The sequence below is a fragment of the Pseudomonas sp. NBB genome (genome assembly GCF_032701105.1).
GTDB lineage: Bacteria > Pseudomonadota > Gammaproteobacteria > Pseudomonadales > Pseudomonadaceae > Aquipseudomonas > Aquipseudomonas asiatica.
In genome coordinates this window covers 1194514-1308463 of record NZ_CP103994.1, presented here as the reverse complement: position 1 = coordinate 1308463, position 113950 = coordinate 1194514, and the positions used below count along the sequence as shown (strand labels likewise).

The following is a 113950-nucleotide window of genomic DNA, read 5'->3' as shown; positions in this document are numbered from 1 at the left end:
CCGGCCCACCATGGCACCAAGGCCGTGGTCGAGCGCCTGAAAGCACGCAACGAGCGCCTGGACTGGTGCATCGTCGGCGAACCCTCCAGCACCACCCTGCTGGGTGACGTGGTCAAGAATGGCCGCCGTGGCTCGCTGGGCGCCAAGCTGACCGTGCGCGGCAAGCAGGGCCATGTGGCCTACCCGCACCTGGCGCGCAACCCGATCCACCTGGCCGCTCCGGCCCTGGCGGAACTGGCGGCCGAGCACTGGGACGAAGGCAACGCGTTCTTCCCGCCGACCAGTTTCCAGATCTCCAACCTCAATTCCGGCACCGGCGCCACCAACGTGGTCCCCGGCGAGCTGACCGCCCTGTTCAACTTCCGTTTCTCTACCGAGTCCACCGTCGAAGGCCTGCAGGCGCGGGTGTCGGCGATCCTCGACAAGCATGAGCTGGACTGGTCGATCGACTGGGCGTTGTCGGGCCTGCCGTTCCTTACCGAACCGGGCGAATTGCTGGACGCCGTCTCGGCCAGCATCAAGGGCGTCACCGGCCGCGACACCCAGCCGTCGACCAGCGGCGGTACCTCCGATGGGCGCTTCATCGCCACCATGGGCACCCAGGTGGTCGAGCTCGGCCCGGTCAACGCCACCATCCACCAGGTGGATGAGCGGATCCTGGCCAGCGATCTCGATCTGCTGACCGAAATCTATTACCAGACTCTGGTCCGGTTGCTCGCCTGATGCTCGCCTGCCCTCTTTGCCAGGCGCCACTGAGCCGGCTCGACAACGGTGTGGTGTGCCCGGCCGGCCACCGCTTCGACCGGGCCCGCCAGGGTTACCTGAACCTGCTGCCGGTGCAGCACAAGAACAGCCGCGACCCGGGTGACAACCAGGCCATGGTCGAAGCCCGCCGCGATTTCCTCGACGCCGGCCACTACGCGCCGGTGGCGCGCCGCCTGGCCGAGCTGGCCGCCGAGCGCCAGCCCGGGGCCTGGCTGGACATCGGCTGTGGCGAGGGTTACTACACCGCGCAGATCGCCCAGGCCCTGCCGGCCGCCGACGGCTACGCCCTGGACATCTCCCGTGAGGCGGTCAAGCGTGCTTGCCGCCGAGCGCCCGAGGTTACCTGGATGGTCGCCAGTATGGCCCGCGTGCCGCTGGCCGACGCCAGCTGCCAGTTCATCGCCAGCGTATTCAGCCCGCTGGACTGGGCCGAGGCCAAGCGCCTGCTCAGTCCCGGCGGCGGCCTGATGCGGGTCGGCCCCACCAGCGGCCACCTGATGGAGCTGCGCGAAGTGCTCTACGATGAAGTACGCCCTTACGCCGACGACAAACACCTGGCCCTGGTCCCCGAAGGCATGGTCCACGCCCACAGCGAAACCCTGGAGTTCCGCCTGAGCCTGGCCGCGCCCAAGGCCCGCGCCGACCTGCTGGCCATGACCCCGCACGGCTGGCGCGCCAGTGCCGAAAAGCGTGCCCGGGTGATTGACCAGCCCGAGCCGTTCGAAGTCACGGTTTCAATGCGTTATGACTATTTCGTGCGCCAAGACTGAGCACACCCGGAGCCCTTATGCGCCAACCTGATATCGAGATCTACCTGAAGGACGCCGACGTCGACCACAAGCAGATTGCCGAGTGGCTCGCCCAGGCAATCGGCCCATGCAGCGAATGGAAGCAGAAAGGCCATACCTTCAAATGCCAGGCCGGTAACATTCCGGTCACCTGGTTACCCAAGGCTGTAGGGAAATGGAACAGCCTGTACCTGGAAAGCGACCAGACGCCGTGGGCCGATGACGTTGCCTGCGCCCGCGCCGCATTTGCCGCACTGGGCGTGGAAGTGCGCTGCGCGCCAGGTGGCTGGGTGGAGGAAGATGGGGAAGAAGATGCCGACCGCTGGGTCCGCATCAGCGCCGACGGTGAAGAGGAAATCACCTGGCGCACCTGAATGCACTGCATTCTTTGTGGGAGCCCGGCTTGCCGGCGATGCAGGCAACACGGTGCCTGGCACCGGCTTCGCCGGTGATCGCCGGCAAGCCAGCTCCCACAACAAGCCTTACCGCATGAGGCTCAGAGGCCTACCACGTCCTCGGCTTGCAGGCCTTTCTGGCCCTGCACGCAGGCGTATTCCACCCGCTGACCTTCGACCAGGGTACGATGCCCCTCACCGCGGATCGCCCGATAGTGGACGAATACATCCGCACCACCTTCGCGCTGAATGAAGCCATAACCCTTGGCATCGTTGAACCACTTTACATTCCCAGTCTCACGAGACGACATCTGAACTACTCCGGATTTTTATTGTGAAGATCGCCTTGCAGACACAGAGTCCCTCCCTGTGTCGACGCCGCTTGCGCAAATATCTTGCAAGTGGCAGGCCGAGTATATGACACAGAACAAAAAAATTTGATGACCGTCGCGCCGTTCGGCGATTTTTGCTGAACTTGCGCGGATACGGCAGACTAATTGGCTGGATACCCACCTGAAAACCACCCCCAGGGCACACACCCCATGACCCGTTCCCCCCTGCGCCGCCTGATCTTCGGCGCCCTGCGTCGCCTGTTGTACCTGTGGGTGCGCTCCGAGACCATCAACCAGTCTTCCCTCACCCTCAAGCTCGACCGCAGCCGGCCGGTATTCTATGCCTTGCCCTCGCCCGCGCTCACCGACCTGGTCGTGCTCGACCATGAATGCACCAAGGCGGGCCTGCCGCGCCCGGTGCTGCCGGTGGCGGTTGGCCCGCTGCAGGAACCTGCGGCATTCTTCTACCTCACCCCGGACCCGGACTGGCTCGGCCGCCATGACAAGCGCGGTGCCCCACCCACCCTGGAGCGCCTGGTCGCCGCCATCAGCCAGCATGCCGAAGAGGATGCGCAGATCATTCCGGTCAGTGTGTTCTGGGGGCAGACCCCGGCAAGTGAATCCAGCCCGTGGAAGTTGCTGTTCGCCGACAGCTGGGCGGTTACCGGGCGCCTGCGCCGGCTGCTGACCGTACTGATCCTCGGGCGCAAGACCCGGGTGCAGTTCTCCGCGCCCATTCACCTGCGCGAACTGGTACAGCACAACAAGGGCCACGAACGCACCGTACGCATGGCCCAGCGCGTGATGCGCGTGCACTTTCGCAACCTGAAGACCGCAGTCATCGGCCCGGACATCTCGCACCGGCGCAACCTGGTCAAAGGCCTGATCCACGCGCCCCAGGTGCGCCAGGCCATCGTCGATGAGGCGCAGCGGGAAAACCTGCCGCTGGCCAAGGCCGAAGCCCAGGCCCTGCGCTATGGCAACGAGATTGCCTCGGACTACACCTACACCGCGATCCGCTTCCTCGAAGTGGTGCTGAGCTGGTTCTGGAACAAGATCTACGACGGCATCAAGGTCAACCACATCGAGCAGGTGCAAGGCATCGCACCCGGCCACGAAGTGATCTATGTGCCGTGCCACCGCAGCCACATCGACTACCTGCTGCTGTCGTACCTGCTGTTTCGCAACGGCCTGACGCCGCCGCACGTGGCCGCGGGCATCAACCTCAACATGCCGCTGGTGGGTAACCTGCTACGCCGTGGCGGCGCCTTCTTCATGCGCCGCACGTTCAAGGGCAACCCGCTGTACACCGCGGTGTTCAACGAGTACCTGCACACCCTGTACACCAAGGGCTTTCCGGTCGAGTACTTCGTCGAAGGCGGGCGCTCGCGCACCGGGCGCATGCTGCAGCCGCGCACCGGGATGCTGGCCATTACCCTGCGCAGCTTCCTGCGTTCATCGCGTACGCCAATCGTTTTCGTGCCGGTTTACATCGGCTACGAGCGCGTGCTCGAAGGCCGCACCTACCTGGGCGAGCTGCGCGGTGCCAGCAAGAAGAAAGAGTCGATCTTCGATATCTTCAAGGTGTTCGGCGCGCTCAGGCAGCGATTTGGCCAGGTGTACGTGAACTTTGGCGAGCCGATCCGCCTGGCCGGTTTCCTCGACCAGCAACAACCCGGCTGGCGTGAACAGGACCACGGCCCGCAGTACCGCCCGGCCTGGCTCAACGCCACCACCACCCGCCTGGGCGAAACCGTTGCCCGCCACCTCAACGAGGCGGCCGCTATCAACCCGGTCAACCTGGTGGCGCTGGCGCTGCTGTCCACCAGCCGCCTGGCCCTGGACGAGCGCGCCCTGACCCGCGTGCTCGACCTGTACCTGACCTTGCTGCGCCAGGTACCCTACTCGCCGCACACCACCCTGCCCGACGGCGACGGCCAGGCGCTGATCGAGCATGTGCGCGGGATGAACCTGGTGGCCGAGCAGAAGGACGCCCTGGGCCGCATCCTGTACCTGGATGAAGGCAACGCGGTACTGATGACCTATTACCGCAACAACGTGCTGCACATCTTCGCCCTGCCGGCGCTGCTGGCCAGCTTCTTCCTCAGCAGCTCGCGCATGAGCCGCGAACTGCTGGGCCAGTATGTACACGCGCTGTATCCCTACCTGCAGGCCGAACTGTTCCTGCGCTGGACGCCGGAACAACTGGATGCGGTGATCGACCAGTGGCTGGCCGCACTGGTTGAGCAAGGGCTGCTGCGCCAGGACAACGCCATCTACATTCGCCCGGCGCCCAGCTCGCGGCAGTTCGTGTTGCTGACCCTGCTCGCCCGCACTATCACCCAGACCCTGCAGCGTTTCTACATGGCCACCTCGCTGTTGCTCAACAGCGGGCAGAACAGCCTCAGCGCCGAAGAGCTGGAAGACCTGTGCGTGATGATGGCCCAGCGCCTGTCGATCCTGCACGGCCTGAACGCCCCGGAATTCTTCGACAAGACCCTGTTCCGCCACTTCATCCAGACCTTGGTCGAGCAAGGCGTGCTGCATGCTGACGCCCAAGGCAAGCTCGGTTATCGCAACAAGCTCGGCGAGCTGGCCGAAGGCGTGGCCAAGCGCGTGCTGTCCGCGGAGCTGCGCCTGTCGATCCGCCAGGTGGCATTGCACCGCGATGAGCCTGCGGAGGTTATACAGCGGTAGCTTTTCAGGCTGCTCTCAGCCCTTGGGAGGGATCAGGATCACGGTGCTACTTCAGCACATCCCTCTCAAGGAGCACCAACATGACTCAAATGAAGACGCTGGACGTTGAAATCGTTTCCTCTGGCGATAACACGCTCGCACCGTCCGGCCTGGTTGAATTGAAGCTGATCGATATTTCGAAGGCAGATGCGCGCTCCATCAGCCTTGCCGAGTTGCGTCTGCGCTGTGGCGGCCTGATGCCGATCAAACTGCCGCTGACGTTTGATACCAGCCTCATCGACCCACGCCGCAGCTATGCCCTCGCCGCGCGCATCGAGATAGACGGCCAACTGCGCTACATCACCACCAGCCGTCACTCGATAGAACCAGCCACGGTATCGGGTACACAACGGGTGACTGTCGACCAGATTGCCACCGAAAACGGTCGCCAGTTCAGCGACAACCTCGCTGAGTGACTGGCGCCTGTACCCATGACCGAACCGAGGAAAACCAACATGCTACCCGCCAACTTCATCGAGATCCGCGGGACCGTGCTTGTCCCGTCGTGCATCCATACAGCTGAAGGCGCACCGCACCTTGGCGTACGCGTACAGTTGGGCACGGATGAGAACAAGATCATCCTGGCCGCCTGGGGGTGCCAGACGCTTGGCGTCGCAATGCCTTTCAACTTGCTGCTGGACCGCAATAGCCTGCCGGAAGGTGCCGAACCAACGCTAGTGGCCAGTTATGGTGTTGGCGTCAATGAAGAGCCAAACAGCTTGAGCCTGTCGATGCCACTTGCAATCGACCAGCCTGAGCCAAACCCTCCCATGGTCCTGAGGATACCCGCCCAGCCTGGCGAGCAAAGTCAGCAGCCCCTGTCGCCCGCGATCATCGAGATGAAGAACATCATCGAGATTCCCGAAGAGTTGCTAAGGCCACAGGCGCTGATGACGTTCGGCCTGTATCGGACCCAGGAAGACGGTTACAGCAACAGAAGCTCCAGCTACATTGCCGGTGCCGCCCTGTGGCCGACACAGGGACCTGTGACGCTTACCACGTACCTGGATGGCAACACAGTCAATGACGACGAACCCTTGCATCTGCGCGTGGCCTACTACGACCCACATACCATGACCCCGTACGCCGGGAGAACGCTGCGCGGCCTGACCCTTCAAAGCGTTACCGAACTGGAGGCAATCAGCCTGCGACCGCCGCGCCGCAGCTGAATATTGCGCTTCGCCTTGCTCTCCCCCTCCTTGTCGCATCTTCATCAAGGACCCACCAGAAGAAATCCGCTAAAGTCCCTGGGGTTGGCCACAAGCCAACGCCAAGGACTTCGGAGATACCATGAAAAAGCTCTTTATGCTGTGTTGCGCATCCTTGCTAGCAGCCTGTTCCAGCCATACCCCGTCCAACCAGGCCAGCCTGGATGGCGAAGTCTTCTACCTGCAACGCAGTGCCCTGCCACCGGCCGCCACCCTCAGCGTGGAGCTGCAGGACGTCTCGCTGATGGACGCCCCGGCGGTTACCCTGGCCCGCCAGGCTGGCCCGGTCAAAGGCAACGTACCGCTGCCATTCCACCTCATCTACGACCCGGCCCAGGTCAAGCCAGGCCACCGCTATGCGGTAAGCGCGCGCATCGAGCTGGACGGCAAGCTGCTGTTCATAAACACCGAGCACCACGGTGTCATGCTCGACGGCAGTGACCCTCAGCCCGTGCGGATCAAGGTCGATCCGGTCCGCTGACACCCGTATTCATCTGTTTACAAGGAAAGCTTCATGATCCGCACTTCCCTGCGCTTCACCACCCTGTGTGCCGGCCTGCTGCTGTCGGCCAGTGCCCTGGCCCTGTCGCTGGGCGATCTGACCCAGAAAGACGCCACTGGCGGCCTGAAGGATGCCCTGACCCAAGGCGCACAATTGGCCGTCAAGCAGCTGAGCACCCCCGGCGGCTTCAGCGACAACCCCGACGTGCGCATCGAACTGCCTGGCAACCTGGGCAAGGCCGCCAAGGCGATGAAGATGTTCGGCAAGGGTGAACAGGTCGAGGCCTTGGAAGCCAGCATGAACAAGGCCGCCGAGGCTGCTGTGCCGCAGGCCCAGGCGATTCTGGTAGATGCCGTGAAGAACATGAGCGTGACCGATGCCAAGGGCATCCTCGCCGGCGGTGACGATTCGGCCACCCAGTACCTGAACAAGAGCAGCCGCGAGCAGATCCGCGCCAAGTTCCTGCCGATCGTCAAGCAGGCTACCGACAAGGTTGGCCTGGCTCAGCAGTACAACAACTTTGCCGGGCAGGCAGTGGCGTTGGGTGTGGTCGATGCCAAGAGCGCCAGCATCGAGAACTACGTGACTGAAAAGGCACTGGATGGCCTGTTTGAAATGATTGCCAAGCAGGAGCAGAGCATTCGTCAGAACCCGGCCGAAGCGGCTACAAGCCTGGCCAAGAAGGTCTTCGGCGCCCTCTGAGGGCCCCCTGGGGGCTGCTTTGCAGCCCATCGCCGGCAAGCCAGCTCCCACAGAGATAGCGCATGGCTTGAGGACAATGCGGTCGAGGTGGGAGCGGCTTTAGCCGCGAAGAATCCAACGCGGTGTATGGCACCGGCTGCGCCGGTGTTCGCGGCTAAAGCCGCTCCCACAGTGTCCCTGCTAACGAGTTATGTGCAGTTCTGTGGGAACTGGCTTGCCGGCGATTCGAGGGCAAAGCCCTCCCCTGCGGCCTTCAGCCCTTCTTCACCCTGAACCAAGCCGCATACAACGCCGGCAAGAACAGCAGGGTAAGCACGGTGGCCACGATCAACCCGCCCATGATCGCCACCGCCATCGGCCCGTAGAACACACTGCGCGACAACGGGATCATCGCCAGCACCGCCGCCAGAGCAGTCAGCACGATCGGGCGGAAGCGCCTCACCGTGGCTTCGATGATCGCTTGCCAGCGATCCAGCCCCGCCGCGATGTCCTGCTCGATCTGGTCCACCAGGATCACCGAGTTGCGCATGATCATCCCCGCCAGGGCAATGGTGCCAAGCATGGCGACAAAGCCGAACGGCTGGCGGAATACCAGCAAGAACAAGGTCACGCCAATCAGCCCCAGCGGCGCAGTGAGGAACACCATCACCGTGCGCGAGAAGCTGCGCAGCTGGATCATCAGCAAGCTCAGCACCACCACCACGAACAGCGGCATGCCGGCATTCACCGACTTCTGCCCGCGCTCGGAGTCCTCGACCGTGCCGCCCACTTCCAGCAAATAGCCGTCCGGCAGCTTGGCGCGGATGTCATGCAGGGTCGGCTCGATCTGCTTCACCAGCGTCGCCGGCTGCTCCTTGTCGTAGATATCGGCGCGCACGGTCACCGTCGGCAAGCGGTTACGGTGCCAGATGATGCCCTCCTCGAAGCCGTACTCCAGAGTCGCGACCTGCGACAACGCCACGCTCTGGCCATTGTCGGTCGGCAGTGCCAGGCTGCCGAGGTTGCCCAGCTCGCTGCGTTCCTGCCGAGTGCCGCGCAGCAGGATCTCGATCAACTCGTTGTCCTCGCGATACTGGCTGACCGTGGTGCCGGTCAGCGAGCTTTGCAGGAAGCTCGACAGGTGAGCGGTGCTCACGCCCAAGGCGCGGGCGCGGTCCTGGTCGATTTCGAGGAACACCGCCTTGCTCGGCTCTTCCCAGTCCAGGTGCACATTCACCACATGCGGGTTCTGGCGCACCTTGTCGGCCACTTCACGGGCCAGCGCACGGGCCTTCTCGATGTGCTCGCCAGTCACCCGGAACTGCACTGGGTACCCCACGGGCGGGCCATTTTCCAGGCGGGTGACCCGGGCACGCAGGTCGGGGAACTGCTGGTCCATGGTGCTGATCAGCCAGCTGCGCAGGCGCTCGCGGTCCTCCATCGACTTAGCCAGTACCACGAACTGGGCGAAGCTGGCCGCCGGCAGCTGCTGGTCCAGTGGCAGGTAGAAACGCGGCGAACCGGTGCCCACGTAGGCCACATAATTGTCGATACCTTCCTGCTGCTTGAGCAACGCCTCCAGTTGCTTGACCCGCTCGGCGGTGTTGGCCAGCGAGGCACCCTCGGCCAGTTTCAGGTCGACCATCAACTCCGGGCGCCCTGAGGCCGGGAAGAACTGCTGGGGCACGAAACGGAACAGCAGGATACTTCCTACAAAGGCGGCAATGGTCAGCAGGATCACCGTCTTGCGCCGCCGCACGCACCACTCCACCACACGCCGTACACGCTGGTAGAACGGTGTGGCGTAAGGGTCTGGCGCGTGGCCGTCCTTGCCATGACGGGAGGCATGCAGCTTGGCCAGGTCCGGCAGCAGGCGCTCGCCCAGGTAAGGCACGAATACCACGGCGGCGACCCAGGAGGTCAGCAAGGCGATGGTCACCACCTGGAAAATCGAACGGGTGTATTCGCCCGTACTGGAGGCCGCCGTGGCAATGGGCAGGAAACCCGCCGCCGTGATCAGGGTGCCGGTGAGCATCGGGAACGCGGTGCTGCTCCAGGCGTAGCTGGCCGCCTTGAGGCGGTCGTAGCCCTGCTCCATCTTGATCGCCATCATCTCCACGGCAATGATCGCATCATCGACCAACAAGCCCAAGGCCAGCACCAGCGCGCCGAGGGAGATCTTGTGCAGGCCGATACCGAAGTAGTGCATGGCGGCGAAGGTCATGGCCAGCACCAACGGGATGGCCAGCGCCACCACCAGCCCCGTGCGCAAGCCCAACGAGAAGAAACTTACCAACAGCACGATGACCAGCGCCTCGACCAGCACCTGGACAAACTCGCCCACGCCGGCCTTGACCGCCGCCGGCTGGTCCGAGACCTTGCGCAGTTCCATGCCGGCCGGCAGGCTGCGTGCCAGGCGCTCGAACTCGCTTTCCAATGCCTTGCCCAGCACCAGGATGTCGCCGCCGTCCTTCATCGAAACCGCCAGGCCAATGGCATCCTCGCCCATGAAACGCATGCGCGGTGCGGGCGGGTCGTTGAAGCCGCGGTGCACCTCGGCCACATCGCCGATACGGAAGGTGCGTTCAGCTATGCGGATGGGGAACTGGCGGATCTGCTCGACGCTGTCGAAGCGCCCGCTCACCCGCAGTTGCAGGCGCTCGCTGGGCGTTTCGAAGAAACCGGCGGTGCTGACCGCATTCTGCTCCTGCAGGGCCTGCTGCACGGCCTCCAGCGGCACGCCGAGGGTGGCCAGCTTGACGTTGGATAGCTCGATCCAGATTTTCTCGTCCTGCAGCCCGATCAGCTCGACCTTGCCCACGTCCTTGACCCGCTGCAACTGGATCTGGATACGGTCGGCATAGTCCTTGAGCACCGCGTAGTCGAAGCCCTCACCGGTCAGTGCATAGATATTGCCGAAGGTGGTGCCGAACTCGTCATTGAAGAACGGGCCCTGGATCTCCGGCGGCAAGGTGTGGCGTATGTCCGCGACCTTCTTGCGGATCTGGTACCACAGCTCGGGGATGTCCCTGGAATGCAGCGAGTCGCGGGCCATGAAGGTGACCTGCGATTCGCCCGGGCGGGAGAACGAGACGATCCGCTCGTACTCGCCGGTTTCCATCAGCTTTTTTTCGATGCGCTCGGTGACCTGACGCGACACTTCCTCAGCGGTGGCACCGGGCCACAGGGTACGAATGACCATGGCCTTGAAGGTGAACGGCGGGTCCTCACTCTGGCCGAGCTTGGTGTAGGACATGGCGCCAATGGCCGCCAGCAGGATCATCAGGAACAGGACGATCTGGCGGTTGCGCAGCGCCCAGGCAGAAAGGTTGAAACCCATCGGGACTTACTCCTTGGCCGTCAGGTTCACTACGCGGTTGGTACGGTCCACGGGGCGTATCTCCTGGCCCTCGCGCAATACATGGCCACCCGCGGCGACAACCCAGTCGCCGGGGGCGAGGCCTTCGAGCACGGGTACGCTGTCGGCGCCGTAGGGCCCCAGGCGCACCACTGCCCGCTCCAGGCGGCTGTCCTTGTTGACCCGCCAGACGTAGGCCTGGCCGTTTTCCGCTGTGACTGCCGACAGGGGCACCGCCAACGGGATCAGCCCTTCGTGGGCGATGAACACCCGGGCGCTCTGGCCCAGCTCCGCCGGGGTGTCGGCCGAGGTAAAGGCGATGCGGGCAGCGAAAGTGCGCGAACGTGGGTCGGCAGCCGGTGACAGCTCGCGGATACGCCCCTGGAAGCGCTCCTGCGGGTGCGACCATAGCTCCACGCTCACCGGCTGGCCCACGGCAAAGCGGGCGAACTGCTGCTCCGGCAGGCCGATGGCGACTTCCCGCTCGCCATCTGCGGCCAGGGTGAACACGGTCTGCCCTGCGCCGACCACCTGGCCCACTTCCACCTGGCGCTTGGCGATCACCCCGGCCTGCGGGGCGCGCAGCACAGCATATTCAGCCTGGTTACCAGCCACGTCGAACTCGGCCTTGGCCTGTTTCAGCCGGGCCAGGCCGGCACGGTAGAGATTTTCGGCGTTATCGAACTGGGAATGGCTGACCATTTGCCGGTCCAGCAGCTTCTGGTAGCGATCGCGCTCGGCGCGCACCAGCGACAGGTTGGCCTCGGCGGCTGCCAGCTGGGCACGGTTGGCCTCCAGTTGCAGGCGCACATCCTGCGGGTCCAGTTCGGCCAGCGGCTGGTCGGCCTTTACCCGCTGCCCCTCCTCGACCAGGCGCTTGCTGACCTTGCCGCCTATGCGGAAAGCCAGTTCCGGCTCGAAGCGTGCACGCACTTCGCCGGGGTAACTGTCGGCAGCGGCTTCGGCCGGCTGCGGCTGCACCACCAGCGCCGGGCGCGGCGCAGCCGGTGGGGCGGCTTCCTGGCCGCACGCCGCCAGCAACATCGCGGCAGCGGCAGACAGAGCAATGAACAAGGCAGGGCGCAACATGATGAATCCTTTCGCGATGGGTACATTCAATATTTGTACTGGGGAGTATATTAAGTCAGGCAACCGGCGCCGGGAAGGTAGGATGCATTGGTTTTTGCAGGATATGGCCGAAGCCCTGTTCGCCTGACACGCCAGAACGGTTCAACTCGAAGGCTGGCGCCTGACCCGTTAAGATGAGCGATTCTTCAACCAGATGCAGACCACAATGTCCAACGACGCACCCATCGGCCCGGGCCGGCCCAAGGACCTGGCCAAACGCGAGGCAATTCTCGAAGCAGCCAAAGCCCTTTTCCTCAGCCTCGGCTACGCCAACACCAGCATGGATGCGGTCGCTGCGGCGGCAGGTGTTTCAAAGCTCACCGTATACAGCCACTTCACCGACAAGCAGACGCTTTTCGGCTCGGCGGTAATGGCAACCTGCCAGATCCAGTTGCCCGACATGCTGTTCGAGTACCCCGAGGGGGTGCCGGTGGAAGAGGTGCTGCTGACTATTGCCCGTGGTTTCCAGGCGCTGATCAGCAGCGATGAGGCAGTCAAGCTCAGCCGCTTGATCATGGCCCAGGGCAGCCTGGACCCGAGCTTTGGCGAGTACTTCTACGAAGCCGGGCCCAAGCGCGTGCTGGCGGGGATGGAGGCACTGTTGCGAGGGGCGCATGAGCGCGGCCTGTTGCGTATCGACAACCCCCTGCGTGCGGCGGAGCACTTCTTCTGCCTGGTCAAGGGCGCACCGGATTACCGGTTGCTGCTGGGGTGCGCGGGGCCGCTGGAGGGGGATGAGGCCGAGGCGCATGTGCGCGAGGTGGTTGGGGTGTTCTTGCGGGCATTCCAGCCCTGATATCAGGCTGCCTGTGCGGGCCTCTTCGCGGGTAAACCCGCTCCCACAGGGTCGATGTGATCTTGAAGTTTGTACAGCACCTGTGGGAGCGGGTTTACCCGCGAAGAGGCCCGAACAGGCATAGCCAAATCAGGCCTTCAGCGCCTTCTTCGGGTAAATGTCATACCGGCTCGACTTGCCCTCCAGGCTGTGGCTCGGCTTGGGCCCGTCAATGATCGGCGCCTTGCGCGGCCGCTTCACCACCACCCGGTGGCTGGCCAGCGCCAGGGCGGCTTCGAGCAGGGCCGGGGCATCCAGGTCATCACCGACCAATGGGCGGAACACACGCATTTCCTTCTTCACCAGCGCACTCTTGTCCCGGTGCGGGAACATCGGGTCGAGGTAGATCACCTGGGGCGCCTCGCCTTCCCAGGCGCGCATGCGCTCGATGGCGTTGCCGGTCAGCAGGCGCATGCGCCCCACGATCGGCCCCACCTCTTCATCCGCACGGGCCCGCGCCAGGCCGTCCTCCAGCAGCGCGGCAATCAGCGGCTGGCGTTCGATCAGGGTCATCTGGCAGCCCAGGCTGGCCAGCACGAACGCGTCCTTGCCCAGCCCGGCAGTGGCATCCAGCACCTGCGGACGCACGCCCTGGGCAATGCCCACCGCCTTGGCGATCATCTGCCCGTTGCCACCACCGAACAGGCGCCGGTGCGCGGCCTGGCCTTCGACAAAGTCCACCCGCACCGGCCCCGGTGCCTGCGGGCCCAATTGCTGGATCTGCAAGCCATCGACGCCCACCTGTACGGCAAACCCGGCAGCATCGTCCTGCAGCGGCAACTCCAGGCGCTGTGCCCACGCAGCGGCTTGCGCCTCGAATTCAGCCGACAGCGCCTCGACCCGGATACCTGTGCCCTGCTCTTCCATCATTCACACCTAGAAATTAAACCCAGCCCTTAATGTATCGGCTACTTCGGCCGATACAGGCAATATCCCGCTATTCTGCCAGAGCACAACGCGCGCGACTGCCATGTCAGATACTCTTCCCATCGGCTTGACCTACCTGTCGCCTGTCGGCAACTACAGTCAGCACAACACTCAGGCACTCGGGGGCGTCAGCCACCTGTGGCAGGATTTCTTTGCCCGGGCCATGGCCGAGCAGCAGGAAGAGCCCGTAGACAGCGTCAGCCAGTCGTTCGTGCAATACGACCAGAGCAGTGGCGAGCCGATCGGCGGCGCCCGGGCGCTAGCCCTGATCGACGCCCAGCGTGCCTGCCCGGTGCATGACACCATCGTGGCACCGCCCGAGCCACTGTTCCTGCCCAAGGCAGAACTCGAAGCCAACCTGCTGCCGCCCGCCCCCGAACCGTTCAGCGCAGTCGAGCTGATCGAGCAGCAGCGCCAGCTCGATATCAGCAACAGCTGGCTACGCCCGGTGGTGATGAGCCAAGGTCACCCGATTGCCGAGCCCGGCCCCGGCCCTGTTCCGCGCTCGCTGTTCCTGCCGATCGCCGAGTTCGAGACCAACCTGCTGGACCCGGCGCCCGAACCGTTCGATGACACCACCCTGGCCAAGCAACAGAACGACCTGGAGTTCGACATTCACTGGGCACGCCCGGTGGTGCTTAACAACGTGCGCGCCCACGCCTGAACGCGCCCAGGCTCAGCGACAGATCTGCCAGCGGCCCATGTCCACATGAAAGTGGTTGTGGTGTGCAGCGTTGTAGTCCGGCCCAAGTACCGTGCTGAAGCTGTCACAAGCCGCCCGCTGCACCTGACGAAGGAATTCCGCTTTCTGCCCGCCCGCCTGCCAGTCCCGCGCAAGGACGATGCGCTGGCCGTCTCGCAGGCGAAAGCCACTGATGTCCAGGGCATCGGCCGTGGCGTGCTGGCTCAGCCGGCCCTGCTTGCGGTGGTAGACATTGCGGCAGGCAAAACTGCCCAGGTGGTCGACCTGAGCCACCGACTGCCCCAACACCCGTTGCGCCACAGGCTGCAGGCCATGGTTTTCGAACAGTGCATACGCCACTGCCAACGGACAACTGGCCAGGAAGCTGCCGCCGAGCCGCGCCTGACCACCGTCGATACGCCATACATTCCGCAATGGGCAGTTGGCAGTAGCCGAACTGTCGGCTTGTGCCCGGTAGCGCAGTTGGCTGGTTTGAAGTGCCAGGCGACACAGCGTCGGGTCATCGCGAAGGCGGGACAACTTGTATGGGGTCAGCAGGTTGGGGGGCTGACGCACGTCCAGCGGCGCCCACGGGTTCCACGCGGCGGGCAGCCGCCAACCCAGGTGCCAGGCCAGCCCCGCAAGCAGCGACAGGCTGGCCAGCAACGCCAGCACGGCCCTCATCAGCGGCGGAACAGGTCGTTGAGTTGTGCGAACGGCAGCGCCTGCTCCCCATAGCCGAAGGTGCCCTCATCGCGAATCTCCAGCGCGGCACGGTGGAAGGCCCCCAACGCGGCACGGGCAAGCGACGAGCCGACGCTGATGCGGCGTACACCCAGGTCCTGCAACTGGTTGACGCTCAGCGGCACGCCCGCCATGCCCATCAGCACATTCACCGGCCGTGGCGCGACGGCCTGCACCACCGCGCGGATTTCCTCGACAGTACGCAGCCCTGGCGCGTAGAGCACATCAGCACCGGCCTCGGCATAGGCCTGCAAGCGCCGGATGGTGTCGTCCAGGTCCATGCGCCCGTGCAGCAGGTTCTCTGCCCGGGCGCACAGGGTGAACGGGAACGACAGGCTACGCGCTGCCTGCACAGCTGCACGAATGCGCTCCACGGCCAGCCCGAAGTCGTAGATGGGCGCTTCACTGCGGCCACTGGCATCTTCGATGGAACCGCCTACCAGGCCACCCTCGGCAGCGCGCAGGATGGTCTGGGCACAATCTTCGGGCAGGTCACCAAAGCCGTTCTCCAAGTCGGCAGCCACCGGCAGCGGGGTGGCATCGACGATCTCCCCAGCATTATCAAGGGTATCGTCCAGGCTCAAGGCGCCTTCGGCGTCCGGACGGCCCAGGCTGAAAGCCAGGCCTGCACTGGTGGTGGCCAGCGCCTCGAAGCCCAGGCTGGCCAGCAACTTGGCCGAGCCGGCATCCCACGGGTTGGGGATGACGAAGGCGCTGTCGCGCTCGTGCAGGGCCTTGAAGGCTTCGGCTCGCAGGGTTTGCACATCCATGGTTCAACCTCCGGCAGTCAGGGGAAGGTCAGAGTAGCCCCAATTGTTCGACCTCGGGGGTGCGCGGCAATTCCGGCAACGCGGCAAGGCCCGGCAGGCGCTGCATCAGGCGTTGATGAAAGCGCTGGGCCAGTGCCGCGGCCAGGCGATTGTCCGAGGTATGCAGGAAGATGTAGGGGTTGCGGCCTTCCTCGATCCAGGCGGCGACCTTGTCCACCCAGGGGGTAAGAAAGGCCTCGTTGGCCTCCAGCTGCGGGTGGCCGATGAAGCGCACCTGCGGGTGCTGGCTGAAGGCTGCCGGGCGTGGCGGTACCTTGGGCTTCTTCGCCTGCGCATGCAGCACGGCAGGTTCACGAGAGGTGCAGCTGAACAAGGCGCGCGGGTCCAGGCAGATACGTTCCACGCCACGCTCATGCAGCAGGCGGTTTAGCAACCGCTCTTCTTCACCCTTGGCGAAGAAAGCCTGGTTGCGCACCTCCACGGCCACCGGCACTCCGACTTCGTCAAGGAAGTGGCAAAGCTCGCCCAGCCGTGCGGGGCTGAACTGGGCCGGCAACTGTAGCCAGTACGGCGCTACGCGCTGGCCCAGCGGGGCCATCAGGCGGGTGAAGTCAAAGGCCGGTTCCAGCTGATCACGCAGGTCGCCTTCATGGCTGATGTCCCGGGGGAACTTGGCAGTGAAGCGAAAGTGTTCGGGCATGATCTGCGCCCAGCGCGCAATGGTGCCGGGTGCGGGACGTGCGTAGAAAGTGGTATTGCCCTCGACGGCGTTGAACACCTGGCTGTAGTAGCCGAGCATTTCACCGCTGTTGGCGTCGGCGGGATACAGGTAGTCGCGCCAGGCGTTTTCGCTCCATGACGGGCAACCGAGAAAATAAGGCAGTGGTGATGGACTCATCCACTAAATGTACAGGTCGAGCCCCAGTACTTCCATGTCCCAGTCGGTAAAACCGGCAGTGCTCAGGTAGCTGGCCAATGCGGTAGCGGTGCGGCGGTCACGGGCGCGGGGGAAAATCATGTCCTGCTGGCGGGCTGGCAGGCCATCGCTGCGACGGCGGGCGGTGGCTTCCTGAGGGGCAGTTTCGACCTCCTCGATCACCTCGGCATCATCGATGGCCTCGTCACGTACCGCTGCCTTGCGCGGGGTGCGCTTGATCGGATAGGACTGCGATGAGAAACCGTCGATACGCATGGCATGAGCACTCAGAACCAATGATGGCAATTTAGCAGCATCAGGGTTCCATCGCTAATGCTCGAGTGATAACTGGACCACAGATCGCGCAAAAGGTTTTAGTGTCATCGGCGATAACCGACGAACAACACTCAGCGCTTCTTGGGTGTCGCTACATTATCGCGCAGGTAGACCGGTTGCGCCTGTTCGGCAACGATCGCCTCGCCGCGTGCCCAGGCAAAGCTGGCCAGGCTAAGGATGTCCAGGGCGTTGGGCAAGGCACTGGCATTGCTGGCGGCCACCTGCACCGCCAGGCGCTCGGCATAGCCCCAACCGGTACCGGCACCGAACCACTCGCCAGCGCTGCCCGCCGGCAGCGCCACCTGCTCGGGCGGCAGCACTGCCTCCTGGCCGACCAGGCGCATTTCACCTTCGGCGGCCTGATAGCAGCCCCAATACACTTCATCCATGCGCGCGTCAATGGCGGCCGCCACTTGCTGTACACCGTGTTCGCGCAGCGCGCCCTGGGCCAGTGCGGCCAGGTTGGACACCGGCAAAACCGGGCGTTCCAGTGCGAAGGCCAGGCCCTGGACCACCCCGATGGCAATGCGCACGCCGGTGAAAGCGCCCGGGCCACGGCCAAAGGCGATGGCATCCAGCGCATTCAGCGTCACGCCGGACTCGGCCAGCAGCTGCTTGATCATCGGCAGCAGCTTCTGGGCATGCATGCGCGGGATCACCTCGTAATGGCTGGTTACCTTGCCGTCATGCAGCAGTGCGACGGAACAGGCTTCGGTGGCGGTATCCAGGGCCAGGAGGGTGGTCATCGAACGGGTATCCAGGTACAAGGGGGAAAAGAGCGGCAGTATAGAGCAGCGGCGGCGTTGTGTCCCGAAGGGGCAGCTGTACGGCCCTTTGACGCGGTCTCTGTGGGAGCGGCCTTGTGTCGCGATGGGGCGCGCAGCGGCCCCACATTTTCAGCTTCGCCGCGAAGATTGCCGGGGCTGCTCCGCAGCCCTTTCGCGACGCAAGGCCGCTCCCACAGGGACCGCGACCCACAAACGACAACGGCCCGCAAGCGGGCCGTTGTCGAGGTGCGTCGGGTGCTGGATCAGCTCAGGGCTGCCAGGACCTTGGCGGTGATGGCTTCGACCGAGCCGACGCCTTCGATGTGGCTGTACTTCGGCTTGCCGGCATTGGCGGCCGACAGCTTCTGGTAGAAGTCCACCAGCGGCTTGGTCTGGCTGTGGTAAACCGACAGGCGATGGCGAACGGTCTCTTCCTTGTCGTCATCACGCTGGATCAGGTCTTCACCCGTCTCGTCGTCCTTGCCTTCCACTTTCGGCGGGTTGTACTGAATGTGGTAGGTGCGGCCCGAAGCCAGGTGCACGCGGCGGCCAGCCATGCGGCCGACGATTTCTTCGTCGTCCACGGCGATTTCGACCACGGCGTCGATGTCGACACCGGCAGCGACCATGGCTTCGGCTTGCGGGATGGTGCGTGGGAAGCCGTCGAACAGGCAGCCCTTGGCGCAATCAGGCTGGGCGATGCGCTCCTTGACCAGGCTGATGATCAACTCGTCGGAGACCAGCTGGCCGGCATCCATGACTTTCTTCAGTTCCAGGCCCAGCGGGGTACCAGCCTTGACGGCGGCACGCAGCATGTCACCGGTGGAAATCTGGGGGATACCGAACTTTTCGGTGATGAACTTTGCCTGAGTACCTTTACCGGCCCCGGGAGCTCCCAGCAGAATTACGCGCATCTCGTGCTCCTCAAATTTTGTTATGAAATTCAATGGATTCGGCAACCAGGGCCAAGTCCGGAAAATCGGGTATGACCATAAATCGGTCAGAAGGCTGCTCAAGATACACAGCGCCCGGCAGCCAGACAAGCGTCCCAAAGTTGCAGGATTGCGCCACCTACGGCTGGCCTGGCAGGCGGTTGCGCCCGGCGCAACCACCCTCTTCGCCCACTTGCATCCCCCGCACGGCACCTGCCCTGTGCGCCCCGGGCCTACCTTCAGCCGGTATTGCGCAGGCCGGCTGCGATACCCGCCACAGTCACCAGCAAGGCCTGCTCCAACGGGCTGTCCAGAGCGGCTTCGCGGCTGCGCGAGCGGGCCAGCAACTCGGCCTGCAGGCGGTGCAACGGGTCCAGGTAGGTATTGCGCAGGCTGATGAATTCCAGCGTCTCGGGGCTGTGCGCCAGTAGCACCGGCTGCCCGGTAAGGCCCAGTACCACCTGGCACGACTGCGACAATAGGTCGCGCAGGTGCGCACCCAAAGGCAGCAGGTGAGGTTGCACTAGACGTTCGTCGTAGGCCTCGGCGATCTGCGCATCGGCCTTGGCCAGCACCATCTCGAGCATGTCGATGCGGGTGCGGAAGAACGGCCATTGCTCGCGCATCTGCGCCAGCAGTTCACCCTGGCCACGCGCCAGTGCATTGTTCAATGCCGTTTCCCAACCAAGCCAGGCTGGCAGCATCAGGCGGGTCTGGGTCCAGCCGAAAATCCACGGGATGGCCCGCAGGCTTTCGATGCCACCGGCGCGGCGCTTGGCCGGTCGGCTGCCCAGCGGCAGGCGCCCCAGTTCCTGCTCCGGGGTGGACTGGCGGAAATACTCTACAAAATCGGGGTTCTCCCGCACCACGCCGCGGTAGGCCTTGACGCCATCGGCGGCCAGTTGGACCATCACCTCGCGCCAGGCCGGCTGCGGTGGTGGCGGTGGCAACAAGGTGGCCTCCAGCACCGCAGCCAGATACAGGTTCAGGTTCTGCTCGGCGATGCCCGGCAAACCGAACTTGAAGCGGATCATCTCGCCCTGCTCGGTGGTGCGGAAGCGTCCCGCCACCGACCCTGGTGGCTGCGACAGGATCGCTGCGTGGGCCGGGCCGCCGCCGCGGCCTACCGTGCCGCCACGGCCGTGGAACAGCAGCAATTCGACCTGGTGCTCGGCGCAGATACGCACCAGGTTTTCCTGGGCCCGGTACTGCGCCCAGGCCGCAGCCGTGGTACCAGCGTCCTTGGCCGAGTCGGAATAGCCGATCATCACTTCCTGCGGGCCGCGCAGGTTCGCACGGTAGCCTGGCAGGCCGAGCAGGCGCTGCATCACCGGGCCGGCATTGTCGAGGTCGGCCAGGGTCTCGAACAGCGGCACCACGCGCATGGGCCGAGTCAGGCCGGCCTCCTTGAGCAGCAACTGCACCGCCAGCACATCCGAGGCAGCACCGGCCATCGAGATGACGTAAGAGCCCAGCGAGGCGGCCGGCGCAGCGGCAATTTCCCGGCAGGTGGCCAGTACCTCGGCGGTATCGGCCTGCGGCTTGAAGTGCGCGGGCAGCAGTGGCCGGCGGTTTTTCAGCTCGGCCTGGAGGAACTCGATGCGCTGCTCTTCATCCCAGTCGGCATAACGCCCCAAGCCCAGGTAGTCGGTAATCTCGCTCAACGCATCACGGTGGCGAGCGGCGTCCTGGCGCACGTCCAGGCGGCCCAGGAACAGGCCAAAGGTCACGGCGCGGCGCAGGCAGTCGAGCAACGGGCCTTCGGCGATCACACCCATGCCGCAGGCGTGCAGGGACTGGTAGCACAGCTCCAGCGGCGCGATCAGGTCGCGGTTGTCCACCAGCACCTCGGCGCTGGCCGGCTGGCTGCTGGTCAATGCCGAATGCGCCCACGCGCGCGTTGCTCGCAGGCGATCGCGCAGTTGCTTGAGCAGGGAGCGGTAGGGTTCGGCACTGTCGCCGACCTGCTCACGCAGCGCATCGTCCGCCTGCTGCATGGACAACTCGGAAGCCAGCGCATCGATGTCGCGCAGGAACAGGTCGGCAGCCATCCAGCGCGCCAGCAGCAGGACTTCGCGGGTGACCGCTGCGGTCACGTTGGGGTTGCCATCACGGTCACCGCCCATCCACGAGGCGAAGCGGATCGGCGCCGCTTCCAGCGGCAGGCGCAGGCCGGTAGCCTCCAGCAGGGCCTTGTCGACCTTGCGCAAGTGGCTGGGAATGGCGTGCCACAGCGAATGCTCGATTACCGCAAAGCCCCACTTGGCTTCATCTACCGGCGTCGGTCGGGTGCGGCGGATTTCTTCGGTGTGCCAGGCCTCGGCGATCAGCCGGCGAAGGCGCTCGCGCACCTGCTGGCGCTCCCCCGGGGTCAGGTCGCGGTGGTCCTGGGCAGCCAGTTGGCCGGCGATGGCGTCGTACTTCTGGATCAGGGTGCGGCGGGCCACTTCGGTGGGGTGCGCAGTGAGCACCAGCTGGATGTCGAGCTTGGCCAATTGCCGGGCCAGGGCATCATTGCTGTGCCCGGCCTGCTTCAGGCGCGCCAGCAACTCGGGCAGCACCCGGGCCTCGAACGGCTCGGGGTGGTCGGCGTCGCGGCGGCGGATCAACTGGTACTGCTCGGCCATGTTGGCCAGGTTGAGGAACTGGTTGAAGGCCCTGGCCACGGGCAGCAAGTCTTCATCGGCCAGGTCCGCCAGGGTCGAGCTCAGTTGCTCGCCGGCGCTACGGCGGTCGGCCTTGGCACTGTGACGGATGTCTTCGATCTTCTGCAGGAACGCCTCGCCATGCTGCAGGCGAATGGTATCGCCAAGCAGTTCACCCAACACATGGACATCTTCACGCAAACGCACATCGATATCGGTCATTGGCCCTCTCTCCGGCGCGGCTCTGGCGCATTGCATCCCTTTTTCAGCCCTTACGCGATCCCCTGTGGGAGCGGGTTCACCCGCGAAGCATCCAGCGCGGTGCCTGGCACCGGCTGCGCCGGTGTTCGCGGGTGAACCCGCTCCCACAGGGGGGCTCGGTATTCGCTCCAAGAGTGCCCACAGCCAGGCGCCGATGGCAAGCCGTGATCGGCCAAAGCAAACTAAAGTGAAAGCACGACACTCCCATGCATTGCAGCCCTTTCAGGCGTCAACAGAGGTCAGCATGAAAATCCGTGAACTCGCCCAGCACTGGGAACAGAATGCCGCCGGCACCCTCAGCCCCACGGGCCATGTCCTGCATCTGGACCTTGAGTCCGAAGCGCGCCTGGCCGCGCTGATCGACATGTACCCCAAGCGCACCGCCGAGGAACTGCTCGGTGAGCTCGTCGCGGCAGCCCTCGAGGAACTGGAAGCCAGCTTCCCCTATGTGCAAGGCCGCCAGGTCATTGCCACCGACGAGGAAGGCGACCCGCTGTACGAGGACATCGGCCCTACTCCGCGCTTTCTGTCACTGTCGCGACAGCATCTGCACGCCCTGAGCAACCCAGCAGCCGACAGCGAGAAGTAACCGGCCGCCCCCGCTCCGGGCCTGGCAAAGGCCCGGAATACCGCTACGCCCCGCGAAAGTTCCAGGCGAATCGCACTGACCGATTAGTCAGAAATAGTTATCCGCTCAAGATGATTTTTTCTGAACTATCCGAAAAACGCGTCAGTCACAGCCAATAGCCATCACGCTAAAACCCTGCACACCTGCCGTTGTGCACCGTTGAGCTGAAGCGCGTGCACGTGTCAGGGAACGAGCGATGGACTGCTACGGACAACGTCGTAAACAGGAGTGATCCAATGGAACTGACCACCAAGAACACCCGCATCTACAAACCCTCATCCACTCATGTGCGCGGGTTCAAGCTGGCAGCGCTGGCCTTGGGCAGCAGCCTGGTCCTGGCCGGCTGTGCGGGCAACCCGCCCACCGAGCAGTATGCAGTCACCCAGTCCGCCGTGAACTCGGCCGTCAGCGCTGGCGGCACCGAGTTCGCCGCCGTGGAAATGAAAGCGGCCCAGGACAAGTTCAAGCAGGCCGAGATCGCCATGCATGACAAGAAGTACGACGACGCCAGGCGCCTGGCCGAACAGGCCGAATGGGACGCCCGCCTCGCCGAACGCAAGGCCCAGGCGGCCAAGGCCCAGAAGGCCGTGCAGGATGCCCGCCAGGGCGTTCAGGACGTACGTGAGGAAGGCCTGCGCAGCGCTCAGTGAGCCCTGCCCTGCCCACCTCGGTCTTCGCACACGATCAAAGGATGAACACTATGCGCAACTACGTCATGATTCCCGCCCTGCTGGCCCTGAGCGTCGGCCTTGCCGCCTGCTCGCACGACCCTAACGCCAACCTCGAATCGGCCCGCACCAACTTCTCCTCGCTGCAGAGCGACCCGCAATCGAGCAAGGTTGCGGCGCTGGAGACCAAGGACGCACAGGACTGGCTGAACAAGGCCGACAAGGCCTACATGGACCGTGAAGACGAGAAGAAGGTCGACCAATTGGCCTACCTGACCAACCAGCGCGTCGAAGTGGCCAAGCAGACCATCGCCCTGCGCACTGCCGAAAGCGAACTGAAAAACGCTTCAGCCCAGCGCGCCCAGGCCAAGCTTGACGCACGCGACGCACAGATCGCCAAGCTGCAGGACAGCCTCAACGCCAAGCAGACCGACCGCGGCACGCTGGTCACCTTCGGAGACGTGCTGTTCGACTTCAACAAGGCCGAACTCAAGAGCAACGCCTACCCGAACGTCACCAAGCTGGCGCAATTCCTCCAGGAAAACCCGGAACGCAAGGTGATCGTCGAGGGTTACACCGACAGCGTCGGCTCGGCCAACTACAACCAGGGCCTGTCAGAGCGCCGCGCCAACAGCGTACGCATGGCACTGGTACGTGCCGGCGTCGACCCAGCGCGCATCGTCGCCCAGGGCTATGGCAAGGAGTACCCGGTCGCGGACAACTCGAGCAATTCGGGGCGTGCGCAGAACCGCCGGGTGGAGGTGACCATCTCCAACGACAACCAGCCGGTGGCACCTCGCTCTGTGAGCCAGGTACAGCGGTAAGGCTGGCTAGCTGAACTGACAAGCCCCGCGATCGAAGCGGGGCTTTCTTTTGCCTGTTCCGACCCTTTCGCGGCTGAAGCCGCTCCCACAGGGACTGGCGCGGTCCCTGTAGGAGCGGCTTTAGCCGCGAAAGGGCCAGCACAGGCAGCAGAGATAATGGCTCACTGCACCTGCTGCGGCGTTTCCTCGCCCATGCAACGCACAGCACGCTTGCGGTTGTCCACCAGCACCCCTGTCAGGCCTTTCTGCTGGGTATCGAACAGCACCAACACGCCGTCGACGCACTGGGCCATTTGTGGCGCCGGGTCCAGCGAGACCTTGTAGTCCTCGCCGGGGATGGTCTTGAGCATGGTGAAGTCCTGCAGCAACAGGGCATCTTCGGGCTTGGCGAAATGCAGGTAACCGTAGTACCACAAGGCCCCCACCGTCACGATGATGCTGCCGACACCGGTCAGGATCAGCGGGATGGCGTTGCGTTCTTCACTCATTGCTTGTTCTTCTCGTCAGGGTAATTGGGCACTTCGGCCAGCCGCCGCAGGCCGTTGAAATGGCTGGGGTCGTCGAGGAAACGCAGCATCACCTGGCGCCAGGTCGGGTCGGCGAAGGTCTGCACGTGGCCACCACGGGTCAGTTGCAGCACCCGCGGCGCTGGCGCGTGCTGGTACAGGCGGATTCCGTTGTCCATCGGCACCAGGGTATCGTCGATGCTGTGGAAGAACAGCTTGGGCGGGCTGCTCAGCTGCTCGATCGAGCGGATCGCGCTGTCACCGTCCGGCACCAGCCACGACAGCGGCACCTGCAGCGGCCAGGTCATCCACGAGGTGCTGAGGGCAAAGCGCCCGACCGCACGGTAACTGGCCGGCACACCGTCGAATACCAAAGCACTGAAACGCTGGCGCTGCTCCGGGTGGGCCGCCAGGTAGTGAATGGCCATGGCCCCGCCAAGGCTCTGCCCCAGCAGCACCAGCGGCTTGCCCTTGACTTCGGGCGCCTGCTCCAGCCAGGCCATGGCCGCGGCGATGTCCTGGTACACCTCGGGCAGGCTCGGCTCGCCCTGGGACAGGCCATAGCCGCGGTAATCGATCATCAACACCTGGTAGCCCTGCTCCGGCAGCCAGTAGCTGCCGCCCAGGTGCCCAGGCAGGTTGCCGCCATTGCCATGCAGGTGCAGCACCGTGCCCTTGACCTCCACCCCGGCCTTGGCCGGCAACCACCAGCCGTGCAGGCGGATACCATCAGCAGTGATCAAGGTGACATCGCGGTACTCGAGCCTGGCCCGCTCGGGCGTGAACGGCTGGCCGCGCTCGGGATAGAACAGCAAGCTGCTGCAACCGCCCAGGCCCAGCAGGATCAAACCCAGGGCCAGCAGGCGGCAGCACTCAGAGAATGTTCGCGTAATCGGCTTCAATACGGTCCAGGCTCAGGTGGTTGAGGAAGTTGGAGAAGCACATCCAGGCCGACAGCGCATTGAGGTCGCGGAACTGCTCGGGCAGATACTTGGGCGGCTCGACCAGGCCTTCCTCGACCAGCTGTCGCAGGGTACGCATGTCTTCCAGGGTGGTCTTGCCACAGAACAGCAACGGGATCTGTTCGAGCTTGCCCTTCTTCACGGCCAACTGAATGTAGTTGTAAACCATGATGAAGCCTTTGAGGTAGGACAAGTCCTTGGTAAATGGCAGGCCATTGGGCACCGACCCGCGGAACACACGGCTGGCGTTGCTGTAGCTCTGCGCCATCTCGAACCCCTGCTCGCGGAAGAAGTTGTAGATCTGCATGAAATCGGCACCCTCCTCGACCATGTGGATGGCGCGGGTGCGGTTGGTGAGCTTGCGCAGGCGGCTGGGGTAGGAGGCGAAGGCGATCACCTCCATGAGGATGGCCAGGCCTTCCTGGGTGACCGTCGACGAGGGCGGGCCCTTGGCCAGGAAGGTACAGATCGGCTGGTTCAGGCCGTTGAGCGTGGTGCCGACATGCACCAGCCCTTCGTGCACCTCCAGGGCGCGCACGTCACGGGAGTTGAACATGGCGTCGGCACGCACCTTGATGTAGTCGGCCCCGGCCGCGGCATCGGCGACGATACCGTCGGACTCGAACACACGGATGGTCTCCTCGGCCTCGCCGAATACCTTGTTCAACCGGTGCTGGAGGATTTCCACGGCTTCCTTGGCAGTGAGGTTCTTCGGCTCGTCCTTGAGGTCGCCACGGCCATCGATGTTGTTCAGGTAGTCCGACAGCATCAGGCCAAGGTCGGCCAAGGTCGGATCACCAGCGTGGAAGGCATCCGAGGCAGCGCCGTACAGTTCCTGGGAGATCAGCCCGAAATCCTCGGTGCCACGCGCTTCGAGCATGCGCACCACCATGCGGTATTCGCGGCACATGCGCTTCATGATCTGCCCGACCGGGTTGAACTGGCCGAGCTGGCGAATGATGTCGCGCTCGATGCCCTGAAACTCGGCCTTTACCGCGCTGGAATCGAACGCCAGCGGGCGCGACTGGTAGTAGGCACGGTCGACAGCCGGCGGCTCCTTGCCCTTGGCCTTGAGGAACCCCTGGCGGATGTTGTCGTCCCACTTCACCGCGTCCAGAACCCGGATCGGGGTCTGCGCCGCAACGATGCGGTCGGACAGGGCACGGATGGTTTGCTGGTATTCGTCCACCGGGGACTCCTTTCTAGTACAAGAAACCTGTACCGGCCTCTTCGCGGCTAAAGCCGCTCCCACAGGTACTGCATCAGGCTCGAAACCGGTGCGGTCCCTGTGGGAGCGGCTTTAGCCGCGAAGAAGCCAGCACGGTCATTTGCCGGAGCGCTGGAACCGTGCCACTTCAACGAACAGGTCGGAGTTGGCCGGGTCGTCCAGGTACGCCAGCACCCGCGCCGACGGGCTGTCGATCAGCACGCCGTCGCCGTTGTCTTCCGGCACTTCGGTGCTGCGCCCGGTCAGCTCCTTCTTGTCCACCGCCTGCTGCACCTGCTCGACATCCAGGTTGTAGACCACCAGTTCCTTGCCATCGACGATATCGAAACCGCCGATCAGGAAGTTGCCACCCAGGCGCTTCGGCACGCCAGCCGACAGGTACCAGCGGTTACCGTGGCGCGACACGGTGAACACGTATTCCTCAGGGGCCTTGCCCTTGGCCGTGGCCACCGCCTTGTAGGCATCACCGCCGCTACGGCTGATCACCAGCTTCAGCGGCTCGCCCCAGGCGTCCTTGCTGCTCCACTTGCCCAGCAGGGCCTTGGGCGCCGCCTGGTTGCTCGGCAACGGCTCGTGGAAGGTCACCAGACAACCGCCCAGCAGCAGGAATGACAAAGTCAACAACACCACACGCCAGGCTTTCATCAGGTTCTCCTTGAAAAGTCGGTCTCGGCTCAGGCCGATGCCAGCACCAGCTGCAGGTATCGGCTAAGCATAGCGAGCATCTGCCCATCGGCTTGCGCGTTCGCATCCTTGAGCAGGCCCTGATATTCCATCTGCTCGATAATCGCCGTCAACATTTGGGCGTCCTGTTCCGGTTGCTGCGAGCCCACCACCTGCAGCAATTGGCGGGTGCCATGCAGCAGGATCTGGTCATGGGCGCACACCAGTTGAGCCAGGCGCGGGCACAGCAGCGCCTCCTGGCGGAAGGCCTGCTCGGCCATCAGGAAATCGCGGCGATTCAGCAGTTGTCGCTGCACGTAGTCGGCAGTCATGCGTGCTACCTCGTCAGCCAACCGCGCCCGCGCCTGCGGGCTGCCGTCACCCTGGGCCAGCAACTGGCGCAACACCACCTCGGTATTGGCCCACAGCTTGGCCATGTAGGCGGCGCTGCGTTCGACGTACTGCGCGAAGGTATCGGTCAGCAGGTCCTCGATATCCTTGAAGTAGTAGGTGGTGGCCGACAATGGCACACCGGCCTCGGCGGCGACGGCGCGATGGCGCACACCGCGTACGCCATCGCGCACGACAATGCGCATGGCGGCGTCGAGGATCAGTTGGCGGCGCTGCTCGCTGCCCTGCCGGGCAGTCTTGCGGCCTTGGTATTGCACGCTTTCGGCGACGGCGGTGGCGATGCCGGCGGCGCCCTGTTGAGGCATTGCGGGTGTCACGGGGGGTACCTCATGGACAGTGTTTCGTCAGTGCCGGCCTCTTCGCGGCTAAAGCCGCTCCCACAGGGACCGCACCAGCCTGAGGGTAGTGGGATCCCTGTGGGAGCGGCTTTAGCCGCGAAGAGGCCGGTACTGACAACATAAAGCTTCAGGCAAGAAAAAGCCGCCTCGAAAGGCGGCTCATTCAATTCACTCAGGCCTGCGGACGCATGTGCGGGAACAGGATCACGTCGCGGATCGACGGCGAGTTGGTCAGCAGCATCACCAGGCGGTCGATACCGATACCTTCACCTGCAGTCGGCGGCATGCCGTACTCCAGTGCGCGAACGAAGTCGGCGTCGTAGTGCATGGCTTCGTCGTCACCGGCGTCCTTCTCGGCCACCTGGGCCAGGAAGCGCTCGGCCTGGTCTTCGGCATCGTTGAGCTCGGAGTAGGCGTTGGCGATCTCGCGGCCACCGATGAACAGCTCGAAACGGTCGGTAACAGCCGGGTTGTCGTCGTTGCGACGGGCCAGCGGCGATACTTCGAACGGGTACTCGGTGATGAAGTGCGGCTGCTCCAGCTTGTGCTCGACCAGCTCTTCGAAAATCATCACCTGCAGCTTGCCCAGGCCTTCGTGGCCCAGCACCTTGGCACCGGCCTTTTTGGCGATGTCGCGGGCGCGGTCGACGTCCTGCAGGTCGGCAGCGGTCAGCTCCGGGTTGTACTTGAGGATCGAGTCGAATACCGACAGGCGGGCGAACGGCTCGCCGAAGTGGAACACCTTGTCGCCATACGGCACGTCGGTAGTGCCCAGTACCAGCTGCGCCAGCTCGCGGAACAGTTCCTCGGTGAGGTCCATGTTGTCGCGATAGTCGGCGTAGGCCTGGTAGAACTCGAGCATGGTGAATTCAGGGTTGTGACGAGTCGAAACGCCTTCGTTACGGAAGTTGCGGTTGATCTCGAACACCTTCTCGAAGCCACCAACCACCAGGCGCTTGAGGTACAGCTCCGGCGCGATGCGCAGGAACATGGCCATGTCCAGGGCGTTGTGGTGGGTTTCGAACGGCTTGGCCGCGGCACCGCCCGGGATGGTTTGCAGCATCGGCGTCTCGACTTCGAGGAAGTCGCGCTCGATGAGGAACTTGCGGATGTGCGAGATCACCTGCGAACGCACACGGAAGGTGTGGCGGGTTTCTTCATTGACCATCAGGTCGACGTAACGCTGGCGGTAGCGCTGCTCGGTGTCGGTCAGGCCGTGGTGCTTGTCGGGCAGCGGGCGCAGCGACTTGGTCAGCAGGCGCACGTTGGTCATTTCGACGTACAGGTCGCCCTTGCCGGAACGGGCCAGGGTACCTTCGGCGCTGATGATGTCGCCCAGGTCCCAGGTCTTGACCGCGGCCAGGGTTTCTTCCGGCAGGGTCTTGCGGTTGACGTAGACCTGGATACGGCCGGTCATGTCCTGAATGACCATGAACGAGCCGCGGTTGAGCATGATGCGGCCGGCAACCTTGACCGGAATCGCTGCAGCTTCCAGTTCTTCCTTGGTCTTGTCCGCATACTGCTTCTGCAGGTCGTTGCAGTAGCTGTCGCGACGGAAGTCATTGGGGAAGGCATTGCCCTTGGCGCGCTCGGCGGCAAGCTTTTCCTTGCGCAGGGCGATCAGGGCGTTTTCTTCCTGTTGCAGGTCTTGCGCTTCGGTCTTGAGGTCGCTCATTTCGTCATTCTTTCCATCAGGTGTTCGGTGCCCCTTTCGGGCAGGGCACGCGGTACCGGCCCATGCCAGGTACCGCGGCGGTTGTGTGCGATTTACAGCCCTTGCTTGAGGCTCGCTTCCAGGTACTGGTCGAGGTCGCCGTCCAATACCTTCTGGCAGTCGCTGCGCTCTACACCGGTACGCAGGTCCTTGATACGCGAGTCATCCAGCACGTAGGAGCGGATCTGGTGGCCCCAGCCGATGTCCGACTTGCTATCTTCCAGCGCCTGCGAGGCGGCGTTGCGCTTCTGCATTTCCAGCTCGTACAACTTGGCCCGCAGCATTTTCATGGCGGTGTCCTTGTTGGCGTGCTGGGAGCGTTCGTTCTGGCAGGCCACCACGGTGTTGGTCGGTACGTGGGTAATACGCACCGCCGAGTCGGTGGTGTTCACGTGCTGACCACCGGCACCGGAGGAACGATAGGTGTCGATACGCAGGTCGGCCGGGTTGATCTCGATCTCGACCTTGTCGTCGATCTCGGGCGACACGAACACCGCCGAGAACGAGGTGTGGCGACGGGCACCGGAGTCGAACGGGCTCTTGCGCACCAGGCGATGCACGCCGATCTCGGTGCGCAGCCAGCCGAAGGCATACTCGCCCTTGATATGCACGGTGGCGCCCTTGATGCCGGCGACTTCACCTTCGGAAAGCTCGATGATGGTGGCATCGAAACCACGCTTGTCGGCCCAGCGCAGGTACATGCGCAGCAGGATGTTGGCCCAGTCCTGCGCCTCGGTACCACCGGAGCCGGCCTGGATATCCAGGTAGGCGTTGTTCATGTCCATTTCGCCGCTGAACATGCGACGGAACTCGAGTTGGGCCAGTTTTTCTTCCAGGCCTTCCAGCTCGGTCACGACGTCGCCGACGGCGCCTTCGTCATTTTCCTCGACGGCCATGTCGAGCAGGTCCTGGCAGTCCGCCAGGCCGCCGGACAGCTTGTCCAGGGTCTCGACAACCTGTGCCAGCATGGCACGCTCGCGGCCCAGGGCCTGGGCGTACTCGGGCTTGTTCCAGACGTTGGGGTCTTCCAGCTCGCGGTTGACTTCGATCAGGCGGTCATGCTTGTGATCGTAGTCAAAGATACCCCCGAATGGACTGGGAACGCTCGGTGAGGTCCTTGATGGTGTTCAGGATCGGTTGGATTTCCATGGGCTGGCTACTCGCACGAATTCGGTGAAAAGCCTGCGAGTATAACCGAGTCCGCCGCAGGGCGGCAGACCCGCCGGGCGCCGAATGGCCGCAATTACCGTGCAGGCCCTGTCAGGCGATGCCAACCTGGTTGCGCCCGCCATTCTTGGCCTGGTACAGGCCTTTGTCCGCAGCCGAGATCAGTTGCCGGCTATGGCTGCCGATGGACGGAGTCTGGGTGGCAAGGCCAATGCTCACGGTCAGATACGAGTCGGGCACCGGCGCGGTGTGCGGGATGCCCAGGCCGAGCACGGTCTGGCGCAGCTTCTCGGCCACCAGGCGTGCCCCACCCGGCGAGGTGTTGGGCAATACCAGGACGAATTCCTCGCCGCCATAGCGCGCCGGCAGGTCGGTCGGCCGCGAGCACGAGCCGCGGATCGCCTCGGCCACCTGGCGCAAGGCCTCGTCACCGGCCAGGTGGCCAAAGCTGTCGTTGTAGGCCTTGAAGTAATCCACGTCGATCATCAGCAGCGACAACTGCTGCTGCTCACGCATGGCCCGGCGCCATTCCAGTTCCAGGTACTCGTCGAAATGGCGGCGGTTGGACAACCCGGTCAGGCCATCGGAGTTCATCAGCCGCTGCAGCATCAGGTTGGTATCGAGCAGTTGCTGCTGGCTGACGCGCAAAGCACGGTAGGCCTCGTCGCGCTGCAACAGGGTAAGGTAGGAACGCGAGTGATAGCGGATGCGCGCCACCAGCTCGATGGTATCCGGCAACTTGACCAGGTAATCGTTGGCCCCGGCAGCAAAGGCTGCGCTCTTGACCAGCGGGTCCTCCTTGGTCGACAGGACGATGATCGGGATATCCTGGGTCGCCGGGTTGTTGCGGTATTCACGCACCAGGGTCAGCCCGTCCAGGCCAGGCATGATCAGGTCCTGGAGGATCACCGTAGGCTTGATTCGCACGGCCTGGGCCACTGCCTGGTGCGGATCGGCGCAGAAGTGGAAGTCGATGTTCTCTTCGTTGGCCAGGCCACGCCGCACCGCCTCGCCGATCATGGCCTGGTCGTCGACCAGCAGCACCATCGCCGAGTTCTCGTTGGGGGTCGTGAAACCTTCGATCGGTAAATCATTCATACCTGTTCACCCGATCACTGCCGGCCTGGCGGCGTGATTCAATACACTTCGTCATTTTGCGAAAAATTCCATCAAGCGCCCGGCTATGCGTTCCAGCGGGCGGATCTCCACTGCGGCATCGATGGCCGCAGCGGCCTTGGGCATCCCGTATACCGCGCTGCTGGCCTGGTCCTGGGCAATGGTCAGGAAACCCTGCTGGCGCATCAGCTTCAGGCCCTGGGCACCATCGCGGCCCATGCCGGTAAGCAACACACCCACCGCATCGCCGGTCCAATAGCGCGCCACACTCTCGAAGAACACATCGATCGAGGGCCGGTAGATTTCATTGACAGGTTCGGCAGTGTAGGCCAGTTGGCCGTTCTGTAGCAGGCGGATGTGGTGATTGGTGCCGGCCAGCAATACCTGCCCCGGCTGTGGTGGCTCGCCCTCACGGGCCAGGCGCACCGGCAAGCCGGCGGCGCTGCTGAGCCATTCTGCCATGCCCGCGGCAAATACCTGGTCCACATGCTGGACCAGCACGATGGCCGCCGGAAACGCCGCCGGCAGGCCCTTGAGCAGTACTTCGAGGGCCGCCGGGCCGCCAGCGGACGAACCGATCGCGACCAGCCCGCGGTGCTGTGACGCCGCCCGCACGGGTGCGGCGACCGGGCGTGCGGCCGGTGCGCGCTGCTGACCAATCAACCAGCTTATGTTGAGGATCTTGCGCAGCAGTGGCGCTGCCGCTTCACGCGGATCGCCCGCCCCCAGCGCCGGCGTGTCGACCACGTCGAGGGCGCCGTGGCCCATGGCCTCGAATACCCGGTGCACGTTCTGCTTGCGATCGACCGTGACGATGACGATGGCGCAAGGGGTTTCGGCCATGATCCGCCTGGTGGCCTCGACGCCATCCATGACCGGCATGATCAGGTCCATGAGGATCAGGTCTGGCTGCTGCTCGGTGCAGCGCTGCACCGCCTCGGCGCCATTACTGGCCACCCACACCACCTGGTGCGCCGGTTCGAGGGCAACCGCCCGGCGCAGCGCCTCGACGGCCATGGGCATGTCGTTGACGATGGCGATCTTCATCCCTGAGCACCTCCGATCAGCTCAACCACAGCATCCAGCAACGCATCGTCATGGAAACTGGCCTTTGCCAAATAGTAGTCGGCGCCGGCATCCAGGCCCCGCCGTCGGTCTTCCTCACGGTCCTTGTAGGACACCACCATCACCGGCAGCGATTGCAGGCGCTGGTCGCGGCGTACCAGGGTGACCAGCTCGATGCCGTCCATGCGTGGCATGTCGATGTCGGTGATCAGCAGGTCGAAGTCCTCGCCACGCAAGGCATTCCAGCCGTCCATGCCATCCACCGCAACGGCCACGTCGTAGCCACGGTTGCCGAGCAGCTTGCGCTGCAGTTCACGCACGGTCAGCGAATCATCGACCACCAGGATGCGCTGGCGCGCCACGCCACGGGTGCCGCTGCTGCCGCGGTCAATGCGTTCCAGGCTGCCAGTGCTGAGCAGCTTCTCCACCGAACGCAGCAGGTCCTCCACATCGACGATCAGCACCACCGAGCCGTCGTCGAGCAGGGCGCCGGAAGAGATGTCCTGCACCTTGCCCAGCCGTGGGTCGAGCGGCATCACCACCAGCACCCGCTCGCCCATCAGTCGCTCCACGGCTACCCCGTACAGCTGCTCGCGCTCGCGGATCACCACCACGCGCAGGTTGCTCTCCTGCGTTTGCCCGGCCGGGCGATTGAGCAGTTGGCTGGCCGCGACCAGGCCTATGTGCCGGCCTTCGTGCCAGAAATGCTGGCGCCCCTCGATCTGCACGATCTCTTCGGCACTTACTTCGAGCGTGCGTTCGATATGAGCGAGCGGGAAGGCATAGGCCTCGCCACCCACCTCGACCACCAGGCTGCGCACAACCGACAAGGTCAGTGGCACCTGCAAATGGAAACGGCAGCCCTGCCCGGCCAGCTGGGTCAGCTCTATCGAACCGCGCAGCTCCCGGATCATGTGCTGCACCGCATCCAGGCCGACACCGCGCCCAGACACCTCGGTGACTTTGTCGCGCAGGCTGAAACCGGGCAGGAACAGGAATGTCAGCAACTCTTCCTCGCTCATGCGCGCCACCGTGTCAGCGGGCGACAGGGCGCGCTCGACAATGCTGCTGCGCAGGCGTTCGAGGTCGATGCCGGCACCGTCGTCAATCAGTTCCAGGCTGAGCATACCGGCCTGGTGCGAGGCCCGCAGGCGGATCACGCCCTCCTCCGCCTTGCCCGCCAGCAGGCGCCGCTCGGGCAGCTCGATGCCGTGGTCGACCGCGTTGCGCAACAGGTGGGTCAACGGTGCCTCGAGCTTTTCCAGCACATCACGGTCGACCTGGGTCTTCTCCCCTTCCACCAGCAGCCGCACCGGCTTGCCCAGCGAACGGCCAAGGTCGCGCACCATGCGGCTCTGGCCGGTCAGCACATCGGCAAACGGCCGCATCCGGCAGGCCAGCGCGGTGTCGTACAGCAATTGTGCGCGCTGGCTGGCCTGCCAGCCGAACTCGTCCAGGTCGGCAGCCTGCTGCTGCAGGATCTGCTGGGTTTCCGCCAGCAGGCGCTGGGTCTGTGCCAGGGCCTCGAGCACCTCGCTGCTCTGGCCACTGTCCTCCAGTTGCATGCGCAGGCCATCAAGCGCTTGCATGCCCTGGCCGTGCATGCGCTTGAGGCGCTGCAGGGTGGCCAGGTAAGGCTTGAGCCGCTGGGTTTCCACCAGCGACTTGCTGGACAGGTCGAGCAGGCTGTTGAGGCGATCGGCGGTGACCCGCAGCACCCGCTCCGTACCTTCGCCGGTGCGCTTGCCGGCCTTGCGACGCGGGGCCAGCTCGGGCTCAGGCTCCAAGGGTTCGACGGGCAGCGGCAACGGTTTGGCTTGCACGGTTTGCGCCGGCGCTTCCGGCAGCGCTGGCACGGCTGGCGGCGCGGGGGGCAAGGCTGCCGCCCCCGGGTCGAGCAGGTTGGCCATTTGCGCAAGGAACACCGGCAGGGTCGCCTGCGCCCCGGCATCGCCAGGCGTGGCGATGCGCATCAACAGGTCGGTGCCCTGCAACAGGGCATCGATATGCTCGGCGCTCAGCCGCAGGCGACCCTCCTGGGCTGCCACCAGGCAGTCCTCCATGACATGGGCGACACTGACGCCAGCGTCCACTCCGACGATCCGCGCCGCGCCCTTCAGCGAGTGGGCCGCGCGCATGCAAGCCTCGAGCTGGTCGGCCTGCGTGGGATTACGCTCCAGCGCCATCAGGCCGGCACTGAGCACCTGGGTCTGCGCCTCGGCCTCCAGGCTGAACAGTTCGAGCAACGATGCGTCGCGCATTTGCTCTGGGGTCATGACAGGCTCCGCTGCACGGCAGACAGTAAATGTTGATCGTCCAGCACCCGCACGCTGCGGCCACGCCATTGCAGGACCGCTGCGGTGAAGTGGGAGGCGTCCTGCCCGCTGTTCAGCAGCAGCGGGTCGAGCCGGTGAATGCCGTCGATTTCCTCGACCGCCATCACCACCGGCCCGCCCTCCGCGGCCAGGATCAGCATGCGTGGCATCGCCCGGCCGCCACGTTGCTCGGCAGCGCTGGCCTGCACACCCAGCAAGTCAGCCAGTGACAGGCACGGCACCAGCGCACCACGTACGTTGGCCACCCCCTGCAGCACCCGCGAGCGCTGGTGCGGCAGCGAATGCACCGCCTGCAGCGGGGCAATTTCGGCCAGGCAGGCGGTGGGCAGCGCCAGCCATTCTTCGCCAAGGCGGAACAGCAGCATGGAGCGGCCGGTGTTTTCCTCCACCGGCGCAGCCACGGCTGCCTGGTGGTCCTGCATAAGTGCGTAGCGGTCGAGCAGGCGTGTGGCCGCTGCGGCATATACCTCGCAGTTGCGACAGTGAACATGACGCTCCAGCAATGGGCACTGCTTGTCGCCGTGCACGCCAATACGGTTCCAGCAGTCATCGACGTGCGTGTCAGCCTCGGCGAGCAATTGCATCGCGGATTCCTTCATCGTTCAGACTCCCGGCCAACCCGCGCGGCGCGCTCCTGCAGGCGCCGGGCACCGGCCAGGTCACCCTGGGCTGCCAGCAAGGCAGCCAGGTGTACCAGCGCCTCGGAGTGCTGCGGTTCCAGGTACAGGGCTTTGCGATAGTGGGTCAGAGCCTGCTGCGCATCGCCTTCGGTGTCGCTGAGCAGCCCCAGCCAGTAGTAAACCTGCGCCGAAGGCGCGAACTGGCCCAGGTAGCGCTGGCATTCGGCACGGGCCTGCTCGCTGGCACCGGCGTTGGCAAGCCGGGCAATGCTGGCCAGCAACTCAGTTGCATCCTCGCGTTTGTGCTCGCGCGCCGGTGCTGGCTTGGCGGCAAAGGGGAGCACCCGCAATGGGCGCGGCAACGCTGCGCTCGGTAACGGAGAGCCTGGCTTGGCAGGTGCTGGCGACGTGCGCCGCAAGGGCTGGACCGGGGGCGTAGCCAGCGCAGCGCTACCGCCCTCCTGGCGCACGTAGGCGAACGACTGGGCAATCCCCAGCGGGCGCATGCCCAACCGCGCCAGCAAGCTGCCTTCGGCGGGGCCGATGAACAGCACGCCTTGTGGATGCAGCAAGCGCTTGAGCACTTCGAACACCCGTTGCTGGGTCGGCACGTCGAAATAGATCAGCAGGTTGCGGCAGAACACGAAGTCGTACAGGCCATCGCGGCTGGCCAGCGCCGGGTCGAGTACGTTGCCCACCTGCAGGCTGACTTGGTCACGCACCCGCTCATGCAGGAGGTGGCCTTCGTCGAGCGCATCGAAGTAACGCTCGCGAAAGCCCAGGTTACTGCCACGGAAGGCATTGCGCCCGTACACGGCCTGCCCGGCCTTGGCCACGGAACTGGGGCTGATGTCCATGCCGTCGATCATGAACGCCCCCGGCGCGATACCGGCATCGAGCAAGGCCATGGCCAGCGAATAGGGCTCCTCGCCGGTCGAGCAAGGCAGGCTGAGCAAGCGCAGCGGGCGCGCCCCGGCCAGCTCGGCCAGGCGCTTGTGCGCCAGGCTGGCCAAGGCGGTGAAGGATTCGGGGTAACGGAAGAACCAGGTTTCCGGGACGATGACCGCTTCGATCAGCGCCTGTTGCTCATCCGTCGACTGCTGCAGATGCAGCCAGTAATCATCCAGGTCCGCGGCGTCCACGGCCACGCAACGCTGGCGCAGCGCACGCTCGACCATGGGCGAGCCCACCGACTCCACGTCCAGGCCAATGCGCTCGCGCAAATAGCGGAAAAAATGCTGTTCGTTCATGTCGGCATCCCTGTCGGATCACCCGCATACAGCAACTCGTGCACGGCATCGGGGAGCAGGTCGTTGACTTCGATGCGCTGCAACAAGCCCTGCTCATCCTGACGCACCGGGCCCAGATACGGGGCCTCGCCGCTGTCCACGCCATACGGCTGGAACTCGTCGGGGTGGCAACGCAGGGTTTCGGTGGCCTGCTCCAGTATCAGGCCAAGCTGCAGGCCGACTCGGTAGTGCACCAGAACCAGGCGGGTACTGGTGCGCTGCGCTGCCGGTTGGCCGAAGCTCAATGCCGCCAGGTCGACCACTGGTACCAACAGGCCTCGGTGCGCAAGGATACCTGCGACCCAGGCAGGTGCCTTGGCGATCGGTTTCAACGGCTGGCGCGGCAGCACCTCGATCACCTCGTGCACGCTCAGGGCAAAGCGTTGCTCCCGAATGCGAAACTGCAGGTACAACGCCCCCTTGGCGTTGCCCGTCCGCGCGGCGCGCGGTTGCAAGTCGTTCATCGCGGTCAGACTTTGAAGCGCGATACGCCGCCACGCAGGCCTGCGGCCACCTGGCTCAGCTCATCGATGGCGAAACTGGCCTGGCGCAGCGACTCGACTGTCTGGGTGCTGGCATCGCTGAGCTGGGCCAGCGCCTGGTTGATCTGCTCGGCACCGGTGGCCTGGGCCTGCATGCCTTCGTTGACCATAAGCACGCGCGGCGCCAGAGCCTGCACCTGGTGGATGATCTGGCTGAGCTGTTCGCCCACCTGCTGCACCTCGAACATGCCGCGGCGCACTTCTTCGGAAAACTTGTCCATGCCCATGACCCCGGCCGACACCGCCGACTGGATCTCGCGCACCATCTGCTCGATGTCGTAGGTGGCAACGGCGGTCTGGTCGGCCAGGCGGCGCACTTCGGTGGCCACCACGGCAAAGCCGCGGCCGTACTCGCCGGCCTTTTCCGCTTCGATGGCAGCATTGAGCGACAGCAAGTTGGTCTGGTCGGCAACCTTGACGATGGTCACCACCATCTGGGTGATGTTGCTGGCCTTTTCGTTGAGGATGCCCAGCTTGGCGTTGACCAGGTCGGCGGCGCCCATCACCTGGTGCATGGTTTCTTCCATGCGTGCCAGGCCCTGTTGGCCGGAGCCGGCCAGGCTGGAGGCCTGGTCGGCGGCCGAGGTGACTTCGGTCATGGTACGCACCAGGTCACGCGAGGTGGCGGCGATTTCCCGCGAGGTGGCGCCGATTTCGGTGGTGGTGGCAGCCGTTTCGGTGGCGGTGGCCTGCTGTTGCTTGGAGGTTGCGGCAATTTCGGTCACCGAGGTGGTCACCTGCACCGACGAACGCTGGGCTTGGGCCACCAGGTTGGCCAGGGCCTCGGCCATTTCGTTGAAGCCGCTTTCGATGGCGCCGAACTCGTCCTTGCGGTCCAGGCTCAGGCGCATGCTCAGGTCGCCGGAGCGCAGTTTGTCGAGGGCATGGACAATGCGTTGCATGGGCGCGGTGATGGCGCGCATCAGCAACAGGCCGCAGATACCGGCGGCGATGATCGCCAGCAGCAGCGAAACCATCATGCTGCCCTTGGCGGTGCTCACGGCACCGACAATCTCGTTGGTGTCGGCGTCAGCAGCGGCACGGTTGTGCTCGATCACTTCGTTCAGAAGCTTGCGGCCGTCCACCCAGGCCGGGGTCAGCACATCGGTGATCAACCGCTGGGCTTCGGCATAGTCGTGCTTTCGGTAGGCTTCCAGCACCTGCTCGATGATCTTGAGGTAGGCAACCTCCATCTGGATGAAGGCATCGAACCGCGCCTGGTCGTCATCATCCTGAATGGTGCCCTGGTAGCTGGCCATGTGCTCTTTCAGGCGGTCCTGGAAGCTCTTGAACAGTTCCGCATCGGCCGAGGTGAATTCACGCTGGTTGGACAGGCCTACCAACTGCTGGCTAGCCACGTAACCGTCGACCCAGGCACTGCGGATCATCGAGCTGTAGTAGAGGCCGGGAATGCTGTCGGTCCCCACTGCCTGTTCGGCGGATGCGATGGTCACCAACCGCGAGTAGGCGGCCACGATCATCAGCAGCATGATGGCGATGATCACGGCGAAACTTGCCAGGATCCGTTGGCGCAAGGTCCAGTTCTTCACATTCAGCCCTCAGGAATTCACAACGAGCGGGAAAAATCGCCGAAGTATAGCCCAGGCGCCCAGTGCTCATGCGGCTGAAATGTGGGGTGACCAGGTAACCTTGCCGACAGACCGGTCATTTGTGCCCAACGCCATTGGGGCCGCTGTGCGGCCCATCGCCGGCAAGCCAGGCTCCCACCTCGACCGCATGACCTCAGGTCATGTGTGATCCATGTGGGACCCGGCTTGCCGGCGATGGGCTGCAACGCAGCCCCCATCACTGGCCGGCGGCAAGCCTTGCCTGGCTTTCCAGCTCCTGGCGCAGGGCCGGGTCCAGGCGCAGCTGGCGGGCCAGTTCGTCCAGGTAGGCGCGCTCCATGAAGTTTTCCTGGTCGACCATCATCACGCTGGCCAGGTACATCTCGGCGGCCATTTCCGGCGTTTGCGCGGCACGGGCCACTTCGGCCGGATCCAGCGGCTTGTTCAGCTCGGCATGCAGCCAGTGCTGCAACTCGCGGTCGTTGTCCAGGCGGGTGAATTCACCCTCGATCAGCGCACGCTCGCGTTCGTCGATATGGCCATCGGACTTGGCCGCCGCCACCAGCGCCCGCAGTACCGCCTGGCTGTGCAGCTCGGCCTGGGCCGGCGGCAGGCGGTCGACGGTCTGTGGCTCGGTGGCGGCCACCTGCTGGCGCGCCTGCCAGTTGCCGTAGGCCTTGTAGGCCAGCACACCGAGCGCGGCCAGGCCGCCATAGGTGAGGGCCTTGCCGCCATATTTGCGGGCTTTCTTGTTGCCCAGCAGCAAACCCATGGCACCCGCTGCCAGGGCACCACCACCGGCACCGGAAAGCAGGCTGCCAAGGCCGCCGGCACTGGCGCCTGGCTTGCCAGAGCTGCCCTTGCCGGCCTGGCTGGCGAGCAAGTCCTGGCCGGACTTGAGCAACTGGTCGAGCAATCCCCGGGTGTTCATCAAACGGTCTCCACGTTGGCCAAGGGAACCGTCAGGTTAAGCCCTGCCCGCTCGATCGCCATGGGGGGATTTGCTTCCGGATGTTGCATTGGCTGGCAAAAAGCCAACTAGACTCGATATCGCCAATACCGCGCGTAAACCGCACTACGCCTATAACGCTCGCTTCACGGCTTGCTTGATGACTGCCCCGACCAAAATCTCCAAGAAGAGGGAACACCATGTCAGTGCACAAGACCGCATTGCTCGGCGCAACCGCCTGCGCCGTGCTGGCCAGCGCCAGCCTGCAGGCTGCCGAACCGCCCAAGGCCCTGGGGCCCGGCGAGGGCCGCCTGGACATCGTCGCCTGGCCCGGCTACATCGAGCGCGGTGAAAGCGATAAGGCCTACGACTGGGTGACCGGCTTCGAGAAGGAAACCGGCTGCAAGGTCAGCGTCAAGACCGCCGCCACCTCGGACGAAATGGTCAGCCTGATGACCAAGGGCGGCTACGACCTGGTCACCGCCTCGGGAGATGCCTCGCTGCGGCTGATCGCGGGCAAGCGGGTACAGCCGATCAACACCGACTTGATCCCCAACTGGAAGAACATCGACCCACGGCTGCAGAACGGTGGCTGGTACGTGGTCGACAAGCGGGTCTACGGCACCCCGTACCAATGGGGCCCGAACGTGCTGCTGTACAACACCGACGTGTTCAAGCAGGCGCCCACCACCTGGGGTGTGCTGTTCGAGCCGCAGAACCTGCCCGACGGCAAGCCGAACAAGGGCCGCGTGCAGGCCTACGATGGGCCGATCTACATCGCCGATGCGGCGTTGTACCTGAAGACGGCCAAACCGGAACTGGGCATCCAGGACCCGTACGAGCTGAGCGAAACACAATACAAGGCCGTGCTGGAACTGCTGCGCCAGCAACAACCGCTGATCCACCGCTACTGGCATGACGCCACGGTGCAGATGAGCGACGTGAAGAACGAAGGCGTGGTTGCCTCCAGCTCCTGGGGCTACATGGTCAATGGCCTCAAAGCCGAAAAGCAGCCCGTGGCCTCGACCATTCCCAAGGAAGGCGCGACCGGCTGGGCCGACACCACCATGCTGCACAGCGAGGCCAAGCACCCCAACTGTGCCTACAAATGGATGGACTGGTCGCTGCAGCCGAAAGTACAGGGTGACGTGGCGGCCTGGTTCGGTTCGTTGCCGGCGGTGCCGGCGGCCTGCACCGGCAACGAGCTGCTGGGGGCCGAGGGCTGCAAGACCAACGGTTTCGACAACTTCGACAAGATCGCCTTCTGGAAAACCCCGCAGGCCCAGGGCGGCAAGTTCGTGCCGTATAGCCGCTGGACCCAGGATTACATTGCGATCATGGGCGGGCGCTGAGGTTGCCTGAATGCCTGTGCCGGCCTCTTCGCGGGTGAACCCGCTCCCACAGGTAGAGCACCACCCTTACAGGCGGTGATGAACCTGTAGGAGCGGGTTCACCCGCGAAGAGGCAGGCACAGGAGTAAGCCAGTTGTCCGGAGCACACGCATGCCCCTAGCCGTCCAGTTCACCCACGTTTCCCGCACCTTCGGCGAGGTCAAGGCCGTCGACCAGGTCAGCATCGACATCATCGATGGCGAATTCTTCTCCATGCTCGGCCCCTCTGGCTCGGGCAAGACCACCTGCCTGCGCCTGATCGCCGGCTTCGAGCAACCCACAAGCGGTTCGATCCGCATCCACGGTGTCGAGGCTGCGGGCGTACCGCCCTACCAGCGCGACGTCAACACCGTATTCCAGGACTACGCCCTGTTCCCGCACATGAACGTACTGGACAACATCGCCTACGGCCTGAAGGTAAAAGGCGTTGCCAAGGCCGAACGCCACAGCCGCGCCGAAGAAGCCCTGGCGATGGTGGCCCTGGCCGGCTACGGCGCGCGCAAGCCGGCGCAGTTGTCCGGTGGCCAGCGCCAGCGCGTGGCCCTGGCCCGCGCGCTGGTCAATCGGCCACGAGTACTGCTGCTGGACGAGCCGCTTGGCGCGCTGGACCTGAAGTTGCGCGAACAGATGCAGGGCGAGCTGAAAAAGCTGCAGCGCCAGCTGGGCATCACCTTCATCTTCGTCACCCACGACCAGACCGAGGCGCTGTCGATGTCCGATCGCGTCGCAGTGTTCAACCGCGGCCGTATCGAGCAGGTCGACACCCCGCGCAACCTGTACATGCAGCCGGCCACCACCTTCGTAGCCGAGTTCGTCGGCACCTCCAACGTTGTGCGCGGCGAACTGGCCACCTTGCTCAATGGCAGCCCGGCGCCCTTCTCCATTCGCCCCGAACACATCCGCCTCGGCGACCCGGCCACAGCCGGCCAGCACGTCCAGGTCAGCGGCCAGCTGCGCGATATCCAGTACCAGGGCAGTGCCACCCGCTACGAGCTGCAACTGGACAGCGGCCAGTTGCTGGCGGTGAGCCAGGCCAACGACCGCTGGCAGGCCCAGGCACAGGCCTGGCAACCCGGGCAACGAGTACAGGCGCACTGGCCCCGCGAAGCCATGACGGTGCTGCAGGAAACGGAGGGCCGCTGACATGAGCACGCTGCGCGGCCTGTCCAACCTGCTGTACCGGCGCCCCAACCTGTACCTGGCCCTGCTGCTGATCCCACCGCTGACCTGGTTCGGCGCGATCTACCTGGGCTCGCTGCTGAACCTGCTGTGGCAAGGCTTCTATACCTTCGACGACTTCACCATGGCGGTGACCCCGGACCTGACCCTGGGCAATTTCGCCGCGCTGTTCAACCCGTCGAACTTCGACATCATCCTGCGCACCCTGGGAATGGCGCTGGCGGTGTCGCTGGCCAGCGCGGTGCTGGCCTTCCCCATCGCCTACTACATGGCGCGCTACACCAGCGGCAAGACCAAGGCATTTTTCTACATCGCAGTGATGATGCCGATGTGGGCCAGCTACATCGTCAAGACCTACGCCTGGACCTTGCTGCTGGCCAAGGGCGGCGTGGCCCAGTGGTTCGTCCAGCAGCTGCACCTGGATGCCCTGCTGCAAATGGTGCTGGCGGTCCCGGGCGTGGGCGGCAGCACGCTGTCGACTTCGCACCTGGGGCGCTTCATGGTGTTCGTGTACATCTGGCTGCCGTTCATGATCCTGCCGATCCAGGCCTCGCTGGAACGCTTGCCGCCGTCGCTGCTGCAAGCTTCGGCAGACTTGGGCGCCAGGCCCGGCCAGACCTTCGTGCAGGTGATCCTGCCGCTGTCGATCCCGGGCATTGCCGCCGGTTCGATCTTCACCTTCTCGCTGACCCTGGGCGACTTCATCGTGCCGCAGCTGATCGGCCCGCCCGGCTATTTCATCGGCAGCATGGTCTATGCCCAGCAAGGGGCGATCGGCAACATGCCGATGGCCGCCGCGTTCACCCTGGTGCCGATCGTGCTGATCGCGGTGTACCTGTCCATCGTCAAGCGACTGGGAGCCTTCGATGCACTCTGAAAAAGCCTCGACCGGGCTGCGCCTGGCGGCCTGGGGCGGGTTACTGTTCCTGCACTTCCCGATCCTGATCATCTTCCTGTATGCCTTCAACACCGAAGACGCGGCGTTCAGCTTCCCGCCCAAGGGCTTTACCCTGAAGTGGTTCGCCGTGGCCTTTGCCCGGCCCGATGTGCTGGAAGCGATAAAGCTGTCGCTGCAGGTGGCCTGCCTGGCCACGCTGATCGCCCTGGTGCTCGGCACGCTGGCCTCGGCGGCGCTGTACCGGCGCAGCTTTTTCGGCAAGGAGAGCATTTCGCTGATGCTGATACTGCCTATTGCCCTGCCTGGCATCATTACCGGCATCGCCCTGCTCTCGGCGTTCAAGAGCCTGGGGATCGAGCCCGGCGTGTTCACCATCGTGGTCGGCCACGCCACGTTCTGTGTGGTTATCGTCTACAACAACGTGATCGCCCGCCTGCGGCGCACTTCGCAGAGCCTGATCGAAGCTTCGATGGACCTCGGTGCCGACGGTTGGCAAACCTTCCGCTACATCATCCTGCCCAACCTCGGTTCGGCGCTGCTGGCCGGTGGCATGCTGGCCTTTGCCCTGTCGTTCGACGAAATCATCGTCACCACCTTCACTGCCGGCCACGAACGCACCCTGCCGATCTGGCTGCTCAACCAGCTCAGCCGCCCGCGCGACGTGCCGGTGACCAACGTGGTCGCCATGCTGGTGATGCTGGTGACCATGCTGCCGATACTTGGCGCCTATTACCTGACCCGTGGCGGCGAAAGCGTCGCGGGCAGCGGCAAATGACCCTGGAGGAGTCCCCGATGCAAACGCAGATGCTGATCAATGGCCAGCTGGTCGCTGGCGAAGGCCCGGCCTGGACGGTGCTCAACCCGGCGCTGGGCAGTGCCCTGGCGCAGATCAACGAAGCCAGCGAGGCCCAGGTGGACAGCGCCGTGCGCGCCGCCGACCAGGCCTTCGACAGCTGGTCGCAAACCAGCCCCAAGGAACGCTCGCAAGCCTTGCTGGCACTGGCTGACGCTATCGAAGCCCATGGCGACGAACTGGCCCGACTGGAATCGCAGAACTGCGGCAAGCCGCTGAGCGCCGCGCTGAATGACGAGATCCCGGCAATTGCCGACGTGTTCCGCTACTTCGCCGGTGCGGCGCGCTGCCTGGGCGGCTCGGCAGCTGGCGAGTACCTGCCGGGCCATACTTCGATGATCCGCCGCGACCCGCTGGGCGTGGTGGCCTCGATCGCGCCGTGGAACTACCCGTTGATGATGCTGGCGTGGAAGATCGCCCCGGCCCTGGCCGCCGGCAACACGGTGGTGATCAAGCCCTCCGAGCTGACCCCGCTGACCGCCCTGCGCCTCGGCGACCTGGCCCGGGACCTGCTGCCACCGGGGGTGCTGAACATCCTCTTCGGCCGTGGCCAGACGGTCGGCAACCCGCTGGTCAACCACCCCAAGGTGCGCATGGTGTCGCTGACCGGCTCGATCCCCACCGGCGCGCACATCATCAGCGCCACCGCCGACAGCGTGAAACGCATGCACATGGAACTGGGCGGCAAGGCCCCGGTGCTGGTGTTCGACGATGCCGACATCGATGCCGCCATCGACGGCATCCGTACCTTCGGCTTCTACAACGCCGGCCAGGACTGCACCGCCGCCTGTCGGCTGTACGTGCAGGATGGCATCTACGAGCGTTTCGTCGAACGCCTGGGGGCCGCGGTGGCCAGCCTCAAACCGGGCCTGCAGGAAGCCGAGGACACCGAACTGGGGCCACTGATCAGTGCCCAACACCGTGACAAGGTCGCAGGGCTGGTGCAACGGGCCATTGCCCAGCCACACATTCGCCTGGTGACCGGTGGCAAGGCGATTGATGGCGACGGTTTCTTCTTCGAGCCGACAGTGCTGGCCGACGCCCTGCAGGACGACGAAATCGTGCGTAACGAAGTGTTCGGCCCGGTAGTGTCGGTGACCCGCTTCAACGACGAAGCGCAGGCGCTGGAATGGGCCAACGACTCCAACTACGGCCTGGCCTCATCGGTATGGACCCGCGACACCGGCCGCGCCCACCGCCTGGCGGCGCGCCTGCAGTATGGCTGCACCTGGGTGAACACCCACTTCATGCTGGTCAGCGAAATGCCCCATGGCGGGCAGAAGCATTCGGGGTATGGCAAGGACATGTCGATGTATGGGCTGGAGGACTACACCTGTGTGCGGCATGTGATGATCAAGCATTGAGCGGTCGTGTTGATCGAGGGGCTTTTGCATCCCCTCGATCAACATCTCAGACATTTCCTTCAAGCACGATCCCCTCCATCCTACTACGCATCCATTGAGCCCCTCTCATTGGTATCATAATCTGATACCATGAATAACCATCAGCAAGCCACACTTGAAGCAGTACTGAAAAAGCCGGTTCCCAGGACGCTGGAATGGGTGCGACTGGAGTCAATGTTGGTATCACTGGGTGCCCGGATCATCGAAGGAAGAGGGTCACGGGTTCGCTTTGAACTCAATGGCGCAGTAGCAACCTTCCATCGCCCTCATCCGGACAGGCACGCCAAGCCCTATCAACTAAGAGACGCCCGCCAGTTCCTCGAGCAGGCAGGAGTAATACCATGAATGTCATGACCTACCGCGGCTACGCCGCTCGTATCGAATACAGCGACGAAGACCAGTTACTGATCGGCCATGTCGCAGGTATTCGCGATGTGATCGGTTTCCATGGCGAATCGATCAGTGAGCTGCGCCAAGCATTCGAAGACGCCGTGGACGATTATCTTGAGACTTGCCAACGCCTGGGCCGTGAGCCACAGAAAACCTACTCCGGCAAGCTCAGCCTGCGCCTGGAGCCTACCCTTCATGCCAGTGTGGCGGCCAAGGCCGAGTTGGCCGAGAAAAGTATCAACCAGTGGGTAAGCGATATTCTCAGCAAGGCTGCCTATAGCTGAATTGAGATGCCGACGCGGTCGTTGTAGAAGCGACCTTGTGTCGCGAAAGGGCCGCAAAGCGGCCCCGGCAATATCAGCGGCGGAGCTGGAAACCTGGGGCCGCTTCGCAGCCCTTTCGCGACACAAGGCCGCTCCTATAACGACCGTGTAATGCTTGGGTCAGGTCAATCCCGCAGGTCCGACTCGTGAATCGGGTTGGCCCGGCTGGTGGCGCGCTGGTACTGCGCAGGCCAGGTAGCTTTGTTGCCGCCCAGGTCGTCGTCGGCGTGCAGCGGCCAGTACGGGTCGCGCAGCAGTTCGCGGGCGAGGAAGATGATGTCGGCCTGGCCAGTGCGCAGAATGTGCTCGGCCTGGGCCGGTTCGGTGATCATGCCCACGGTGCCGGTGGCGATTTCCGATTCCTTGCGCACACGCTCGGCGAAGCGCGTCTGGTAGCCCGGGCCGGTGGGGATTTCGGCGTTGACCGAGGTGCCGCCGGAGGACACATCGATCAGGTCGACGCCCAAACCACGCAGGCGGCGGGCCAGTTCGACGGTTTCATCCGGGTTCCAGCCGTCCTCGACCCAGTCGGTCGCCGACACCCGCACGAACAGCGGTAACTCGGCAGGCCAGACTTTGCGCACGGCCTCGACCACCTGCAGGGTCAGGCGGATGCGGTTTTCGAAGCAACTGCCGTATTCGTCGCGACGCTGGTTGCTCAGCGGCGACAGGAACTGGTGCAACAGGTAGCCGTGGGCGGCGTGGATTTCGACCACCTTGAAACCGGCCTTCAGGGCGCGCTCGGTAGAGGCGACAAAGGCGGAGATCACAGCCTGAATCTCATTGTGGTTCAACTCGTGCGGCGTCGTGTGTTGCGGGTCGAAGGCGATTTTCGACGGGCCCACCGGTTGCCAGCCGCCCTCCTCGAGCTTGACGCTGCCTTGCTTGCCCAGCCATGGGCGATAGGTGCTGGCCTTGCGCCCGGCGTGAGCCAGCTGGATGCCGGGCACGCTCCCCTGGGCGGTGATGAAACGGGTGATGCGTTGCAGCGGGGCGATCTGAGCGTCGTCCCACAGGCCGAGGTCTTCGGCGGTGATGCGGCCATCGGCGGTCACCGCCACGGCTTCAGTGATTACCAGGCCAGCGCCGCCCACGGCGCGGCTGCCTAAATGGACAAGGTGCCAATCGTTGGCCAGGCCATCGACGGCGGAATACTGGCACATCGGCGAAACGGCGATGCGGTTGGGCAGGGTCAGCTGACGCAGGGTGTAAGGCTCGAGCAGCAGGCTCATGAGGGCACCTCCCAAGGACTCCAATGGTGATCCGGCCCGGACACTCAATTGCACGTCCCTGGCCCAGGTCCGGTCATAACTTCAGACTAGACCAGAATGGTTGGGGGGGAGGTTCCATGGGATTTGGTAGAGGTTGAACGGCTCTGCGTTACCAGCGCCATGTCTGATCAGAGCTTCAGATATCCCTTACGGCCCAGATCTGGTGAAGCCTAGGCTGAGGAAATAACCTACAAGTCCTGTCGACTCGCGTCTGATTGTTACTGGAATCCCGACTCTCTAGCCTTTGCTGGTCGCTGGCATTCAGCGGCCGGGGGTGGAATCCCGATCAATTACCGAGTAGCTGTCGTCATGGCAGTTGTGCGCGGAAGGCCGCAAAGCCTACCGGGTTTACTCGTAGCCTGGATTCCACACCGCGTACAACTGCCACCCTTCGTGTGGAATCGGAGAGGCGGTCAATCAGCAACCATACGAGTGATTGATATGAAAATGACAGTCCCTGATCCTCCCTCATTTCTTCTCCTTCGACAAAACGCTCAGAATGATCAGGAGAGGGATCAATGAACACAGACGACACCCAGTACACCGTCGGCAAGACCACTTTCTTTCAGGGTGAAAACCAGACCCACCCATTATTTCGCATCGAAGCGGGCATTCCGTGCCGAGACGCCCGTGATCAGGCTTCGGAATTGATGGGCTATGTGCGGGAGTTGACCATCGTCGGGCTAATGGATGAGAAACCCATGATGATCTGGGCTGCGCACTATCTCAGTGCGATGGCCAAGGCACTGATGGATGATGCCGAGTTAGGTATGGCGCGCTGAGTTTGATGTGATCATCGATCGCACATGGAGCACATTAGCCAGCCCGCCGCAGAGCCTTGTGGGAGCGGGTTTACCCGCGAAGAATGCGACTTGGTGCATGGCACCGGCTTCGCCGGTGTTCGCGGGTGAACCCGCTCCCACAGGTACAGCGCAAGCCTCGAGCCCGGTGAAGGCCCTGTGGGAGCGGGCATGCCCGCGAAGCAGCGACGCGGTGGATGGCACCGTCTTCGCCGGTGATCGCCGGCAAGCCAGCTCCCTCAGGTACAGCGCAAGTTTCAAGCCCGCCGCAGGCCCTGTGGGAGCGGGTTTACCCGCGAAGCAGGCGACGCAGTGGATGGCACCGGGTTCGCCGGTGTTCGCGGGTGAACCCGCTCCCACAACGGGCCAGCGCCAGGCCGTCAGCAGCGGCGGTATCTACCCTCAACGGGGCTCCATGTGGGCAATCATCAACTGCACACTTTCATTACCACGAAACTCGTTCACATCCAGCTTGTACGCCAGCTCGACCCAACGCACCGTCGGGTTCGGCCACACTTCGCGGTCAATGCCAAAGGCAATGCCGTCCAACCGCACCGAGCCGCACTCGCTCTTGAGCACCACCTTCAGGTGCCGCTCGCCCACCACGCGTTGCTCCACCAGCTGGAACACGCCATGGAACAGCGGCTCGGGGAAGTGCTGCCCCCAGGGCCCGGCATGGCGCAGGGCCTTGGCCAGGTCGAGGTGGAACTCCTCCACCGCCAGGCTGCCGTCGGACAACAGCCGACCGGTCAGGTCCTCTTCGCGCAGCTGGCGTCGTACTTCTTCATCGAACGCCTCGGCAAATGCCGGGAAATTGGCCTCGGGCAACGACAACCCCGCCGCCATCGCGTGGCCGCCGAATTTGCTGATCAGGTGCGGGTGGCGCGCCGCCACCGCATCCAGCGCATCGCGAATATGGAACCCCGGCACCGAACGCGCCGACCCTTTGAGCATGCCCTCGCCAGCGTCGGCAAAAGCGATGGTCGGCCGGTGGTAACGCTCCTTCAGGCGCGAAGCCAGAATACCGATTACCCCCTGGTGCCAGTCGGCATCGAACAGGCACAGGCCATATGGCATCGACTCGACAGGCAGGTCCTTGAGCTGGGCCAGGGCCTCGCGCTGCATGCCCTGTTCGATGGACTTGCGGTCCTGGTTCAGGTCGTCCAGCTGCTGGGCCATGTCCTGGGCCAGGGCCGCGTCTTCACACAGCAGGCATTCGATGCCCAGGCTCATGTCGTCCAGGCGCCCGGCAGCATTCAGCCGCGGGCCAAGGATGAAGCCGAGGTCAGTCGAGGTGATGCGCCGATGATCGCGACGGGCCACTTCAAGAATGGCCTTCAGCCCCGGTCGGGCGCGGCCGGCACGAATGCGTTCGAGGCCCTGGTGCACCAGGATGCGGTTGTTGGCATCCAATGGCACCACGTCCGCGACGCTGCCCAGGGCCACCAGGTCGAGCAATTCGCCGATGTTCGGCTGCGGCTGCGTTTCATAGCGGCCCAGGCTGCGCAGACGCGCACGCAGGGCCATCAGCACGTAGAAGATCACCCCTACCCCAGCCAGCGCCTTGCTCGGGAAACTACAGCCCGGCTGGTTGGGGTTGATGATGGCGTCGGCGTCGGGCAACTCCGCGCCCGGCAGGTGGTGGTCGGTGACCAGCACCTTGAGCCCGGCGGCTTTGGCGGCTGCCACACCGTCGACGCTGGAAATCCCATTGTCCACGGTGATCAGCAGCTGCGGCTGGCGTTGCAGCGCCACCTCGACGATCTCCGGGGTCAGGCCGTAGCCGTACTCGAAGCGGTTGGGCACAAGGTAGTCGACGTGGGCCGCGCCCAGCAGGCGCAGGCCCAGCACGCCGACAGTACTGGCAGTGGCGCCGTCGGCATCGAAGTCGCCGACGATGAGGATGCGCTGGCGCTGGTCGATAGCCTCGACCAGCAGATCCACGCCGGCCTCGATGCCCTTGAGCTGCTGGTACGGCAGCAGGCGCGCGAGGCTTTTGTCCAGCTCGGCCTCGCTCTGCACGCCGCGCGCGGCGTACAGGCGGGTCAGCAAGGGTGGCAGGTTACCCAGGAATGGCAGGGTGGGCGGCAGCGGGCGAGGTTCGATACGCATGAGGGGCTTCAGCCACGCTCACCAAGCAGCCACTCCAGCTGCACTTCGTGCTGGCCACGGTCGTCGGTGACGAACAACGTGCCTTCACTGATCATCACGTCCCACTTGATGGTGCGGGGCATGTCGGTGGCGAGGGTTTCCAGCACCTCCTGCGGCACGGCGGCGATGCTCAGGTTCTTCAGCCCCTTGACCGCGTCTACCACCTTGTTCTGCCATACGCGCAGGCTGCCGTAGGCCAGCAGGCTGGTACGCTCGGTGCGGCGCGAGCACCAGGTCAGTCGGTCGGCGTCCGGCTGGCCTACCTCGATCCAGTGCAGGATGCGATCGTCCAGGCTCTTTTCCCACAGCGCCGCCTCGTCCACGTCGGACAGGCCACGGCCGAACGACAGGTTTTCGTTGTACCAGAGGGCGTAGGCCAGCAAGCGTACGGCCATGCGCTCTTCGGTTTCCGAAGGGTGGCGGGCAATGGTCTGACGGACGTTTTCGTACACGCCGCGGTCGAGGTCGGTCAGGTTCAGTTCGAATTTGTAGGTGGTGGACGGCTGGGCCATGGTCGACGGGCTTCTTGCGCAGAGAAAAAGTGACACAGTCTAACCGATACTGCCCTTCGTTGCCCCGCAGCAGTATCTGCCGCTTCGGACCTATGATAAAACCACGCATCTGCCCAGCTGCCACGGATGCCCCATGACTACGCCCAGCAAACCCCTCGCCGGTCTCAAGGTTGTCGAACTCGGCACCCTCATCGCTGGCCCGTTCGCCTCGCGTATCTGTGCCGAATTCGGCGCCGAGGTGATCAAGGTCGAATCGCCCGATGGCGGCGACCCGTTGCGCAAATGGCGCAAGCTGTACGAGGGCACCTCGCTGTGGTGGTTCGTGCAGGCCCGCAACAAGCAGTCGCTCACCCTCAACCTCAAGCACCCAGAGGGGCGCGAGATTCTAAAACGCCTGCTGGCCGACGCCGACATCCTGATCGAGAACTTCCGCCCAGGCGTGCTGGAAAAACTCGGCCTGGGCTGGGACGTGCTGCACGCGCTCAACCCGCGCCTGGTAATGGTGCGCCTGTCGGGCTTCGGCCAGACCGGGCCGATGAAGGACCAGCCGGGCTTCGGCGCCGTGGGCGAGTCGATGGGCGGCCTGCGCTACATCACCGGCTTCGACGACCGCCCACCGGTGCGCACGGGCATTTCCATCGGTGACTCGATTGCTGCCCTGTGGGGTGTGATCGGTGCACTGATGGCGCTGCGACACCGGGAAGTCAACGGCGGCCAGGGCCAGGTGGTGGACGTGGCCCTGTACGAAGCGATATTCGCCATGATGGAAAGCATGGTCCCGGAGTTCGATGTGTTCGGCTTTATCCGCGAACGTACCGGCAACATCATGCCAGGCATCACGCCCTCCTCCATTCACACCAGCGCCGACGGCAAGCATGTGCAGATCGGCGCCAACGGCGATGCGATCTTCAAGCGCTTCATGCAAGCCATTGGCCGCACCGACCTGGCCGACGACCCGACCTTGGCCACCAACGATGGCCGGGACCTGCGCCGTGACGAGCTGTACGGGGTAATCGACCGCTGGGCCAACAGCCTGCCGCTGGAGCAACTGATACAGGTGCTGAACACCGCCGAAGTGCCGGCCAGCCGCATCTATTCGGCCGAGGACATGTTCAACGACCCGCAGTACCTGGCACGCGAAATGTTCCTGCAGGCCAAGCTGCCGGACGGCAAGCCATTCCGCATGCCGGGCATCGTGCCCAAGCTGTCGGACACCCCCGGCTCCACCGAGTGGGTAGGCCCGGCGCTGGGCGAACACACCGAGGCACTGCTCGGCAACCTGGGCTACGACGCGGCGGCCATCGCCAGCCTGCGCGAAGCAGGCACGGTCTGACCCTGGCGCGGCCCTGGTCCATGCGCGCTGCCCGTTGCCTACGCCACCTGGCCCTGCTGTGCGGGCTGCTGCCCGCATTGCTGTTGCAGCCTGCCAGCGCCAAGGAGCGCCTCTTCTGGCTGGTGCGCGACCTGCCGCCGTTTACCATTCTGGAAGGGCCGGAAAAAGGCCAAGGGGTGATCGACCAGTTGCTGCCCCTGCTGATCAGGCAGATGCCCGAGTACGACCACAGCATCCTGCGGGTCAACCGCGCCCGCGGCATCCAGATGCTGCAGGACCCGAAAAGTTTCACCTGCGACCCGACCCTGCTGTGGACGCCGGAACGCGCCGAATATGTGAGGTTTTCCGTGCCTTCCCTGGGCGTGCTCAGTGGCGGCCTGGTGCTGCGCAAGGAAAGCGAGGCGCTGGTGGCGCCTTACCTCGACGGCCAGGAGGTAGACCTGCTCAACCTGCTGAGCAAGACCCCACTGAAGCTGGGTGTTGTCGCCGAGCGCAGCTATGGCACACAGATCGACGCCATCCTGCGCCAGTTGCCCGACACCGCGTTCAGCCGCCACTACGGCAACGACGCCACCGCCAACCTGCTGCAGATGCAACAGCTCGGGCGCCTGCGCATGGTGCTCGGCTACTGGCCCGAGGTGCGCTACCTGGTCGACCTGCAAGGCGGGGCACTGGCTGACTACCAGTTTCACCCTGTGAAAGGGGTAAACCGCTACCAGTTTCTGCATGTGGGCTGTTCAAACAGCGAGCTGGGGCATGAAGCCATTGCGCACATCGACCAGCTGCTGCCTGCCCTGCGTCGGGATGTGTTGCCGGAGTTGTATGCACGCTGGCTGGACCCGGCGTTGCAGGAAGACTATCTGGAAGAGAGCAAGCGCTTCTTCGAAGACCGCTGATTGCCTGCACCGGCCCTATCGCCGGCAAGCCAGCTCCCACCTCGACCGCATCAACCTCAAGCCATGTGCAGTAACTGTGGGAGATGGATTGCAGGCGATAGGGCCGGTGCAGGCAACTCAAAAAGAAACCCCGGACGCTGGGGAAACACGCCCGGGGCCAAGCGAAAGCCCTTGGGGGCTTCCCGTGCAGCCTTGCCAGCGCCGGAGCAAAGCACTGGCCCGGCTGCCCCTACAGTGTCTGATAAACCACTCAGGCAAAGGTTCCATGGGGTTGCTGGCGCTGCTGCAATGCCGCGATCACACAGGGCTGCAAACGCCCTTCGGCGATCTGCAGGTCACGGTGAAGGCCATCCACCAGGTCGACCAACAGGCGTTGTTCCTGCAACTGGCGTTCGCTCACCGTGCGTCGCAAGGTAATGCCGGCGAGGCGGTCATGAACGGTCAGTTGGCGATTACCCTGGGCATCGGCTATGCCGAGGTGGGTCTGATAAGGGGTCAGGGCTTCGTTGAGCAGTCTGCAGATTCTTTCCATCCGGATCACTCGCTGCGTGGTGGGATATAGAGGAACTGACCAACAGACGCAGCGGAAAGTTCGTTACACCGCGGCTGCTTCAGTGAGCATGCGGGGCGGACGTGACAGTTTGAATACGCCGCCACGGGCGCACCTGCAGTGCCTGCAGAGCGCGCTGCAGGCTTGGCATCGACAGCGGCCAGGGCAGTTCGGCGAGCACCCACAGGCCCCGGTTTCTGGCCTCTTGGGCAAGGTTGCGGCGCTCGGGGGTAGCCTGGCCGACGAACAGCAAAGCACGAGTTCGGTGCTGCTGTTCGAGCAAGGCAAGGCCGGCCCGGGTTGGCATGGCGTGGTCAAGGATCAGCAGATCGGGGCGGTGATCGGCGTTCAGGCAGGCGTCGAGGTCTGCACTGGTTTCGCTGATGCGCACATGGAACATGCCCTGAGCGTTGAGGGCCTGGTGCAGGAGGATCTGATGGGATGGGCGAGCCTGGTGGATCAACACGTAGGGCTGGTGCATGAGCCGCTCCTGATGGGAGGACCGGCTAATTTAGGCGTTGCGCTGGGCGACCTGAATAGGATGTTTCTGATGGAGCAGTGGGAAGATTCGGATAATTAGACCTGCTCCGCAGCCCATCGCCGGCAAGCCAGCTTGTGTCTTCAAGGTCTCTTAAACTCGAAAGGGTGAGAGCAGTGGATGGCAGACTGAAAGCCAGGTGTGCTCTAAAGCACGAGTGGGAGCCTAGTCGCCATCCACCTCCCACTCTGACCTAAGCCCGAACAGTTGAATGAGTGGCGAACTCGCAGTCACAAGCTAGGGCTAAGTCAGAGTGCTCTCACTTCTTGAGTGTAAGAGGGCTTGGCGATGATTTCCTACTTCGTTGGTCTCGACGTTTCGAAAGCGACTCTGGATGTGGGCTTTCTTCCTGAAAGTATTCCCCAGTTCCAGGTCAGGAATGACTCTGAGGGCTTTGCGCAACTGATCGCATGCCTGAACGAGCTTGAGGTCGAACGGGTCTTGCTGGAAGCCACCGGTGGCTATGAACGGGCCGTATTCAAAGCCTTGCGACTGGAGGGTTTGAACGTCGTCAGGGTCAACCCCAGGCGCTGTCGGGACTATGCGAGTGCCATGGGCAAAATTGCCAAGACTGACAAGATCGACGCCCAGATGCTGGCGCGGTTTGCCAGGGACTTCGAGGACTTGCCGCAGATAGAGCCTAATCAAGATCGGGATGAACTGGGAGAGCTCATCAAACTCCGTGGCAATCTTGTCCAGCATCGGGATGATGACAAGCGTCGGATGAAACAAACCACTTCAGCTACGGCCATTACCGTTTATACCGAGCATGTCGCTTACCTGAATGATCAGATTAAGGCCTTGGACAAGGCGATTGAGCGTGCCTCGAACGTGCTGGATCGCACGACAGCCATGCGGCTAAGGTCTGTGAAAGGGATTGGCGTCATCAGTTGTGGCACCTTCATGGCCTACCTACCTGAGCTGGGAAGCGTGACGGGGCGCGAAATTGCAGCCTTGGCTGGGTTAGCGCCGTACAACAAAGACAGCGGCAAGAAGAGTGGCCCGAGGAAGATCGAAGGCGGGCGTTACAGAGTCCGCAAGGCGGCCTACATGTCGATCTGGTCAATGATCCAGCATGTCCCAGAAGTTAGAACCCGCTATGAAGCCCTGATAGCCCGAGGCAAGCGCGCAAAAGTTGCCGCAGTGGCGTGCATGCGCGTGTTGCTGGTGCGCCTGAACGCAATGCTGCGTGACGGAACGGAGTGGAAAGAGCTCAAGCCTCAGGTACCCGCACCCTGATCACGAACGAGGATCGATTTTCTACAAATGCGGGCTTCGCCAGCGACACCGCTACGCGGTATCGAGCGAAGCCCTGCCCGAATGGCACGCTTGAAAATAAATTTCTAAAGACAGTTGCTCCCACAGAGATTGCACATGACCTTGGGTCTATGTGGTCGGGGTGGGAGCTGGCTTTCCGGCGATGGGCCGCAGTGCGGCCCCGATGCTTACAAAGGCTTGCCGCGGTTACCATGCTGGCTGACAAAGCCCTGCACGGCCTTCAGGTCATTGGCCAGCACCGTGCAACGCTCTTCACGGCTGAACAGGTCGCTGAGGTGCGCTGGCAGCTCCAGCGCCTTGCCAACACCGGCCTTCTCCACCGCTTCCGGGAACTTGACCGGGTGCGCGGTACCCAGCACCACCATCGGCGTGTCCAGGCTGCGGCGGCACTCGCGGGCGGCCTTGACGCCGATAGCGGTGTGCGGGTCGAGCACTTCGCCGGTAGCGGCGAACACTTCGGCGATGGTTTCGCAGGTCTGCTCGTCGCTCACTGCCAGCGAGTCGAACAGCTTGCGCGCTTCGGTCCAGCGGTCTTGCTCGACGCTGAAACCGCCACCTTGCTTGAAGTTGGCCATCAGCTCGGCAATGGCGCCGCCGTTGCGGCCGTGCAGGTCGAACAGCAGGCGCTCGAAGTTGGACGAGACCATGATGTCCATCGACGGCGACAGGGTCGCGTGCAGGGTTTCCTTGACATACTGGTTGCCGCTCATGAAGCGGTGCAGGATGTCGTTGCGGTTGGTGGCGACGATCAGCTGGCTGACCGGCAGCCCCATGTTACGTGCCAGGTAACCGGCGAAGATGTCGCCGAAGTTGCCGGTCGGCACCGAGAACGCCACGGAACGCGCCGGGCCACCCAGCTGCAGGGCAGCGTGGAAGTAGTAGACGATCTGGGCCATGATCCGCGCCCAGTTGATCGAGTTGACCGCAACCAGGCGGGTGCCCTTGAGGAACGACTGGTCGGCGAAGCTGGCCTTGACCATTTCCTGGCAGTCGTCGAAGTTGCCTTCGATGGCGATGTTGTGGATGTTGTCGCCGAAGATGGTGGTCATCTGCCGGCGCTGCACTTCCGACACGCGCTGGTGCGGGTGCAGGATGAAGATGTCGACGTTGTCGCAACGGCGGCAACCTTCGATGGCGGCGGAACCGGTGTCACCGCTGGTGGCGCCGATGATCACCACGCGCTCGTTGCGCTTGGCCAGCACGTGGTCCAGCAGGCGGCCGAGCAGTTGCAGGGCGAAGTCCTTGAACGCCAGGGTCGGGCCGTGGAACAGCTCCAGCACCCACTCGTTGCTGTTCAATTGACGCAGCGGGGCAACCGCGGCGTGGGCGAACTCGCCGTAGGTTTCCTCGAGGATCTTCTTGAAGTCGGCGTCGGCGATGCTACCTTCGACGAACGGGCGCATCACCCGGAAAGCAAGTTCGTGGTACGGCAGGCCAGCCCACGAGGCGATTTCTTCCTGGGTGAAGCGTGGCAGGTTTTCCGGGACGTACAGGCCGCCGTCGCTGGCCAGGCCAGCCAGCAGGACGTCTTCGAAATTGAGGGCCGGAGCCTGGCCGCGGGTACTGATATAGCGCATGGGTGCAAACCTTCGATACTGGGGCCGGGGCCGCGCTGGCGGCCCCACGGCACTATTGTTAGTTGAGCTGCTCGACGCGAATGCGCACGACCTTGCCGATGACGTCCTGCAGGGCTTCCAGGGCGACGATGGCGTCGTTGATGCGCTGCTCGACCACGCGATGGGTCAGCAGGATCATCGGCACCAGGCCGTCCTGTTCCTCGGCTTCCTTCTGCATGATCGACTCGATGTTGATGCCACGCTCCGAGAGGATGCTGGCCACCTGGGCCAGTACGCCAGGGTGATCCTTGGCCTGGATGCGCAGGTAGTAGGCACTTTCGCAGGCTTCGATCGGCAGGATCGGGTGGGCCGACAGCGAATCCGGCTGGAAGGCCAGGTGCGGCACGCGGTTTTCCGGGTCGGAGGTCATGGCACGGACCACATCCACCAGATCACCGACCACCGACGAAGCGGTAGGCTCCATGCCGGCACCGGCGCCGTAGTACAGGGTGGAGCCAGCGGCGTCGCCGTTGACCATGACGGCGTTCATCACGCCGTTGACGTTGGCGATCAGGCGGTCGGCCGGGATCAGCGTCGGGTGTACGCGAAGCTCGATACCTTCGGCAGTGCGGCGGGCCACACCCAGGTGCTTGATGCGGTAGCCCAGGGCCTCGGCATAGTTCACGTCAGCAGTGGTCAGCTGGGTGATGCCTTCGGTGTAGGCCTTGTCGAATTGCAGCGGGATGCCGAAAGCGATCGAGGCCAGGATGGTCAACTTGTGCGCGGCATCGATGCCTTCAACGTCGAAGGTCGGGTCGGCTTCGGCGTAACCCAGCGCCTGGGCTTCGGCCAGCACGTCCGGGAAGGCGCGGTCCTTCTCACGCATTTCGGTGAGGATGAAGTTGCCGGTGCCGTTGATGATGCCGGCCAGCCAGTTGATGTGGTTGGCCGACAGGCCTTCGCGGATGGCCTTGATCACCGGGATGCCACCGGCCACGGCCGCTTCGAAGGCGACGATCACGCCCTTCTCGCGGGCCTTGGCGAAGATTTCGTTGCCGTGCACGGCAATCAGCGCCTTGTTGGCGGTGACCACGTGCTTGCCGTTTTCGATGGCCTTGAGCACCAGTTCGCGGGCCACGGTGTAGCCACCGATCAGCTCGATGACAATGTCGATCTCCGGGTTGCTCGCAACTTCGAACACATCAGCGGTAATGGGGGTACCGGTAATCTGGCAGTTCGGGTTCTGCGAGCGCATGGCAATCTGTGCCACTTCAATACCGCGCCCGGCACGGCGGGCGATCTCCTCGGCGTTGCGCTGAAGTACATTGAAGGTTCCGCCACCGACGGTCCCCAACCCACAGATGCCTACTTTGACCGGTTTCACTGTGAACTCCCCATTGAACGGCCGGCACCTATGCCGACCGTGAAACATGCCGTCACCCCATGACGACGGCGTACTGAATTGGATTACTTGGCCAGTGCCAGCTTGGCGACCTGCGGTGCCGGCTGGTAGCCCGGAATGACCTGGCCGCTTTCAAGGACAATCGCCGGCGTGCCATTGACGCCGATCGACTGGCCCAGCTGGAACTGCTTGCTGACCGGGTTGGCGCACTTGGCGGCCTTGATTTCCTCACCCTCGACCATCTTGTCCATCGCCGCACGGCGGTCGCTGGAACACCAGACAGCCTGCAACTGCTGGTCACCCGACGAACCGAGGCCCTGGCGCGGGAAGGCGACATAGCGCACTTCGATACCGCGGCGGTTGAGCTCGGGCACCTCGGCGTGCAGCTTGTGGCAGTACGGGCAGGTGGTGTCGGTGAACACGGTGATGTGCGACTTGGTCTCGCCTTTGGCAGGATAAACCACCATCTCGGCGGCTGGAATGCCGTTGATGAGCTTGGCAATGCCCAGGCGCTCGGTCTTCTCGGTGAGGTTGACCGGCTTGCCGTCCTGGATCTGGAACAGGTAGCCCTGCATCACGAACTGGCCGTCGCCGCTGGCATACAGCACGCGGCCGCCCTGCAGCTTGACTTCATAGAGGCCGCTGACCGGGCTGCTGGCCACGCTTTCGACGGGCACTTCCAGCTCAAGGTTCTGCAATGACTTACGGATGGCCTGCTCGGCAGCAGCATTGCTATCGGTTGCCGCGGCAGCGGCAAAGGTACTGGCCAGCGCCAACGCGGCGGCGGCGAAAAACTGGGTCACGCGCATGGGAACTCCTGAAGGCGGACAGGGGCCGGAGGGCGCCACCTGCGGAAAATACGCGGTGACCGTGCGGCCCTTGGTGCAAACCGCTCAAGCCTACCACATCACACCGCCGGTGAAGGGCCTTGCAAGGACCGGTCGGCGGAACATGAAAAACATTCATCCACGCGGGTGGTGCTGGGCATGCAATTGCTGCAGGCGGGCCTTGGCGACATGGGTGTAGATCTGCGTGGTCGAAAGGTCACTGTGGCCCAGCAGCATCTGCACCACGCGCAGGTCGGCACCATGGTTGAGCAGATGAGTAGCGAAGGCATGGCGCAGGGTATGCGGCGACAGCGGTTTGTCGATACCGGCGACCCGGGCATGGTGCTTGATGCGATGCCAGAAGGTCTGGCGGGTCATCTGCTCGCCACGCTGGCTGGGGAACAAGACATCGCTGGGGCGGCCATTGAGCAGTTCGGCGCGGCCATCGCGCAGGTAGCGCTGCAACCAAAGCACCGCCTCTTCGCCCATGGGCACCAGGCGCTCCTTGCTGCCCTTGCCCATCACCCGCAGCACGCCTTGGCGCAGGTTGACCTGGTCGAGGGCCAGGCTGACCAGTTCGGTGACCCGCAGGCCGCAGGCGTAAAGCACTTCGAGCATGGCGCGGTCACGCTGGCCAATGGCTTCGCCCAGGTCCGGGGCCTGCAGCAAGGCTTCGACGTCGGCTTCGGACAACGACTTGGGCAGCGGCTTGCCCAGTTGCGGCATGTCGACTTGCAGGGTCGGGTCGATGGCCACCAGCTTTTCCCGCAGCAGGTAGCGGAAAAAACCGCGCAGGCCGGACAGGAAGCGTGCCGTGGAGCGCGGCTTGTAGCCTTGGTCGAGGCGCCAGGCCAGGTGGTCGATAATCAGGTCGCGGCCGGCGTCGGGCAAGCTGACGCCGTGTTCCTGCAGCCAACCGTTGAACAGGGCCAGGTCGCTGCGGTAGGACATGCGGGTGTTGTCGGACAGGCCCTTTTCAAGCCACAGGGCGTCGAGGAACTGGTCGATCAGGGGGTGGTCTAGGGCGGGCATTCGGGGCTGCTGGGTGTTGGAGGTGGCTTAGTGTTTCACAGCAGCATAATTGTTGTCTGTACTGGCCTCTTCGCGGCTAAAGCCGCTCCCACAGAGATATCACCGCCCTTGAGGTATGTGCGATCCCTGTGGGAGCGGCTTTAGCCGCGAAAGGGCCAGTGCAGGAGAACTCAGGCCTGGGGCAAAACCGGCACCGGCCGCTTGTCCTCGTCGATGGCGACGAAGCTGAACACCCCGTGAATCGCTCGCTCGCGCCCATCCAGGTACATGTTCTCGACGAACACATCCACCTGCACCTGCAAACTGGTATTACCCACCTTGATGACCGTCCCCACCAACTCGACGATCGAGCCCGCCGGTATCGGGTGCTTGAAGTCGATGCGGTCAGTGGACACGGTCACCAGTGGCAGGCGGCAGAAGCGCGTGGCAGCAATGAACGACACTTCGTCCATCCAGGCCAGGGCGGTGCCGCCGAACAGGGTGTTGTGGTGGTTGGTGGTGTTGGGGAACACCGCCTTGGTCACGCGGGTCACCGACAGCTCTGTGCGGCGCAGGATTTCCTGGTCTCGGGTAGTCATGGCAATCACATCTTCGGGGGGTCAAAACGCAAAAAAGCAGCCCGAAGGCTGCTTTTTTCTCGCTAGGCGGCCTCGGCCACCGGGCAAACTGCACTCAGGACAGTTTTTCCTTGATGCGAGCGGCTTTGCCGGACAGGTCGCGCAGGTAGTACAGCTTGGCTTTACGCACGTCACCACGACGTTTCACGGCCAGGCTGTCGATTTGCGGGCTGTAGGTCTGGAAGGTACGCTCTACGCCAACGCCGCTGGAGATCTTGCGCACGGTGAAGGCGCTGTTCAGACCGCGGTTACGCTTGGCGATAACGACGCCTTCGAACGCCTGCAGACGGGAACGCTCACCTTCCTTCACTTTAACCTGAACGACAACGGTGTCGCCTGGTGCGAAGGTCGGGATTTCCTTGCTCATCTGCTCGGCTTCGAGCTGCTGGATGATCTTGTTGGTCATGCTGTGCTCCTAAGATGGATACGTGATCCACCATCGATACGTTTAACTATCGTCCCGCTCGCGGAGATATTCCTCGAGCAGCTTCTTCTCTTCTCCAGAAAGCGAGCGACTTTCCAGAAGATCGGCGCGTCGTTCGAAGGTCCTACCAAGGGACTGCTTCATTCTCCAACGCCGGATGTGTGCATGGTTGCCACTTAGCAACACGTCGGGAACACGCTGATCCGCATACACCTCAGGTCGGGTGTAGTGCGGGCAATCGAGCAGACCGTCGGTGAAGGAATCCTCTTCCGCCGAGTCCACATGCCCTAAAGCTCCGGGCAGCAGCCGTGTAACCGCATCGATCAGTACCATGGCCGGCAGCTCGCCACCGGAAAGCACATAGTCGCCAATCGACCACTCCTCATCGACATGAGCCTCGATAAAGCGCTCGTCGATGCCTTCATAACGACCGGCGATCAGGATCAACGATTCCTGTTCGGCCAGGCCTTTGACCGCCTGCTGAGTCAGCTTGCGGCCTTGTGGCGAAAGGTAGATCACCTTCGCCGCTGCTCCGGTCGCTTGCCTGGCGCTAACCAGGGCGTCTTCCAGAGGCTTGATTTTCATCACCATGCCCGGACCACCGCCAAACGGCCGATCATCCACCGTGTGGTGACGATCTGTGGTGTAGTCCCGCGGGTTCCAGCAAGTCACCTGAAGCAACCCCTGTTTCACCGCGCGGCTGGTAATGCCGTACTCCGTGATGGCCGAGAACATCTCGGGGAACAACGTGATGACGTCTACGCGAAGGTTACCCATCGTTTAGAAGTCCGCGTCCCATTCAACCCGCATCACGCCTGCTTCCAGGTCGACGTCGAGCACGCATTGCGCCGTATAGGGCAACAGACGCTCGCGATCATCCAGGCTGCCTGCGCAGGGCTTGACCACCATTACATCGTTCGCACCGGTCTCCAACAGGTGATCGACCTTGCCGAACAGTTGTTCGTCCTGGTTGATGACCTTGAGGCCGACCAACTGGTACCAGTAGTACTCGTCAGCAGCCAGGTTGGGCAAAAGGCTCCGCGGAATGCAGATTTCGTAACCGCTCAGAAGACGGGCTTCATCGCGATCATCGAGGCCTTTCAGCTTCACGACCAGGCCCTTCTGGGAGCCACGACCGTTGACCAGCTCGACCTGCTTTACCTTGCCTTCGTGCCGAAGCGTCCAGCGCGGATAATCCAACAGGTTTTCAATCGGATCGGTAAAGGAATACACCTTCACCTCGCCGCGAACGCCGTGAACCGAAAAAATCTTGCCAACGACGATGAGGTCGTCAGCCTTTTCTGGCGTCGCGTTCATACTACTCAGGCAGCAGCCTTGGCAGCGTCCTTCAGCAGCTGAGCAACGCGCTCAGACGGCTGTGCACCCTGGCTCAGCCAGTAGTTGACGCGCTCTTGGTTGACCGACAGCTTGACTTCGGCGCCAGCAGCGATCGGGTTGAAGAAACCTACGCGCTCAACGAAACGGCCGTCACGGGCGTTACGCGAGTTGGTCACGGTCAGGTGGTAGAATGGGCGCTTTTTCGAGCCGCCACGGGCCAGACGAATGGTTACCATGTGAACATCGTTCCTATAGTCGGTGCTGCAGTTGATACAGCAGCTGGTACTGCAAATCTGAATGCCAAATAGGCACACGGGTGCCCAAAAGGCCGCATATTCTCGGGGAATACACGGACATTTGCAAATGACTTTTTCGGCAAGGCCCTGCCCTGCCGTCCAGATCTGCCGGTTGAGCCGCGAAATCCGCGGCCATTGCCCCGCCACGGCGGGGGTTCTGGGCGCCTGCCGGACAAACGGCAGGCCCCCGGAATAGGGTTTACAGCTTCGGCATGCCGCCGCCCGGCAGCATCCCGCCCAGGCCGCGCATCATCTTGGCCATGCCGCCCTTGGCGGAGAATTTCTTCATCATCTTCTGCATTTGCTTGTGCTGTTTGATCAGGCGGCCGACGTCCTGCACTTGGGTGCCGGAACCGATGGCGATGCGGCGCTTGCGCGAGCCGCTGATCAGCTCCGGATCACGGCGCTCGGCCGGGGTCATGGAGTTGATGATCGCTTCCATCTGCTTGAACTGCTTCTCGGCGGCGCCCTGGGCGTTGCCCATCTGCGACAGGTTGACCCCGCCGATGCTCGGCAGCTTGTCCATCAGGCCGCCGAGGCCGCCCATGTTCTTCATCTGCTGCAGCTGGTCACGGAAGTCTTCGAGATCGAAGCCCTTGCCCTTCTTCAGCTTCTTGGCCAGCTTGTCGGCCTTGGCCTTGTCGATGTTCTGCTCGGCCTGCTCGATCAGGCTGAGCACGTCACCCATGCCGAGGATGCGCGAGGCGACGCGGTCGGGGTGGAACGGTTCGAGGGCTTCGGTCTTCTCGCCCATACCGATGAACTTGATCGGCTTGCCGGTGATGGCACGCACCGACAGCGCGGCACCACCACGGGCGTCACCGTCGACCTTGGTCAGCACCACGCCGGTCAGCGGCAGCGCCTCGCCAAAGGCCTTGGCGGTGTTGGCGGCGTCCTGGCCGGTCATGGCGTCGACCACGAACAGGGTCTCGATCGGCTTGACCGCGGCATGCAACGCCTTGATCTCGTCCATCATGTCGGCGTCGATGTGCAGACGGCCGGCGGTGTCGACGATGACCACGTCGATGAACTTCAGCTTGGCTTCGCGGATGGCCGCTTCAGCGATGGCCACCGGCTTCTGGCTGATGTCGGACGGGAAGAAGGTTACGCCGATGTCGTTGGCCAGGGTTTCCAGCTGCTTGATCGCCGCCGGGCGGTAGACGTCGGCGGACACCACCATCACGCTCTTTTTCTTGCGCTCCTTGAGGAAGCGCGCCAGCTTGCCGGCGGTGGTCGTCTTACCGGCGCCCTGCAAGCCGGCCATCAACACCACGGCTGGCGGAGCGGCGTTCAGTGCGAGGTCTTCGTTGGCCGCGCCCATCAGGCTTTCCAGCTCGGCCTGGACGATCTTCACGAACGCCTGGCCTGGGGTCAGGCTGCGCGACACTTCGGTGCCGACTGCACGGTCCTTGACGCTGTTGACGAAATCCTTGACCACCGGCAGGGCAACGTCGGCCTCGAGCAGGGCCATGCGCACTTCGCGCAGCGTGTCCTTGATGTTGTCTTCGGTCAGCTTGGCCTTGCCGGTGACATGGCGCAGCGTCTGTGACAGGCGGTCGGTCAGGTTTTCGAACATGGTGATCCTTTCAGGCCCAGTAAAAGCCGAGGTTTGTCAGGCGCCCAGGGGGGAATGCATACCCGCCGGGCACAGCAAGGCGGCGATTATAGCGAAGTGCGGCGGCGGCGCACACCTTGCTGGCGGCCGGGTAGATATTCGGTGGCTGTGCCGGCCTCTTCGCGGGTGAACCCGCTCCCACAGGAACATCACCATCCTGAAGAGCGGCGCGATCCCTGTGGGAGCGGGCGCGCCCGCGAATGCCGCACCGCAGTCTGCCAGTCTTCCTAGACCAGCGCGATCTATGCCAAACTCCGTCTCTTTAAGGCTCGCCAACCAGGACTTATGTTCTCCTCACCCAGCCTCATCCCCAACCTGATCGCCGCCGGCCTATATATAGCTGCGGCCATCTACCAGGGCTCTTACCTTGCCCAGAACCGCAAGGCCGACAAGCGCCTGCTTGCCCTGCTGGGTGCCTTCGCGGTACTCGCCCAGGCCGGTGCGCTGTTCTTCCAGCTGATCACCCCGCTGGGCCTGAGCCTGGACTTCTTCAGTGCCGCCAGCCTGATCGCCGTGGCGGTCATCGCCCTGACCCTGCTGGCCTGCTTGCGCATACCCGTGGAAAACCTGTTGGTGCTGCTGTTCCCGCTGGGCGCGGTGACCGCGCTGCTGGCCCAGTTCGCGCCCCCCGGCACGGTGCCGCTGGTCAACGAAGAGCCGGGTATCCTCGCGCATATCCTGCTGTCGATCCTGGCCTATGGGCTGTTCACCATTGCGGTGTTCCAGGCCCTGCTGTTGCTGCTGCAGGACCGCCAACTCAAGAACAAGCACCCGTCCGGGCTGATCCGCAACTTCCCGCCGCTGCAAACCATGGAAAGCCTGCTGTTCGGCTTCCTCTGGGCTGGCTGGTGCCTGCTGTCGCTGTCGCTGATCTCCGGCTGGCTGTTCCTCGACAACCTGTTCGCCCAGCACCTGGTACACAAGACCCTGCTGGCCTGTATCGCCTGGGTGGTGTTCAGCGTGCTGCTGTGGGGCCGCACCCGGCTGGGCTGGCGTGGCCACAAGGCCATCCGCTGGACGCTGGCCGGTTTCTGCCTGCTGATGCTGGCCTATTTCGGCAGCAAGCTGGTCCGCGAATTCATCCTGCATATCTGACGGCCGCCCATGGATACCCTGCCGTACGCACCGCTATTCGGCACCCTGGCACTGGCCCTGTTGTGGTCGGCGCTGTTCACCGCGGTGGACGCCGCCCGCCTGCAACTCAATGGCACGCTGCGCACCGGCGAGGACGGCCAGCCCGTGCTGCCGGCCCAGGCCCTGGTGCTGTGCGCCAGCCTGGGCAAGCTGCTGGTGCTGGGCCTGGCCTGCCTGCTCGGCCAGCGCCATAGCGGCGAGCACGGCTTCTGGCTGGCCGGGTTGGCCGCCACCCTCGTCCTGCTGGTGTTTGCCGAATACCTGCCGCGGCGCCTGGCCCGGCGCAACCCGCAAGCGTTCGTCAGCCTCGGCACCAGCCTGCTGAAAGTGCCCCTCGTCCTGCTGCAACCGCTGGCCTGCCTGCTGGATGGCATGGCCAAGCTGATCCTGCGTCCGTTCCGCGTGCAACCCACGGCCGTGGCCCTGCACCCGCAGGAAGCCGACGAATTCGACGAGGATGAGGAACACGAAGCACCGCGCCACGGCCTGCTCGACGGCCTGCAGTCACTGGACAAGATGACCGTCAACGACATCCTGGTACCGCGCAACGAAGTGGACGGCATCAGCCTCGACGAGCCGATCGAGCGCATCATCGAGCAACTGATCGTCAGCCGCCACACCCGCCTGCCGGTGTACCACAGCGACATCAACCAGGTTGAAGCAATCCTCAATACCAAGCTGATCAGCCACCTGCTGCCCAAGGCCGAGCTGACCCTGGAGATGCTGCTCGGCGCCTGCTACGAGCCCTATTTCGTACCCGAGAGCACGCCCCTGCAAATGCAGCTGCTGAACTTCCACAAGCAGCAGCGCCGCCTGGGCGTGGTGGTGGACGAATACGGCGAGGTGCTGGGCATCGTCACCCTGGAAGACATCCTCGAAGAGATCGTTGGCGAGTTCGAGGATGAACACAGCCTGGACAACCCCCACGTGCACCCACAGCCCGATGGCACTTTCGTCATTGACGGCACCGCTTCGCTGCGTGAAATCAACCGCAGTCTGGGCTGGCACCTGCCCTGCGACGGCGGGCCGAAAACCCTCAACGGGCTGGTCACCGAAGCGCTGGAAAGTATCCCGGAAAGCGCCGTTTGCCTGAAGATCGGCCGCTATCGCCTGGAAATCCTCGAAACAGAGGACAATTGTGCCAGCAAGGTACTGGTGTGGACCGTGACCCGATAGCTATACTCGGGTCACGCTTACCCAGCCCCGCCGTCCCGCCTGCTACCCGCATCCGGCGCTCCACGGCCAGTCCGCTCCACTGACACGCCCCGCGGTCCTGCTTCAACACCCCGAACAGTGCCCGCCCCCGCCCCTATCCCCCTTGGGCTATCGTCAGTCGGGCGCACACAACAACAAAACGCTCCGGCGCCCGCGCCACCGTGCCTGCCCTTTTGCATTGCACGCCGCGGGGCTTATCCCAATGGAGCCGGACCAGACTGTCAGGGACCTATTCAATGACAACCAGCAGCACCTATGCCGAAGCGCCTGCCGCGCCGGTCAACTCGCCCGCGCGGGTGGCCACCGCCAGCTTCATCGGCACCGCCATCGAGTTCTACGATTTCTACGTCTACGCCACTGCCGCCGCCCTGGTGATCGGCCCGGTGTTCTTCCCGTCCGGGTCAGGCACCGCGCAGATGCTGGCGGCCTTCCTCACCTTCGGTATCGCCTTCCTGGCGCGCCCGCTAGGCTCGGCACTGTTCGGCCACTTTGGCGACCGTATCGGCCGCAAGTCGACCCTGGTCGCCTCGCTGCTGCTGATGGGCGTGTCCACCACGGCCATCGGTGTGCTGCCAGGATATGAAAGCATTGGTGTATGGGCGCCGATCATCCTCTGCCTGCTGCGCTTTGGCCAAGGCCTGGGGCTGGGTGGCGAATGGGGTGGCGCGGCCTTGCTGGCCACCGAGAACGCGCCCGAAGGCAAGCGCGCCTGGTTCGGCATGTTCCCGCAGCTGGGCCCGTCGATCGGCTTTTTGGCCGCCAACGGCCTGTTCCTGACCCTGGCCCTGGTGCTCAGCGACGAGCAGTTCCGCGAGTGGGGCTGGCGCATTCCGTTCCTGCTCAGCGCCGCGCTGGTCCTGGTGGGCCTGTATGTGCGCCTGAAGCTGGAAGAAAGCCCGGTGTTCGCCAAGGCCGTCGCCCGCCACGAGCGGGTGAAAATGCCGGTGGTCGACCTGTTTTCCAGATACTGGCTGCCGACCCTGCTGGGCGCAGCGGCGATGGTGGTGTGCTACGCGCTGTTCTACATCTCCACGGTGTTCTCGCTGAGCTATGGCGTGACCACGCTGGGCTACAGCCGCGAAACGTTCCTTGGCCTGCTGTGCTTCGCGGTGGTGTTCATGGCCCTGGCCACACCACTGTCGGCCTGGCTCAGCGACCGCTACGGGCGCAAACCGGTGCTGATCGTCGGCGGCCTGCTGGCAGTGGCCTCGGGCTTTACCATGGGGCCGCTGCTGACTTCGGGGTCGACCGCAGGTGTGGCGCTGTTCCTGGCCATCGAATTGTTCCTGATGGGCGTGACTTTTGCGCCGATGGGGGCACTGCTGCCTGAACTGTTCCCGACCCACGTGCGTTATACCGGCGCTTCGGCGGCCTATAACCTGGGCGGCATCGTCGGCGCATCGGCGGCACCGTTCTTTGCCCAGAAGCTGGTGAGCATGGGTGGGTTGAGCTGGGTGGGGGGTTATGTGTCGGTGGCGGCGTTGATCAGCTTGATTGCCGTGCTGTGCCTGAAAGAGACCCGCAATACGCAGCTGTAAGTAATTGGGGCCGCGTTGCGGCCCTTCGCGGGCACGCCCGCTCCCACAGGGGTAGCGCCGAAACCTGTGGGAGCGGGCGTGCCCGCGAAGGGCTGCAACGCGGCCCCAATCGGATCAGAACTCGACCTTGACCGCCTGCGAAGCACGGGTCGCCTTGGCACGCGCCGCTTCGACCGACTCATCACGCGCCAGGCACACGCCCATGCGGCGGGTACCGTTGATTTCCGGCTTGCCGAACAGGCGAATGGCGGTATCCGGCTCGCTCAGCGCCGCACCCAGGTTGGCAAAGCTGGTCTGCTGCGACTGCCCCTCGGGCAAGATCACCGCCGAAGCAGAAGGGCCGAACTGGCGCACTACCGGAATCGGCAGGCCAAGAATGGCACGGGCATGCAGGGCAAACTGCGACAGGTCCTGGGAAATCAGGGTCACCAGGCCGGTGTCATGCGGGCGTGGCGAGACTTCGCTGAACCACACCTGGTCGCCCTTCACGAACAGTTCCACGCCAAACAGGCCACGACCGCCCAGGGCATCGGTGACCGCCTTGGCCACCCGCTGCGATTCGGCCAGCGCCTTCGGGCTCATGGCCTGCGGCTGCCACGATTCCTGGTAGTCACCCTTCTCCTGGCGGTGGCCGACTGGCTCGAGGAAGGTGGTGCCACCGACGTGGCGCACGGTCAGCAGGGTGATTTCGTATTCGAAGTCGATGAAGCCCTCGACGATGACCCGGCCTTTGCCGGCGCGGCCGCCTTCCTGGGCGTAGGCCCACGACTTCTGCAAGTCGGCATCGCTGCGCAGCAGGCTCTGGCCCTTGCCCGACGAGCTCATCACCGGTTTGACCACGCACGGGTAGCCGACATCGGCCACGGCCTTGGCGTAGTCTTCGTAGGTGTCGGCGAAGTGGTACGGCGAGGTTGGCAGGTCCAGCTCTTCGGCGGCCAGGCGGCGGATGCCTTCACGGTTCATGGTGAGCTGGGTGGCGCGGGCGGTCGGCACCACGTTGAAACCTTCGTTTTCCAGCTCGACCAAGGTGGCGGTGGCGATGGCTTCGATTTCAGGGACGATGTAGTGCGGCTTCTCGGCCTCGATCACCGCGCGCAGGGCCACGCCATCGAGCATGTTGACCACGTGGCTGCGGTGCGCCACCTGCATTGCCGGGGCATTGGCGTAGCGGTCGACGGCGATCACTTCGACGCCCAGGCGCTGCAGCTCGATCACCACTTCCTTGCCCAGCTCGCCACAGCCGCAGAGCAGTACACGGGTCGCGGTGGGCGACAAGGGGGTTCCGATACGGGTCATTTCAGGTCCTCGAAGGCGTCCGGGGCCGCACCAGGCTTGGCGCCGCCCGCTGAAAAAGGAGCGCTATTCTACACCATCAACCCGCCACGGCGGCCCGCCGGGCGCGAAATGCCATGGCCAGCCACACGGCGGTGACACCAGCGAATTTCGAGGCCATGGCGGTGCCGATCACGGCTGGGGTCAGGGCACCGATCATGCCGAAGAAGATGAAGGTGTCGATCGGGATGCTCAGCGCCGAGCTCAGCCACAGGCGGTCGCGCAGCGGTCGGCGGGTGATGCTGAACACCAGCCAGTCGATAAGTTCGGAAATGAAGAAGGCGGTGGCGCTGGCCAGGGCTATGGCCGGTTCCGAGGTGACGTAGGACAGCACCAGCGCCGCCAGCATGGCGACCAGAGCGCCATGGCCGAAGCGGGTTTGCACCATGTCGCGCAGGATGAACACCAGGCCGCCCCAGGCGGACCAGATGATGTCCAGGTGTGGCGCGCTGGAGAAGGCGTAGTTGATCAGCACTACGCTGCTGATGTAGGCAATCAGATAGAACATGGCGGGTAGTCTGTGGGCAAGCCGCACAGATTACCGCTGGCTGGTTCGCGGGTAAACCCGCTCTCAAAGGTACAGCTTCAGGTTCGAGGGCTGCGCAGTACCTGTGGGAGCGGGTTCACCCGCGAAGAATCCAACACGGTGGATGGCACCGGCTGCGCCGGTGTTCGCGGGTGAACCCGCTCCCACAGGGGGGGCGAGTCAGCCCTACAGGATGAGGCCGGCCTCTACTGCCCTTTCATGGCAAAGTTTGAGCACCGCCCGGCGTTCGTCGTTGTCCATCCGCCCCCAGCGGCCGATCTCGGCCACGGTTCGCTGGCAACCTGTGCAGATATCCTGCTCGTCCAACGCACAGATACTCACGCACGGCGAGGCTACCGGGCGCTCCACTACATCACTCATCATCAACCACCAACTCCCGTGCATAACGCTGGGCATTGTGCACGTAATGCGCGGCACTGGCTTCGAGCATGCGTTTCTGCTGTTCGGTCAGCTCGCGCACCACCTTGCCCGGCGAACCCACCACCAGCGAACCGTCGGGGATCTCCTTGCCTTCTGCAATCAGCGCATTGGCGCCAATGATGCAATGCTTGCCGATGCGCGCGCCATTAAGGATCACCGCATTGATACCAACCAGGCTGTAGTCGCCCACCGTGCAACCATGCAGCATGGCGTTGTGGCCAACGGTCACGCCCTTGCCCAGGGTCAGCGGCGAGCCCATGTCAGTGTGCATCACCGTGCCATCCTGCACGTTGCTGCCTTCGCCAATGTCGATCAGCTCGTTGTCCCCGCGCAGCACCGCGCCAAACCACACGCTGGCATCGGCCTGCAGGCGCACCTTGCCGATCAGCGTGGCGTTGGGTGCGGCCCAACTGGTGGGGTGGCTCTCGACCCGCAGGTCGCCCAGGCGGTATTTCATGCTTGCTCCTCAGGCTGCAATGCAGAGGACGGGGTTGGCCCCGCTCAGTTTTCGATGTAACGCTCCGGGGGCTGGTGCAGGCTGATGCCGGCATCGAACAGCAGGTTGACCAGTTCGACGATCATGATCGCCGACAACCCCCAGATCTTGTATTCGCCATAGCGATAGCTGGGCACATACCAGCTGCGCCCCTGGTAATCGATACGATGGGTATGGTCGCGCGGGTCCTGGCGGAAGAATTCCAGCGGCACGGTGAATACTGCCGCGATCTCGGCATCATTGGCACGGTATTCGACAAAATCGGGGATGAGCCCGACGAATGGCGTCACTTTCAGGCCGTGCAGCGAAATCAGCGGGCTGAGCGGGCCGATCACTTCCACCAGGCCTGGTGGCAGGCCGATTTCTTCTTCGGCTTCACGTAGCGCGGTGAACACCAGGTCCGGGTCTTCCGGGTCGCGGCGGCCACCGGGAAAGGCCACTTCGCCGCCGTGGGTGGACAGGCCCTTGGCGCGCAGGGTCAGGACCAGCTCGGGCGCTTCGCTGCGGGTAATGGGCAAGAGGACCGCCGCTTCGGGGAACCGCCGGTCGGTTTCCAGTGATGCGGGTTGGTGGTTGCTCATTCGGCGAAGTAGCTCGTCCAGCATTGCGCACGCTCATATCCAAGGCCTGCCTTGCATGATGCACCAAAGGCGCGAAGCACCCAAGCCCCGTGCGCTTGCGACGGCACGGCCGGCGCGCCAAGATAGCCCGAAGCAAAAGGAACGACACATGAAATTCTGCAGCGCGTGCGGCCAGCCGGTCACTCAGCGGATCCCCGAGGGCGACAGCCGCCTGCGGTATGTCTGCGGGGTTTGCCAGACCATCCACTACCAGAACCCCAACATCGTCGCCGGCGTGTTGCCGACCTGGGGCAGCCAGGTGTTGCTGTGCCGGCGCGCCATCGAGCCACGCCGCGGCTTCTGGACCCTGCCCGCCGGTTTCATGGAAAACGGCGAAACCCTGGACCAGGCCGCCCGTCGCGAAACCGTCGAGGAGGCCTGCGCCCGGGTCGGCAGCATGAGCCTGTACCAGCTGTTCGACCTGCCACACATCAACCAGGTGCACGTGTTCTTCCGCGCCGAGCTTGCGGACCTTGATTTCGCTGTCGGTGTCGAAAGCCTGGAGGTGCGGCTGTTCGAGGAACATGAGATTCCGTGGGGCGAGCTGGCTTTCCGCACCGTCACTCGCACACTAGAATGCTACTATCGCGATCGCATCGGGCAGCACTACCCCATAGGCCATGAATACCTGCCGCCGATGAACGTCTCGCCCACCACCTAGAAGCCTTCAGGGATACCGTTACATGCGCTGGTTGCTTGCCCTTTTCTGCCTTTGCGTTACCTCGGTGTCCCAGGCGGCCTTCACCGAGACCATCATCCGCAAGCCCCAGCCGGCAGTGCAAACCCCGTCGCCTTCGCAGCAGGCCATGCAACCGCTGATCGACAAGGTGCTGGTGATCAAGTCCGAGCGCCGTCTGCAACTGATCAGCCGTGGCGAACCGCTGAAGACCTACCGCATCTCGCTGGGCAAGCAGCCAAAGGGTGCCAAGGAGCGCGAAGGCGACAAGAAAACCCCCGAGGGCCTTTACTGGCTGGACTGGCGTAAGCAAAGCGACCGTTTCAACCTGGCCATACACATCAACTACCCGAACATCAACGACGCGGCCCGTGCCACTCGTGAAGGGGTGAGTGCCGGCAGCATGATCATGATCCATGGCACGCCGATCAACGACGAGTATCCGGAGTGGTACTTCCACACCCTGGACTGGACGGATGGGTGTATTGCCATGCGTAACCGCGACATGCAGGAAGTGTGGGACCTGGTGCGGGATGGCACGTTGATCGAAATTCGGCCCTGATAGCGGGCCTTTCAACTGATGCTGTAGGAAGCTTCCCACCATCAGGCAAGAACGCGCCCTACAAGCGCTTAGGCCGGGTACTGCATCCAGGCGAACCCCTTAATTTTTAGCATCCACGCAGACGAGTACGAAATCCGTACATCATTTGCGGGGTGCTTCAATGCCGTTCCACATTCATCGCGCCACCTGCTGGGCGCTCACCTGCTGCCTGTCAGGTTTGCTGGCCGCACCACAGGCGTTGGCCGACGACCCGGCCAGCCAGCAACTGCGCGATCAGCAGCGCGGGCTGCGACAGCTGGAACAGCAACAGCGCCTGGAACGCTGGCAGCGCCAGCCCGCCCCGGCTGAAAGCCACGACACCACCGCCCCCCTCCCGCACGACCAGCGCTGCTGGGCCATCACCGGCGTACGCGTGGCCGGCAACCGCGAGCTTTCCGACTCGGCGCTAACGCCAACCCTCCGCAGGTTCATTACCCCGTGCATGGGTATCGCGGAAATCAACGGGCTGCTGAAAGCCATCACCCAGCGCTATGTGCAAGCCGGATACCCGACCAGCCGGCCCTACCTGCAGCAACCTCCACAAAACGGCGCACCGCTGAATCTGGTCATCGTCGAGGGGTTCGTCGAGTCCATCGAAATGGCCGGCCCCGAGTTGCCCCTGTCGCTCCCCGGCGCGTTTCCCGGCCTGCTCGGGCAGCCACTGTTCCTGCCAGCCCTGGAGCAAGGCCTCGACCAGCTCAACCGGCTGCGCGCTTATGACCTGTCCGCAGAGTTGCTGCCCGGCGAACTGCAGGGCGGCACCCGGGTTGTCGTGCAGCCGCGCAAGGTGGCCTCGCGCGGGCACTTGGACAGCCGCTTCGACAACCGCGGCAGCGACCTGACCGGGCGTCATCGCCTGAACTTAGGCTTCGGCCTGGACAGCCCGCTGGGCCTCAATGATGACCTGCGCCTGTCGCTGTACGGCACGGTGCTTGATGCGCCCGGGCAAAGCCAAGGCATCTCGCTGTACTACAGCATCCCCTACGGCGCCTGGACCTTCGCGCTCAGCGCCAGCGAGCTGCGCTACGAGGCGCCGCTCCCCCACAGCCGCCAGGTAGCCGACGGCAGCAGCAGCTACCAGGGCCTGAGCGTCGAGCGGGTGCTGTGGCGCAACCAGCAAGGCATGCTCAGCGCCAGCGCCCGGCTGGACCGCAAGCAGATGGTCAACCGCAGCGCGGGCGCGGTGATCGTCCAGCAGAGCCCCACCCTGGTCTCCTTGGAAGCGGGTATCAACCTGCTGTGGCTCCAGGGCGGCCTGTGGAATGGCTACCTCGGTGTCGCCCAGGGCGTCGATGCCTTCGGCGCCGACCGCTCACCGCTGGGAGCGGAACGCCTGCGCCCGGATTTTCGCAAGTACCGCGCCAACCTGCTGCACCTGCGCCAGGGCCCGGCCAGCCACCCATGGCGCTGGCAGAGCGAACTGGCTCTGCAATACAGCAGTGACCCGCTACCCGCCGTCGAGCAGTTGCTGGCCAGCGACGATTCGGCCGTGCGCGGGTTTCGCCTGCGTACCTACTCAGGTGCCAGCAGCGCCGTCTGGCGCAACACCGTCAGTCAGCCGCTGCCGGAGCGCTGGACGGCTCCCCTGCAGGTACGCCCCTACATCGGCCTGGACCTGGGCTGGACCCGCACTGCCGAAGGCAAGCCTTCACAACGCCTCGCCGGGGCCACTGCCGGTGCCGAACTGAGCCTGCCCGGCAGCCACCTGCGCCTGGGCTACCAACGGGCACTGTACGCCAGCGACTCGCCCCGCCCGCTGCTGGAACCCGGTTTCTGGGTAGTGGAACTGGCCCTGAACATCTGATTCACCCACAACAAAGAGAACGAGAACATGCAAACACTCTCGCAGTCGTCTTCCCGCCCAGATACCTTGCGCTGGGCCATCTTCCTCGCCCTGCTCGGGCCCGGCGCCGCACTGGCCCAGGGCGGCCTGGCAGCAACCAGCGGCCCCGGTGGTACACCGGTCATCAACGACGGCCACGGCGTCCCGGTCATCGATATTGTCGCGCCAAACGCCAACGGGCTGTCGCACAACCAGTTCCTCGACTACAACGTCGACCGTTCAGGATTGGTGCTGAACAATGCCACCCAGGCCGGGCAGTCGGAACTGGCCGGTGCCCTGGCGGCCAACCCGCAATTCCAGGGCCAGGCCGCCTCGACCATCCTCAACGAGGTGGTCAGCCGCAACGCCTCGCTGATCGAAGGGCCGCAGGAAATCTTCGGCCGCCCGGCCGACTACATACTGGCCAACCCCAATGGCATCACCCTCAACGGCGGCAGTTTCATCAACACCACACGCGCCGGCTTCGTGGTGGGTACCCCCGAGTTCGAGGGCCAGCAACTGAAGTACCTCGACACGCTCAACGCCAGCGGTACCCTGCAAGTGCTCGAGGGCGGCCAGCGAAACCCCAACGGCGCCCTCGAGCTGATTGCCCCGCGCGTGGACAGCAAAGGGCTGCTGATGGCGCGCAACTCCATCGATATCACAGTGGGTCGCAACCGTATCGACAGCAGCAGCGGCGAAATTGTCGAGCACCTGCCCGGCACCCCTTCCAGCATCGATGCCAGCCTGTTCGGTGCCATGCGCGCCGGGCGCATTCGCGTGGTGAGCACCGCAGAAGGTGCTGGTGTGCGTGTGGGGGCATCGCAGCTGCTTGGCATCGACGGGGTCGACATCCAGTCGGCCGGCGCCCTGCAGGTCAGCGGCAAGGCCGACAGCCCCGTCGAACTGCATAGCGAACAGGGCGATCTGCGGCTGACCGCTGCCGATGACCTGACACTCGAAGCCGTCGATGGGCAGGCTCGGCGAATCGAGGCCAAGGCGGGCAAGAAGCTCACTCTGGATGCCACAACCCGCGAGAACATCGAGCGCGACAGCGACAGCTGGAACAAGAAGTTCCTGTTCGTCACCCGCGAAACCTACAACCGCGAAACTACCACCACCCAGCAGCAGCAACAGGGCAGCCGCTTGCAAGGCAAGGACAGCGTGCTGCTGCAATCCGCTGACGACATGCGCCTGGTGGCTGCCAAGGTGGATGCTGGCAATGAGCTGACCCTCGACAGCGGCGCCAACCTGGCCATCGCTGCCGGCATCGACAGCCAGCACACCGAAGAGCAGGTTCGCCACCGCAAGGACTTGTGGCGCGGTGACAGTGATACCGACCAGTACAAGGAAACCGCACAAGGCAGTGCGCTCCAGGCCCAGCGCATGACGCTCAAGGCCAAGAATACTGTCGATGTGAAGGGGAGCAGCCTGCACAGCCGCGGCGACATGGCGATCGAAGCCAAGGAGGCAAACATCGGTACCACCGCCCTGCAGCAGCGCGGTACCCGGCGCGACTATCGCGGCGACCTGGTATCCGGCACCTTCTTTGGCGACCGCAAGGGTAACGACAGCGAAGGCCAGGCCGTTGCCGGCAGCAGTGTCACGGCGGATGGCAAGCTTACCGTGACAGCTGACCAGGTAGCCATCAAGGGCAGTACCGTGTTCGGCAAGGAGGACTCGGTGCTCTACAGCACAAAAGGTTCACTGGCCATCGAAGCCGACCATGGTCGAACCACCTCTACCGACCGTACCAGCGACAGCAAGCTGTTCGGCCTGATTGGCAGCGACCGCGAGAACACCGAACGTACGCAACAGGTGCTTACCAGCGACGTCAGCTCGGCCACCAATTTGCGCCTGGCCAGCGCCGAGGAAATGCGCATCCAGGGGGCCAAGGTCGTAGCGGGCGAGCACCTGCAGGTAGAGGCCAAGGGCGACCTGCTGATTACCAGCGCACAAGGGGTTGACGAGCGCGAAACCCGTAACCAGCAACGTGGTTTCACTGCCAGCGCCAAGCAGACCCAGGAGGCCGAGGATGGCAAGCCCGAGTCCCGCCAGTATTCGGCCGGCATTGCCTATGACGTCGCCACCACCAGCAGCAGGCAGCGCACCAGCAGCCAGGTCGCCAGTGAGCTCGAGGGCGCCTCGGTGAGCCTTGGCAGCAGGGCTCACCTGCAAGTCAACGGTTCCACGGTGAAAGCCGCCGCAGGCGACCTCGATGTGCAGGCCCAAAAGGTGACCCTGGGGGCAACCCGCAATGACCACGACACCACCACCAGCACCACCCAGAGTGGCGGCGGCTTGACGGTGACCGGCGGCATCGACCGGCTGGGCAGCTTGTTCGAAGGCCATCACAACCGCCAGGTGCAGACTGAACGCGACAGCAAGGCGCAACGCAGCACATTGCAGGCCAGCGGCGACCTGAAGCTCAAAGGCGATGAACTGGTCACCGAGGCCGCACGCGTCAAGGCTGGCAACACTCTGCAGGTAACGGCCAAACGCATCGACAACCGCGCGGTGCAGGATACCGAGGAACGTGAACAAAGCCGTGACGACTGGTCGGGCAGCCTCGGCGCCAGTGTCGAGTATCGCGACCTTACCCGCCCCATCGAACGCCTGGTGCTGGGCGAAGAAGCCGCACGCTTCCAGCAAGCCTCCCCCGAAGACGCCATGGCGCCGCCCAGTGTCGGCGCCGACATGACCGTGGACCACCTCAAGCGCCTGGAAAACCAGCGCCGCGGCTTTGCCCAGGTGAGCGAGTTGTCCGGAGCCAAGGTCGAAGTCAAGGCCGACAACATCACCGACCAAGGCACCGCCTGGCGCGCCAACGCCGGCAAGCTGCAGATCGAGGCCCGACAACACCAGATGCAGGCGGCCGAGAACACCCAGGAAAATACCGTGCAACGCCTGGCCTACGGCGGCGATGTTCGCCTGGACACCAGCACCGGCGAAGACCTCAATGTACGCGCCGCCGGCAAAGGCGGCTCGCTGGACAAAAAGGACAGCACCAGCAGCGCCGTACCCGGCAGCCTGTATGGGCAACAGGGCATCCAGGTGCAACTGGGCAGCTCAGGCCATTATGAAGGGACGCGTATCGATGGCGGTGAAGGCAGCGTGGTCATGAGCAGTGCCGGTTCGCTGACATTGCCCCAGGCAACCGACCAGGTCGAACAGCAGTCACGCCAGCTCGACGGCAATGCCTGGGCCAAGGTCGGCAACCGCCCGGGCAGCACCGGCGTCGATGGCCGGGGCTACCTCGACCATGGCCAGAACCAGAGCACACAGCGCAAGGCCCAGGTGGCGCAGATCGACGCCAAGGGCCAGGTACAACTGAGCAGTGGCGGCGACCTGTTGCTCGAAGGCACCCGCATTGGCAGCCGTGAGGCCAAGACCGGCGACATTCAACTGCAAAGCGGCGGCCGGCTGCAGGTCAAGGCGGCCAGCGATACCCAGAACGCTACCGGCGCCAAGATGGGCGGCGGCGTGGAGCTGGCGGTCAAGGCTGGCGACACCAAGGGCGGTGCCATCGGAGGCCACTTCAGCCACGGCAAGCAGGATGAAGAGGCACGCCAGGCGGTGAATGCCCTGTTCGCAAGCAACGGCACAGTGACCCTGGGCAGCAGCGCCCGCGAGAATGTCGCCCTGCACCTTGAGGGCCTGCAGGCTTCGGCCGAACAAATAACCCTCGACGCATCGAATGGGGGCATGCTGGTGGAAGCGTCATCCAGCCAGGAGCGACGTGACAACCTCGACATCACCGCCGGGGCCGGCTTCGACATGGCCAAGGGCGCGCTCGATACTCGCGGCCTGCATGGCCGCGTCAAAGTGGAGCTCGACAAGCGCGACAACCTCACCTGGAATGCCAGCGACCTGCGCGCCGAGCGCATCGACTTGCAAAGCCGCGGCGATACCCGCCTCGAAGGCACCACCGTGGAAGCTGGGCATATCAAGGGAATGATCGATGGCGACCTGCGTATCGCCAGCCGCAAGGACAGCGTCGATACCCTGAGCGTGAAAGGCGATGCCCGCCTGAGCCAGGAGAAAAACCCGCGGGGCTACGTCAACGCGGCCACTTCGGTGGCAGGGCCGCTGGGGAGCAAGGTGAATGAAAAAGCTGGCTCCGCCCTGAGCAAGGCAGACCCGGGGCTGTCGCCCACTTTCAGCCTCGACGTGTCGCACGTGCAGCGCGACAGCGTAGGCCAGCAGGCCACGCTCAAAGGTAGCGACGGCATCGACCTGCAGGTTGGTGGCAAAGCTCAGCTGGTGGGGGCACGCTTGCAGTCGGCCAAAGGCGATGTGGTACTCGACGCCAACTCGGTTAGCCGGGAAACACTGAGCGGTAACGACTATCGCCGGGATGTGTCGATCGATGCGTCCAACTCGCCAGTGGACCTGGGCACCGCGGTGGCCGAAATGGCCAAGGGCAAGGGTGCGGCGGATGGGGAAAATGCACTGGACCTGGGGTTGTTGAGGACCAGTGGGCACAATCGCAGTGAGCAGTGGGCTTCGAGTGTGCAGGGCAAGAAAAACTGAGGCAGGCGCCGCGCTGGAGGGCACGGGCTTCGTGCCCTCTTTTAGCATTTGGGCCAGACAGTTGATTGGTTGTAGGAGCGGCAAGCCAGCTTGCCGGCGATAACACCTGTCTACCAGCGCAAATCCCGCTGCCCTGCCAGCGCCTGCGGTCCAAGCCACTGCACCCCACGCAGCAAAGGCGTCAGCGCCGCCTCCGGCTGCAACTCGACCACCACCTGCGCCCGGCGCGCGGGCAGGTCAGCATCCACGGCCAACTGATGCTGCCCCTGCTGCGCCAACTGCCCGCGCAGGTGCCAGCCGCTGCGGCAGTCCATTTCCAGCCAGCCCTGCCCCAAGCCCAGTGACCAAGGCTCGCTCAGGGCAAGGTCGGTTACCGTCATGCGGCCTTCGCTGGCACGGCATTGCCGCCCTGCCCCCTGCACCCGCAACGTGCCCTGCCACTGGCCGGCCAAACGGTAATCCGTCGCCACCGTCGCCTGGGCCCCCATGGCCGTCGCCTCCAGCCGCCAACGCCATGGCCAGCCTTCGGCGCGCAACTGCCAGGCCTGGCTCTGGAAGCCGAGCTGCGCGTTCGCCTGCATGCGCCAGGGCTGCACCACCCAACGCAATGGCCCGACCGGCCCCAGTTGCTGCGCCTGGCCTTGCCACAGGCTGCCGCTGACCTCACGCGCAGGCAGGCCTATCCCGCGCACCACCCAGCTAGCCGGTAGTTCCACCAGCAATGTCACGGTGAATACCAACAGCACCCACGCCACACTTCTTCGGCTCATGGCCGCACCACCAGGTCGAAGCGCAATCTCTTTTCATGCTGTTCCAGCCCCCACTGCAATGGCTGTACGCCTTCTGCACGCAGGGTCTGCAACCAGCCCTGCAGCACTCGCTCGTCGGCCACCTGCCCACGCAGTTGCCAGGTCTTGCCCTGCGCATCGACCTCGGCCAGTTCGATCTGCCGCGCCTGGGCCGACTGGCGTAGCCGCTCCAGGCTCAACCCCGGGCCGCCTTGAAGGCTGGCCGCCTGTTCGGCCAGCCCGCGCCACTGGCTGAGCTCGCGCCATTGCTCAAGGCCTGCGCGCAGGGACAGGAAGGCCAGCAAAACAGCAATCAGTAGCCAGGCGAACTTCAAACGGTGACGCTGTATCCAGTCCCGGTTCATGAGGCTGCTCCCAGGTCGAACACCACTTGGCCGTCCTGCACCTGGACAGAGGCCCCGGCGGCTGTCGCCATGTCGCTCCATGGCGGCGCACCGCCCTCGCCTTCCAGCCGCAAGTGCCAGCGCTGGCCATCGAAGCGCACCGCTTGCAGGCGCCAGCCGGGGTGGTCACGCAGCCAGGCCTGCAACGCAGCCTGCAGGTCTTCGAGCTGGCGCGTGCGCAGCTGCTGTTGCAATTCACTTTCGCGCAGGCGTTTGAGGGCCTGCGCGGCGTGCCGGGGGCTGGCCTGCTCACCGGTCACGGCGATGACCTGGCTGCGCCAGAGTTGCGCCTGGGCCCACTGCTTGCTCAACCACAGCCCGCCCCAGACGGCAGCCAGTACCAGGCAGGCCGCAAGCAACCGTTGCTGCAGCCGGGACACCACCGGCAGCGAACGCACCTTGCGGGTACGCTCGAACAGGCCGGGCAATGAATCGAGCGGTGCCAGCGTACTGGGCCAGTCGCCGCTCAGCGAAACCTTTTGCAGCTCCGCCCACGGTTGCCGTGGCACCTCGCCCAGTGCATCCGGCCAGGCCAGCCAGTGCTCCTGCCCGCCTTCGGCCAGCCCTTTGTACAAATACATGCCGGGTGTGCGCTGCCATTGCCAGGCATGTCCCGCCTCGGGGGGCGGCAGCAACTGTAGTTCTGCCCAGCAACGTGCCACCTGCAAGCCCCATTCGGCGCACTGCCCGCGCCAGTCGTCCAGTTGCTGACGGGCCACTACCAGTAACCGAAGATGGCCAGGCTCGCGGGCCAGGCAGGCGCATGCCACCTCGTCGACTGCCTGCAGCAAACGGTCTTCGAGCAACAGCGGCCATTCTTCACGCTTGAGCCCGGGCGGTGCCGGCACGCGGAAGTAGCTGCAGGTCTCGGCAGGCAGGATCAACGCCACACGGGCTTGCAGGTTCGCCGGGGGCTCGCCCTGCCCATGGCGTTGCACAAGGCCACCCTCGGCAAGCGCCCAGTGCCAGACAACGCCCGGTCGCAGCAACAGCCACGACTGAGCCGGGCTGCGCCGCCGCCATTCAAACTTCATGAGCGCCCCCACGGGAGGGCGAAGGTGCAGACATAGGGTGCTCCGTCACGCTGCAGTTCCAGACGCACGCCACGGCCGGGGTGCGCAGGTTGGTCGGAAGGCCAGGCCAGCCAGCGGCCGCCCTGGTAATAAAGAACATTCATGGCGCTGACCCGGTCGAGCCGCTCGCGCTGGACCCAGCGTGGGGCGGCGGCGGCATAGAGGTCGGCCGAGCTTTCCAGCAGCAGGCGCTGCTCGCGGGCCTCGAAGCGCAGGCGCTGGCGCTGCAGGCGCGAGCCGCCCTCGGCTTCCGGCATGCCGGTGCTGGCGACCCAGAGCAACTGGTTGCTTGCCGGTTGCCAGTCCAGCCAGCGGCTGGCCAAGGGCAGGCGCTGGTCGTAGACCCGGCGCATTACCGGGCTATCGAAGCGACGCTCCAAGGCCAGGCAGAAGTCCAGCACCGAGGTTTCCTGCGTGGTGACCTGCAGGCGTTCGCGAACCTTGAGCCAGCCGTTGACCAGGGCGGCGAGCATGATGCCGAGTACGGCGGTAAGTGCCAGGGCGACCATCAGCTCGATCAGGGTAAGGCCGGCCTGGCGGTGCCTCGTGGGTAGACATCTGCGCGGGGGGTGAAACTGGGTCTCTGTGGGAGCGGGCGCGCCCGCGAACACCGGCGCAGCCGGTGCCATGCACCGCGGTGCCTGCTTCGCGGGTAAACCCGCTTCTACAGGGACCGCACAAGCTTCACGGTCTCTGTAACTCATGGCCGCTTCAGGGGCAGGCATCTGCGCGGGGTGGAACCGGGCCTCTGTGGGAGCGGGCGCGCCCGCGAACACCGGCGCAGCCGGTGCCATCCACCGCGGTGCCTGCTTCGCGGGCAAACCCGCTCCTACAGGGACCGCGCAAGCTTCACGGTCTCTGTAACTCATGGCCGCTCCAGGGGCACGCATCTGCGCGGGGTGGTACCGGGCCTCTGTGGGAGCGGGTTCACCCGCGAACACCGGCGAAGCCGGTGCCATCCACCGCGTTGCCTGCTTCGCGGGTAAACCCGCTCCTACAGGGACCGCACAAGCTTCACGATCTCTGCAACTCACGGCTGCTCCAGGGGCAGGCATCTGCGCGGGGTGGAACTGGGCATCTGTAGGAGCGGGTTCACCCGCGAACACCGGCGAAGCCGGTGCCATGCACCGCGGTGCCTGCTTCGCGGGTAAACCCGCTCCTACAGGGACCGCGCAAGCTTCACGGTCTCTGTAACTCATGGCCGCTCCAGGGGCAGGCATCTGCGCGGGGTGGAACTGGGCATCTGTAGGAGCGGGTTCACCCGCGAACACCGGCGAAGCCGGTGCCATGCACCGCGGTGCCTGCTTCGCGGGTAAACCCGCTCCTACAGGGACCGCACAAGCTTCACGGTCTCTGTAACTCATGGCCGCTCCAGGGGCAGGCATCTGCGCGGGGTGGTACCGGGCCTCTGTGGGAGCGGGTTCACCCGCGAACACCGGCGAAGCCGGTGCCATGCACCGCGGTGCCTGCTTCGCGGGTAAACCCGCTCCTACAGGGACCGCACAAGCTTCACGGTCTCCGCAACTCACGGCTGCTCCAGGGGCAGGCATCTGCGCGGGGTGGAACTGGGCATCTGTAGGAGCGGGTTCACCCGCGAACACCGGCGAAGCCGGTGCCATGCACCGCGGTGCCTGCTTCGCGGGTAAACCCGCTCCTACAGGGACCGCACAAGCTTCACGATCTCTGCAACTCACGGCTGCTCCAGGGGCAGGCATCTGCGCGGGGTGGAACTGGGCATCTGTAGGAGCGGGTTCACCCGCGAACACCGGCGAAGCCGGTGCCATGCACCGCGGTGCCTGCTTCGCGGGTAAACCCGCTCCTACAGGGACCGCACAAGCTTCACGATCTCTGCAACTCACGGCTGCTCCAGGGGCAGGCATCTGCGCGGGGTGGAACTGGGCATCTGTAGGAGCGGGTTCACCCGCGAACACCGGCGAAGCCGGTGCCATGCACCGCGGTGCCTGCTTCGCGGGTAAACCCGCTCCTACAGGGACCGCACAAGCTTCACGGTCTCTGTAACTCATGGCCGCTCCAGGGGCAGGCATCTGCGCGGGGTGGTACCGGGCCTCTGTGGGAGCGGGTTCACCCGCGAACACCGGCGAAGCCGGTGCCATCCACCGCGTTGCCTGCTTCGCGGGTAAACCCGCTCCTACAGGGACCGCACAAGCTTCACGGTTTCTGTAACTCATGGCCGCTCCAGGAACACGGTGTACTGGCCTAGCGGCAGGCGCTGGTCGCGGTCGGCGAACAACAGCAGCTCGCCACGGCGCAGGTCGCGTACGCCGGTGCGGCGCAGTTGCAGTTGCCAGTGGCAGCGCTGGCCGCCTTGGCTCAGTTCACCGCCAACCTGGTTTTCAGCTGGCCAGTACTGCTCGACGGCAAAGCGGGTTTGCAGTTCTCGCGCGCATAGCAGGCCAAGGCGGTGTTGCTGCAGGTTGTCCTGCACCGCCAGGCGCTGGCGCAAAACCTGGCTGGTGATCACCGCCAGCACCGCGGCAATCGCCAGGGCCACGGTCACCTCAAGCAGGGTGAAGCCATGCTGATGTCGCTTCATGGGGCGACCACCACCTGCAAGCGGCCATCGCGGCTCCAGGCCCATTGCTGGCTGCCATCGGCCCAACGCCAGCGCACCTTGCCTGGTTGCGCCCAGCCATGCGGAGTGAACAACAGGCGCGGCTGCGGGCTGGCCGGCCAGTCCGGGCGCAGCCCCTTGGGCCAGTCACCAAGGGCGACTGCCTCGACCACCCAGCCATTACCCTCGCGCCGGACGAACTCCGGACGCTGGCCATTCCAGCGCAGCCCGCGCAGCTGCCCGGCATGCCGGGCCAGCGCGGCCTGCGACCGGGCCTCGCTCGCCAGCCGTTGCAGCGCCTGGTCGACACTGGCCTGGCTGTTGCCGAACCCGGCCACCGCCAATCCGGTCATCAGCCCGGCGATGGCCAGCACCACCAGCAATTCGATCAGGCTGAAGCCCCGCTGACGACGCACCCGTTACAGCTCCCAGTTACCCAGGTCGGCATCCTGGCCTTCGCCGCCCGGCAGCCCGTCGGCACCCAGCGAGTACACGTCGACCCGGCCATGTTCGCCGGGCATGCGGTACTGGTAAGGGGTGCCCCACGGGTCCTCCGGCAGGCGGCGCACGTAGCCGTCGCTGCGCCAGGCCCGTGGCAGCGGCTCCTGGGCCGGCTTTTTCACCAGCGCGGCCAGGCCCTGCTCGCTACTGGGGAAGCGCAGGTTGTCCAGGCGGTACATGTCCAGCGCCTGCTCCAGGGTGGCCAGGTCGGCCATCACCTTCTGCTTCATGGCCTTGTCCTGGTTGCCCAGCACGCTGGGCGCGACCACGGCGATGAGCAGGCCGATGATGAAAATCACCACCATGATTTCCATGAGGGTGAAACCGCGCTGGCGGTTACGTCGATGCTGCATGGCAGTACTCCTTGTCGTCAAAGTTGCAGGCCCTGGTTGAGTTGCATGATCGGCAACAGCACCGCCAGCACGATGAACAGCACCACGGCGCCCATCACCAGGATCATCAGGGGTTCGAACAGCGCCATGGCGGTATCGACCTGGCGGGCGAAACCGCGCTCCTGGTCATCGGCCACGCGCTCGAGCATGTCGGCCAGGGTGCCGCTGGCCTCGCCGCTGCCGACCATGTTCACCAGCAACGGCGGGAACTGCTGGCTGGCATCCAGCGCGCGATGCAGGCTGGTGCCGCCCTGAACTTGCTGGCGCACCTGCTCCATGGCCAGGCGGATACGCCGGTTGCCGACGGTTTCGGTGGCCACTTGCAGGGCTTCGAGCAGGGCCACGCCACTGCCGCTGAGGATTGCCAGGCTGCGTGCCAGGCGCGCGCTTTCCAGCACCTGCAGCAGGTTGCTTATATGTGGCAGGCGTAGCAGCAGCTGGTCACGGCGCAGGCACCAGTGCGGCTTGCGCAGCAACCAGCCGCCGAGCGCTCCAAGCAACAGGGCCAGCGCCAAAAGCCAGGGCCCGGCCTGCACCAACCCTTGGCTCAGGCCGATCAGTAACGAGGTAATGAGCGGCAGGCTTTGCCCGGCATGGGCGAACTGTTCGGTGAGCTTGGGTACGACGAAGGTCATCAGGCCTACCACCACGGCAAGCGACACCCCCATCAACACGGCGGGGTAAATCAGCGCGGTACGTGCCTTGTGCTGCTGTCGTTGAACCTGCTCCAGATGGTCGGCGAGGCGGGTCAGCACCTGGGCCAGGCGGCCGGACCGCTCGCCGGCCTCGACCAGCGCGCAGTACAGGCCGGTAAACGGTGCCCCCTGACGTGCCAGGCTGCGAGCCAGGCCCAGGCCTTCGGCCAACGAGCCGCACAAGGCCACCAGCACACTGTGCAGGGCGGGCTGGCGCAGTTGCCGTTCCAGGGTAGCCAGGGCGTCGACCAGAGGGATACCGGCACCGGTCAGGGTGGCCAGCTGACGAGTCAGTTCGCACAGCTGGGCGCGGCTCAGGCGCTGGCGCCGGGGTTGCCGGGTGCCGGCTTCGTGACGCTGCAAGCGGCGGGCGAACAGGCCCTGCTCACGCAACAACTGGCGGGCATGACGTTCGCTGTCGGCCTGCAAGCTGGCCTTGTGGGTCTTGCCGGCGAGGTCGACGGCCTGGTAGCGATAGGTCGGCATGGCTCAGCCCTGCACCACGCGCAGTACTTCGGCCAGGCTGGTCTCGCCACGGGCCAGGCAGTCACTGGCCATCGCCACCAGACTCTGCCGGCGCTCGGCCAGGTAGTCCTGCATGGCCAGCTCACTGGCGCCGTCGTACAACAGGCCGATCAGCCCGGCATCCAGCTCGATGAATTCATACAGGCCCAGGCGCCCGACATACCCGCTGCCCTGGCACTGCTCGCAGCCCACCGCATGGTAGCTGCTGCCCAGCGCTGCCAGCTCGGGCCACAGGTCGCGTTCCGCCGGCTGCAGCGGGTGCGCCACGGCGCAACTGCACAGGCGCCGCACCAAACGCTGGGCCAGTACGCCGCGCAGGCACGAGGCAATCAGGAACGGTTCGATGCCCATGTCGCGCAGGCGGGTCACCGCGCCCACCGCACTGTTGGTGTGCAGCGTGGACAACACCAGGTGACCGGTGAGGCTGGCCTGCACGGCGATCTGCGCGGTCTCCTGGTCACGGATTTCGCCGAGCATGATCACGTCCGGGTCCTGGCGCAGGATGGCGCGCAGGCCGCTGGCAAAGGTCAGCCCGGCACGCGGGTTGATGGCAGTCTGGCCGATGCCGGCGATAGCGTATTCCACCGGGTCCTCGACAGTGAGGATATTGCGGCTGCCGTCGTTGAGGCTGTTGAGGCTGGCATACAGGGTCGTGGTCTTGCCCGAACCGGTCGGCCCCGTGGACAGCACTATGCCGTTGGGCCGCGCCAGGCAACTGCGCAGGCCTTGCAACACCGCCGCCGGCATGCCCAGGTTGCCCAGCGCCAGCAGGCTGGCCTGCTTGTCGAGCACGCGCATCACCACCCGTTCGCCGTGGATGCCGGGCAGTGTCGAGACCCGCACATCCACTTCGCGCCCCGCCGCACGCAGGGTGATACGGCCATCCTGGGGCTGGCGCTTTTCGGCGATGTCCAGACGGGCCATGACCTTGATCCGCGACACCAGCATGGCCGACAGCGCACGCGGTGGGCGCAACACTTCGCGCAGGTGGCCATCGACCCGCAGGCGCACCACGAGGCTCTGCTCGAAGGTTTCTATATGAATGTCCGAAGCGCGCAGGCGCAGGGCCTGGCCGAACAGGCCGTTGATCAGGCGGATCACCGGGGCTTCATCGTCGCTTTCCAGCAGGTCCTCGATGCGCGGCATTTCGCTCATCAGGCTGTCCAGGTCGACCTGGTCGCCGATGCCCTCGATCAGCGCCTCGGTGGCAGCATCGCCGGCCTGGTACAGCTGGCCGAGGCGTTCGTCGAACAGTGCAGGCTCCAGGTATTCGAGCAGGCTTGGCTGGCCGTGCACGCGCAGCAGCTCCTGCAATTGGGCGCTGTCGGCGTCGTGCCGCAACCATAGCTGCCAGCCCTCCTCCGCAGGGGCCATGGCCACCCCGCTCTGCCGTGCCTGGCGATAGGGCAGCATCACCAGTCACCGCCTTCCAGCCGTGCGCGGCTGGAGGGGAACACCTGCAACAGCGGCGTAGCGTTTTGCGCATCCGCCAGGTCGGGTAACTGCAGCGGCGTGGTCTGCTGCAAGGTGCGGTACTTGTCTTCGCTGAGCCCGGCCAGGCTCGGCCCGTCACGCAGGATGCGCGGGCGGATGAACACCATCAGGTTCTGCTTGGTGTTCTTCGTGGCGTCGGAGCGGAACAGCCGGCCCAGGTAAGGGATATCGCCAAGCAGCGGCACACGCTGGTCGCTGGTGCTCAGTTCGTCGCTGATCAGGCCGCCGAGGATCACCAGGCCGTTGTCCTCGACCATGACCTTGGTCTTGATCTCGCGCTTGTTGGTGATCACGTCGCTGGCAGCCGTGGTGTCGGCAATCGACGACACTTCCTGGACGATGTCCAGGCGCACGCTGTTGTCGACGTTGATCTGCGGCTTGATGCGCAGCTTCACCCCGACTTCCTTGCGCTCGATGGTCTGGTACGGGTTGGCGTTGTTCTGCGTCACCGATCCGGTGACGAAGGGCACTTCCTGGCCGACCAGGATCGACGCCTCGGCGTTGTCCAGGGTCAGCAGGGTGGGCGTGGACAGCAGGTTGAAGCCGCTCTTGCCCTTCAGCGCGTTGACCAGCATGGCGAAATTGAAACCGCCGCCGAAATGGCCGATACCCGCCATGGCGCCGGTGGTGCTGGACAGCAAATCGCCAAGGGCCTCGTTGTCGCCACTGGCAGCGGCCCCGGCGATGCTGGCGATGTTCACCCCGTTACTGCCGAAATTGACGATGCCGGCACCGAACTTCTCGTCGGCGAACAGCCACTGCACGCCCAGCTCCTGGGCGCTGCTGTCGGACACCTCGGCGATGATCGCTTCCACCACTACCTGGGCACGGCGGATGTCCAGCTGCTGGACGATGGCGCGGTAAGCAGCCAGCTCGCTGTCGGGGCCGACCATGACCACGGCGTTGGTGCCTTCTTCGTATTCCAGGCGGATGCCCGAGCCTCCGGCGACAGGCACTACGGGCCTTTCCTTGCCCTCTGCTTCGCCAGCACCTTCAGAGGGCGCCATGCCTTCCTGGCTGAGCCCGCGCAACACCTTGACCACTTCACCAGCATTGGCATGGCGCAAGTAGATGACCTGGGTACTGCCACTGCCTGGTGCGTCCTGGGGGCGGTCGAGCTGGCGCAGCAAGCTGGCGATACGTTCCAGGTTGCTGCGCCAGTCGGTAACTACCAACTGGTGCGCTGCCGGATAAGGTGTGATCACACCGACCCGTGGGTCGATCAGGGGCTTGAGAATGCCCAGCACCTGCTCGCTGGCGGCGTTGCGCACATTGAATACCCGCGTAGCCACACTGTCGCTGCCTTCCCCCTGCTGCCCTCCCGCCTCCACCGGCACAGGCTCCAGGCGGGCGGCCTGGTCGGGAACGATCTTCACGCTGCCGTTGGGCAGGTCGACAGTGGCGTAGCCCTGGGCGCGCAGCTGGGCCAGAAAGATGTCGTAGATGGCATCGGCGTCGTGCAGGTCGACGGTGCGCACGGTGACCTTGCCCTTGACCCGGGGGTCGACGATGAAGGTGGTGCCGGTGATGCGCGACACGCTGTCGATGAACTCGCCCAGTTCGGTGTCGACGAAGTTCACCTCGTACATCGGCGTACCGTTGTCGTCGAACACCGGCTCTTCAGCACAGGCCATGGACAGGGCCAGGCTCAGCGCGGCCGCCACGCAATATCTAACAGGCATCGTTCATCCTTGCCGCTTGAAGCCGGTCACGGCGGGGCGTGGCGGCCAGGGCAGGCGTTCACGCCGCCCCTGGTTGTTGAAAATCAGGCCATCGCTGTCGATGTCCTGCAGCACGATCCCTGGCGCCAGGCGCTGGCCGCGGGCCAAGGTGCGCACCTGCTCGCCATAGCGCAGCACCACCACGCTGGAGGCCAGCGGCTGGGCCTTGAGGCCACCCAGGTATTGCAACGGCAGGCGGGTGATGGCGATGGCACCGTCGTCGACGGGTACCTGCCAATGGCCGACCATCAAGCCAGGCAACGGTTTGTCGGCCACGGCAGGCGCAGTGGCCGGTTGCGGCTGGCGGCCCAGTTGCAGCACGCACTGGGCGGCCAGCCAGCCGGCCAGGGTCAGGCCAGCGCCAGTCAGCAGGCGCGAGGCGAGCATCACGAGGCCAGTTGCCTTGGGTGCCAGCCCGGGTGCCCCTGCACGTAACGCACTTCGGGCAGTTGCAGCGGCGCCAGTTGCCAGTCGGTCGGCTGGCGGGCGAGCCAGGCTTCGACCCGTTGCCACAGCGGCTCGCCGGCCTGGGTTTCGAATTGCAGGCCAAAGGTGCGGCACAGGCCCTGCACCGGTTCCAGGCCACTGATGCGCTTGCCTTGCGGGCTGTAGCTGACACGCCAGGCCTGGCCCTGCCAGCGCGGCAGGTCCTGGCTGTTGTCCAGCAGCAGCGGGTCGCCGAACAGTTGCTCCGCGGCGTTTTCCAGCACTTGTTCGACCTGCCGGGCCGGCGCTTCGACCACCGGTGCCGGGTAGCCACCGGTGAGGCTGATCAGGTGTTCGCGGGTAATGGCCGCCCCGGCGGGCAGCGGGTAGTCATAGCGCAGGCCCGGCAGCAGCACCGACATGCTGCTGTCATCGGCCAGGGCCTGATGCAGCAGACGGTCCCAGCTGCCGCCTCGGGTGTCGCGGCGCCACAGCGCCTGGGGCGCGCGGGCCAGCGGTTGATCGAGCCAGGCCGCGTGGCCGGCGCGCTGCTGGCGCAGTTCTGCCTGCAATGCCCCGATACGCTGCTGCGCGGCGGGTGCCAGCTGGTGCTCAAAGGCCGGGTAGAAACGCCCATCGAACTGCCACAACCCCGCCACGCGCTGGCAGCGCAGGCGGAAGGCGCCGCTGCCCCGGCACCCAGCGAACAGCACCGGCACGCGGCGGCCGCTGGCCTGGCTAACCTCGACCGGCGCCGGCCACAGGTCCTGGCCGCGGGCGCACAGCAGCACGTCGATCTGCGGCACCCGCTCGGCCAGCCACAGGCCCGGCCCGGTACCGACATCGGCCATGGCTACCACCAGGTCAGCATCGCGCCGCGCCTGTTCGAACACCGGCTGCAATGATTGGTACCACTGTTTAAGAGAGGCTTTCTGGTCCTGGGCGTAGGGGTCGGTCACGCCGACCACAGCAATACGTGCACCGCCACGTTCGAAGATGTGCAAGGCTTCCAGGCCCAAAGCCCGGCGTTGCGTGTCTGCCAGCCCGGCGCCCAGGGTAACGGTGCCAGCCTGGCGATACAGCGCCGGGCTGCGCTGTGGCCACAGCACGCGCTCGTCGCTGCTGACCCGCGCTTCGCTGCCCAGCAGTTGGCTGCCCTGCAGGCCGCTTTCGCCCTGGGTCAAGTAGGCCAGGCCACTGCCATTCCAGCCCTGGCCGTTTTCCAGGGTCAGGCTGTTGCCCGCCCCAGCCTCGCCGCGCAGTTGCTCGAGCAACGCCGCCAGCACCGCATAGCCGCCCAGCTGGGCAGATGCAGCCTGGCTGGCATCGAGCAGTGGCGCCAGTTGCGGGTAGGCGATACTGGCACTGCTGCCGGTCATCCATGGTGCGCGGCCCAGATGGCTGACCGGCCCCAGGCGGGTGGCCGGCACCACGGCCTGGCCAGCTTGGCGGGCATCGAGGGTATCGGCCACGTACAGCAGGTCGAGGCTGGCGTTGCCGCCCTGCTGCCCAGGGAAGGCGGAGCAGGCGCCGAGCAACGGTGCCAAGGCACCGATACCCATCCAGCCGATCACTTCGCGCCTGTGCACACTGCTTGCCATCGAACCCGCCATCCTTATCCATGTTCACTCAGGGCACCGGATGTTGCGGCGTTGGCATTACAGTTTGATGGCAGAAATCCGACAGCCATTCCAAAGTGATCTGTAGAGCACGCTTCTAAGAGCGAGTTGTTTTAAAACCCCTTTAACATTTCTGCCAATGAATCATCATATTTGCGCACTAAAGTCGCGGTTCCTCCAACTCAGCCAACATAAGGACACCCTGATGAGTCGAGATACCGGCGACAACCTGGACCGGAACCAAAGCGGCAACCTGCCGATGGCCAGCGTCATGGACGCCTACCTGAGCCGCCGCAGCGTGATGCGTGGCAGCCTGGGCGCCGCCATCGCCATGATTGCCGGTACCGGCCTGACAGGCTGCTTCGACGGTGGGGGTTCCGACCACGATGACCCGGTCACCGAACCGCCAGTGACCGAGCCCCCCGTGACTGAGCCGGAAGTGCCGAAACTGGCCCTGGGCTTCCAGTCCATTCCGGGCTCGCGCACCGACGCCTGTGTGGTAGCCGCCGGCTACAGCGCCTACGTGCTGGCACCCTGGGGCACGCCGATCAACAGCAATGGCAACCCGTGGAAATCCGACGGCAGCAACACCTCGACCGACCAGGCCAACGCCATGGGCATGCACCATGATGGCATGCACTTCTTCCCCATCAACGGCAGCTCCGAAGACGGCCTGCTGGCGATCAACTTCGAGTACATCGACACCGCCGCCCTGCACCCGGCCGGCCCGACCACCGATGTGAACGGCAAGCGCCCGGTCGAGGAAGTGCGCAAGGAAATCAACGCCCACGGCGCCGGCGTGGTGCGCCTGCAGAAAATCGGCGGCCGCTGGCAGGTGGTCGACAACGACCCGCTCAACCGCCGTTTCACTACCGCCTCGCGCATGGAAATAACCGGCCCCCTGCGCGGCACCGATCACGTGAAGACCAAGTATTCGCCGGACGGCACCCACTGCCGCGGCACCAACAACAACTGCGGCAACGGCTACACCCCCTGGGGTACCTACCTGACCTGTGAAGAGAACTGGCCAGGCATCTTCGTCAACAAAGGTACCCGCCCTGAAGACCAGCGCCGCATTGGCGTGGGTACCTCCAGCGGCCAGTACAAGTGGGAAACCGCAGCCGGTGACAGCAGCGAAGTGGCAGATGAGTTCGCCCGTTTCGACGTCACCGTAAAAGGCGCCAGCGCTACCGACGACTACCGCAACGAAGCCAGCACCTACGGCTACATCGTCGAGATCGATCCGTACAACAGCGCCACACTGGCCACCAAGCGCACCGCGCTGGGCCGTTTCCGCCACGAAGGCTGCGCCCCGGGCCTGCCCGTCGCTGGCAAGCCGCTGGTTTGGTACATGGGTGACGACTCGAACAACGAGTACCTGTACAAGTGGGTTTCCACCGCGGTGTGGGACGCCGCCGACGCCAACCCGGCCGACCGCCTGGCCACCGGCGCCAAGTACCTTGACCAGGGCAAGCTGTACGTGGCCCGCTTCAATGCCGACGGCACTGGCGTTTGGCTGCTGCTGGACGTAGGCACTGCGACCACTGGCGGCAGCACCTTGGGTGCGCTGTATGGCGACCTGCCGGGCATCATCCTCAACACCCGTGGTGCTGGCGATGCGGTGGGCGCAACGCCGATGGACCGCCCGGAATGGACCACGGTCAACCCGCTGAACGGCGACGTGTACCTGACCCTGACCAACAACAGCGCGCGCACCCCGGAAAAGGTCGATGCAGCCAACCCGCGCGGCCCGAACCGTCACGGCCACATCATCCGCTGGCACGACAGCGACGACCAGCTGAGCTTCACCTGGGACATCTTCGTGTTCGGCGCCAACGCTGCGGGCACCGCCGACATCAACCGCTCCGGCCTGACCGAACTGAACCAGTTCGCCAGCCCGGACGGCATGAGCTTCGATAGCCGTGGCGTGTTGTGGTTCGAGACCGACAACGGCGAGAGCACCGTGACCGACTACACCAACGACCAGCTGCTGGCAGTGATCCCCACCAATCTGGTGGATGCCAGCGGCAAGCAGGTGCCGGTGAACGCGCAGAACCAGGTGGACCTGCGCCGCTTCTTCGTCGGACCGAATGGCTGCGAAGTGACCGGGATTACCTTTACGCCGGACAACAAGACGCTGTTCGTCAACATCCAGCACCCGGATAACTGGCCGTATACCGACAAGGCCACCGATGCCACCCCGGCAGGTGCCACGGTAAGGCCGCGGGCTGCGACCGTGGTGATCCAGCGTATCGATGGCGGGGAGATCGGCACCGCCTGATCGATCTGCGCACGGGGGCCGCTTTGCGGCCCTATCGCGACACAAGGCCGCTCCTACAAGGGATCGCATTCCCCTGTAGGAGCGGCCTTGTGTCGCGATGGGCTGCAAAGCAGCCCCGGCTACCCTACCAGGCTATTGGATTTGAGCCACGCACCCGCACTTGCTGCGCGGTACCCGTGGAACTGCCCAATCACCGGCAAACCATTTCCTCAGAAGTGAAACCAACTGAGTGCGTCAACACCAAGTCGACTACGGATTTGGTCTGCGCGCTCTCTGATATTGGACATGGTTCGCTCATAATCTAAACGTAGTTCGGTGCCTTCTGCCACATATGAAATATTCTGACTAAAGACTTGTTCGTGCCGATTAATGTCAATAAGTTGCTGATACAGAGACTCTGCCTGATCGAGGTCAAGTAGCTGTGGTCCCGCAGTTTCATGGCGGGGCGGAGTTCGAACCCCGTTGGCCGATGGCAGCTGTTGATCTGTACTACCTGCTGGTGCACGACGGTTAGCCAGATACTCTGTACCCCGCTGAGCCATAGGGTTTCTCAGTGTTTGCGTAACAGCTTGTGTGGGCATATCGGCTTGTGTTTGTTGCCGCTGTAGTCTGGCACGTAGTGCCTCCACACGCTGTGCTGCAGTCTGCCGCTGAGCGTGTTGGGCCCCTGCCCTTCGCGGTTGCTTCAATAGCTTTTGCGGTACTTTACGCAGACCGCTTAGATCCGCGTGACCACTTGGATCCGACCCCATGACTGGATTTCCTGAGCAATAGCTATAAGCATTTCGTCCGCCTGCACCAAAAGGGCTCCAGCCATCAGGTGAAAGAAATCGCCTCAGGGCTGGGCTGTAAGCCCGATAACCATTGCCTAGCAGGTAGGTGCCGGAACGGCAGTCTTCTCGCTCACCATTGTAGCCAAGCATGAATGCCGAGCTACCTTGGTTTTGGTGGTGCCCGTAAGGGCAATAGGCACGCAGAGCTACTGACACAAAGTTTGGCCTCGCAAGACGGCGAGCTGAAAGTTATGGTCTTTCCGAGGCCAGGCGCAACTAGCAAGATTATCAGTACACGCGGCTGGTTTCAGCTCACGATCACAGGTCCTGAATACCGTGCAATTCCCGTATGTGGCTGGCTTGCCGGCGATTGGGCTGCAGAGCAGCCCCGGCTATTTCAAGCCTTACCAGGCTATCGGCTCGCGGCTACGCACCCGCACTTGCTGCGCCGGTAGCCGGGCATGCCATTGCACCACCCCCAATGCCTCCACCTGGAACTCGCTGCGTATCACCCGCCCCTCCTCCGCGAACGACAGTTGCAACAGGAAATACCCGCTGTTCAGCAGCAGCCCTTCGCTCAAGCGTTCGAAAGTTTCGTCATCCACCGCCCCCAGGGCCTGGCGTAGCGCAGTTGCATCCACATATCCCGACGCCGGCCGTCCGCTGATGATGCGGCTGAGCAACGAGCGCGGATAACGCCCTTCATACAGCGCCTCCAGCAACGGCAGATGCTCCAACCCCAGGGCATTGGCATTCAGCCGCCAGCCGGTGGTCTGCGGCAAGGCGCACAGCATCGGGTAACGGCCCTGGCGGCTGGCGTCCGGCTCCAGTAGCAGATTCAGCTCGCTGGTATCGAGCATCGGCTGGTTGGCAGCCAGGCGCGGTGGTTGCTGGCGCAGGTACTGGGCGCTCTCGGCGCCCTGCAGGCGGGCATCGCTGTCGGCATCCAGCCAGTCGGCCAGGGCATCGACCAGGCGCTCGGCAGCCATGTCGTCGCCCAGCAGGTAACGCAACTGGCGCGCAGCACGCTCGCCGTCAGCGCCAAGCAGCGCATTGACGTTGAAACAGCTGTGCTGGTCGCGCACCCGCAACTGCGCCTGGCCGGCGCCAAAATCGTAGTTCAACGGCTGCCCGCGCAAGGCCTGCCAGAACAGCGGGCTAAGCCGCCAGCTGGGGTCACGCAGGGCCTGCTCGGCATAGGCCAGGCCGGCCTGCTCCATCGCGCGCGCCTGCACCCGCTGGTGCAACAGGCGCACATCATCGACCTGGCGTCGGCCATCTTCCACCAGCCAGGCCATGCCCGCCGCCAGCATCGCCAGCACAACCATCACCATCAACAGGGCCGCGCCCTGCTGTTGCCTGCCACCCATCCTTGCCTGCCTCTGTCGCCGAATAAAGACGCCAGTCAACACGCCCGGTGTTGCAGGTAGATGGCAGTGACCGTTCGTCATGTGTACGTCATCTGCGCGCGGCAGGATTGTCTTTCCTTTTCATGACCTTAGAGGAGTGGTCGCAATGGGTGGCATTGGAATCTGGCAACTGGTGATCGTACTGCTGATCGTATTCCTGCTGTTTGGTACCAAGCGCCTCAAGGGCCTGGGTAGCGATGTGGGCGAGGCGATCCAGGGTTTTCGCAAGTCCATGGGCGGTGACACCGACGCCACTCCCCCAGCGCATACGCAGGTGCAGCAACAGTGCCCGCTGACAGGTCAGGGTACGCAGCAACCGCAAGCGGATCGTCAGCCCTGATGTTCGAGGTAGGCTTCAGCGAGTTGCTGCTGGTCGGCATCGTCGCGCTGTTGGTTTTAGGCCCGGAGCGCCTACCGGTGGCGGCACGCACCGTCGGGCGCGGCCTGGGCCAGGCGCGCAGGGCCATGCACGCCCTGCGCAGGCAGGTGGAGCGGGAGATCGAACTGCCCGCTGTCGAGCTACCCAATCTCGACAGTACGCCTTTGCAGCGCCTGGAACAGGAGATCCGCCAAGGCATCAGCCTGAAAGCGGAGCCGGCCAATGATGCGGCCACGGTCGCGCCCCCCAAGGAAAACCTTTCATGAGCATTGCCATGGATCCGGTGGCGAGCATGCCGCTGACCGAACACCTGCGCGACCTGCGCAAACGCCTGGTGCGTTGCCTGGCGCTGGTGGCGCTGGTGTTCGCCGGCCTGTTCCCCTTCGCCCAGACGTTGTACACGCTGATCTCCGAACCGCTGCGGCGCTTCTTGCCGGAAGGTGCGAGCATGATCGCCACCAGCGTCACTTCGCCGTTCCTGACGCCGTTCAAGCTGACTGCGATGTGCGCAGTGTTTATCGCCATGCCACTACTGCTGCACCAGGCCTGGGGCTTTCTGGCGCCGGGGCTGTACCGCCGTGAACGGCGCATTGCCCTGCCGTTGCTGGTATCGAGCATCGTGCTGTTCTACGCCGGCATGGCCTTCGCCTTTTTCCTGGTGTTCCCGATGATGTTCGGCTTCTTTGCCAGCGTGACACCGGAGGGGGTGGCGATGATGACCGATATCAGCCAGTACCTGGACTTCATCCTTGCGCTGTTTCTGGCGTTCGGGCTGGCGTTCGAGATCCCGGTAGCGACGTTTATCGTGGTCTGGGTGGGGTTGGCCGATGTGGCTACATTGCGGCGCAGCAGGCCCTACGTGATCGTCGGCTGCTTCGTGGTGGGGATGATCCTGACGCCGCCGGATGTGTTTTCACAGACGATGCTGGCGGTGCCGATGTGGGTGCTGTTCGAGGTGGGGTTGCTGGCTTGTGGGTGGTTGAAGCGGCCTGGGCAGGGCAAGGAGATTGTGGCTGGATTGTAGGGCCCTATCGCCGGCAAGCCAGCTCCCACAGAGATATCACAGGTTCTTATGACTGCGATATTCCTGTAGGAGCGGGCTTGCCCGCGAATAGCCTTGATGCAGTCTAGAACTCGGCAAGCCGCCAGACTTCGTAGGCTGGCGTCTCGTACGGGTGGCTCTGCTTGAGTGCAGCGACGACCTGGGCAATCAGATCGTCAGCCACCACCAGCTCCACCTTCCACTCTTCCACCGCCTCGACCTGGCCGGTTTGCCCGAGGAACGGCTGGCTGCCGTCCAGCGGGCGGAACTGGCCCTGGCCCAGCGTCTGCCAGGCGCAGTGGTCATAGTCACCGATGCGCCCGCCACCAGCGGCGAACACAGCGGCCTTGACCACTTCGACGTGGCTGGCGGGGACGAAGAAGGCGAGCTTGTACACGCCTTAGTTCACCCACACCCGTGCGTTACGGAACATACGCATCAGCGCGGCATCTTCCTGCCACTCATCCGGGCGCCAGGAGTTCTGCACGGCACGGAACATACGCTCCGGGTGCGGCATCATGATGGTCACGCGGCCGTCGCGGCTGGTGAGGCCGGTGATACCACGCGGCGAGCCGTTCGGGTTGGCCGGGTAGGCTTCGGTGACCTTGCCGTGGTTGTCGACGTAGCGCAGGGCCACGCAGCCGGACATGTCCGCAGCCAGCAGTGCCTCTTCGCTGGCGAACTCGGCATGGCCTTCACCGTGGGCGATGGCGATCGGCATGCGCGAACCGGCCATACCCTGCAGGAAGATCGAGTTGGACTTCTGCACTTCGACCATGGCCACACGCGCCTCGAACTGCTCCGAGCGGTTGCGCACGAAGTGCGGCCAGTGCTCGGTGCCCGGGATCAGTTCGTGCAGGTTGGACATCATCTGGCAACCGTTGCACACGCCCAGGGCGAAGCTGTCGGTGCGCTCGAAGAAGGCCTGGAAGGCGTCACGGGCGCGGCTGTTGAACAGCGCCGACTTGGCCCAGCCTTCACCGGCACCCAGCACGTCACCGTAGGAGAAGCCACCGCAGGCGACCAGGCCCTTGAAGGCCTCGAAGTCGACACGGCCGGCGAGGATGTCGCTCATGTGCACGTCGATGGCGGCGAAGCCGGCGCGGTCGAAGGCGGCTGCCATCTCGACCTGACCGTTGACGCCCTGCTCGCGCAGGATGGCCACTTGCGGACGCACGCCCTTCTTGATGTACGGGGCGGCGATGTCGTCGTTGACGTCGAAGCCCAGCTTGACCGACAGGCCCGGGTTGTCTTCCTCGAGCAGCAGGTCGAATTCCTGGTCGGCGCAGTCGGCGTTGTCACGCAGGCGCTGGATCTGGTAGCTGGTCTCGGCCCACTGGCGCTGCAGCATGCGGCGGTCGTCGTCGAACAGCACTTCGCCGTTCAGGCTGATGGACACTTCACCGTTGTTGACCGGCTTGCCGATCACCGCGACGCAGCCTTCACCCAGGCCAGCGGCGCTGAACTGTGCCAGTACGTCCGGGGTGGCATCCTGGCGAACCTGGATGACCGCGCCCAGTTCTTCGTTGAAGAGGATGGCCGGCACGTCGCCTTTGCTGTCGGTCAGCGGGTCGAGGTGCAGGTCGAGGCCGCAGTGGCCGGCGAAGGCCATTTCCAGCACGGTGGTGACCAGGCCGCCGTCGGAACGGTCATGGTAGGCCAGCAGGTGACCATCTTCGTTCAGGCCCTGGATCACGGCGAAGAACGCCTTCAGGTCTTCGGCGTCGTCGACGTCCGGTGCCTGGGCAGCGATCTTGCCGTAGGTCTGTGCCAGGATCGAAGCGCCCATGCGGTTCTTGCCGCGGCCCAGGTCGATCAGGATCAGGTCGGTCTCGCCCTTGTCCATGCGCAGTTGCGGGGTCAGGGTCTTGCGGATGTCGGTGACCGGGGCGAAGCCGGTGATGATCAGCGACATTGGCGAGGTAACGCTCTTCTCTACGCCCTCGTCGCTCCACTTGGTCTTCATCGACATCGAGTCTTTGCCGACCGGAATGGTAATGCCCAGCTCCGGGCACAGCTCCATGCCGACAGCCTTGACGGTGTCGTACAGGCGGGCGTCTTCACCTGGGTGGCCGGCGGCAGACATCCAGTTGGCCGACAGTTTGATGTCGGACAGCTTCTCGATGCGCGAGGCAGCCAGGTTGGTCAGTGTCTCGCCAATTGCCATGCGGCCGGACGCCGGGGCATCCAGCAGAGCCAGCGGGGTGCGCTCGCCCATGGCCATGGCTTCACCGGTGTAGACGTCGAAGCTGGTGGCGGTGACGGCGCAGTCGGCCACCGGTACCTGCCACGGGCCGACCATCTGGTCACGGGCTACCAGGCCGGTGATGGTACGGTCGCCGATGGTGATCAGGAAGCTCTTGCTGGCCACGGCCGGGTGGCTGAGGACGCGCTGAACGGCGTTGTCCAGGTCCAGCTTGCTCGGGTCGAAGTCATCGCCCAGCTCGGCTTCGCGGGTAACCGAACGGTGCATGCGTGGCGGCTTGCCCAGCAGTACGTCGAGCGGCATGTCTACCGGCGTGTTGCCGAAATGGCTGTCGCTTACGGTCAGGTGCTTCTCTTCAGTCGCTTCACCCACTACGGCAAACGGGCAACGCTCACGCTCGCAGATTGCCTTGAAGCGCTCGAAGTCGACGGCGCTGACGGCCAGCACGTAACGCTCCTGCGATTCGTTGCTCCAGATTTCGTGCGGGGCCATGCCCGGCTCGTCGTTGGGCACGTTGCGCAGTTCGAAGCGGCCACCACGGCCACCATCGTTGACCAGTTCTGGGAAGGCGTTGGAGATACCACCGGCGCCAACGTCGTGGATGAAGGCGATCGGGTTGTTGTCGCCCAGCTGCCAGCAGCGGTCGATGACCTCCTGGCAACGGCGCTCCATTTCCGGGTTTTCGCGCTGTACCGAAGCGAAGTCGAGGTCAGCCGAGCTGGCACCGGTCGCCACCGACGAAGCGGCGCCGCCGCCCAGACCGATCAGCATGGCCGGGCCGCCGAGCACGATCAGCTTGGCGCCGACAGTGATCTCGCCTTTCTGCACGTGGTCTTCACGGATGTTGCCCATGCCACCGGCCAGCATGATCGGCTTGTGGTAGCCGCGAACTTCTTCACCGTGCGGGGTGTTGATGGCCTGCTCGAAGGTACGGAAGTAGCCGGTCAGGGCCGGGCGACCGAATTCGTTGTTGAACGCAGCGCCACCCAGTGGGCCTTCAATCATGATGTCGAGGGCGTCGACGATACGCTCAGGCTTGCCGTAGGCCTGCTCCCACGGCTGTTCGAAGCCCGGGATACGCAGGTTGGACACGGTGAAGCCGGTCAGGCCAGCCTTGGGCTTGGCGCCACGGCCGGTCGCGCCTTCGTCGCGGATTTCGCCGCCGGAGCCGGTGGAGGCGCCGGAGAACGGGGCGATGGCGGTCGGGTGGTTGTGCGTCTCGACCTTCATCAGGATGTGCACCGGCTCCTGCACCGCGCCGTACTGGCGGGTTTCAGGGTTCGGGAAGAAACGGCCGGCAACGTTGCCGACGATCACCGAGGCGTTGTCCTTGTACGCAGACAGCACGCCTTCGTTGTGCATCTGGTAGGTGTTCTTGATCATGCCGAACAGGCTCTTTTCCTGAGCCTGGCCGTCGATGTCCCAACTGGCGTTGAAGATCTTGTGGCGGCAGTGCTCGGAGTTGGCCTGGGCGAACATCATCAGTTCGATGTCGTTCGGGTTGCGCTTGAGGCCCTGGAAGGCGTTGACCAGGTAGTCGATCTCGTCTTCGGCCAGGGCCAGGCCCAGGTCGATGTTGGCCTTGGCCAGGGCGTCACGGCCACCGGCGAGGATGTCCACCGAGGTCATCGGCTTGGGCTGGGCATGGCTGAACAGGTCAGCGGCCTGCTCCAGCTGGCCGAGCACGCGCTGGGTCATGCGGTCGTGCAGCTCGGCGGCGATCAGTTCGGCGTCGGCTTCGCTCAGGCTGCCGGCAACGTAGTAGGCAATACCGCGCTCCAGGCGCTGGATCGACTGCAGGCCGCAGTTGTGAGCAATGTCGCTGGCCTTGCTGGCCCACGGCGAAATGGTGCCCAGGCGCGGCACGACCAGGAACAGGCGGCCGCTCGGCTCCTGTACCGGCACGCTCGGGCCGTACTTGAGCAGACGCCCCAGCACCTGCTGCTGGTCGGCAGTCAGCTCGCCGTCGACATCGGCGAAATGGGCAAATTCGGCATACAAACCAGTAACAGCGGGGACTTTCTGGCTCAGTTGCTCGAGTAATTTACCGTGGCGAAAGGCAGAAAGGGCAGGAGCGCCGCGCAGGATCAACATCGTCGGGACAGCCTCAGGAAGGGGTGTGCTTAGAGGCCGTGCATTCTAGCCTAATTCGAAGGGTTTCGGCACCCGCTCTAAGCCACGGCTGCCGGGCGGCGGAACCGGACTTGCGGGTCAAAAAAAAATTGCCTTGTGTTGCCTGCTCCGGCCCTATCGCCGGCAAGCCGGCTCCCACAGGTATACCACCACCCTCAAGGCCTGCGTTGTACCTGTGGGAGCCGGCTTGCCGGCGATAGGGCCGGTAAAGCACAGAACCTGCTACCAGACAAGCTAACAGTTGTCGAGATATGGTTGGGCCAGTCCTTTGCGTATACTGCAACCTATGTTCGCCCACACTGCTTTGCGCCAGCGTTGCGCCAGATGGCTTTTCGCAACCGGACTCTTTCTGCTGCTCGGTGCCTGCGTTGAAAAACCCAGCACCCTCGAGCGCGTGAAGGAGGATGGCGTGCTGCGCGTGATCACCCGCAACAGCCCGGCCACCTACTTCCAGGACCGCAACGGCGAAACCGGCTTCGAATACGAGTTGGTCCAGCATTTCGCCGAAGATCTGGGCGTGAAGCTGCAGATCGAGACCGCCGACAACCTCGACGAGCTGTATGACAGCCTCGGCAAGCCCTCCGGCCCGGTGCTGGCAGCGGCCGGCCTGGTCACCAGCGAACGGCGCAAGGCCCAGGTCAGGTACTCCCACCCTTATCTGGAAGTGACCCCACAGGTCATCTACCGCAACGGCCGCACGCGCCCCACCAACGCCAAGGGCCTGGTCGGAAAGAAGATCATGGTGCTCAAGGGCAGCAGCCATGCCGACCAGCTGGCCGAGCTGAAAAAGCAGTACCCGGGCCTGGAATACGAGGAATCCGACGCCGTCGAGGTGGTCGACCTGCTGCGCATGGTCGATGAAGGCCAGATCGACCTGACCCTGGTCGACTCCAACGAGCTGGCGATGAACCAGGTGTACTTCCCCAACGTGCGGGTTGCCTTCGACCTTGGCGACACCCGCGACCAGCGTTGGGCGGTGGCGGCCGGTGAAGACAACAGCCTGCTCAACGAGGTCAATGAGTTCCTCGACAAGGCGCAGAAGAACGGCACCCTGCAACGCCTGAAGGACCGCTACTACGGCCATGTCGACGTCCTGGGCTATGTGGGTGCCTACACTTTCGCCCAGCACCTGCAGCAGCGCCTGCCCAAGTACGAGAAGCACTTCAAGAGCTACGCCAAGGTTGAGCAGGTGGACTGGCGCCTGCTGGCCGCCATCGGCTACCAGGAATCGATGTGGCAGCCCGAGGTCACCTCCAAGACCGGCGTGCGCGGCCTGATGATGCTGACCCAGCGCACCGCCCAGGCCATGGGCGTGTCCAACCGCCTGGACCCGAAGCAGAGCATCCAGGGCGGCGCCAAGTACTTCATGAAGATCAAGGAAGAGCTCGACGACAGCATCCAGGAACCGGACCGCACCTGGTTCGCCCTGGCTGCCTACAACGTCGGCACCGGCCACCTGGAAGACGCCCGCACCCTGGCCAAGCGCGAGAAGCTCAACCCGAACAAGTGGCTGGACGTGAAGAAGATGCTGCCGCGGCTGTCGCAGAAGCAGTGGTATCGCCAGACCAAATACGGCTATGCACGTGGCGGCGAGCCGGTGCATTTCGTGGCCAACATCCGTCGCTACTACGACATCCTCACCTGGGTGACCCAGCCGCAGCTCGAAGGCCAGGTGGCCGAGGGCAGCCTGCATGTGCCCGGGGTGAACAAGGACAAGCCGGCGGAGCAGTCGCCGCCGATGTAGGCCTGCACCGGCCTCTTCGCGGGCACGCCCGCTCCCACAGGAATATCAATCTCCTCAGGCCTGCGGTGTACCTGTAGGAGCGGGCGTGCCCGCGAAGGGGCCGGAACAGGTCAAGACTTGGCTCGGCGAGCCTTGAAGAAGTCACTGAGGATCTGCCCGCACTCCTCCGCCAGCACCCCGCCCTCCACCATCACCCGGTGGTTCAGGAAACCCTGCCCGAAGAACTGCCCCTGGCTCTGCACGATCCCCGCCTTGGGCTCCAGCGCACCGAATACCACCCGCATCACCCGCGAATGCACGATCAACCCCGCACACATGCTGCACGGCTCCAGGGTCACATACAGGGTGCTGCCGGGTAGCCGGTAGTTACTGGCGGATTTCGCCGCCGCGCGAATGGCCACCATCTCGGCGTGCGCACTGGGGTCACTGTCGATGATCGGCCGGTTGAAGCCCTGCCCGATCACCTGCCCATGCTGCACCAGTACTGCGCCCACCGGCACCTCGCCCATGGCCGCACCTTCGGCGGCCAGGGCCAGGGCCAGACGCATGAATTCCTGATCGCGGCTGCGATCGATGATCTGCGGGCGCATCAGACCACCGCGATCGCGGCCATCAGGCCGGTTTCCATGTGGTCGATGACGTGGCAGTGGAACATCCAGGTGCCCGGGTTATCCGCCACCAGCGCCACCTGGGCGCGCTCGTTCTTGCCCAGCAGGTAGGTATCGGTGAACCACGGCTCCTTGATGTCATGACGGTTGGAGCCGATCACCTTGAAGCTCATGCCGTGCAGGTGGATCGGGTGCTGGTATTGGGTCATGTTCTTCAGCTCGAAGATGTAGCTCTTGCCCTTCTGCAACGTGGCAATGGGGCGCTCGGCGCAGGTCTTGTCGGTGATGTCCCAGGCCTGGCCGTTGATCTGCCACATGCTCGACGGCTTATCCTGGTCCGTAGTGACCGAGACTTTCGCCGCCCACTCAAAATTGAAGTTGAGCTTTTCGGCATTCTCCAGGTCCGGCTCGGCGATCGGGTTGGGCGGTAGCGCCGGCGGCCAGTCACTTGGCGCGTCGTTGCTGGCAACCGAACGCAGGGTGCCCAGGCGCACGAAACCGTCGCGCAGGGAGATCTCCTCACCCTCCACAGGAATACGGACAGCCAGGCAGATACGCATGCCTGGGCCGAGCCAGTAGTCATCGTCCAATGGGCGCGGGGTTACCGGATTGCCGTCCAGAGCATAGATTTTTGCCTCGCAGTTGCCCTTGAGGTTGATGCGGTAGGTCCAGGTGTTGTCCAGGTTAAGCAGACGCACCCGCACAACCTGGCCGGCTGGCAACTCGGTGACCGAATCGGCCTGGCCATTGATGGTGATCAGGCGCCCGGCGGTGCCGTTGCGCGCCGCCTCACGCGGGATGCTGAACGGCAACCAGGCGCCCTGCTCGTCCACGTGCCAGTTCTTCAGGCTGAGCGTGCGTTCATGCTGGAAGCCGGTCGGCTCGCGCTCCTCGACGATCAGCGGGCCGACCAGGCCACGGCCCAGCTCTTCGGAACTGCTGACATGCGGGTGGTACCAGTAGCTGCCGGCGTCCGGCACACGGAATTTGTAGTCGAAGTACTCGCCCGGCTTGACTGGCAGTTGCGACACATAGGGCACACCGTCCATTTCCAGCGGCAGGCGAATGCCATGCCAGTGGATGGTGGTTTCCACCGGCAGGTGATTGATGAAGCGCACCCGCAGCCAGGTGCCCTGGCGCACACGCAACTCGGTGCCTGGCGCCGAAGGGCCGAAGGCCCAGGCCTCGGTCTTGAAGCCCGTCACCAGCTCGACGTCCAGGGGAGCAGCGATCAGCTCGTAGTCATGCCCGGCGTTGTCGTCCTCGACCTTGCCCAGCCAGTAACGTGCCGCGCCACCGGCGCCCAGGCCAACCACAACCAGGCCGGTCAGGCCCTTGAGCATTTGTCGACGGGTGAAGGACATCGGTGCGGGTACCTCGCGTTCTGCGCAATCAAGCTGCCAGCATGGCTGGCGGTGAAGGGCGAATACGATACACCTGCAAATGGGAAATATTAAGTGAAGTATCCAGCCATCGTTTGCTTTAGCCACTCTATTGGCCATTCGGCAGACTTAACGGAACTGACCGACAAGCACGAGATCAAATTGACACCATTGCCAGAGGCACCTCAGATGAGAAAATGCCTCGCAATGCAATCGGCAGCTCGATTGGCGGCTGGCTTGACCGTCAGCGTGGTGCATGGGAAAGAATCGCCTGCCGCCCGCACACTCACCTGCCTTCTCTAAAGGAATGCAATGGTAAATGGACTTATCAACTCACGTCCCTAGCTGGGGCGACATCGAACGCAACCTGGACCAAAAATTCAGCGTCCTCAATCAAAGCGTCAGCAGCGGCTTGCGCAATGTCCATGACAGCTGGGACGGCTTCACCCGTCGCGTAAGCGATGGCGCCAGCCAGGCTTATGGCGCTGTAGGCGGACACCGGATAGACAATGTCCGGCAGGCGATGGCTTTGTCCTATCCCATGATGCAGTCAAATCTGTCGCGCAAATGGGCGTCCATCAATATCGACCAGATTTTGCCCGTACTGCTCAAGCTCGTGCAGGAAGTGGTGATGATTCTCGGCGGCAGCGTCGCGCTAGGCGGCGCTATCGGCGGCGCCGTGGGTTCTCTCGCCTTTGGCGTCGGTGCGGCACCTGGGGTGGTCGCAGGCAGCGGTATCGGCCTGCAGGTCGGCAACCTGATCCTGATGGCGCTGGGCCTGGCCGCCATCGCGGAGTATTTCTATCAAGGGCTTCCCGCGTGCCTGGCCTCCATGCAAGAGGGGCTTGCTACCGCGTGGACTGCCGAAGACGGCTTGAAACCCTCCGGTCTCGACCCTTCGGGCGGCTCGGCGGCGCTGGTTCAAGAGCGTACCGAACACGCTGCAAGGCAACTGGCCCGTGGGCAAGAGCAGCTGGTGATGCTTTTGCTGATGGCAATTGTGACCTACCTGACCCGCGGGCAGATGAAAGCCGGCGTGATGAGCAGCGTGGAAAGCATCGCCAGCCGTAGTGCCAAGCTTCAGGCCGAAATCTCCAACAAACAGTTGGCCAACTGGCTGGCGAAGAACGAAAGCAGGCTGCTGGCTGAACCTGAGTTGCAGATGAAGGCCGCGACACCGCTGCAGAAAGCCGAGCCAGAGCTGCCGCCAGCAAAGCAAGCCACTGAAAAAAACATTGCGGCGGCGCCCAAGAAGCTCATGAGCCTGCGAGAGGCAGTGGGCAAGGACATGGCAGAGCGATGGATTGCCGAAGGCCGCGCCCGGGCAGATGTTCGGGCCCCGGAGCTTTCGAAACTGCTCAGCGACGATCAAATAGGCGCACTTTACGGTTACTCTACCAACGATGTGTACAAGGCGTATAACCTGGCGATGCGCCAAGGCACAGCCACGCCTGAAATCATGGCTTTTGCCGAGCATGCAACCGAAGGTCTGGCACGCTTGCCTCGCTACGTTGGCGCTGAAACCTACCGTGGAACGGATCTGCCACTGGATGTGCTCAATCGGATGCAAATGGGCGCAGTGGAGACCGACATGGCATTCTTCAGCTCATCCGCGACAACACCATTCGCAGGCAATACCCAGATGGTCGTACGCGGCGTATCCGGCAAGGACATCAGTTTCCTGACGCAAATTCCCGAGGCGGAAGTACTGTACCCGCCGGGTACTTCTTTCAGGGTACTGAACCGGATTGAGCAAGGCCCCACGACTCATCTCTTATTAGAAGAAGTTCTATGATCGACCTGCACAGCCCTACCCTTGAAGTTACCGAGTATGCCTACCGGTACAACCACTTGCTACCAGCGCCCACCCCACGCGAGTCCGCAGGCCGTGCCTACGTGCACCCGCAATGGCAAGAATCGCGCGCTTGCACATTAACCCCCGAACAATCGCTCGACCGAGCCAAAGGTGCGTTGCTGGGTTTGGCCATTGGTGATGCCGTAGGCACCACCCTGGAGTTCCTGCCTCGCGATAAAGCACACGTCGATGACATGGTCGGCGGCGGGCCGTTCAGGCTCAAGCCAGGTGAGTGGACCGATGATACGAGCATGGCGCTTTGCCTGGCGGACTCGTACCTGGCTTGCATGCGATTCGACCATGCAGATTATCTCGAGCGACTGTGCAGGTGGTACAAGCGAGGGGAAAACAGCGCAAACGGTGTCTGTTTCGACATCGGCAATGCTACACGCCTTGCCTTGGAAGGGTGGCTACGCCATGGCCTGGACTGGATAGGCAACACAGAGCCGAATACGGCCGGCAATGGCTCCATCATCCGGCTCGCCCCCACCGCCATATTCAGGCGCCACATGCTGCCATCCACGTGGCGCGAAGCCCAAAGCCAGAGTCGGGCCACCCATCGGGCGCCCGAAGCAGTGAGTGGCTGCGAACTGCTGGGCGCGCAGCTGCACCTTGCCCTGAATGGCGCCGACAAGGATGAAATGTGCCGCCCGATGGTCCGCCCGCTGCAGCCCCGCGCCACCATCATCAACGCTGGCGAATACAAGGAAAAAAGCCGCGACCAGATCCGCTCCTCAGGGTATGTCATCGACACCTTGGAAGCTGCGCTATGGGCGGTTTGGAATACCGACAATTTCAGAGACGCAGTGCTACTGGCGGCAAACCTGGCAGATGACGCCGACAGCGTGGCAGCCGTGGCTGGGCAGCTGGCCGGAGCGTTGTACGGGGTATCCGGCATGCCCGAGGAATGGGTAAAGACAGTGGCGTGGTCTGAACACATCCAGGACCTCGCCCAAGCGTTGCACGACCAGGCGCCTGAAAACGACCCGTTCTATTCGCTGTGATGATGCGCCCGTCGGGGCAGACAGCTGAATGATAAAGGCCCAGGCCTCGGTCTTGAACCCCGGCACCAGCTCGACGTCAAGCGGCGCGGCGATCAGTTCGTAGTCATGCCCGGCGTTTCGTCCTGGACCTTGCCCAGCCAGTAACGCGCCGCGCCACCAGCGCCCAGGCCAACCACAACCAGGCCGGTCGGGCCCTTGAGCATTTATCGACGGGTGAAGGACATCGGTGCGGGTACCTCGCGTTCTGCGCAATCAAGCTGCCAGCACGGCTGGCGATGAAGGGCGAATACGATACACCTGCAAATGGGAAATATTAAGTGAAGTCTGTCCATACCTTGGCTGCAGGAGCCCCGCAGAGCTTGTTGAACCACTGCCGGTCATGGCCAGAGGGTTCGCGCATGGCGGCCTGCACCAGCGCCGCGTCAAGCATCACGTTCAGATTGTCAAGGCGCGCGGCGATGGGTGGGTGCGTGTCGAAGGGATGGGGCATTGTCAGCCCGAGCACTTCCTCGCCCAAGTGCAACGGCACCTGCTGCAGGTACCGGGTCAGCGCTGCAAGCAGCCCTTCGCCACCGCGTTCGAGCAGCAATGCATCGACCACCCTGCCCAAGGCAATTGCCCGCAGCAGCGCCTGAACGAACAGCTTCGGACCATGCACTTCGGCCCCGGCCCGATCCGCCAACAATTCCTGCGCGCGCCCCCAGTGATGCACCGCGATCTGGAAGTGATGCAGGAACTGCCCGGCCATCCACACCACTGGCCGGGCCACCCAGTCCACGGCGCGCTCGGCGTCGACAATGGCCGAGAACTGTGCGCACATCATGCTGAAGCGCGCATTGATTTCACTGCCCTGCTCCGTATCTCGACTGCGGAAATGGCCAAGCTCATGACCAATGAGCGCGGCGGCCTCTTGCTGGCTCAAGACGCTGAGACACGGCAATGACAAGTACAAGGTTCGTCCGCTGAGCGCCGACTGGCCAGGCTGCAGCACAATCGGCACGCTGGTGACGAAAAAGCCTTGGTCGATCCCGACCACGATATGGTCCGGCACCGGCGCCTGCAGGTGCGCAGCCAGGCCTTCGACCCATTGCCACAGCGCCACAGCCCCTTGCCGTTCAAGCTCACGGCCGAGAAAGCCAGCAGTGGAAGCCCCCATGCGCGGCCACTGCTGGCGCATTCGCTGCAGGGTACGCAGGCAGACGGCCAGCACTGAAGCCAGCGGCAGTACCACGACCAGTGCGGTCAAGCCGCCCTGCGCAGCGTGACTCAAGCCGGCGCTGGTTTCATAGAGCAGTAAAAGGCAAAGCGAGCCTGCGAGCATGCCCATGTAGGCGCTCAGCCAACACACCAGCACCCGCCAGCTGGCCGTCATGCGTTGATGCAGGTAGTGCGCCGAGCGCAAGGCGCGCCAGGCGTCGACCCTGAGCCTGAGCCAGGCGCCAATGCCGGCGACCAGAGCGCCCAGCGCCAGCCAGCCGCCGAGGCAGGCCATGGATTTGCGCATGCTCGACCAGTGACGGTCGCTGTCGAGTTCGTCCAACTGCCGCTGCAGCACCTCACGCGTGTCGACGCGCCCGGCAAATTGCTTGCGTGCAGCCCAAGGCAGTGCCTGCAGCAGGGTATCGCTGGGTGCCGCCAGCCATTGCCGGGTGATCCGCGCCTGCTCTTGCGCCGTCTCCGCCCGCCAGTGCTGCACAGTGGCCCAGCCGAACAGCGCCAGCGGCAACAGCAGCATGACCAGGCCCCACCCCAGGCGCTTCATGGAGCCGTTACGCCCAGCCGTGCCACGCCCGGAAACAACTGTGCCAGGGTGTGCCTGGCCTGCGCGGCTTGCAGGTAGGCAAAGAGCATGTCCACCAGTTCCTGCAGGTCAAGGCGACGCCCGTTCACTACCGGCGTGCACAGCCACACACGCACGCGCAAGCCACCGGCCACAGTGATCGCGTCAGGCGAAGCCAGCCCATTGAAACTGGCCGGAAGCAGCGCGGGCGCGAGGCTGGAAGCCGCTAGTGTGAAGATCAGGCGGGTGCTGGAATAACCCTGCTGGACCTCGAAGCCGTCGAACGCATGCAAGGGGGTCGGTGCCTGGGCGTTGGCAAAGCACAAGGTATCGGGTGTCACGCTCAATACCCGCTTGCCCTGCCGGCGGTACAGCGCGGCGGAGCAGGCCAGAGCGGCCAGCCCCACAGCGAGCAGGCCAAGGCCGCAGCCCGCAAGCAGCCACAGCGCGCCACTGCTGGCCTGAGCGCCGAACAGCAACGCCAACCAGACCAGCCAGGCGCCCAGGCCGCAGAGCAACAGGCCGGTTAGGGCGCAAGTCAGCGCTTTGCCGAACGAACGCTCCAGCAGTTCGAAGCTGTCGTGGGGACCGTCGGCCTGTGCCTGCAGGTACGCCAGATGCGCTTCGCGCTCGGCATTATCCATCTGCCTGCATCAGTTCCAGTTGCCGCTGCGCGTGGGCCGCATCGCGGTAGGCCGCCAGCATTGCGAGCACTTCCTCGTTGTCCAGCTTGCGACCATTGCAGGCCAGGCCGGCGGACATGATACGGATCTGCGGTCGTGGTTTTTTCAGTGCCATCGCCTGGTTACCGAAGAACTGCAGCTTGACCACACGATGCTTCGGCAGCGCGGCGTCGCTGCTCATTTCCAGCGTCTGCACCATGACCAGGCCTTCATCCTTGACCGCGATGTCCTCGACTTCGGCCATATCAACCGGAGCATCCAGCGTATCGACGAACAACTGCCGACGTGTCAGGCGCATGAACACCTGGGTGCCAGCATTGCGGTGCTGCCAGGTCACCGCGGCAGCAATGCAGACGATGAAGACACCCGCGGCGACCGCACCCATGCGTTGCAGATTGAAGGTGACGCCCAGCAAGATCAGGGCGCCCACCAGGATTATCGGCCCCCAGACCTTGTAACGGCGGGAATTGGTGAACTCGCTTTGCGGCGGTACGCGCTCGATCACCTGCTTGAGCTCGGCGATTACCCGGTCGCGCTGGGCTGCACGGGATTGGTCATAGGCTTCGCCGAGCGAGCCGGAAAGCTCGGACAGCGGATCGTTAGGTTCAACCATGGTCAGTCGTTCTCCCTGCTCATTGCTGCTTGGCCAGGTAATCGGTCAGGAATGCCTGGGCATTGCCTTGACGCGACAGCCCCTCGGAATAGCCAACCTGCATCGGTTGCGGCTCGCCGGGCAGGTACAGTTCACCGCCCCAGCCGCTTTGAACGACCAGTACCACGAACTTCTTGCCGTCAACCGTCGTCGAGTAACGGGTGTCCTTTGTGGTCTTCTCCACCTGCATCTTCTGGATGCGCATGTCCCAGTCGTGATCAACCCCTTCGATCTGAACCAGTGCTTCATTGGCGGCGCGCTCGCCAATGCGCAGCGTCCACACTTTGACGCCCTCTGTCCCCATGTAGGCGACAACCTGCTCGGCCACATCCGGCCGTTGTTCTGCGTGGGCCTGGCTCAGCCAGAAGATGAGCGAGGCCACCAGCAAGGCAACCCATTTGCGATAAGCGAACATCTTTTCCATCCTGATGCGAAACGATCGACCATTGAAAACAGCACCGCCGTCACTGCCAACCCCCATGGCCGGTTCGCACAAAAGACGGCCCGTCGCGCACAATGGCTGTTGCCGAAAATGTGCGCGGGTTACCATTTGTGCTCATGCCGCCGCCGACCAAGGATGCGTAGCGCTCATGCCATCGACCAGCCCCTACCTGGACACCGACTTCTCCTTCGACAGCCCGGGGTCGCTCGCCGAAGCCGGTGTGCTGGACAGCCGCAAGGCGCGGATAATGGGTAGCGCAACCGGGCACTATCGGGCGCAGACGGTACACACAGGGTTGCAGTACTTCGATTGCAACCTGCAGTTCCCGGAGCCGCTGAAGATCGACAAGGTGCTGCCGCAGAGCCTGTGCATCGTGCAACTGTTCGATGGCGCCTGGCAGCACAAGGTCGATGGCACACTGAACCGTTACACGCCAGGCCAGCTGCACCTGCTAGGCCTCGGCGAGAGTCTGGAGGCGCAGGACCAGTTGCCTGCCGATAGCCATGCGCGCATGGCGGGCGTGCGTATTGCCGGTGACTACCTGCATGAGCTGGCCCGGGACGAAGCGCAGCTGATACCCCTGCTGGCCTTGACGGCAGACGGCATGCGTTTCGATCAGTTACCACACTGCCCGGCAGTAAGCCGCCTGCTGCAGCAGCTGTATCTGTCACCTTATACCGGCGGTCTCAGGCGCCTGCATTGCGAAAGCCTGAGCCTGGCCATCGTATTGGAACTGGCCCGCCACCTGATCGGCCCTGCGCAAGCCACGAGCAGGCCGGATCGCGGGCTACGCGACCTGGCCATCGAAGCGCGCCGCCTGCTCGACGCGCAACTGAGCGCCCCGCCAACCGCCGCCAGCCTGGCGCGCCAGCTGGGCGTGGGCGAGACCACGTTGCGCCGTGCTTTCCGCGAAGAATTTGGCCGGCCTATCCTGCAATACGTGCGGCAACAACGCCTGGAACTGGCCCGCAGCCTGCTGCTGCAGCGGCTCTGGCAGGTCTCGCAGGTGGCCTACCATGTCGGCTATGCCAACCCCGCCAACTTCTGCCATGCCTACAAGGCCTATTTCGGCCACCCTCCGGGTAGCGAATAGGTTTTCCTCGCGCAAATGAAAAGGGCCTGCAATGCAGGCCCTTCTCGTTCAGCGGCGGGTAGGGATCATTCCCACTCTATTATCAATAATAGACTAGCACCCGAGGAAATAGGGCTAAAAATCTACCACTCGGAATAAATACCATGAAAAACACCATATCCGATT

At 64.2% G+C, this 113950-nt stretch carries 106 protein-coding genes and 2 pseudogenes (1 of these 108 cut by a window edge); 39 read left to right on the top strand and 69 right to left on the bottom strand.

The window, feature by feature from the left end:
- The 3 genes in view from dapE to NY023_RS06020 are tightly spaced (at most 17 nt apart) and all read left to right on the top strand, a layout consistent with a single transcriptional unit that may run on beyond the window.
- Positions 1–723, top strand: partial view of a succinyl-diaminopimelate desuccinylase gene (gene dapE / locus NY023_RS06030; protein WP_013971240.1) — the 3' portion only. It extends 429 nt beyond the left edge of the window; only the last 723 of its 1152 coding nucleotides appear in the window; its start codon lies off the left edge, out of view; it ends in the stop codon at positions 721–723.
- Positions 723–1535 (top strand): putative RNA methyltransferase, encoded by an 813-nt coding sequence (locus NY023_RS06025; protein WP_013971239.1) that lies wholly within the window; start codon positions 723–725, stop codon positions 1533–1535. Before dapE ends, NY023_RS06025 begins: the two co-directional genes overlap by 1 nt.
- A 17-nt stretch (positions 1536–1552) precedes the next feature.
- Positions 1553–1927, top strand: a complete 375-nt coding sequence (locus NY023_RS06020) for a hypothetical protein (protein WP_003257701.1) — start codon at positions 1553–1555, stop codon at positions 1925–1927.
- Between the two features lie 122 nt (positions 1928–2049).
- Here NY023_RS06020 and NY023_RS06015 read toward each other — a convergent pair whose 3' ends face one another.
- A complete protein-coding gene (locus NY023_RS06015) occupies positions 2050–2259 on the bottom strand; it encodes a cold-shock protein (protein ID WP_003252255.1) in 210 nt (69 codons plus the stop codon).
- A gap of 231 nt (positions 2260–2490) precedes the next feature.
- Between NY023_RS06015 and plsB the strand changes: the two genes are divergently transcribed.
- The 5 genes from plsB (at position 2491) to NY023_RS05990 (ending at position 7428) form a co-directional block, all read left to right on the top strand.
- A complete protein-coding gene (plsB, locus tag NY023_RS06010; RefSeq protein WP_013971238.1) occupies positions 2491–4977 on the top strand; it encodes a glycerol-3-phosphate 1-O-acyltransferase PlsB in 2487 nt (828 codons plus the stop codon).
- Between the two features lie 80 nt (positions 4978–5057).
- Positions 5058–5432: a YbaY family lipoprotein gene (locus NY023_RS06005; RefSeq protein ID WP_013971237.1), complete on the top strand. Its 375-nt coding sequence runs from the start codon at positions 5058–5060 to the stop codon at positions 5430–5432.
- A gap of 39 nt (positions 5433–5471) precedes the next feature.
- Complete coding sequence (locus NY023_RS06000) at positions 5472–6185, top strand: hypothetical protein (protein ID WP_230684640.1); 714 nt, start codon at positions 5472–5474, stop codon at positions 6183–6185.
- A gap of 121 nt (positions 6186–6306) precedes the next feature.
- A complete protein-coding gene (locus NY023_RS05995) occupies positions 6307–6705 on the top strand; it encodes a YbaY family lipoprotein (RefSeq protein ID WP_015269180.1) in 399 nt (132 codons plus the stop codon).
- A 33-nt stretch (positions 6706–6738) separates the two neighbouring features.
- Positions 6739–7428, top strand: coding sequence for a DUF4197 domain-containing protein (locus NY023_RS05990; RefSeq protein ID WP_013971235.1), 690 nt, complete (start codon positions 6739–6741; stop codon positions 7426–7428).
- Between the two features lie 253 nt (positions 7429–7681).
- Here the strand turns inward: NY023_RS05990 and NY023_RS05985 are convergent, their stop codons facing one another.
- Both NY023_RS05985 and NY023_RS05980 read right to left on the bottom strand, forming a co-directional pair.
- Positions 7682–10747, bottom strand: coding sequence for an efflux RND transporter permease subunit (locus NY023_RS05985; RefSeq protein ID WP_013971234.1), 3066 nt, complete (start codon positions 10745–10747; stop codon positions 7682–7684).
- 6 nt (positions 10748–10753) lie between these two features.
- Positions 10754–11854 (bottom strand): efflux RND transporter periplasmic adaptor subunit, encoded by a 1101-nt coding sequence (locus NY023_RS05980; protein ID WP_013971233.1) that lies wholly within the window; start codon positions 11852–11854, stop codon positions 10754–10756.
- 193 nt (positions 11855–12047) lie between these two features.
- Between NY023_RS05980 and NY023_RS05975 the strand changes: the two genes are divergently transcribed.
- The gene (locus tag NY023_RS05975; RefSeq protein ID WP_013971232.1) at positions 12048–12689 is read left to right on the top strand and encodes a TetR/AcrR family transcriptional regulator; all 642 of its coding nucleotides are present in this window, start codon (positions 12048–12050) and stop codon (positions 12687–12689) included.
- A gap of 129 nt (positions 12690–12818) precedes the next feature.
- On the opposite strand, the gene NY023_RS05970 is transcribed toward NY023_RS05975, so the two are convergent.
- Complete coding sequence (locus NY023_RS05970; protein ID WP_024086389.1) at positions 12819–13595, bottom strand: class I SAM-dependent methyltransferase; 777 nt, start codon at positions 13593–13595, stop codon at positions 12819–12821.
- Positions 13596–13698: 103 nt separating this feature from the next.
- Here NY023_RS05970 and NY023_RS05965 point away from each other — a divergent pair, with 103 nt between their 5' ends.
- Positions 13699–14319 carry a hypothetical protein gene (locus NY023_RS05965; RefSeq protein WP_023662151.1) on the top strand — a complete coding sequence of 207 codons (621 nt, stop codon included), beginning with the start codon at positions 13699–13701 and terminating at the stop codon, positions 14317–14319.
- A gap of 12 nt (positions 14320–14331) precedes the next feature.
- On the opposite strand, the gene NY023_RS05960 is transcribed toward NY023_RS05965, so the two are convergent.
- The 7 genes from NY023_RS05960 to ppc form a co-directional block, all read right to left on the bottom strand.
- On the bottom strand, positions 14332–15021 hold the full coding sequence (locus NY023_RS05960) for an extensin family protein (RefSeq protein ID WP_013971229.1): 690 nt from the start codon (positions 15019–15021) through the stop codon (positions 14332–14334).
- Positions 15021–15851: an oxaloacetate decarboxylase gene (locus tag NY023_RS05955; protein ID WP_013971228.1), complete on the bottom strand. Its 831-nt coding sequence runs from the start codon at positions 15849–15851 to the stop codon at positions 15021–15023. The genes NY023_RS05960 and NY023_RS05955 overlap by 1 nt, the downstream gene beginning before the upstream one ends.
- 28 nt (positions 15852–15879) lie before the next feature.
- Positions 15880–16749 carry a DUF72 domain-containing protein gene (locus tag NY023_RS05950; protein WP_013971227.1) on the bottom strand — a complete coding sequence of 290 codons (870 nt, stop codon included), beginning with the start codon at positions 16747–16749 and terminating at the stop codon, positions 15880–15882.
- Positions 16750–16752: 3 nt separating this feature from the next.
- Positions 16753–17043 carry a hypothetical protein gene (locus tag NY023_RS05945; protein ID WP_013971226.1) on the bottom strand — a complete coding sequence of 97 codons (291 nt, stop codon included), beginning with the start codon at positions 17041–17043 and terminating at the stop codon, positions 16753–16755.
- Positions 17044–17174: 131 nt separating this feature from the next.
- Positions 17175–17849 (bottom strand): tRNA (adenosine(37)-N6)-threonylcarbamoyltransferase complex dimerization subunit type 1 TsaB, encoded by a 675-nt coding sequence (gene tsaB / locus NY023_RS05940; RefSeq protein WP_024086388.1) that lies wholly within the window; start codon positions 17847–17849, stop codon positions 17175–17177.
- A gap of 284 nt (positions 17850–18133) precedes the next feature.
- Positions 18134–18784 (bottom strand): adenylate kinase, encoded by a 651-nt coding sequence (gene adk, locus NY023_RS05935; protein WP_003259830.1) that lies wholly within the window; start codon positions 18782–18784, stop codon positions 18134–18136.
- 257 nt (positions 18785–19041) lie between these two features.
- Positions 19042–21669 (bottom strand): phosphoenolpyruvate carboxylase, encoded by a 2628-nt coding sequence (gene ppc, locus NY023_RS05930; RefSeq protein ID WP_013971224.1) that lies wholly within the window; start codon positions 21667–21669, stop codon positions 19042–19044.
- Positions 21670–21952: 283 nt separating this feature from the next.
- Here ppc and NY023_RS05925 point away from each other — a divergent pair, with 283 nt between their 5' ends.
- The 3 genes from NY023_RS05925 (at position 21953) to NY023_RS05915 (ending at position 23828) form a co-directional block, all read left to right on the top strand.
- Positions 21953–22297, top strand: coding sequence for a type 1 pili tip component (locus NY023_RS05925; protein WP_013971223.1), 345 nt, complete (start codon positions 21953–21955; stop codon positions 22295–22297).
- 275 nt (positions 22298–22572) lie between these two features.
- Positions 22573–22986: a DUF4398 domain-containing protein gene (locus NY023_RS05920; protein WP_003258911.1), complete on the top strand. Its 414-nt coding sequence runs from the start codon at positions 22573–22575 to the stop codon at positions 22984–22986.
- Positions 22987–23036: 50 nt separating this feature from the next.
- Entirely contained in the window at positions 23037–23828 is a 792-nt protein-coding gene (locus tag NY023_RS05915; protein WP_013971222.1) for an OmpA family protein, read from the top strand.
- A 161-nt stretch (positions 23829–23989) separates the two neighbouring features.
- Here the strand turns inward: NY023_RS05915 and NY023_RS05910 are convergent, their stop codons facing one another.
- From NY023_RS05910 to NY023_RS05840, 15 genes are all read right to left on the bottom strand, one after another.
- Positions 23990–24316, bottom strand: a complete 327-nt coding sequence (locus NY023_RS05910; protein WP_013971221.1) for a hypothetical protein — start codon at positions 24314–24316, stop codon at positions 23990–23992.
- Positions 24313–25236 (bottom strand): alpha/beta hydrolase, encoded by a 924-nt coding sequence (locus NY023_RS05905; protein WP_038408942.1) that lies wholly within the window; start codon positions 25234–25236, stop codon positions 24313–24315. The genes NY023_RS05910 and NY023_RS05905 overlap by 4 nt, the downstream gene beginning before the upstream one ends.
- Entirely contained in the window at positions 25208–26485 is a 1278-nt protein-coding gene (locus tag NY023_RS05900) for a flavohemoglobin expression-modulating QEGLA motif protein (RefSeq protein WP_013971219.1), read from the bottom strand. The genes NY023_RS05905 and NY023_RS05900 overlap by 29 nt, the downstream gene beginning before the upstream one ends.
- Before the next feature lie 135 nt (positions 26486–26620).
- Positions 26621–27169: a hypothetical protein gene (locus NY023_RS05895; RefSeq protein WP_003258915.1), complete on the bottom strand. Its 549-nt coding sequence runs from the start codon at positions 27167–27169 to the stop codon at positions 26621–26623.
- Positions 27170–27198: 29 nt separating this feature from the next.
- Positions 27199–27903: a TetR/AcrR family transcriptional regulator gene (locus NY023_RS05890; protein ID WP_013971218.1), complete on the bottom strand. Its 705-nt coding sequence runs from the start codon at positions 27901–27903 to the stop codon at positions 27199–27201.
- 205 nt (positions 27904–28108) lie between these two features.
- Positions 28109–29611 (bottom strand): lysine--tRNA ligase, encoded by a 1503-nt coding sequence (lysS, locus tag NY023_RS05885; RefSeq protein WP_013971217.1) that lies wholly within the window; start codon positions 29609–29611, stop codon positions 28109–28111.
- A 92-nt stretch (positions 29612–29703) separates the two neighbouring features.
- Positions 29704–30799 (bottom strand): peptide chain release factor 2 gene (gene prfB, locus NY023_RS05880; protein ID WP_108480361.1). Its coding sequence is split into 2 segments (ribosomal slippage): positions 29704–30726 and positions 30728–30799, totalling 1095 coding nucleotides; the frame shifts between segments, so codons are not numbered across the junction.
- A gap of 111 nt (positions 30800–30910) precedes the next feature.
- On the bottom strand, positions 30911–31915 hold the full coding sequence (gene wspR / locus NY023_RS05875) for a Wsp signal transduction system regulator diguanylate cyclase WspR (protein WP_003258607.1): 1005 nt from the start codon (positions 31913–31915) through the stop codon (positions 30911–30913).
- Positions 31916–31966: 51 nt separating this feature from the next.
- Positions 31967–32980, bottom strand: a complete 1014-nt coding sequence (gene wspF, locus NY023_RS05870) for a Wsp signal transduction system protein-glutamate methylesterase WspF (protein WP_013971215.1) — start codon at positions 32978–32980, stop codon at positions 31967–31969.
- Positions 32977–35274 carry a hybrid sensor histidine kinase/response regulator gene (locus NY023_RS05865; protein ID WP_013971214.1) on the bottom strand — a complete coding sequence of 766 codons (2298 nt, stop codon included), beginning with the start codon at positions 35272–35274 and terminating at the stop codon, positions 32977–32979. The genes wspF and NY023_RS05865 overlap by 4 nt, the downstream gene beginning before the upstream one ends.
- Positions 35271–35918, bottom strand: a complete 648-nt coding sequence (locus NY023_RS05860) for a chemotaxis protein CheW (RefSeq protein ID WP_371857124.1) — start codon at positions 35916–35918, stop codon at positions 35271–35273. Before NY023_RS05860 ends, NY023_RS05865 begins: the two co-directional genes overlap by 4 nt.
- 11 nt (positions 35919–35929) lie before the next feature.
- Complete coding sequence (locus NY023_RS05855; RefSeq protein ID WP_013971212.1) at positions 35930–37204, bottom strand: CheR family methyltransferase; 1275 nt, start codon at positions 37202–37204, stop codon at positions 35930–35932.
- Positions 37201–37707 carry a chemotaxis protein CheW gene (locus NY023_RS05850; protein ID WP_013971211.1) on the bottom strand — a complete coding sequence of 169 codons (507 nt, stop codon included), beginning with the start codon at positions 37705–37707 and terminating at the stop codon, positions 37201–37203. The genes NY023_RS05855 and NY023_RS05850 overlap by 4 nt, the downstream gene beginning before the upstream one ends.
- Before the next feature lie 5 nt (positions 37708–37712).
- Positions 37713–39335, bottom strand: coding sequence for a methyl-accepting chemotaxis protein (locus NY023_RS05845; RefSeq protein ID WP_013971210.1), 1623 nt, complete (start codon positions 39333–39335; stop codon positions 37713–37715).
- Between the two features lie 256 nt (positions 39336–39591).
- A complete protein-coding gene (locus NY023_RS05840; protein WP_013971209.1) occupies positions 39592–40284 on the bottom strand; it encodes a tellurite resistance TerB family protein in 693 nt (230 codons plus the stop codon).
- Positions 40285–40502: 218 nt separating this feature from the next.
- Here NY023_RS05840 and ydcS point away from each other — a divergent pair, with 218 nt between their 5' ends.
- The 7 genes from ydcS to NY023_RS05805 all read left to right on the top strand — a co-directional run bounded on the left by ydcS (position 40503) and on the right by NY023_RS05805 (position 46700).
- Positions 40503–41654: a putative ABC transporter substrate-binding protein YdcS gene (ydcS, locus tag NY023_RS05835; RefSeq protein WP_013971208.1), complete on the top strand. Its 1152-nt coding sequence runs from the start codon at positions 40503–40505 to the stop codon at positions 41652–41654.
- 150 nt (positions 41655–41804) lie between these two features.
- Positions 41805–42836 (top strand): ABC transporter ATP-binding protein, encoded by a 1032-nt coding sequence (locus tag NY023_RS05830; RefSeq protein WP_013971207.1) that lies wholly within the window; start codon positions 41805–41807, stop codon positions 42834–42836.
- A gap of 1 nt (position 42837) precedes the next feature.
- Positions 42838–43749, top strand: a complete 912-nt coding sequence (locus tag NY023_RS05825) for an ABC transporter permease (protein ID WP_013971206.1) — start codon at positions 42838–42840, stop codon at positions 43747–43749.
- The gene (locus NY023_RS05820; RefSeq protein WP_013971205.1) at positions 43739–44545 is read left to right on the top strand and encodes an ABC transporter permease; all 807 of its coding nucleotides are present in this window, start codon (positions 43739–43741) and stop codon (positions 44543–44545) included. Before NY023_RS05825 ends, NY023_RS05820 begins: the two co-directional genes overlap by 11 nt.
- Before the next feature lie 17 nt (positions 44546–44562).
- The gene (locus tag NY023_RS05815; protein WP_013971204.1) at positions 44563–45987 is read left to right on the top strand and encodes a gamma-aminobutyraldehyde dehydrogenase; all 1425 of its coding nucleotides are present in this window, start codon (positions 44563–44565) and stop codon (positions 45985–45987) included.
- Between the two features lie 129 nt (positions 45988–46116).
- Positions 46117–46371: a type II toxin-antitoxin system HicA family toxin gene (locus NY023_RS05810; protein ID WP_013971203.1), complete on the top strand. Its 255-nt coding sequence runs from the start codon at positions 46117–46119 to the stop codon at positions 46369–46371.
- Entirely contained in the window at positions 46368–46700 is a 333-nt protein-coding gene (locus NY023_RS05805; protein ID WP_013971202.1) for a type II toxin-antitoxin system HicB family antitoxin, read from the top strand. Before NY023_RS05810 ends, NY023_RS05805 begins: the two co-directional genes overlap by 4 nt.
- 164 nt (positions 46701–46864) lie before the next feature.
- On the opposite strand, the gene NY023_RS05800 is transcribed toward NY023_RS05805, so the two are convergent.
- Positions 46865–47971, bottom strand: coding sequence for an NADH:flavin oxidoreductase/NADH oxidase (locus tag NY023_RS05800; protein WP_013971201.1), 1107 nt, complete (start codon positions 47969–47971; stop codon positions 46865–46867).
- Positions 47972–48528: 557 nt separating this feature from the next.
- On the opposite strand from NY023_RS05800, the gene NY023_RS05795 reads away from it, so the two are divergent.
- A complete protein-coding gene (locus tag NY023_RS05795) occupies positions 48529–48792 on the top strand; it encodes a DUF3077 domain-containing protein (RefSeq protein ID WP_013971200.1) in 264 nt (87 codons plus the stop codon).
- 420 nt (positions 48793–49212) lie between these two features.
- On the opposite strand, the gene recJ is transcribed toward NY023_RS05795, so the two are convergent.
- Together recJ and NY023_RS05785 are read right to left on the bottom strand one after the other, a co-directional pair.
- Positions 49213–50922: a single-stranded-DNA-specific exonuclease RecJ gene (gene recJ / locus NY023_RS05790; protein ID WP_013971199.1), complete on the bottom strand. Its 1710-nt coding sequence runs from the start codon at positions 50920–50922 to the stop codon at positions 49213–49215.
- 8 nt (positions 50923–50930) lie between these two features.
- Entirely contained in the window at positions 50931–51473 is a 543-nt protein-coding gene (locus NY023_RS05785) for a YaeQ family protein (protein WP_013971198.1), read from the bottom strand.
- Positions 51474–51606: 133 nt separating this feature from the next.
- Here NY023_RS05785 and NY023_RS05780 point away from each other — a divergent pair, with 133 nt between their 5' ends.
- Together NY023_RS05780 and NY023_RS05775 are read left to right on the top strand one after the other, a co-directional pair.
- Positions 51607–52806, top strand: coding sequence for a CaiB/BaiF CoA transferase family protein (locus NY023_RS05780; RefSeq protein WP_013971197.1), 1200 nt, complete (start codon positions 51607–51609; stop codon positions 52804–52806).
- A gap of 20 nt (positions 52807–52826) precedes the next feature.
- Positions 52827–53702, top strand: coding sequence for a TIGR02285 family protein (locus tag NY023_RS05775; protein ID WP_013971196.1), 876 nt, complete (start codon positions 52827–52829; stop codon positions 53700–53702).
- A gap of 250 nt (positions 53703–53952) precedes the next feature.
- Here the strand turns inward: NY023_RS05775 and NY023_RS05770 are convergent, their stop codons facing one another.
- The gene (locus NY023_RS05770; RefSeq protein WP_013971195.1) at positions 53953–54234 is read right to left on the bottom strand and encodes a DUF3509 domain-containing protein; all 282 of its coding nucleotides are present in this window, start codon (positions 54232–54234) and stop codon (positions 53953–53955) included.
- A 79-nt stretch (positions 54235–54313) separates the two neighbouring features.
- A complete protein-coding gene (locus tag NY023_RS05765; protein WP_013971194.1) occupies positions 54314–54733 on the bottom strand; it encodes a response regulator in 420 nt (139 codons plus the stop codon).
- Between the two features lie 345 nt (positions 54734–55078).
- Between NY023_RS05765 and NY023_RS05760 the strand changes: the two genes are divergently transcribed.
- On the top strand, positions 55079–56029 hold the full coding sequence (locus tag NY023_RS05760) for an IS110 family transposase (RefSeq protein ID WP_013970357.1): 951 nt from the start codon (positions 55079–55081) through the stop codon (positions 56027–56029).
- A gap of 206 nt (positions 56030–56235) precedes the next feature.
- Here NY023_RS05760 and thrC read toward each other — a convergent pair whose 3' ends face one another.
- The 10 genes from thrC to ffh form a co-directional block, all read right to left on the bottom strand.
- A complete protein-coding gene (thrC, locus tag NY023_RS05755) occupies positions 56236–57645 on the bottom strand; it encodes a threonine synthase (RefSeq protein WP_010952565.1) in 1410 nt (469 codons plus the stop codon).
- A 58-nt stretch (positions 57646–57703) separates the two neighbouring features.
- The gene (locus NY023_RS05750) at positions 57704–59008 is read right to left on the bottom strand and encodes a homoserine dehydrogenase (RefSeq protein WP_013971193.1); all 1305 of its coding nucleotides are present in this window, start codon (positions 59006–59008) and stop codon (positions 57704–57706) included.
- An 83-nt stretch (positions 59009–59091) separates the two neighbouring features.
- Positions 59092–59835, bottom strand: coding sequence for a DsbC family protein (locus tag NY023_RS05745; RefSeq protein ID WP_003259432.1), 744 nt, complete (start codon positions 59833–59835; stop codon positions 59092–59094).
- Between the two features lie 153 nt (positions 59836–59988).
- Positions 59989–60885 (bottom strand): site-specific tyrosine recombinase XerD, encoded by an 897-nt coding sequence (gene xerD, locus NY023_RS05740; protein WP_013971192.1) that lies wholly within the window; start codon positions 60883–60885, stop codon positions 59989–59991.
- Positions 60886–61055: 170 nt separating this feature from the next.
- Complete coding sequence (locus NY023_RS05735; protein WP_023660491.1) at positions 61056–61463, bottom strand: acyl-CoA thioesterase; 408 nt, start codon at positions 61461–61463, stop codon at positions 61056–61058.
- Positions 61464–61557: 94 nt separating this feature from the next.
- A complete protein-coding gene (gene rplS, locus NY023_RS05730) occupies positions 61558–61908 on the bottom strand; it encodes a 50S ribosomal protein L19 (protein ID WP_003252148.1) in 351 nt (116 codons plus the stop codon).
- 42 nt (positions 61909–61950) lie between these two features.
- Positions 61951–62703, bottom strand: coding sequence for a tRNA (guanosine(37)-N1)-methyltransferase TrmD (gene trmD / locus NY023_RS05725; RefSeq protein WP_003252146.1), 753 nt, complete (start codon positions 62701–62703; stop codon positions 61951–61953).
- A gap of 3 nt (positions 62704–62706) precedes the next feature.
- On the bottom strand, positions 62707–63243 hold the full coding sequence (rimM, locus tag NY023_RS05720) for a ribosome maturation factor RimM (protein ID WP_013971190.1): 537 nt from the start codon (positions 63241–63243) through the stop codon (positions 62707–62709).
- A 5-nt stretch (positions 63244–63248) separates the two neighbouring features.
- Positions 63249–63500, bottom strand: a complete 252-nt coding sequence (gene rpsP, locus NY023_RS05715; RefSeq protein ID WP_003259424.1) for a 30S ribosomal protein S16 — start codon at positions 63498–63500, stop codon at positions 63249–63251.
- A gap of 259 nt (positions 63501–63759) precedes the next feature.
- Positions 63760–65136: a signal recognition particle protein gene (gene ffh / locus NY023_RS05710; RefSeq protein WP_013971189.1), complete on the bottom strand. Its 1377-nt coding sequence runs from the start codon at positions 65134–65136 to the stop codon at positions 63760–63762.
- A gap of 324 nt (positions 65137–65460) precedes the next feature.
- Here ffh and NY023_RS05705 point away from each other — a divergent pair, with 324 nt between their 5' ends.
- The 3 genes from NY023_RS05705 to NY023_RS05695 all read left to right on the top strand — a co-directional run bounded on the left by NY023_RS05705 (position 65461) and on the right by NY023_RS05695 (position 69062).
- Complete coding sequence (locus tag NY023_RS05705; RefSeq protein ID WP_013971188.1) at positions 65461–66270, top strand: inner membrane protein YpjD; 810 nt, start codon at positions 65461–65463, stop codon at positions 66268–66270.
- Between the two features lie 9 nt (positions 66271–66279).
- Complete coding sequence (locus tag NY023_RS05700; RefSeq protein WP_013971187.1) at positions 66280–67485, top strand: transporter associated domain-containing protein; 1206 nt, start codon at positions 66280–66282, stop codon at positions 67483–67485.
- Between the two features lie 275 nt (positions 67486–67760).
- The gene (locus NY023_RS05695) at positions 67761–69062 is read left to right on the top strand and encodes an MFS transporter (protein WP_013971186.1); all 1302 of its coding nucleotides are present in this window, start codon (positions 67761–67763) and stop codon (positions 69060–69062) included.
- Between the two features lie 114 nt (positions 69063–69176).
- Here NY023_RS05695 and purT read toward each other — a convergent pair whose 3' ends face one another.
- The 5 genes from purT to NY023_RS05670 all read right to left on the bottom strand — a co-directional run bounded on the left by purT (position 69177) and on the right by NY023_RS05670 (position 72462).
- Positions 69177–70358: a formate-dependent phosphoribosylglycinamide formyltransferase gene (purT, locus tag NY023_RS05690; protein ID WP_013971185.1), complete on the bottom strand. Its 1182-nt coding sequence runs from the start codon at positions 70356–70358 to the stop codon at positions 69177–69179.
- A 76-nt stretch (positions 70359–70434) separates the two neighbouring features.
- The gene (locus NY023_RS05685; RefSeq protein WP_013971184.1) at positions 70435–70902 is read right to left on the bottom strand and encodes a VUT family protein; all 468 of its coding nucleotides are present in this window, start codon (positions 70900–70902) and stop codon (positions 70435–70437) included.
- Between the two features lie 204 nt (positions 70903–71106).
- The gene (locus NY023_RS05680; RefSeq protein ID WP_013971183.1) at positions 71107–71304 is read right to left on the bottom strand and encodes a DUF1289 domain-containing protein; all 198 of its coding nucleotides are present in this window, start codon (positions 71302–71304) and stop codon (positions 71107–71109) included.
- The gene (locus NY023_RS05675) at positions 71294–71818 is read right to left on the bottom strand and encodes a gamma carbonic anhydrase family protein (RefSeq protein WP_013971182.1); all 525 of its coding nucleotides are present in this window, start codon (positions 71816–71818) and stop codon (positions 71294–71296) included. Before NY023_RS05675 ends, NY023_RS05680 begins: the two co-directional genes overlap by 11 nt.
- A gap of 44 nt (positions 71819–71862) precedes the next feature.
- Complete coding sequence (locus NY023_RS05670; protein WP_003252125.1) at positions 71863–72462, bottom strand: CoA pyrophosphatase; 600 nt, start codon at positions 72460–72462, stop codon at positions 71863–71865.
- Positions 72463–72586: 124 nt separating this feature from the next.
- Here NY023_RS05670 and NY023_RS05665 point away from each other — a divergent pair, with 124 nt between their 5' ends.
- From NY023_RS05665 to NY023_RS05650, 4 genes are all read left to right on the top strand, one after another.
- Positions 72587–73138, top strand: coding sequence for an NUDIX hydrolase (locus tag NY023_RS05665; RefSeq protein ID WP_013971180.1), 552 nt, complete (start codon positions 72587–72589; stop codon positions 73136–73138).
- A gap of 22 nt (positions 73139–73160) precedes the next feature.
- Positions 73161–73715 (top strand): murein L,D-transpeptidase family protein, encoded by a 555-nt coding sequence (locus NY023_RS05660; protein WP_013971179.1) that lies wholly within the window; start codon positions 73161–73163, stop codon positions 73713–73715.
- Between the two features lie 160 nt (positions 73716–73875).
- Positions 73876–75558, top strand: coding sequence for a ShlB/FhaC/HecB family hemolysin secretion/activation protein (locus tag NY023_RS05655; protein WP_013971178.1), 1683 nt, complete (start codon positions 73876–73878; stop codon positions 75556–75558).
- Between the two features lie 27 nt (positions 75559–75585).
- Positions 75586–80109 (top strand): hemagglutinin repeat-containing protein, encoded by a 4524-nt coding sequence (locus NY023_RS05650; protein WP_038408935.1) that lies wholly within the window; start codon positions 75586–75588, stop codon positions 80107–80109.
- A gap of 110 nt (positions 80110–80219) precedes the next feature.
- Here NY023_RS05650 and NY023_RS05645 read toward each other — a convergent pair whose 3' ends face one another.
- The 12 genes from NY023_RS05645 to NY023_RS05590 all read right to left on the bottom strand — a co-directional run bounded on the left by NY023_RS05645 (position 80220) and on the right by NY023_RS05590 (position 92301).
- The gene (locus NY023_RS05645) at positions 80220–80879 is read right to left on the bottom strand and encodes a type II secretion pathway protein GspN (RefSeq protein ID WP_024086381.1); all 660 of its coding nucleotides are present in this window, start codon (positions 80877–80879) and stop codon (positions 80220–80222) included.
- Positions 80876–81262: a type II secretion system protein GspM gene (gene gspM / locus NY023_RS05640; protein WP_023663552.1), complete on the bottom strand. Its 387-nt coding sequence runs from the start codon at positions 81260–81262 to the stop codon at positions 80876–80878. Before gspM ends, NY023_RS05645 begins: the two co-directional genes overlap by 4 nt.
- A complete protein-coding gene (gene gspL / locus NY023_RS05635) occupies positions 81259–82335 on the bottom strand; it encodes a type II secretion system protein GspL (protein ID WP_013971174.1) in 1077 nt (358 codons plus the stop codon). The genes gspM and gspL overlap by 4 nt, the downstream gene beginning before the upstream one ends.
- Positions 82332–82883 (bottom strand): type II secretion pathway protein XcpW, encoded by a 552-nt coding sequence (locus NY023_RS05630; protein ID WP_049798430.1) that lies wholly within the window; start codon positions 82881–82883, stop codon positions 82332–82334. Before NY023_RS05630 ends, gspL begins: the two co-directional genes overlap by 4 nt.
- Before the next feature lie 1676 nt (positions 82884–84559).
- A complete protein-coding gene (locus NY023_RS05625; protein ID WP_316927888.1) occupies positions 84560–84928 on the bottom strand; it encodes a type II secretion system protein GspI in 369 nt (122 codons plus the stop codon).
- Entirely contained in the window at positions 84925–85362 is a 438-nt protein-coding gene (gene gspH, locus NY023_RS05620) for a type II secretion system minor pseudopilin GspH (RefSeq protein ID WP_013971172.1), read from the bottom strand. The genes NY023_RS05625 and gspH overlap by 4 nt, the downstream gene beginning before the upstream one ends.
- Positions 85363–85365: 3 nt before the next feature.
- Complete coding sequence (gene gspG / locus NY023_RS05615; protein ID WP_013971171.1) at positions 85366–85800, bottom strand: type II secretion system major pseudopilin GspG; 435 nt, start codon at positions 85798–85800, stop codon at positions 85366–85368.
- Positions 85801–85817: 17 nt separating this feature from the next.
- Positions 85818–87020, bottom strand: a complete 1203-nt coding sequence (gspF, locus tag NY023_RS05610) for a type II secretion system inner membrane protein GspF (RefSeq protein ID WP_013971170.1) — start codon at positions 87018–87020, stop codon at positions 85818–85820.
- A gap of 3 nt (positions 87021–87023) precedes the next feature.
- Entirely contained in the window at positions 87024–88472 is a 1449-nt protein-coding gene (locus tag NY023_RS05605) for a GspE/PulE family protein (protein ID WP_013971169.1), read from the bottom strand.
- Positions 88472–90235: a type II secretion system secretin GspD gene (gene gspD, locus NY023_RS05600; RefSeq protein WP_023663089.1), complete on the bottom strand. Its 1764-nt coding sequence runs from the start codon at positions 90233–90235 to the stop codon at positions 88472–88474. The genes NY023_RS05605 and gspD overlap by 1 nt, the downstream gene beginning before the upstream one ends.
- Before the next feature lie 3 nt (positions 90236–90238).
- Positions 90239–90664: a pilus assembly protein PilZ gene (locus tag NY023_RS05595; protein ID WP_013971167.1), complete on the bottom strand. Its 426-nt coding sequence runs from the start codon at positions 90662–90664 to the stop codon at positions 90239–90241.
- Positions 90661–92301, bottom strand: coding sequence for a lipoprotein UxpA (locus tag NY023_RS05590; protein ID WP_038408930.1), 1641 nt, complete (start codon positions 92299–92301; stop codon positions 90661–90663). The genes NY023_RS05595 and NY023_RS05590 overlap by 4 nt, the downstream gene beginning before the upstream one ends.
- 223 nt (positions 92302–92524) lie before the next feature.
- Here NY023_RS05590 and NY023_RS05585 point away from each other — a divergent pair, with 223 nt between their 5' ends.
- A complete protein-coding gene (locus NY023_RS05585; RefSeq protein ID WP_013971165.1) occupies positions 92525–94600 on the top strand; it encodes a PhoX family protein in 2076 nt (691 codons plus the stop codon).
- Positions 94601–95310: 710 nt separating this feature from the next.
- Here the strand turns inward: NY023_RS05585 and NY023_RS05580 are convergent.
- Together NY023_RS05580 and gspK are read right to left on the bottom strand one after the other, a co-directional pair.
- Positions 95311–95571, bottom strand: a pseudogene (locus NY023_RS05580) (RHS repeat-associated core domain-containing protein); the annotation flags it as partial.
- A gap of 206 nt (positions 95572–95777) precedes the next feature.
- Positions 95778–96743 (bottom strand): type II secretion system minor pseudopilin GspK, encoded by a 966-nt coding sequence (gspK, locus tag NY023_RS05575; RefSeq protein WP_013971164.1) that lies wholly within the window; start codon positions 96741–96743, stop codon positions 95778–95780.
- Positions 96744–96888: 145 nt separating this feature from the next.
- On the opposite strand from gspK, the gene tatA reads away from it, so the two are divergent.
- From tatA to tatC, 3 genes are read left to right on the top strand one after another with little or no spacing between them, the layout of a single operon-like run.
- The gene (gene tatA / locus NY023_RS05570) at positions 96889–97122 is read left to right on the top strand and encodes a twin-arginine translocase TatA/TatE family subunit (protein WP_013971163.1); all 234 of its coding nucleotides are present in this window, start codon (positions 96889–96891) and stop codon (positions 97120–97122) included.
- Positions 97122–97427: a Sec-independent protein translocase protein TatB gene (gene tatB / locus NY023_RS05565; RefSeq protein ID WP_013971162.1), complete on the top strand. Its 306-nt coding sequence runs from the start codon at positions 97122–97124 to the stop codon at positions 97425–97427. Before tatA ends, tatB begins: the two co-directional genes overlap by 1 nt.
- The gene (tatC, locus tag NY023_RS05560) at positions 97424–98185 is read left to right on the top strand and encodes a twin-arginine translocase subunit TatC (protein ID WP_013971161.1); all 762 of its coding nucleotides are present in this window, start codon (positions 97424–97426) and stop codon (positions 98183–98185) included. Before tatB ends, tatC begins: the two co-directional genes overlap by 4 nt.
- Positions 98186–98288: 103 nt before the next feature.
- Here tatC and NY023_RS05555 read toward each other — a convergent pair whose 3' ends face one another.
- Complete coding sequence (locus NY023_RS05555; RefSeq protein WP_013971160.1) at positions 98289–98600, bottom strand: YqfO family protein; 312 nt, start codon at positions 98598–98600, stop codon at positions 98289–98291.
- A gap of 3 nt (positions 98601–98603) precedes the next feature.
- Positions 98604–102503, bottom strand: coding sequence for a phosphoribosylformylglycinamidine synthase (gene purL, locus NY023_RS05550; protein WP_013971159.1), 3900 nt, complete (start codon positions 102501–102503; stop codon positions 98604–98606).
- A 325-nt stretch (positions 102504–102828) separates the two neighbouring features.
- Here purL and mltF point away from each other — a divergent pair, with 325 nt between their 5' ends.
- Entirely contained in the window at positions 102829–104286 is a 1458-nt protein-coding gene (gene mltF, locus NY023_RS05545; protein ID WP_013971158.1) for a membrane-bound lytic murein transglycosylase MltF, read from the top strand.
- Between the two features lie 110 nt (positions 104287–104396).
- Here the strand turns inward: mltF and tadA are convergent, their stop codons facing one another.
- Positions 104397–104876, bottom strand: a complete 480-nt coding sequence (gene tadA / locus NY023_RS05540) for a tRNA adenosine(34) deaminase TadA (protein WP_013971157.1) — start codon at positions 104874–104876, stop codon at positions 104397–104399.
- Positions 104876–106258: a multicopper oxidase family protein gene (locus tag NY023_RS05535; protein ID WP_013971156.1), complete on the bottom strand. Its 1383-nt coding sequence runs from the start codon at positions 106256–106258 to the stop codon at positions 104876–104878. Before NY023_RS05535 ends, tadA begins: the two co-directional genes overlap by 1 nt.
- Positions 106259–106595: 337 nt before the next feature.
- Between NY023_RS05535 and NY023_RS05530 the strand changes: the two genes are divergently transcribed.
- Both NY023_RS05530 and tri1 read left to right on the top strand, forming a co-directional pair.
- Positions 106596–108071 (top strand): DUF6861 domain-containing protein, encoded by a 1476-nt coding sequence (locus tag NY023_RS05530; RefSeq protein ID WP_013971155.1) that lies wholly within the window; start codon positions 106596–106598, stop codon positions 108069–108071.
- Entirely contained in the window at positions 108068–109135 is a 1068-nt protein-coding gene (gene tri1, locus NY023_RS05525; protein ID WP_023662556.1) for an ADP-ribosylarginine hydrolase Tri1, read from the top strand. Before NY023_RS05530 ends, tri1 begins: the two co-directional genes overlap by 4 nt.
- 33 nt (positions 109136–109168) lie before the next feature.
- On the opposite strand, the pseudogene NY023_RS05520 reads toward tri1, so the two are convergent.
- From NY023_RS05520 to NY023_RS05500, 5 genes and pseudogenes are all read right to left on the bottom strand, one after another.
- A pseudogene (locus tag NY023_RS05520) lies at positions 109169–109338 on the bottom strand (multicopper oxidase family protein); the annotation flags it as partial.
- Between the two features lie 110 nt (positions 109339–109448).
- The gene (locus tag NY023_RS05515; RefSeq protein WP_013971153.1) at positions 109449–110897 is read right to left on the bottom strand and encodes a M48 family metallopeptidase; all 1449 of its coding nucleotides are present in this window, start codon (positions 110895–110897) and stop codon (positions 109449–109451) included.
- The gene (locus NY023_RS05510) at positions 110894–111559 is read right to left on the bottom strand and encodes a hypothetical protein (protein ID WP_013971152.1); all 666 of its coding nucleotides are present in this window, start codon (positions 111557–111559) and stop codon (positions 110894–110896) included. The genes NY023_RS05515 and NY023_RS05510 overlap by 4 nt, the downstream gene beginning before the upstream one ends.
- Positions 111552–112211 carry a hypothetical protein gene (locus tag NY023_RS05505; RefSeq protein WP_013971151.1) on the bottom strand — a complete coding sequence of 220 codons (660 nt, stop codon included), beginning with the start codon at positions 112209–112211 and terminating at the stop codon, positions 111552–111554. The genes NY023_RS05510 and NY023_RS05505 overlap by 8 nt, the downstream gene beginning before the upstream one ends.
- Positions 112212–112230: 19 nt before the next feature.
- Complete coding sequence (locus NY023_RS05500; protein WP_031325854.1) at positions 112231–112665, bottom strand: hypothetical protein; 435 nt, start codon at positions 112663–112665, stop codon at positions 112231–112233.
- A 175-nt stretch (positions 112666–112840) separates the two neighbouring features.
- On the opposite strand from NY023_RS05500, the gene NY023_RS05495 reads away from it, so the two are divergent.
- Entirely contained in the window at positions 112841–113785 is a 945-nt protein-coding gene (locus tag NY023_RS05495; RefSeq protein WP_013971149.1) for a helix-turn-helix transcriptional regulator, read from the top strand.
- The last annotated feature ends 165 nt before the right edge of the window (positions 113786–113950 follow it).

Coding starts and splice junctions, on each gene's coding strand:
- NY023_RS06025 (WP_013971239.1), top strand. CDS start 723: ATGCTCGCCTGCCCTCTTTGCCAGGCGCCACTGAGCCGGCTCGACAAC.
- NY023_RS06020 (WP_003257701.1), top strand. CDS start 1,553: ATGCGCCAACCTGATATCGAGATCTACCTGAAGGACGCCGACGTCGAC.
- NY023_RS06015 (WP_003252255.1), bottom strand. CDS start 2,259: ATGTCGTCTCGTGAGACTGGGAATGTAAAGTGGTTCAACGATGCCAAG.
- plsB (WP_013971238.1), top strand. CDS start 2,491: ATGACCCGTTCCCCCCTGCGCCGCCTGATCTTCGGCGCCCTGCGTCGC.
- NY023_RS06005 (WP_013971237.1), top strand. CDS start 5,058: ATGACTCAAATGAAGACGCTGGACGTTGAAATCGTTTCCTCTGGCGAT.
- NY023_RS06000 (WP_230684640.1), top strand. CDS start 5,472: ATGCTACCCGCCAACTTCATCGAGATCCGCGGGACCGTGCTTGTCCCG.
- NY023_RS05995 (WP_015269180.1), top strand. CDS start 6,307: ATGAAAAAGCTCTTTATGCTGTGTTGCGCATCCTTGCTAGCAGCCTGT.
- NY023_RS05990 (WP_013971235.1), top strand. CDS start 6,739: ATGATCCGCACTTCCCTGCGCTTCACCACCCTGTGTGCCGGCCTGCTG.
- NY023_RS05985 (WP_013971234.1), bottom strand. CDS start 10,747: ATGGGTTTCAACCTTTCTGCCTGGGCGCTGCGCAACCGCCAGATCGTC.
- NY023_RS05980 (WP_013971233.1), bottom strand. CDS start 11,854: ATGTTGCGCCCTGCCTTGTTCATTGCTCTGTCTGCCGCTGCCGCGATG.
- NY023_RS05975 (WP_013971232.1), top strand. CDS start 12,048: ATGCAGACCACAATGTCCAACGACGCACCCATCGGCCCGGGCCGGCCC.
- NY023_RS05970 (WP_024086389.1), bottom strand. CDS start 13,595: ATGGAAGAGCAGGGCACAGGTATCCGGGTCGAGGCGCTGTCGGCTGAA.
- NY023_RS05965 (WP_023662151.1), top strand. CDS start 13,699: ATGTCAGATACTCTTCCCATCGGCTTGACCTACCTGTCGCCTGTCGGC.
- NY023_RS05960 (WP_013971229.1), bottom strand. CDS start 15,021: ATGAGGGCCGTGCTGGCGTTGCTGGCCAGCCTGTCGCTGCTTGCGGGG.
- NY023_RS05955 (WP_013971228.1), bottom strand. CDS start 15,851: ATGGATGTGCAAACCCTGCGAGCCGAAGCCTTCAAGGCCCTGCACGAG.
- NY023_RS05950 (WP_013971227.1), bottom strand. CDS start 16,749: ATGAGTCCATCACCACTGCCTTATTTTCTCGGTTGCCCGTCATGGAGC.
- NY023_RS05945 (WP_013971226.1), bottom strand. CDS start 17,043: ATGCGTATCGACGGTTTCTCATCGCAGTCCTATCCGATCAAGCGCACC.
- tsaB (WP_024086388.1), bottom strand. CDS start 17,849: ATGACCACCCTCCTGGCCCTGGATACCGCCACCGAAGCCTGTTCCGTC.
- adk (WP_003259830.1), bottom strand. CDS start 18,784: ATGCGCGTAATTCTGCTGGGAGCTCCCGGGGCCGGTAAAGGTACTCAG.
- ppc (WP_013971224.1), bottom strand. CDS start 21,669: ATGACCGATATCGATGTGCGTTTGCGTGAAGATGTCCATGTGTTGGGT.
- NY023_RS05925 (WP_013971223.1), top strand. CDS start 21,953: ATGAAAATCCGTGAACTCGCCCAGCACTGGGAACAGAATGCCGCCGGC.
- NY023_RS05920 (WP_003258911.1), top strand. CDS start 22,573: ATGGAACTGACCACCAAGAACACCCGCATCTACAAACCCTCATCCACT.
- NY023_RS05915 (WP_013971222.1), top strand. CDS start 23,037: ATGCGCAACTACGTCATGATTCCCGCCCTGCTGGCCCTGAGCGTCGGC.
- NY023_RS05910 (WP_013971221.1), bottom strand. CDS start 24,316: ATGAGTGAAGAACGCAACGCCATCCCGCTGATCCTGACCGGTGTCGGC.
- NY023_RS05895 (WP_003258915.1), bottom strand. CDS start 27,169: ATGAAAGCCTGGCGTGTGGTGTTGTTGACTTTGTCATTCCTGCTGCTG.
- NY023_RS05890 (WP_013971218.1), bottom strand. CDS start 27,903: ATGCCTCAACAGGGCGCCGCCGGCATCGCCACCGCCGTCGCCGAAAGC.
- lysS (WP_013971217.1), bottom strand. CDS start 29,611: ATGAGCGACCTCAAGACCGAAGCGCAAGACCTGCAACAGGAAGAAAAC.
- wspR (WP_003258607.1), bottom strand. CDS start 31,915: ATGAATGATTTACCGATCGAAGGTTTCACGACCCCCAACGAGAACTCG.
- wspF (WP_013971215.1), bottom strand. CDS start 32,980: ATGAAGATCGCCATCGTCAACGACATGCCCATGGCCGTCGAGGCGCTG.
- NY023_RS05865 (WP_013971214.1), bottom strand. CDS start 35,274: ATGACCCCAGAGCAAATGCGCGACGCATCGTTGCTCGAACTGTTCAGC.
- NY023_RS05860 (WP_371857124.1), bottom strand. CDS start 35,918: ATGCAATTGCTCGCCGAGGCTGACACGCACGTCGATGACTGCTGGAAC.
- NY023_RS05855 (WP_013971212.1), bottom strand. CDS start 37,204: ATGAACGAACAGCATTTTTTCCGCTATTTGCGCGAGCGCATTGGCCTG.
- NY023_RS05850 (WP_013971211.1), bottom strand. CDS start 37,707: ATGAACGACTTGCAACCGCGCGCCGCGCGGACGGGCAACGCCAAGGGG.
- NY023_RS05840 (WP_013971209.1), bottom strand. CDS start 40,284: ATGAACACCCGGGGATTGCTCGACCAGTTGCTCAAGTCCGGCCAGGAC.
- ydcS (WP_013971208.1), top strand. CDS start 40,503: ATGTCAGTGCACAAGACCGCATTGCTCGGCGCAACCGCCTGCGCCGTG.
- NY023_RS05830 (WP_013971207.1), top strand. CDS start 41,805: ATGCCCCTAGCCGTCCAGTTCACCCACGTTTCCCGCACCTTCGGCGAG.
- NY023_RS05825 (WP_013971206.1), top strand. CDS start 42,838: ATGAGCACGCTGCGCGGCCTGTCCAACCTGCTGTACCGGCGCCCCAAC.
- NY023_RS05820 (WP_013971205.1), top strand. CDS start 43,739: ATGCACTCTGAAAAAGCCTCGACCGGGCTGCGCCTGGCGGCCTGGGGC.
- NY023_RS05815 (WP_013971204.1), top strand. CDS start 44,563: ATGCAAACGCAGATGCTGATCAATGGCCAGCTGGTCGCTGGCGAAGGC.
- NY023_RS05810 (WP_013971203.1), top strand. CDS start 46,117: ATGAATAACCATCAGCAAGCCACACTTGAAGCAGTACTGAAAAAGCCG.
- NY023_RS05805 (WP_013971202.1), top strand. CDS start 46,368: ATGAATGTCATGACCTACCGCGGCTACGCCGCTCGTATCGAATACAGC.
- NY023_RS05800 (WP_013971201.1), bottom strand. CDS start 47,971: ATGAGCCTGCTGCTCGAGCCTTACACCCTGCGTCAGCTGACCCTGCCC.
- NY023_RS05795 (WP_013971200.1), top strand. CDS start 48,529: ATGAACACAGACGACACCCAGTACACCGTCGGCAAGACCACTTTCTTT.
- recJ (WP_013971199.1), bottom strand. CDS start 50,922: ATGCGTATCGAACCTCGCCCGCTGCCGCCCACCCTGCCATTCCTGGGT.
- NY023_RS05785 (WP_013971198.1), bottom strand. CDS start 51,473: ATGGCCCAGCCGTCCACCACCTACAAATTCGAACTGAACCTGACCGAC.
- NY023_RS05780 (WP_013971197.1), top strand. CDS start 51,607: ATGACTACGCCCAGCAAACCCCTCGCCGGTCTCAAGGTTGTCGAACTC.
- NY023_RS05775 (WP_013971196.1), top strand. CDS start 52,827: ATGCGCGCTGCCCGTTGCCTACGCCACCTGGCCCTGCTGTGCGGGCTG.
- NY023_RS05770 (WP_013971195.1), bottom strand. CDS start 54,234: ATGGAAAGAATCTGCAGACTGCTCAACGAAGCCCTGACCCCTTATCAG.
- NY023_RS05765 (WP_013971194.1), bottom strand. CDS start 54,733: ATGCACCAGCCCTACGTGTTGATCCACCAGGCTCGCCCATCCCATCAG.
- NY023_RS05760 (WP_013970357.1), top strand. CDS start 55,079: ATGATTTCCTACTTCGTTGGTCTCGACGTTTCGAAAGCGACTCTGGAT.
- thrC (WP_010952565.1), bottom strand. CDS start 57,645: ATGCGCTATATCAGTACCCGCGGCCAGGCTCCGGCCCTCAATTTCGAA.
- NY023_RS05745 (WP_003259432.1), bottom strand. CDS start 59,835: ATGCGCGTGACCCAGTTTTTCGCCGCCGCCGCGTTGGCGCTGGCCAGT.
- xerD (WP_013971192.1), bottom strand. CDS start 60,885: ATGCCCGCCCTAGACCACCCCCTGATCGACCAGTTCCTCGACGCCCTG.
- NY023_RS05735 (WP_023660491.1), bottom strand. CDS start 61,463: ATGACTACCCGAGACCAGGAAATCCTGCGCCGCACAGAGCTGTCGGTG.
- rplS (WP_003252148.1), bottom strand. CDS start 61,908: ATGACCAACAAGATCATCCAGCAGCTCGAAGCCGAGCAGATGAGCAAG.
- trmD (WP_003252146.1), bottom strand. CDS start 62,703: ATGGGTAACCTTCGCGTAGACGTCATCACGTTGTTCCCCGAGATGTTC.
- rimM (WP_013971190.1), bottom strand. CDS start 63,243: ATGAACGCGACGCCAGAAAAGGCTGACGACCTCATCGTCGTTGGCAAG.
- rpsP (WP_003259424.1), bottom strand. CDS start 63,500: ATGGTAACCATTCGTCTGGCCCGTGGCGGCTCGAAAAAGCGCCCATTC.
- ffh (WP_013971189.1), bottom strand. CDS start 65,136: ATGTTCGAAAACCTGACCGACCGCCTGTCACAGACGCTGCGCCATGTC.
- NY023_RS05705 (WP_013971188.1), top strand. CDS start 65,461: ATGTTCTCCTCACCCAGCCTCATCCCCAACCTGATCGCCGCCGGCCTA.
- NY023_RS05700 (WP_013971187.1), top strand. CDS start 66,280: ATGGATACCCTGCCGTACGCACCGCTATTCGGCACCCTGGCACTGGCC.
- NY023_RS05695 (WP_013971186.1), top strand. CDS start 67,761: ATGACAACCAGCAGCACCTATGCCGAAGCGCCTGCCGCGCCGGTCAAC.
- purT (WP_013971185.1), bottom strand. CDS start 70,358: ATGACCCGTATCGGAACCCCCTTGTCGCCCACCGCGACCCGTGTACTG.
- NY023_RS05685 (WP_013971184.1), bottom strand. CDS start 70,902: ATGTTCTATCTGATTGCCTACATCAGCAGCGTAGTGCTGATCAACTAC.
- NY023_RS05680 (WP_013971183.1), bottom strand. CDS start 71,304: ATGATGAGTGATGTAGTGGAGCGCCCGGTAGCCTCGCCGTGCGTGAGT.
- NY023_RS05675 (WP_013971182.1), bottom strand. CDS start 71,818: ATGAAATACCGCCTGGGCGACCTGCGGGTCGAGAGCCACCCCACCAGT.
- NY023_RS05670 (WP_003252125.1), bottom strand. CDS start 72,462: ATGCTGGACGAGCTACTTCGCCGAATGAGCAACCACCAACCCGCATCA.
- NY023_RS05665 (WP_013971180.1), top strand. CDS start 72,587: ATGAAATTCTGCAGCGCGTGCGGCCAGCCGGTCACTCAGCGGATCCCC.
- NY023_RS05660 (WP_013971179.1), top strand. CDS start 73,161: ATGCGCTGGTTGCTTGCCCTTTTCTGCCTTTGCGTTACCTCGGTGTCC.
- NY023_RS05655 (WP_013971178.1), top strand. CDS start 73,876: ATGCCGTTCCACATTCATCGCGCCACCTGCTGGGCGCTCACCTGCTGC.
- NY023_RS05650 (WP_038408935.1), top strand. CDS start 75,586: ATGCAAACACTCTCGCAGTCGTCTTCCCGCCCAGATACCTTGCGCTGG.
- NY023_RS05645 (WP_024086381.1), bottom strand. CDS start 80,879: ATGAGCCGAAGAAGTGTGGCGTGGGTGCTGTTGGTATTCACCGTGACA.
- gspM (WP_023663552.1), bottom strand. CDS start 81,262: ATGAACCGGGACTGGATACAGCGTCACCGTTTGAAGTTCGCCTGGCTA.
- gspL (WP_013971174.1), bottom strand. CDS start 82,335: ATGAAGTTTGAATGGCGGCGGCGCAGCCCGGCTCAGTCGTGGCTGTTG.
- NY023_RS05630 (WP_049798430.1), bottom strand. CDS start 82,883: ATGGTCGCCCTGGCACTTACCGCCGTACTCGGCATCATGCTCGCCGCC.
- NY023_RS05625 (WP_316927888.1), bottom strand. CDS start 84,928: ATGAAGCGACATCAGCATGGCTTCACCCTGCTTGAGGTGACCGTGGCC.
- gspG (WP_013971171.1), bottom strand. CDS start 85,800: ATGCAGCATCGACGTAACCGCCAGCGCGGTTTCACCCTCATGGAAATC.
- gspF (WP_013971170.1), bottom strand. CDS start 87,020: ATGCCGACCTATCGCTACCAGGCCGTCGACCTCGCCGGCAAGACCCAC.
- NY023_RS05605 (WP_013971169.1), bottom strand. CDS start 88,472: ATGCTGCCCTATCGCCAGGCACGGCAGAGCGGGGTGGCCATGGCCCCT.
- gspD (WP_023663089.1), bottom strand. CDS start 90,235: ATGCCTGTTAGATATTGCGTGGCGGCCGCGCTGAGCCTGGCCCTGTCC.
- NY023_RS05590 (WP_038408930.1), bottom strand. CDS start 92,301: ATGGCAAGCAGTGTGCACAGGCGCGAAGTGATCGGCTGGATGGGTATC.
- NY023_RS05585 (WP_013971165.1), top strand. CDS start 92,525: ATGAGTCGAGATACCGGCGACAACCTGGACCGGAACCAAAGCGGCAAC.
- gspK (WP_013971164.1), bottom strand. CDS start 96,743: ATGGGTGGCAGGCAACAGCAGGGCGCGGCCCTGTTGATGGTGATGGTT.
- tatA (WP_013971163.1), top strand. CDS start 96,889: ATGGGTGGCATTGGAATCTGGCAACTGGTGATCGTACTGCTGATCGTA.
- tatB (WP_013971162.1), top strand. CDS start 97,122: ATGTTCGAGGTAGGCTTCAGCGAGTTGCTGCTGGTCGGCATCGTCGCG.
- tatC (WP_013971161.1), top strand. CDS start 97,424: ATGAGCATTGCCATGGATCCGGTGGCGAGCATGCCGCTGACCGAACAC.
- purL (WP_013971159.1), bottom strand. CDS start 102,503: ATGTTGATCCTGCGCGGCGCTCCTGCCCTTTCTGCCTTTCGCCACGGT.
- mltF (WP_013971158.1), top strand. CDS start 102,829: ATGTTCGCCCACACTGCTTTGCGCCAGCGTTGCGCCAGATGGCTTTTC.
- tadA (WP_013971157.1), bottom strand. CDS start 104,876: ATGCGCCCGCAGATCATCGATCGCAGCCGCGATCAGGAATTCATGCGT.
- NY023_RS05535 (WP_013971156.1), bottom strand. CDS start 106,258: ATGTCCTTCACCCGTCGACAAATGCTCAAGGGCCTGACCGGCCTGGTT.
- NY023_RS05530 (WP_013971155.1), top strand. CDS start 106,596: ATGGACTTATCAACTCACGTCCCTAGCTGGGGCGACATCGAACGCAAC.
- tri1 (WP_023662556.1), top strand. CDS start 108,068: ATGATCGACCTGCACAGCCCTACCCTTGAAGTTACCGAGTATGCCTAC.
- NY023_RS05515 (WP_013971153.1), bottom strand. CDS start 110,897: ATGAAGCGCCTGGGGTGGGGCCTGGTCATGCTGCTGTTGCCGCTGGCG.
- NY023_RS05510 (WP_013971152.1), bottom strand. CDS start 111,559: ATGGATAATGCCGAGCGCGAAGCGCATCTGGCGTACCTGCAGGCACAG.
- NY023_RS05505 (WP_013971151.1), bottom strand. CDS start 112,211: ATGGTTGAACCTAACGATCCGCTGTCCGAGCTTTCCGGCTCGCTCGGC.
- NY023_RS05500 (WP_031325854.1), bottom strand. CDS start 112,665: ATGTTCGCTTATCGCAAATGGGTTGCCTTGCTGGTGGCCTCGCTCATC.
- NY023_RS05495 (WP_013971149.1), top strand. CDS start 112,841: ATGCCATCGACCAGCCCCTACCTGGACACCGACTTCTCCTTCGACAGC.